General features: G+C 65.8%; 79 protein-coding genes and 2 pseudogenes (2 of these 81 only partly in view). 35 read left to right on the plus strand and 46 right to left on the minus strand.

The window, feature by feature from the left end; all coding sequences use genetic code 11:
* The 14 genes from CJ177_RS07695 to CJ177_RS07760 form a co-directional block, all read right to left on the minus strand.
* A protein-coding gene (locus tag CJ177_RS07695) for an FAD-dependent oxidoreductase (RefSeq protein WP_095867513.1) crosses the window boundary here: on the minus strand, positions 1-481 show its 5' portion. Its footprint begins 950 nt before the window's first position; the window shows 481 of its 1,431 coding nt (coding positions 1-481); it begins with the start codon at positions 479-481; its stop codon lies off the left edge, out of view.
* The gene (gshB, locus tag CJ177_RS07700) at positions 478-1,527 is read right to left on the minus strand and encodes a glutathione synthase (protein WP_095867686.1); all 1,050 of its coding nucleotides are present in this window, start codon (positions 1,525-1,527) and stop codon (positions 478-480) included. Before gshB (CJ177_RS07700) ends, CJ177_RS07695 begins: the two co-directional genes overlap by 4 nt.
* Entirely contained in the window at positions 1,524-2,906 is a 1,383-nt protein-coding gene (locus tag CJ177_RS07705) for an aldehyde dehydrogenase family protein (protein WP_061045202.1), read from the minus strand. Before CJ177_RS07705 ends, gshB (CJ177_RS07700) begins: the two co-directional genes overlap by 4 nt.
* Positions 2,907-2,941: 35 nt before the next feature.
* Complete coding sequence (gene isoF, locus CJ177_RS07710) at positions 2,942-3,979, minus strand: isoprene monooxygenase reductase (RefSeq protein WP_025432435.1); 1,038 nt, start codon at positions 3,977-3,979, stop codon at positions 2,942-2,944.
* An 11-nt stretch (positions 3,980-3,990) separates the two neighbouring features.
* Positions 3,991-5,013: an isoprene monooxygenase oxygenase subunit beta gene (gene isoE / locus CJ177_RS07715; protein WP_005241084.1), complete on the minus strand. Its 1,023-nt coding sequence runs from the start codon at positions 5,011-5,013 to the stop codon at positions 3,991-3,993.
* On the minus strand, positions 5,010-5,342 hold the full coding sequence (gene isoD, locus CJ177_RS07720) for an isoprene monooxygenase effector protein (RefSeq protein WP_025432436.1): 333 nt from the start codon (positions 5,340-5,342) through the stop codon (positions 5,010-5,012). Before isoD ends, isoE begins: the two co-directional genes overlap by 4 nt.
* Positions 5,343-5,360: 18 nt before the next feature.
* Positions 5,361-5,705 carry an isoprene monooxygenase ferredoxin gene (isoC, locus tag CJ177_RS07725; RefSeq protein ID WP_005241088.1) on the minus strand — a complete coding sequence of 115 codons (345 nt, stop codon included), beginning with the start codon at positions 5,703-5,705 and terminating at the stop codon, positions 5,361-5,363.
* Positions 5,698-5,982 carry an isoprene monooxygenase oxygenase subunit gamma gene (gene isoB, locus CJ177_RS07730; RefSeq protein ID WP_005241090.1) on the minus strand — a complete coding sequence of 95 codons (285 nt, stop codon included), beginning with the start codon at positions 5,980-5,982 and terminating at the stop codon, positions 5,698-5,700. The genes isoC and isoB overlap by 8 nt, the downstream gene beginning before the upstream one ends.
* 38 nt (positions 5,983-6,020) lie before the next feature.
* Complete coding sequence (gene isoA / locus CJ177_RS07735; RefSeq protein ID WP_061045201.1) at positions 6,021-7,544, minus strand: isoprene monooxygenase oxygenase subunit alpha; 1,524 nt, start codon at positions 7,542-7,544, stop codon at positions 6,021-6,023.
* Positions 7,545-7,605: 61 nt separating this feature from the next.
* Positions 7,606-8,961, minus strand: coding sequence for a non-phosphorylative glyceraldehyde 3-phosphate dehydrogenase TadD (gene tadD / locus CJ177_RS07740; RefSeq protein WP_143548664.1), 1,356 nt, complete (start codon positions 8,959-8,961; stop codon positions 7,606-7,608).
* A 77-nt stretch (positions 8,962-9,038) separates the two neighbouring features.
* A complete protein-coding gene (locus CJ177_RS07745) occupies positions 9,039-9,740 on the minus strand; it encodes a glutathione S-transferase family protein (RefSeq protein ID WP_061045199.1) in 702 nt (233 codons plus the stop codon).
* Between the two features lie 35 nt (positions 9,741-9,775).
* On the minus strand, positions 9,776-10,492 hold the full coding sequence (locus CJ177_RS07750; RefSeq protein ID WP_095867515.1) for a glutathione S-transferase family protein: 717 nt from the start codon (positions 10,490-10,492) through the stop codon (positions 9,776-9,778).
* 66 nt (positions 10,493-10,558) lie between these two features.
* A complete protein-coding gene (locus CJ177_RS07755) occupies positions 10,559-11,239 on the minus strand; it encodes an SDR family oxidoreductase (RefSeq protein WP_095867516.1) in 681 nt (226 codons plus the stop codon).
* Positions 11,240-11,255: 16 nt separating this feature from the next.
* Complete coding sequence (locus CJ177_RS07760) at positions 11,256-12,473, minus strand: CaiB/BaiF CoA-transferase family protein (protein WP_257014417.1); 1,218 nt, start codon at positions 12,471-12,473, stop codon at positions 11,256-11,258.
* 172 nt (positions 12,474-12,645) lie between these two features.
* Between CJ177_RS07760 and CJ177_RS07765 the strand changes: the two genes are divergently transcribed.
* Positions 12,646-13,866, plus strand: a complete 1,221-nt coding sequence (locus tag CJ177_RS07765; RefSeq protein ID WP_257014418.1) for a glutamate-cysteine ligase family protein — start codon at positions 12,646-12,648, stop codon at positions 13,864-13,866.
* Positions 13,867-14,778: 912 nt separating this feature from the next.
* Here the strand turns inward: CJ177_RS07765 and CJ177_RS07775 are convergent.
* The 4 genes and pseudogenes from CJ177_RS07775 to CJ177_RS07790 form a co-directional block, all read right to left on the minus strand.
* Positions 14,779-15,330, minus strand: a complete 552-nt coding sequence (locus CJ177_RS07775; RefSeq protein ID WP_005241111.1) for a MarR family winged helix-turn-helix transcriptional regulator — start codon at positions 15,328-15,330, stop codon at positions 14,779-14,781.
* 212 nt (positions 15,331-15,542) lie between these two features.
* Complete coding sequence (locus tag CJ177_RS07780; RefSeq protein ID WP_005241120.1) at positions 15,543-16,514, minus strand: alpha/beta fold hydrolase; 972 nt, start codon at positions 16,512-16,514, stop codon at positions 15,543-15,545.
* A 336-nt stretch (positions 16,515-16,850) separates the two neighbouring features.
* A pseudogene (locus CJ177_RS07785) lies at positions 16,851-17,159 on the minus strand (SDR family oxidoreductase); the annotation flags it as partial.
* A gap of 7 nt (positions 17,160-17,166) precedes the next feature.
* Positions 17,167-18,360: an acetyl-CoA C-acetyltransferase gene (locus tag CJ177_RS07790; protein ID WP_025432441.1), complete on the minus strand. Its 1,194-nt coding sequence runs from the start codon at positions 18,358-18,360 to the stop codon at positions 17,167-17,169.
* Between the two features lie 682 nt (positions 18,361-19,042).
* Here CJ177_RS07790 and CJ177_RS07795 point away from each other — a divergent pair.
* From CJ177_RS07795 to CJ177_RS07830, 8 genes are all read left to right on the plus strand, one after another.
* A complete protein-coding gene (locus CJ177_RS07795) occupies positions 19,043-19,582 on the plus strand; it encodes a MarR family winged helix-turn-helix transcriptional regulator (protein WP_025432442.1) in 540 nt (179 codons plus the stop codon).
* 949 nt (positions 19,583-20,531) lie between these two features.
* The gene (locus tag CJ177_RS07800) at positions 20,532-21,737 is read left to right on the plus strand and encodes a CaiB/BaiF CoA-transferase family protein (protein ID WP_095867519.1); all 1,206 of its coding nucleotides are present in this window, start codon (positions 20,532-20,534) and stop codon (positions 21,735-21,737) included.
* A gap of 14 nt (positions 21,738-21,751) precedes the next feature.
* The gene (locus tag CJ177_RS07805; RefSeq protein WP_061701352.1) at positions 21,752-22,432 is read left to right on the plus strand and encodes an SDR family oxidoreductase; all 681 of its coding nucleotides are present in this window, start codon (positions 21,752-21,754) and stop codon (positions 22,430-22,432) included.
* Positions 22,433-22,490: 58 nt separating this feature from the next.
* Complete coding sequence (locus CJ177_RS07810) at positions 22,491-23,207, plus strand: glutathione S-transferase C-terminal domain-containing protein (RefSeq protein ID WP_005241131.1); 717 nt, start codon at positions 22,491-22,493, stop codon at positions 23,205-23,207.
* A 34-nt stretch (positions 23,208-23,241) separates the two neighbouring features.
* Positions 23,242-23,943: a glutathione S-transferase family protein gene (locus CJ177_RS07815; protein WP_005241134.1), complete on the plus strand. Its 702-nt coding sequence runs from the start codon at positions 23,242-23,244 to the stop codon at positions 23,941-23,943.
* Positions 23,940-25,373 carry a non-phosphorylative glyceraldehyde 3-phosphate dehydrogenase TadD gene (tadD, locus tag CJ177_RS07820; protein ID WP_061043421.1) on the plus strand — a complete coding sequence of 478 codons (1,434 nt, stop codon included), beginning with the start codon at positions 23,940-23,942 and terminating at the stop codon, positions 25,371-25,373. The genes CJ177_RS07815 and tadD (CJ177_RS07820) overlap by 4 nt, the downstream gene beginning before the upstream one ends.
* 141 nt (positions 25,374-25,514) lie before the next feature.
* Positions 25,515-26,549, plus strand: coding sequence for a glutathione synthase (gene gshB, locus CJ177_RS07825; RefSeq protein WP_257014419.1), 1,035 nt, complete (start codon positions 25,515-25,517; stop codon positions 26,547-26,549).
* Positions 26,549-27,970 (plus strand): FAD-dependent oxidoreductase, encoded by a 1,422-nt coding sequence (locus tag CJ177_RS07830; RefSeq protein ID WP_095867520.1) that lies wholly within the window; start codon positions 26,549-26,551, stop codon positions 27,968-27,970. The genes gshB (CJ177_RS07825) and CJ177_RS07830 overlap by 1 nt, the downstream gene beginning before the upstream one ends.
* 134 nt (positions 27,971-28,104) lie before the next feature.
* On the opposite strand, the gene CJ177_RS07835 is transcribed toward CJ177_RS07830, so the two are convergent.
* The gene (locus tag CJ177_RS07835; RefSeq protein ID WP_143548647.1) at positions 28,105-28,398 is read right to left on the minus strand and encodes a hypothetical protein; all 294 of its coding nucleotides are present in this window, start codon (positions 28,396-28,398) and stop codon (positions 28,105-28,107) included.
* Between the two features lie 624 nt (positions 28,399-29,022).
* Positions 29,023-29,676: a ScbR family autoregulator-binding transcription factor gene (locus tag CJ177_RS07840; RefSeq protein ID WP_063819612.1), complete on the minus strand. Its 654-nt coding sequence runs from the start codon at positions 29,674-29,676 to the stop codon at positions 29,023-29,025.
* Positions 29,677-30,102: 426 nt separating this feature from the next.
* Here CJ177_RS07840 and CJ177_RS07845 point away from each other — a divergent pair, with 426 nt between their 5' ends.
* Entirely contained in the window at positions 30,103-31,260 is a 1,158-nt protein-coding gene (locus CJ177_RS07845; RefSeq protein WP_373560037.1) for an alpha/beta hydrolase, read from the plus strand.
* A 124-nt stretch (positions 31,261-31,384) separates the two neighbouring features.
* Here the strand turns inward: CJ177_RS07845 and CJ177_RS07850 are convergent, their stop codons facing one another.
* Complete coding sequence (locus CJ177_RS07850) at positions 31,385-31,795, minus strand: PAS domain-containing protein (RefSeq protein WP_005241152.1); 411 nt, start codon at positions 31,793-31,795, stop codon at positions 31,385-31,387.
* A 331-nt stretch (positions 31,796-32,126) separates the two neighbouring features.
* On the opposite strand from CJ177_RS07850, the gene CJ177_RS07855 reads away from it, so the two are divergent.
* Positions 32,127-32,450 (plus strand): hypothetical protein, encoded by a 324-nt coding sequence (locus CJ177_RS07855; protein ID WP_005241153.1) that lies wholly within the window; start codon positions 32,127-32,129, stop codon positions 32,448-32,450.
* Between the two features lie 383 nt (positions 32,451-32,833).
* Here the strand turns inward: CJ177_RS07855 and CJ177_RS07865 are convergent, their stop codons facing one another.
* From CJ177_RS07865 to CJ177_RS07900, 7 genes are all read right to left on the minus strand, one after another.
* Positions 32,834-34,252: a wax ester/triacylglycerol synthase family O-acyltransferase gene (locus tag CJ177_RS07865; RefSeq protein ID WP_005241154.1), complete on the minus strand. Its 1,419-nt coding sequence runs from the start codon at positions 34,250-34,252 to the stop codon at positions 32,834-32,836.
* A gap of 571 nt (positions 34,253-34,823) precedes the next feature.
* A complete protein-coding gene (locus tag CJ177_RS07870) occupies positions 34,824-35,453 on the minus strand; it encodes an antibiotic biosynthesis monooxygenase (protein ID WP_025432445.1) in 630 nt (209 codons plus the stop codon).
* A 198-nt stretch (positions 35,454-35,651) separates the two neighbouring features.
* Positions 35,652-37,025 carry a wax ester/triacylglycerol synthase family O-acyltransferase gene (locus CJ177_RS07875; RefSeq protein ID WP_061043425.1) on the minus strand — a complete coding sequence of 458 codons (1,374 nt, stop codon included), beginning with the start codon at positions 37,023-37,025 and terminating at the stop codon, positions 35,652-35,654.
* A gap of 155 nt (positions 37,026-37,180) precedes the next feature.
* On the minus strand, positions 37,181-37,459 hold the full coding sequence (locus CJ177_RS07880) for a hypothetical protein (protein WP_061701344.1): 279 nt from the start codon (positions 37,457-37,459) through the stop codon (positions 37,181-37,183).
* Between the two features lie 283 nt (positions 37,460-37,742).
* Positions 37,743-38,009: a YdeI/OmpD-associated family protein gene (locus CJ177_RS07885; RefSeq protein WP_095867522.1), complete on the minus strand. Its 267-nt coding sequence runs from the start codon at positions 38,007-38,009 to the stop codon at positions 37,743-37,745.
* A 557-nt stretch (positions 38,010-38,566) separates the two neighbouring features.
* Positions 38,567-38,953, minus strand: a complete 387-nt coding sequence (locus CJ177_RS07895; protein WP_005241164.1) for a VOC family protein — start codon at positions 38,951-38,953, stop codon at positions 38,567-38,569.
* Positions 38,954-38,966: 13 nt separating this feature from the next.
* Positions 38,967-39,722 carry an ArsR family transcriptional regulator gene (locus CJ177_RS07900; RefSeq protein ID WP_095867523.1) on the minus strand — a complete coding sequence of 252 codons (756 nt, stop codon included), beginning with the start codon at positions 39,720-39,722 and terminating at the stop codon, positions 38,967-38,969.
* A 409-nt stretch (positions 39,723-40,131) separates the two neighbouring features.
* Between CJ177_RS07900 and CJ177_RS07905 the strand changes: the two genes are divergently transcribed.
* The 3 genes from CJ177_RS07905 to CJ177_RS07915 all read left to right on the plus strand — a co-directional run bounded on the left by CJ177_RS07905 (position 40,132) and on the right by CJ177_RS07915 (position 44,571).
* Positions 40,132-40,839: a thioesterase II family protein gene (locus CJ177_RS07905; protein ID WP_095867524.1), complete on the plus strand. Its 708-nt coding sequence runs from the start codon at positions 40,132-40,134 to the stop codon at positions 40,837-40,839.
* Positions 40,836-41,666, plus strand: coding sequence for an SDR family oxidoreductase (locus CJ177_RS07910; RefSeq protein WP_005241170.1), 831 nt, complete (start codon positions 40,836-40,838; stop codon positions 41,664-41,666). The genes CJ177_RS07905 and CJ177_RS07910 overlap by 4 nt, the downstream gene beginning before the upstream one ends.
* Positions 41,667-41,739: 73 nt before the next feature.
* Positions 41,740-44,571 (plus strand): non-ribosomal peptide synthetase, encoded by a 2,832-nt coding sequence (locus tag CJ177_RS07915; RefSeq protein ID WP_257014422.1) that lies wholly within the window; start codon positions 41,740-41,742, stop codon positions 44,569-44,571.
* On the opposite strand, the gene CJ177_RS07920 is transcribed toward CJ177_RS07915, so the two are convergent.
* Positions 44,547-71,474 carry a non-ribosomal peptide synthase/polyketide synthase gene (locus tag CJ177_RS07920; RefSeq protein WP_306453380.1) on the minus strand — a complete coding sequence of 8,976 codons (26,928 nt, stop codon included), beginning with the start codon at positions 71,472-71,474 and terminating at the stop codon, positions 44,547-44,549. The genes CJ177_RS07915 and CJ177_RS07920 overlap by 25 nt on opposite strands.
* 110 nt (positions 71,475-71,584) lie before the next feature.
* Here CJ177_RS07920 and CJ177_RS07925 point away from each other — a divergent pair, with 110 nt between their 5' ends.
* From CJ177_RS07925 to CJ177_RS07940, 4 genes are all read left to right on the plus strand, one after another.
* On the plus strand, positions 71,585-71,980 hold the full coding sequence (locus tag CJ177_RS07925) for an ethanolamine utilization protein (RefSeq protein ID WP_005241188.1): 396 nt from the start codon (positions 71,585-71,587) through the stop codon (positions 71,978-71,980).
* 77 nt (positions 71,981-72,057) lie between these two features.
* Positions 72,058-73,038, plus strand: a complete 981-nt coding sequence (locus CJ177_RS07930; protein ID WP_061699468.1) for a PDR/VanB family oxidoreductase — start codon at positions 72,058-72,060, stop codon at positions 73,036-73,038.
* Positions 73,039-73,070: 32 nt separating this feature from the next.
* On the plus strand, positions 73,071-73,568 hold the full coding sequence (locus tag CJ177_RS07935; RefSeq protein ID WP_061044917.1) for a dimethylamine monooxygenase subunit DmmA family protein: 498 nt from the start codon (positions 73,071-73,073) through the stop codon (positions 73,566-73,568).
* 59 nt (positions 73,569-73,627) lie between these two features.
* Complete coding sequence (locus CJ177_RS07940) at positions 73,628-74,629, plus strand: DUF3445 domain-containing protein (protein WP_025432450.1); 1,002 nt, start codon at positions 73,628-73,630, stop codon at positions 74,627-74,629.
* 106 nt (positions 74,630-74,735) lie between these two features.
* Here the strand turns inward: CJ177_RS07940 and CJ177_RS07945 are convergent, their stop codons facing one another.
* Both CJ177_RS07945 and CJ177_RS07950 read right to left on the minus strand, forming a co-directional pair.
* Positions 74,736-78,218, minus strand: a complete 3,483-nt coding sequence (locus CJ177_RS07945; protein ID WP_005241202.1) for a serine/threonine-protein kinase — start codon at positions 78,216-78,218, stop codon at positions 74,736-74,738.
* A 235-nt stretch (positions 78,219-78,453) separates the two neighbouring features.
* Positions 78,454-79,362 carry an alpha/beta hydrolase fold domain-containing protein gene (locus CJ177_RS07950; protein ID WP_306453381.1) on the minus strand — a complete coding sequence of 303 codons (909 nt, stop codon included), beginning with the start codon at positions 79,360-79,362 and terminating at the stop codon, positions 78,454-78,456.
* A 34-nt stretch (positions 79,363-79,396) separates the two neighbouring features.
* Between CJ177_RS07950 and CJ177_RS48125 the strand changes: the two are divergent.
* A pseudogene (locus CJ177_RS48125) lies at positions 79,397-79,593 on the plus strand (site-specific integrase); the annotation flags it as partial.
* Between the two features lie 165 nt (positions 79,594-79,758).
* Entirely contained in the window at positions 79,759-80,265 is a 507-nt protein-coding gene (locus CJ177_RS07960) for a cupin domain-containing protein (protein ID WP_005241207.1), read from the plus strand.
* A gap of 46 nt (positions 80,266-80,311) precedes the next feature.
* On the opposite strand, the gene CJ177_RS07965 is transcribed toward CJ177_RS07960, so the two are convergent.
* Entirely contained in the window at positions 80,312-81,640 is a 1,329-nt protein-coding gene (locus CJ177_RS07965) for a hypothetical protein (RefSeq protein ID WP_061044920.1), read from the minus strand.
* Between the two features lie 525 nt (positions 81,641-82,165).
* Complete coding sequence (locus CJ177_RS07970; RefSeq protein WP_061044921.1) at positions 82,166-83,191, minus strand: NAD-dependent epimerase/dehydratase family protein; 1,026 nt, start codon at positions 83,189-83,191, stop codon at positions 82,166-82,168.
* A 98-nt stretch (positions 83,192-83,289) separates the two neighbouring features.
* On the opposite strand from CJ177_RS07970, the gene CJ177_RS07975 reads away from it, so the two are divergent.
* On the plus strand, positions 83,290-83,862 hold the full coding sequence (locus CJ177_RS07975) for a TetR/AcrR family transcriptional regulator (protein ID WP_082764837.1): 573 nt from the start codon (positions 83,290-83,292) through the stop codon (positions 83,860-83,862).
* Between the two features lie 187 nt (positions 83,863-84,049).
* Here CJ177_RS07975 and CJ177_RS07980 read toward each other — a convergent pair whose 3' ends face one another.
* The 4 genes from CJ177_RS07980 to CJ177_RS07995 form a co-directional block, all read right to left on the minus strand.
* Positions 84,050-84,490, minus strand: a complete 441-nt coding sequence (locus tag CJ177_RS07980; protein ID WP_005241262.1) for a nuclear transport factor 2 family protein — start codon at positions 84,488-84,490, stop codon at positions 84,050-84,052.
* Positions 84,491-84,613: 123 nt separating this feature from the next.
* The gene (locus CJ177_RS07985) at positions 84,614-85,390 is read right to left on the minus strand and encodes an enoyl-CoA hydratase (RefSeq protein WP_061044923.1); all 777 of its coding nucleotides are present in this window, start codon (positions 85,388-85,390) and stop codon (positions 84,614-84,616) included.
* The gene (locus tag CJ177_RS07990; protein ID WP_095867527.1) at positions 85,387-86,466 is read right to left on the minus strand and encodes an enoyl-CoA hydratase/isomerase family protein; all 1,080 of its coding nucleotides are present in this window, start codon (positions 86,464-86,466) and stop codon (positions 85,387-85,389) included. Before CJ177_RS07990 ends, CJ177_RS07985 begins: the two co-directional genes overlap by 4 nt.
* Positions 86,463-87,626: an isobutyryl-CoA dehydrogenase gene (locus CJ177_RS07995; protein ID WP_095867528.1), complete on the minus strand. Its 1,164-nt coding sequence runs from the start codon at positions 87,624-87,626 to the stop codon at positions 86,463-86,465. Before CJ177_RS07995 ends, CJ177_RS07990 begins: the two co-directional genes overlap by 4 nt.
* Positions 87,627-87,831: 205 nt before the next feature.
* On the opposite strand from CJ177_RS07995, the gene CJ177_RS08000 reads away from it, so the two are divergent.
* A complete protein-coding gene (locus CJ177_RS08000) occupies positions 87,832-88,350 on the plus strand; it encodes a MarR family winged helix-turn-helix transcriptional regulator (protein ID WP_179443168.1) in 519 nt (172 codons plus the stop codon).
* Positions 88,347-89,258 carry a LysR family transcriptional regulator gene (locus tag CJ177_RS08005; RefSeq protein WP_095867530.1) on the plus strand — a complete coding sequence of 304 codons (912 nt, stop codon included), beginning with the start codon at positions 88,347-88,349 and terminating at the stop codon, positions 89,256-89,258. The genes CJ177_RS08000 and CJ177_RS08005 overlap by 4 nt, the downstream gene beginning before the upstream one ends.
* 85 nt (positions 89,259-89,343) lie before the next feature.
* On the opposite strand, the gene CJ177_RS08010 is transcribed toward CJ177_RS08005, so the two are convergent.
* From CJ177_RS08010 to mmsB, 4 genes are all read right to left on the minus strand, one after another.
* Positions 89,344-90,558, minus strand: a complete 1,215-nt coding sequence (locus CJ177_RS08010) for a CaiB/BaiF CoA-transferase family protein (RefSeq protein WP_095867531.1) — start codon at positions 90,556-90,558, stop codon at positions 89,344-89,346.
* Positions 90,559-90,572: 14 nt separating this feature from the next.
* A complete protein-coding gene (locus tag CJ177_RS08015; RefSeq protein ID WP_095867532.1) occupies positions 90,573-92,075 on the minus strand; it encodes an aldehyde dehydrogenase family protein in 1,503 nt (500 codons plus the stop codon).
* Positions 92,076-92,126: 51 nt separating this feature from the next.
* On the minus strand, positions 92,127-92,696 hold the full coding sequence (locus CJ177_RS08020) for an adenylate kinase (RefSeq protein ID WP_095867533.1): 570 nt from the start codon (positions 92,694-92,696) through the stop codon (positions 92,127-92,129).
* Between the two features lie 68 nt (positions 92,697-92,764).
* A complete protein-coding gene (mmsB, locus tag CJ177_RS08025; protein ID WP_331712250.1) occupies positions 92,765-93,727 on the minus strand; it encodes a 3-hydroxyisobutyrate dehydrogenase in 963 nt (320 codons plus the stop codon).
* A 672-nt stretch (positions 93,728-94,399) separates the two neighbouring features.
* Between mmsB and CJ177_RS08030 the strand changes: the two genes are divergently transcribed.
* Positions 94,400-95,551, plus strand: coding sequence for an MFS transporter (locus CJ177_RS08030; protein WP_226955745.1), 1,152 nt, complete (start codon positions 94,400-94,402; stop codon positions 95,549-95,551).
* Here CJ177_RS08030 and CJ177_RS46665 read toward each other — a convergent pair.
* The gene (locus CJ177_RS46665; RefSeq protein ID WP_226955746.1) at positions 95,534-96,385 is read right to left on the minus strand and encodes an AraC family transcriptional regulator; all 852 of its coding nucleotides are present in this window, start codon (positions 96,383-96,385) and stop codon (positions 95,534-95,536) included. The two genes, CJ177_RS08030 and CJ177_RS46665, sit on opposite strands and share 18 nt — an antisense overlap.
* A 1,169-nt stretch (positions 96,386-97,554) precedes the next feature.
* Here CJ177_RS46665 and CJ177_RS08040 point away from each other — a divergent pair.
* On the plus strand, positions 97,555-98,604 hold the full coding sequence (locus CJ177_RS08040) for a LacI family DNA-binding transcriptional regulator (RefSeq protein ID WP_025432464.1): 1,050 nt from the start codon (positions 97,555-97,557) through the stop codon (positions 98,602-98,604).
* Between the two features lie 140 nt (positions 98,605-98,744).
* On the opposite strand, the gene CJ177_RS08045 is transcribed toward CJ177_RS08040, so the two are convergent.
* Positions 98,745-100,118, minus strand: a complete 1,374-nt coding sequence (locus CJ177_RS08045) for an MFS transporter (protein ID WP_095867534.1) — start codon at positions 100,116-100,118, stop codon at positions 98,745-98,747.
* Positions 100,119-100,459: 341 nt separating this feature from the next.
* Here CJ177_RS08045 and hisD point away from each other — a divergent pair, with 341 nt between their 5' ends.
* The 3 genes from hisD (at position 100,460) to CJ177_RS08060 (ending at position 103,613) form a co-directional block, all read left to right on the plus strand.
* The gene (gene hisD / locus CJ177_RS08050) at positions 100,460-101,806 is read left to right on the plus strand and encodes a histidinol dehydrogenase (RefSeq protein ID WP_095867535.1); all 1,347 of its coding nucleotides are present in this window, start codon (positions 100,460-100,462) and stop codon (positions 101,804-101,806) included.
* 9 nt (positions 101,807-101,815) lie between these two features.
* On the plus strand, positions 101,816-102,562 hold the full coding sequence (locus tag CJ177_RS08055) for an SDR family NAD(P)-dependent oxidoreductase (protein ID WP_095867536.1): 747 nt from the start codon (positions 101,816-101,818) through the stop codon (positions 102,560-102,562).
* Positions 102,563-102,647: 85 nt separating this feature from the next.
* A complete protein-coding gene (locus CJ177_RS08060) occupies positions 102,648-103,613 on the plus strand; it encodes a 3-hydroxyacyl-CoA dehydrogenase family protein (RefSeq protein ID WP_179443169.1) in 966 nt (321 codons plus the stop codon).
* A 455-nt stretch (positions 103,614-104,068) separates the two neighbouring features.
* On the opposite strand, the gene CJ177_RS08070 is transcribed toward CJ177_RS08060, so the two are convergent.
* On the minus strand, positions 104,069-104,962 hold the full coding sequence (locus CJ177_RS08070; protein WP_005241309.1) for a dihydrodipicolinate synthase family protein: 894 nt from the start codon (positions 104,960-104,962) through the stop codon (positions 104,069-104,071).
* Between the two features lie 548 nt (positions 104,963-105,510).
* On the opposite strand from CJ177_RS08070, the gene CJ177_RS08075 reads away from it, so the two are divergent.
* On the plus strand, positions 105,511-107,004 hold the full coding sequence (locus CJ177_RS08075; protein ID WP_061044500.1) for an MDR family MFS transporter: 1,494 nt from the start codon (positions 105,511-105,513) through the stop codon (positions 107,002-107,004).
* Positions 107,005-108,399: 1,395 nt separating this feature from the next.
* Here the strand turns inward: CJ177_RS08075 and CJ177_RS08085 are convergent.
* Entirely contained in the window at positions 108,400-109,386 is a 987-nt protein-coding gene (locus CJ177_RS08085; RefSeq protein WP_373560038.1) for a GlxA family transcriptional regulator, read from the minus strand.
* 125 nt (positions 109,387-109,511) lie between these two features.
* Between CJ177_RS08085 and CJ177_RS08090 the strand changes: the two genes are divergently transcribed.
* Together CJ177_RS08090 and CJ177_RS08095 are read left to right on the plus strand one after the other, a co-directional pair.
* Complete coding sequence (locus CJ177_RS08090) at positions 109,512-110,150, plus strand: HD domain-containing protein (RefSeq protein WP_025432467.1); 639 nt, start codon at positions 109,512-109,514, stop codon at positions 110,148-110,150.
* A gap of 101 nt (positions 110,151-110,251) precedes the next feature.
* Positions 110,252-110,689 carry a carboxymuconolactone decarboxylase family protein gene (locus CJ177_RS08095; protein ID WP_005241316.1) on the plus strand — a complete coding sequence of 146 codons (438 nt, stop codon included), beginning with the start codon at positions 110,252-110,254 and terminating at the stop codon, positions 110,687-110,689.
* A gap of 409 nt (positions 110,690-111,098) precedes the next feature.
* On the opposite strand, the gene CJ177_RS08100 is transcribed toward CJ177_RS08095, so the two are convergent.
* Positions 111,099-111,320, minus strand: a complete 222-nt coding sequence (locus tag CJ177_RS08100) for a hypothetical protein (protein WP_143548649.1) — start codon at positions 111,318-111,320, stop codon at positions 111,099-111,101.
* 374 nt (positions 111,321-111,694) lie between these two features.
* Between CJ177_RS08100 and CJ177_RS08105 the strand changes: the two genes are divergently transcribed.
* The 4 genes in view from CJ177_RS08105 to CJ177_RS08120 are tightly spaced (each overlapping or abutting the next) and all read left to right on the plus strand, a layout consistent with a single transcriptional unit that may run on beyond the window.
* Entirely contained in the window at positions 111,695-113,239 is a 1,545-nt protein-coding gene (locus tag CJ177_RS08105) for an NAD(P)/FAD-dependent oxidoreductase (RefSeq protein WP_061701419.1), read from the plus strand.
* Entirely contained in the window at positions 113,236-114,168 is a 933-nt protein-coding gene (locus CJ177_RS08110; RefSeq protein WP_005241326.1) for a metal-dependent hydrolase, read from the plus strand. Before CJ177_RS08105 ends, CJ177_RS08110 begins: the two co-directional genes overlap by 4 nt.
* Positions 114,165-115,268, plus strand: coding sequence for a PDR/VanB family oxidoreductase (locus CJ177_RS08115; RefSeq protein WP_095867541.1), 1,104 nt, complete (start codon positions 114,165-114,167; stop codon positions 115,266-115,268). Before CJ177_RS08110 ends, CJ177_RS08115 begins: the two co-directional genes overlap by 4 nt.
* On the plus strand, positions 115,265-115,343 hold the start of the coding sequence (locus tag CJ177_RS08120) for an SRPBCC family protein (RefSeq protein WP_061701416.1). It continues 449 nt past the right edge of the window; only the first 79 of its 528 coding nucleotides appear in the window; the start codon lies at positions 115,265-115,267; the stop codon falls past the right edge of the window. The genes CJ177_RS08115 and CJ177_RS08120 overlap by 4 nt, the downstream gene beginning before the upstream one ends.

Genomic DNA, 115,343 nt, shown 5'->3' on the forward strand with positions numbered 1-115,343 from the left:
GATCGAGCCAATGCCGGGCATGATCGAGATCCTTGACCGGGTGCACACCTCCCACCAGGTCACCGCCGTCGGTCACCGCCCACTCCGGGATGATCGGATGGGCACCGGTGGCGAGGACAAGCTTGTCGAATCGAACAACTTCCTCCTCACCTCCGGCGTTGTGGGCGTAGGTGACCGTGCGAGTATCGAGGTCGATCTGTGTTGCGGTGACGTTCATCCGGAGGTCCACCCCCATCGCCCGATGCTTCTCGGGCGTGCGAGCGCTCAATTCGTCGGTCGTGCCGACCGTCCCGGACACCAGGTACGGGATGCCGCAGGCAGAATACGAGGTGTCGGAGGTCTTTTCGAGCGCGATCACATCGACGTCGCGTCCCGCGGCTTTCGCGCTGCGCAGCGCCTGATGGGCCGCGCTCATACCCGCGGCGTCGGCGCCGATGACGACGATCTGCTCGCGCTGTTTCGGTGGGACCGCCGTGCTCATCGCATCTCCGTCATGGTTGTGCACCGGGCAACCGCCCATTCGATCGTGTCGGCTGCCAGGTGGGTTCCGCTGAGCGCATCGATCTCGCGGATTCCTGTGGGGCTGGTGACATTCACTTCGGTGAGCCTGTCTCCGATGATGTCGATTCCGACGAACACGAGCCCGCGCCTGACGAGCTCGGGTCCGAGGGTGGTGCAGATTTCACGATCGCGGGCGGTCACGGTGTCGGCCACGACGCGTGCACCGGTGGCCATGTTGCACCGGAATTCATCGCCGGCGCCGCCGGTCTCGACGAGGCGGCGGACGGATCCGATCGGCTGACCGTCGAGGACGATCACGCGACGGTCTCCCGCTGTCTCCGCCTCCGGAATGTACTGCTGGACGACCACGTGCTGGTCACCGCGGACGGTGGCGGTGTCGAGTATCGAGTGCAGGTTCGGGTCATGCGGTCGCAGGAGCATGATGCCACGGCCGGCCATGCCGTCGGTGGGTTTGAGAACTGCGGTGCCCCAGGAATGCACGGCTTCGACTATTTCGTCTCTGTCCGCGGAGACGAGGGTGGGGGGGCCCAGTTCGGGCATCCGCAGGGCGAACAACTTCTCGTTCGCGTCGCGGAGCCCGGCAGGGGAATTGATCAGCAGCGTCGTGGTGGGATCGACCAAGTCGAGGATGAAGGTGGCACGAAGGTAGTTGCTGTCGACCGGAGGGTCGGTCCGCATGAAGATCGCCGATACCTCGTCGAGAGGGCGGCGGCGGGATGCGCCACTGGTGTACCAGTCGGTGTCGGCGATCCACTTGTCTTCGCTCAAGACCGCAGGCCGTAACGTCACCTCCCGGCAACGGGCGAATGCGCGCCCTCGATCGATGCCGAGCTCGCCGATCGTCGTGGTCAACACGCGGTGGCCGGCCAACTGCGCTTCCTCCATCAAGGCGATGGTGGTGTCGTGCGCGGGTGCCAGTCCGGCAAGGGGATCGGTGATGAACACGAAGTCCAACCGAAGTCCGGACCGGGCCTGCGGGTCGTCGAGCACCGGTGGCCCGCTCATGACGCCACCTCGCCGGTAGTGCGATGCGCCGATTCCCCGGTCCATGCGGCCGGTACCAGGCCGCTGTACATGGCGCTTTGCGGTCCCTGTTCGCGGGCGGCGACACCGAACCGGGTGCGATCGTCGGCGGAGTCGTCCCCCCAGATCGATGCGTAGCCGTCACGATGGCGCCGAGCGTCGAATACCCTGTCGAGGTCGGCGAGGGTGTCCCAATGGACGATGGTGAGCACGGGTCCCAGTGGTTCACGGGAGTGGGCCAGCGCCTTTGCCGCAGCCTTCGACGTCGCGTCGCCGAGATCGACGACCGTGGTGGGCAGCCGCCACCCCATTCGATGCCTGATGTCATCGGGAATCGTTCCCCCCAGCAGTACCCGCCCGCCGCCGGCGTCCAACTCGTCGATCCGGTCGAAGGCCCGCCGCCGGATGGGTTCGCTGGGCAGGGGAGCGGCACGATTGTTGAAGCGGGTCAGCTGGCCGAGAACCGCGGCGATGGCATTCTTGGCGACGTCCCGGTGCACCGCGACGGTGTGCAGACCGAATGGTCCGCCCGCGTTGTGCACCCGAACGGCTTCCGCGATGGCGGAGGCCATCGCCGCGAATTTGTCATTCGCGAGGCCGGGGTAGACGATCGCGGCGTTGCCGCCACCGGTCAGGGTCCGCAGGGGCACCTGTGTCCGGCGTTCAGCTCGGCTGGCCCGGCTCACGGTGGACTCGTTCGCCCGCACGTGCAGCGTCCCGAGTGCGGTACTACTGATGAGGGCGGCGCCGACGTCGACGCCGGTGCCCTGCACGATATTGAGAACGCCGGCCGGAAATCCGAGCCGGTCCGCGATGAACGCGACCGCCACCGGTGACAAGGGGCCGCGCAGCGACGGCTTGATCACAACGGTGTTTCCGGCGGCCAGTGCCGGGAAAACATTCAGGAGCATCTCCGAGAACGGTGCCCCCCACGACAGGACGTGCCCGGAGATGCCTGCGGGTGTGGGCCGTGGGTGCAGGACCTCCCGGGTGAGGATCGCGCGAGCGATCCTCAATGTCGATTCGATACCGGCGAGCGAATCGGCGTATCCGAGACCTGTCTCGGTCGACTGCAGGCGTGCCAGCTCGGGTGCCGCCTCGGCGAGCCGGTGCAGCAACAGAGCCAACAGCTGGTCCCGGGTGTGTAGCTCGGACCACGGCCCCGACAGCGCGTCACCGGCGGCCGAAATCGCCCGATCGACGTCGAATCGCGACGAGAGGGGCACAACCGCGGTGATCGTGCTGTCGGAGGGGTTCCGGATCTCGTACTCGTAAGGCGCAGCCGGAAACACCCACCTTCCGTCGATGAGGTTACGTGCGTAGTGCTCATCGGTCGGTAGTTCGATGGTTTCCAGCAACATGATGGATCCTTCCGAGTTCGAGAGGGGGACTGCGTTCAGGCGATGAAACGGTCGAAGAACAGCCGGTCCGCGGAGGCCCCACGCTCGCGCACCAGCGCTCGCAACGCCGCGTCGACCATTCCGGCAGGGCCGGCGAGATAGATGTCGTGCTCACTGAGATCGGTCCAGTCTTCGGCGACGTGGTCGATCACCCGCCCTACCCGGGAATCGTCAAACACGTCCCAACCCGATGGCTCATTGCCGGCGAGGTCGGGATCTTCGACCGAGACGGCGACACGGGCACCCAATTCGTTCAAGCGGGCGAGCCGATCGAGAAGAACGATGTCCCCGGCCATACGCGCACCGATGTACAGGTCTACCCGCCGCGCCCGGTTCTCGACGAGAAGTTCCTCGGTGATCGCGAGGATCGGTGCCAGCCCGGTGCCGCCCGCAATACACACCGCCGGACGCTCGGACCCCGGTTGTGCGTATGCACGCCCATAGGGTCCTTCGACCAGGATTTCCTCGCCCACCTGGACCTTTTCGAAGAGCCAACTCGATGCCGCGCCGCCGGGCTTGGCGCGGATGATGAATTCCACGGTGGTGGAGCCGGCACCGTCGGCGGGGTGCGCCATCGAGTAGGCCCGCCGAACCCCGTCCGGTGATTCCAGCAGCATGAACTGCCCCGGCAGGAAGTCGATGGGTGAGCTGAAGTCGAGGGTGAACAGAGCGGTATCGGGGGTCAGCGCTTCGCGGCCCAGGAGTCGGGAAGTCACACGCTCGGGCACTGCCTCTCGACTCACCGTCGGCCCGTCGAGTATCGGTGCCTTGACTGTGCAGTTGGCCGTGGGAATCGATTGGCACATCAGGATCCGATTGCCGCGTCGGCGATCACGTTCGGAGAGCCCAGCGGCGTCGGGCCAGAGGTTCTTGACCTCCCCGTCCACGAGTTGCGCGCGGCAACTGCCGCATCCACCGCTGGCGCATTCGTAGGGCAGGGCCAGTCCGGCCCGGAGGCCGGCCCGAAGAAGTGTCTCTTCGGGCCCGCACGTCACCGGTCCCTCGTACCCACTGAAGTTCACTGTGACAGTCATGGTCTCAGATCTCAATCGGATTCGGCCCGCAGACCGACGGAGTCGAGGAACGAGTGCCAGTCCTGGCGGACAGCGGAAGCAATCTCGTCCGCGGACGCCCCACTCGGTGACGCGACGATCCGGGCACCGGCCCCGATCATCTCGTTCCCGCGTGCGGACCATTCACTCAAATGACCCTGAAGCACATCCAGATTGCCGGGATCGGCGGTGACGAGGAATTCGACCAAGGCCGCCGACCAGCGCTGACTCCGCAAGCTGTCACGCCAGAGGTTCTCCAGAATCAGCGAGTCCAATCGCGCCCCGACCCGGGCGGTTTGACGCCGGAGCTGGACGAGGAAGAGCTGATCCGCAATGGCCTTGGTCACCAGATTGGTCGCGACGAATGCTCGGTCCCAATCGAATTCCACCAGGGCCCATTCGAATGCGGCCCGAATCGGCTGCCAGTCGGGGCGCTCGGTCCAGAATTCCTTCTCCGCGGTGCCGAAGCCGCGTTCGGGATGCGTCAGCTGCAGTTGGGTGGTGCGGTACGCGGTGAGCTGCACCCGGCGGAGCTGGTCCGCGGTCTGGAAAGCGGCACAGTTGGCGACATAGCTGCTGATCGCGAGCTGCTGAACGTAGGCGGACAGCATCTGCTGGCTGTGCGCGACGTACCGCGTCGGGGTCAGGGCCCGCACCAGCAGGGTCAGTGCCTCATCGGAAAGCGTCTCGTCGGAGCCTTCGCCGTCGAACTGGGCGATCAAACCCTCGACGTACGTCTCCTGATCGTCTTGGTCGGCAACATAACTGCCGTAGGTGACGGTATCGGGATCCCTGAAGGCATCCCAGTCGGCGACCGTCAATTTCATCGAGTCACGGTGCTCGCGCAGCCACACGTTTCCGTGAACGTCCGGTCCCATTTCGAGTGGCACGGGCCCGGTGGTGTGGTTCATGTTGTGCGTGAGCACTTCGTACTCGGTGGGCCGTCGCCCGAGGTTGCCGAACGCACTCCAGGTCTTGAGCCCGCGTGAACGGGACCGCGGTGTCTTGTTGGTCATGACTTCTCCTGTCCGGAGTTCTGGTAGAACCAGACGTATTCATCGGTGCGAGTCTTGAGGCGCCCCTTGAACGAGGGCATGTCGATCTCGAGCGCGGCCAGCTGATAACTCTGTCCGAAGTGCTTTTCCAGGCTCGACTGCGTCAGGCGGCACGCTCCGCGTGTGTGGATGCGGACGTAGTCCTCGCGGTCGAGCACCAGCACGTCCTGTCCCGGGTTGTCCTCCTCGATCGCATCGATCACCGCCTCCGCAAGGTTTCCGGCCCGGATGACCGGACCCACAAGGTCGGGGGACGACTCGTCCGAGGCATCCATGTCGACAATGGTCATGAGTGTGAACTCCTACGGTCAGTGATGCGCCGCGGCCGGCGACTTGAGGCGAACTTGAATGACACCGTCCACGATTCGGACGTCGTGCTTGTGCAGACAGGTGTCTCGGGGATTGACCCCGGAACCGGTCAGCGCGTCGAACTGCCACTCGTGTGCGCGGCAGGTGACGACACCGTTCTCGAATTCCCCCTCGACCAGCGAGATGCTCTGGTGTGGGCAGATTCCGTCGTATGCGCGGACCTCACCGTTCACCTTCACCAAGAGCACTTCGTCGTCTCCGACGTCGAACGATTCCATCTCGTCGTCCCACAGTTCGTCCTCGGCGACCAGGTCGACGAAGTCGTTGCCGGGCTCGTCAGCCATTGGAACCCACCTGCTCTCGGAAGCGAACGTCGACCCATTGCAGCGGTGGGATCGTGCGGGTGCCGAGTAACTCGCCGAGGGTGGCGTCGGACGTCATCACGGTGCCGTCCACGAGCACGTCGTATCCCGGGCTCACCTCGGGTTTCGGGACCCGCCGGCCCACCGAATGCGCCGCGACCTTGCGGGCGATCTGATCCCAGGTGTCGTCGGTGTCCACGGCCACGAGGACTGGGACGAAATCGCCGACGAAACGGCCGGTAATGGGAAACGGTGCCATATCAGTTCTTCTCCTTGCCGATCGAGTGAAGTCCGAGCTCAGATCGAGATCGGTTCGCGTTCAACGGATTCCTCCGCCGGTGCGGGCTTCGAGGGAAGATAGTCCTTCGCCCAGGCGTAGTCGTACACATCGTCTCCCATCACGTCCGGGGTCAAACCCATGTAGAGCAGCCCACCGGCGAGGTCGGCCGGGAGAATCTGGCCGTCGATGAAGCGGTCGATGAAGTTCTGGTGGCCGGCGTAGCGCTCGGGGTCCTGCTCGAAGCACCACTTGGAGATCTCGGAATCGAAGTGGTAGAGCCGACCCTTGTAGGTCATGCTGTGGTCGGCGAGATCGTGCCGGGAGAACGCCGATCCCAACGGGAGCTGGGTGAGGTTGCACAGCGCCGGCAACGTGTCCGGCAGAGTGTCCTCGATCCGATCATCGTTGACGTTCTTGATGATCTCGTCCCACATCACACCCCAGTTCTCTTCCCAGGTGGGGTACTTCTCCCGCAGCCAGTCCCGTTCATCCTTCGAAACGCCGGCATTCGGCTTCCAGAACAGCGTCGGGCGCCAGAACCAGGTCCCCAGGTGCATGGCGTGATGACCGTTCTCGAGCGAGTACAGGAACTGGTCCCAATACCAGGGCTTCTTCAGCCCGTAGTCCTCGAGGATCCGTTCGTGGTGGTTGACGATCCACTCGAGCATGAACTCCTTGAAGCTCATCTTCCGCTGATCGAGGGGCGTGTAGTAATCCATCGCCGGCCCGGTCAACGTCTGGAACAGCCGGGTGGACCGCCAGAAGGCGACATCGAGTGCCTTCTGCGCGCGGGCCGGGTCGTGCTCCATCAGGATGGACAGGGTGGGGAAACCCTGCTGAGCGTGGCGTGCCTCATCGGTTTGGATGGAGGACAACAGGTTCGACCAGTTGATGTCGCCGGCAGCCATGGCGTCGGCGGCCAATGCGACGAACTGGACGTTGGTGAATCCGTGTTCGACGGTCAGGCTCGTCGCCAGCGCGGCCTCGACGCAGTCGGCGTTGAGCATCGCGTCGTCGAAGAAGTTCTTCACCGCCAGGACACCCCACTCCTTGGTGTGGAACGCCTTCTGCGACCAGTCGAAACGCGGATCCTGCTTGAGCAGATCGTGGGAGAAGCGCAGATCGAGCTGGGCGTGGCGGGTTTCGTCGAGCATCCCGAAGACCCCGAGATTGCGCCAGCGCGGGGTCGGAGCGAACCGGCAGAATCGGCTCTGCATGGTCACTGCCATGTGCTCGACCATGCACGTGGTGCCCATGTGCAGATGCGATGCGGCGACGTGCGCGGGATCGAGCTTTTCGTAGGTGCCGGAACGCACCAGGGCGCTGCTGACGGCCTTGACGCCCGACTCCTTCTCACGCTGGATACGGACGTAGTCGCGGTACGACACCCGGAACGGTTCGTCCCACTTGTCCCAGGCGTCCTTTGGTACGTCTCCCGCACCGCTCCAACTCGTCGGGAACGCCACCGCCGGATCGACGTAGCTCAGTTCCCAGTCGAGGTCTCGCGAGATGTCGTACCAATCGTCCCGGTTCAGTAACATATTGTGCGCCTTCCATTGTGACGGTATGGGCGGTGGTCTTCTGGATGGTTCGGTTCAGCGGTCATCGTTTGACCCGCAGCACTCTGTAGTTGGTGTACTCGAGGACACCGTGGATGGACTGTTCGACTCCGAGCCCGGACTGCTTTACGCCTCCGAACGGAACATCGGAGGAGAGCATCGGGTGCTGGTTGACCCAGACCGTGCCCGCCTCGACCCGTTCGGCGACCTCGGTCGCTCGCTGTTCGTCGGAGGACCACACCGAGGCGCCGAGCGCGAGTTCGGAGTCGTTGGCCCGCGCGATCACATCATCGATGTCGGTGTAGGTCAGGATCGGCAGGACCGGGCCGAACTGTTCCTCCCGAACCAGGGGCACGGAGCCGTCGACACCGCGGACAAGGGTGACCGGGTGGAAGTAGCCGGGGCCCTCGGGCACCTCACCGCGGAAGTACACGTCGGCGCCGCGGTGGGCCGCATCATCGACATAGCCACGCACCTTGGTGAACTGGGCGGCGTTCTGGACCGGGCCCATGTCGACGCCCTCGTCGAGCCCGTTGCCCACCTTCACCCCCTTGGCGACCTCGGCCAGAGCTTCTTCGATCGCGGGGGCGAGGTGCTGGGGCACGTAGAGGCGCTTGAGGCCCGCGCAGACCTGACCACAGTTCGACAGGGCGCCCCAGTACAGATCCGCCGCGATCGACGCCACGTCGACGTCGTCGAGGACGATGCCGGGATCGTTGCCACCGAGTTCGAGGGTCAGACGCTTGAGGGTCGCGCCGGCGCCCGCCATGATCGACTTCCCCGCGCGTTCGGACCCGGTGAACGTGATCTTGTCGATCCCGGTGTGAGCCGTCATCGCCCGACCGAGATCGTCGCCGCCACTGAGCACCTGCAACACACCCGGAGGGAGGATCTGCTGCGCGAGCTCACCCAGGCGCAAGGTGGCCACCGGGGTCAGGGGTGAGGGTTTGACGATGATCGGGTTGCCGGTGATCAGGGCGGGGCCGATCTTCCACAGCGCCAGCAGGAGGGGATAGTTCCAGGCGGTGATCCCCCCGACGACACCGACCGGTGCGCGGTGCACCTCGATCAGCTCGTCGTCGTTGTCCCGGATGACCTCGACAGGAATGTCCCAGCTCGCATACCGCTCGAGACCACGCAGACCCGATTCGATCTCGCCGGCGGCCTTCGCCAACGGCTTTCCCTGTTCGAGGGTCACCAGACGGGCCAGTTCGTCGATGTTGGCACGCACGTGGTCGACCAGGCGAAGGACGATGCCTTGCCGGAAGGGGAGGTCGTGCGTAGCCCAGTTCTTGGCGGCGCGCCGAGCGGCAGAGACCGCGGCGTCCAGGTGCTCGACTCCGGCGTCCGGAACCTCGATGAAGGCCGACTCGGTGGCGGGGTTGATCACAGGGATCACCGCTGCGGTGGTCGTGATCTCTCCGTCGATGGTCAGCCCAGGTGGGGTGATGTTGGACAGAGAATCTGCGGCGATACTCATGGTTGACTTCCTTCCGGGCGGAAGAGGGTCTTGAACTGTTCCGCGCTGTAGACGTGGTTTCGGGCCTTCTCCTCGCGCGGGTCGGAGATCCGGACCTTGGCGGCGGGTCGGGCAGAAATACGGTTGGCCCACGCTTTGACGTTGGGGTAGTCGGCGACATCGACCCCGTGCCCGGCGGCCACCCGAGTCCACGGGAATGCCGCGATGTCCGCGATCGAGTACTCGCCGGCGAGGTACTCGCGATCAGCGAGCCGGTCATCCATGACGCGGTAGAGGCGGGCCACCTCGCCCGCGTAGCGGTTTCGGGCGTACGGGTTGTCGATTCCCTGCTTCGGGGCATGCGAGACGAAGTGGGCGGCTTGTCCGGCCATCGGTCCCTGGTTGGCCACCTGCCAGAACAGCCAGCACAACACTTCTTGGCGGGCGATCGGATCCTCGGGGAGCAGGCGACCAGTCTTCTCCGCCAGGTAGAGCAGGATGGCACCGGATTCGAAGATCGCCAAGCGCCGGCCACCGGGGCCATCGTGATCCACGATGGCCGGCACTTTGCTGTTGGGATTGATCTCGACGTACTCCGATTCGAACTGATCGCCCTCACTGATGTCGGTCCAGACGATCTGGTAGTCAAGTCCCAATTCCTCCAGCGCGATGAGCACCTTCCGCACGTTGGGGCTTGTGTAGTAGTAGAGATCAATCATCGAACGATGCTCCAAGACAGTCGATTACCGGCGAGTTAGATGTCGTACTGCTTGCGGATGCGGTCCATGTAGTCCACGAGGTTCGCTTTGGACTGGACATATCCGGATCCGAGCCACTGCTGCGGCTGGTCGGCGATGTGCCGCAGCGTCGAGTACACCGAGGCGTCGATCGAATGCAACTTGTCGCCGAGGAAAAAGTCCTTGTCGGCCATGAAGTCGGACAGGGCATCGATATCCGCCCGGAAGAACTCGACGACGACCTCCGCGCTACGCCGGCCCATACCCTGGCCGTCGAACTCGGTGAGGATCCGGCCCCGGAACCCGTCCAGGCCTTCGCGCATCTCCGGGGTCACCTCGGCGCCCTGAACGATGTACGGGATGTAGGTCTCCCACCCGCTGTCCTCACGCCAGCGCGGCTGGATGATGCCGCTCCAGTACAAGTGCTCCTCGATCAACCGGTTGAACGCGAGCGCCAGGGCACGCTCCTGCTTGCTCAGATCCGCATCGAGCTTGTCGCCGTACTTGTCCTTCAGGTAGGCGATGATCGTGTTGGAGTCACCGACCTTGGTTCCGTCGCTGTCGACGATGTACGGCAGCTTGCCGTGGGGCGAGTCCTCGTCCAGGGTCGCCAGGTCCTGCGTCTTGTGCTCGAACTCGACACCCGTGAACTTCAGGTAGTTGACTACCTTCGTGACGTACGGGCTGATGTCCGGGATCCCCCAGGCGGGAACATATCCGTAGACGGTGATCATCGTGTGTGACGTCCTTCTGTCTCGATGGGATGGAGATTCACTGGCGAACAGGGTGCGAGCCGTTGCTCACCACTGCAGGAAGGTTCCGTCCGAGTGCTGGAACCGGCCCGAGTTCTCGGGGGTGAGGTTGTCGATGTTCTTGATCAGTCCGGCGGCGGCCTGTTCCGGGGTGATGTAGGTGTGCTCGCCGGGGAAGTCCTTGGTCAGGTCGGTGGCGACCATGCCCGGATGGAGCATGAGCACGCTGACCCCGTTCTTGGACAGGTCGTGGTGCAGATTCAAGCCGGCCATGTTGGCGGCGGCCTTGGAAATCCGGTAGCTGTACATGCCACCGGAGGTGTTGTCTCCGAGGGATCCGACCCGGCTGGTGACGATGCCGACCTTCGCGCCGGGCTGCAGGAGCGACCGCAGTGCCTCCACGGTCCGCAGCGGTCCGAGGGTGTTGATCTCGATCTGTTTGCGGACCAGGTCGTAGTCGATCGTTCCCAATTCGTCGAGCCACATGACCCCGGCAACATGGACCAGGGCGTCCAGTTTGGTACCCGCTGCAGCGAGCCGTGAAGCGAGCGCCTCGACCGATTCCTGCGATGTGACATCGACGTTCGGCTCGACGGTGATGCCGTCGGCGGTGAGGTCGGCGCCGTCGAACAGGCAGGCGGCGATGACGTTATCGCCGCGCTCGTGCAACTGGCGGACGATCGAGTGTGCGATGCCCTTGTCGGCACCGACGACCAATACTGTGGACACTGTCCAGCACTTCCCTTCAGGCTAGGGCGCCGGCGGTGGCGTCCTGCTCGGTTCCGATGATGTTCTGTGCAGCGAGCGAAGCGATTTCGTCGTTGCTGTAGCCGATTTCCGCGAGGATCTCGGCGTTGTGCTGCCCGAGTAGCGGTGCGCCCTTGGGGGCATCGGGGACGGTGCCCAGGAACCGGGCCGCCACTCGTGCCTGCCGCAGACGCCCGGCTGCGGGGTGTTCGGATTCGACGATGATCTCGGAGGCCTTGATCTGCGGGTGTTCGATGACCTCGGCCCGTGTGAGGATCGGTGCGGCCGGTACGTCGAACTCGTCGAGCAGCGCCAACCACTCGGCAGAGCTCTTGTCCAGCAGCACAGATTGGATGAGTTCCAAACGCTCGTTGATGTGCTTCGACCGACCCACCGGGGTGGAGAAGCGCTCGTCCTCGATCCACTCGGGGTGACCGAGTGCCTTGCACATGCTCTGCCATTCGCCGTTGCTGTTGGTGGCGACGGTGATGTAACCGTCCGCGGTCTGGTAGATCAAGTCGATGAAGCTGCCGCCCTTCTCCAGCGGGACGGGCTGGTCCGGGAATGTGTAGGCGCCCATGTCCGATGCCCACAGGAACGAGAGCACCGCCTCGAGCATCGACAGGCGAATGTGTTGTCCCTCCTCGGTGCGTTCCCGGGCGAACAGTGCCGCCGAAAGGGCCTGCGCTGCAACGACTGCAGTCAGCTTGTCGGGGAGGATGGTGCGGATCAGGCGGGGCCGTTCCTCGTCGGATCCGGCCTGCACGGTGGTCAGGCCGGTCAGGGCCTGGATCAGCGAATCGTAGACCCGCTGGCCGGAGGCCGGTCCACGCTCGCCGAAGCCACTCATCGAGAGATAGATGAGTTTCGAGTTGAGTGGGGCGAGGTCGTCGTATCCGATGCCGAGTCGCTCGACGACCCCGGGCCGGAAGTTCTGCACCACGACATCGGCGGTGGAGACCAACTTCTTCAGTACCGCAACGCCTTCCGGGGTCTTGAGGTCCAGGGTCAGGGACCGCTTCGACCTGTTGACGTTGACGAACATCGCCGACATGTCGCCGGAACGATTGGGCAGGGAACGGACGTGATCGCCCTTGCCGGGCACCTCCACCTTGATGACGTCCGCGCCCTGGTCGCCGAGGATGTCCGTGGCCCAGGGGCCCGACATCATCGAGCACAGGTCGACGATCTTGATTCCGGTCATGGGGCCGCTCATGAAGGGCACCTTTCACCTGGTAGAAGACAGTTTTGCGAAGTGTCGAGCGACACAAACTGGGGCTTGTTGTGATGTGCTTCACTCCATAATATGGAGATATCTCTTGCTCGTCAATTGTTTCGATGTGAAATGTTTCTCAGCTATAGTATCGACGACGAAAGGACCTGGTGACATGACCAGTTCTCGCCCAACATTGACGATCCAGAAGGCATACGCGGTCGCACGCGAAGCATTCGAACCCGGTGGCGCCGACCTCGTCGGCGTCGAGATTGAATGGCCAGTGCACAAGCGAGGCAGCCTCTCACGCCCCGAATCCGCCGACTTCCTGCCGATCATGAACCGTCCGCTGCCGAACGGCAGCCGCATCACGATCGAGCCAGGCGGGCAGGTCGAACTGTCTGGTCCGCCGCTCGAATCGGGGCCGGCCACGCTACGCGCAATCAACGAAGACGCCGTGATTCTCCACCATCGGCTACGAGCACACGGGTTGATTCCGACCGACCTCGCAGTGGACGACCGCCGTCCCCCGCACCGGATCCTGGACCTGCCCCGGTACCGGGCGATGGAGAGCTTCTACGCGCACCGCGGCCGGGAAGGGACATGGATGATGACGAACACCGCATCGGTGCAGATCAACATCAGCCACCATCCCGACGGCCGGAACGTGCGCTGGGAACTGGCGAATAGGATGGGCCCGGTTCTCGTCGCGGCCTTCGCGAATTCTCCCGGGATCGGTCCCGATGGGCAGCGCTGGCAATCGGTACGGCAGGCGATCTGGAATGGGATCGACCCCGGGCGAACGGCACCGGTCCCGGTGAGTGATCAACCCGGAACGGATTGGGCGCAATATGCTCTCGCGGCAGATGTATTCTTCATTCGCGGAGGCGAGCTGGGCACGAGCGTTCCGCCCGGGTTGACCTTCGCCGACTGGATGACAACGGGGCACCCGGCAGGCTGGCCGACCGAGGACGATCTGCGCTACCACCTGACGACACTGTTTCCACCGATTCGGCCTCGCGGCTGGCTGGAGTTCCGGATGATCGATGCGTTGGAGCCGGATTGCCGCTCCGCCGCGGTCCTCGTCGCCTCGACCGCAATTGAAGATCGAGTTGCCGCGGAACTGGTCGACCTGCTCCCGGATACGCAGGACCTCTGGGTGACGGCCGCGCGTGACGGACTCAACGACCCGGTACTCCGGGACGCCGCACAGCTCCTGCTCGGCGTGGTCGAGCTGCATCTACGCCGGCACCCGACCCATTCGTCCGCCGCGGAAACGGTTGCGACCTATATCGATCGCTACACCAAGCACGGACTGGCCCCCGCACACGTGCACGGGGACATCGAAACCGACGCGTTCCCACGGCTCGACGCTGCGGTCGTGGCCGCACCGTGACCGATGCCTGACTCGCCAGAACAGTCCAGCTCGGACACCATTGAAACCCCGCAAGGGCCCACCCCCCGCCCGGACTCCCACACTCGTCGAGCGGATCGCAGAGAACTACCTGATCGCGTGCTGCGAACTCGACCCGGTGGAGGCGACCCGCATCGGGGTACACGGCTTTTGATGACCAGGTGACCGACTATTCACCGGACGGTACGCCGACTGGATGCGCCCCGCACGGGGGTACGGCGACGTTTTGCGACAGATGCCACCGCGGGACACACAAAAGACAGTGTCGGCAAGGACATCTACCGACTGAGGTCGCGAAGGTTCATCGGGCCGGCATCGACCTGCAAGAGACCTACGAGTGGGGGAGGGCGACCGTGGCGTCCATCGCGGCCGAACAACAACGCACGGCGGACCCTGCGTGGCACCGACGCAGCGCAACGGTGGATGCAGGACCTCTCCGATCGGACCTGACAGAGCTGAAGGATTAGCATTTCACGATCCCGCGTGAGATCGAGCGACTCGAATGCCGGATCGCCGCGACTCGTACCGGTGGTATCTACTACACCGGCCCGGACGAAGAACTGACTCGCCTGGTGGTGGGTACCTGCCGGAGTCGACCGCTTTCACACCCGGCACTGAGCGTCCCGCGTGTTCCGTGAAAGGCGTCGTAGGCCATCACCTGCAGGTCGGTACCGCATGGAGCGAGGCCATGAGCTCAATCGATCGCGCCGTCTGGCGAACTTCACCTCCGGCATAGTGAGGGGTGGCCCTGTATCCATGGCGACTGCGCGACGACTATCTCCGGTGCAACCCTCAATCGGATCTGCGGGACTTTCACGACCGAGCTCTGGCCGTCGGCATCATGGGGGACGTGCTGCGCCGAACCGTGCTCGGCTCAGGCCCCGCGGATTCGGCTCAGTCGGTCTCCAGCCCCACCGCAGGATCCTCGAACTGAGCCAGGAGGATCTTGAGGAGCCGCCGAAGTTCCGCTTGATCGTCGCCCGCCAGGATCTCCAAGAGCCGAGACTCGTGATCCATGATGTCGGAGACGACCTCATCGACGAGCTTGACACCCTTCCTCGTCAATTGCACATCTACCCGACGACGGTCCTTTGGGTGGAAGCTCCGCTTGACCAGTCCGCTGCGCTCGAGCTTGTCCAGCCGGTTCGAGATCCCCCCGGGAGTAATCAGCGCCGCCTCGGAAAGGCGCCCAGCCGTCATCCGATACGGCTTGCCGGCACGCCGCAGCATTGCGAGGACATCGAGCGTGACCCTGTCGGTGCCGAGCTCGGCCAGACGCTCGACGCGTTCACGCTCCAAATGCCGTGCAATGCGCCAGATCCTGGTCACGATTCCCACGGAGCTGACGTCGATGTCCGGGCGCTCACGCGCCCATGCCTGCTCAACCCGATCGACACCGTCGTCGCCGATCGAGTCCGAACCCGCCGTCGAAACCTCAGCAGTCATGTGATTCTCGCAGCCGCATGGTTGCAGTCTACGACGAGAAAGAAGTTCACGGCTAAAAAATACACCAGAGCAAGATTTCCGTACTCGAAGCTACCCCCGAACCGCCCACGCCCCCCGTTGGCCAGCTCGCCGGTCGTGGCGCCGGGCCTGGCACGTCGATTCGTGCGAAATGCACCCAGGTCTACCGGCAGCTCCCCGAGTCCGTCCAGACCTCAGGCCCCGACGGAAGCGGGCTCGAGATCGGCGGGCGCATACGGCTCCCGCGCGACCCGAACGCGCGTGAGCAGTCTGACGATGGCCTCGGACACGACGGCTGGTCGCTCTCGGATCACCATGTGTCCGGCGTCTGGGACAGGCACCAGTTCCGACAGCGGTAGCTGGTCCGCAATGTTCTGCGAATGCGCATATGGCGTCATCAGGTCCCCTGACCCACACAGCACCATCGCCGGGATCCGTGCGAGCGCATTCACTCCTGCTGTTTCGTCGAGATGCGTGAAAGCAGGAAGAAACCCCAGGATGGTCGCGGATGCGGTGTCGTTGATCAACGTGTTGGCGCAGGTAACCAGGCGCGGGTGGATCGGGGCCCAACCGTAGGCTGCGTGCCGAACTACGTGTTCGCACGCTTTCCCGGCGACGACACGTCCGGCGCCCAGAATCCAAGGAGCGTGCCGGGCAACGGTCGTGGCCGCGAGTACCAGCGGATTGCTCAGGCTACGAGCGATACCGGACCCGGTGAGCTCGCATGCGGCGGTCGCGATGAGGCCTGCGGCGACCACGGGGAACCCGATCTTTTCCGGGTGCTGACGGGCCCAGCTGAGGATGCTCATCCCGCCCATGGAGTGCCCTACCAATGCAATCGGTGCATTGCCCCCGACCGCACGAATGACGGAGTCGAGATCCTGGCCGAGTTGCTCGATCGTCATCGTGTCGGGCGCTGCGGGCCCGGACTCGCCATGGCCGCGCTGGTCGTAGAAGACCAGTCGGATCTCTGACCCGAAGGTGCTCTGAAGGAAGGCGCGTTGCAGCTCCCACGATTGCATGTCGAGACAGTGACCGTGCGCAAAGATCACGGTCAAGGGTGCCGCTTCGGGGCCGTACTCGCGGGTCACGAGCGGAACTCCGTCGTCGGCCGCGATAGTTGATCGTCGTTCCCACCGCATTGCGGGTTCGAATGTCGTACTCACCGGATTGTCCGATCCTCCGGGCGGCCAGCTCCATGATCTGCCGCTTCTTAACCTTATAGAATCAGTATCGTCCTCAATATTTCACGAGTCAATAGTTATTAGAGTGTAGAATTTGTCGTCGCAATAGTTAGTTAAGTGGAGGAGCGCGCGTACGAGGGGAGGCTGTTTCGCGCCGGGAGTGTGACTCTCTGGTCGACGCAGGCCGACGGGCCCCTGGTCCAGAGCCCAGGGGCCCGTTGGCCACGGCCGTGCGAATGGGCACTCCGGAGCCCTGTGCGATCGCGTCATCGTCGCAGGGCAGGAAGCGAGGCCGAGCCCTTCTCTCGAGCCGGCCGCCTACCGCGGCGCCATCCGCAGAGCGCCGTCCATACGAATGGTCTCACCGTTGAGGTAGTCGTGTTCGACGATCATCTGAGCGAGCTGGGCGTATTCGGCGGGCTGACCGTGGCGCGAGGGGAACGGGACGCCGGCTTCGAGGCCCTTGCGGTATTCGTCGGTGACCCCGGCGAGCATCGGGGTGTCGATGATGCCGGGGGCGATGGTGTTGACGCGGATGCCGAACTGCGCGAGGTCGCGGGCGGCCGGGACGGTCATGCCGTCCACGCCGCCCTTGGACGCGGAGTACGCGATCTGGCCGATCTGGCCCATGTCTCTACTTCTTCGGAACGCGGATAATCAGGGCGTCGCCCTGCCCGCCTCCGCCACACAGGGCAGCAGCCCCGACACCACCGCCGCGGCGCTGTAACTCCAAAGCCAGATGCAGGGTGATCCGCGCCCCGGACATGCCCAGCGGATGGCCCAGCGCAATTGCTCCGCCATTGACGTTGACGCGCGCCGGATCCAACGCGAGCTCGCGCATCGAGGCGATTCCCACCGCCGCGAAGGCCTCGTTGATCTCCACCAGGTCCAAATCTTCCGGAGAGATGCCCTCCCTGGCGCACGCCCTGGTGATCGCCCGTGCGGGCTGTGACTGCAAGGTCGAATCGGGACCTGCAACGACGCCGTGTGCCCCGATTTCGGCGATCCATGCCAGCCGAAGCTCCTGCGCCTTGGCCTTACTCATCACCACGACCGCGGCCGCACCATCGGAAATCTGTGACGCGGACCCGGCCGTGATTGTCCCGTCCACACCGAACGCCGGCCGCAGCTTCGCCAGCGACTCCACGGTGGTATCCGCGCGAATCCCCTCGTCCTGAGCGAACTCCACATTCCCTCCGCGCCGCTGCGGAACCATTACCGTCACCACTTCGTCGTCGAACCGCCCGTCTTTCCACGCCCGCGCCGCATTCTGATGCGACGCCGCCGCGAACGCGTCCTGCTCGGACCGCGAGATTCGGTGATCGACCTTCCCGTTCTTCATCTCGGCCAGATTTCCCATCGGCTGATCTGTGAAGATGTCGTACAGACCGTCGAATGCCAAGGAATCGCGGATCGTCACGTCGCCGTACTTGAAGCCCACGCGCGATCGTTCCAGCAGATGCGGAACCTGCGACATGGACTCTTGGCCACCCGCGACGATCACCTCGAACTCCCCAGCACGGATCAACTGATCGGCCAACGCAATCGCGTCGATGCCCGACAGGCAGACCTTGTTGACGGTCAGCGCCGGCACGTCCATCGGGATGCCGGCCGCGACCGCCGCCTGCCTGGCGGGAATCTGCCCGGCGCCTGCTGTGAGCACTTGACCCATGATCACGTACTCGAACAGCGCGGCGAGGACTCCGGATTTGTCCAGGGCTCCCCGAATTGCGACGCCACCGAGGTCGGCGCCCGACAGATCCCGCAAAGCCCCCATAAACCGACCCATAGGGGTCCGGCCACCGGCAACGATCACCGAAGTAGTCATCAGCTGTCCTAACTTGTCCACCGCGCCACTCCACAGGGGTGCGGGTGAAACGCTAGACGGAATTCAGGCGTGTGTGGTGAAGGCGCCCCTCGACAGACGGCGCGCAACGACGGGAAGATCGTGAACTAGACACGCCACGGAAGCAAGTCCTTCACACCATGAACCACCGAGTTCGATCCTGTGGCACGCCCACGTAAAGCACAGTGCCACAGAGTAGTTCTTTACCGGAATCGGCGCGGATCGGACAGCAGTGGCTTGTCAGGGGTAGAGAACGTCGGCGCTGAGAATTCGCAACGACGGCAACTGCCACCGAGAATCGACCATACAATAGTCGAGCGCGGCGAACGCAGACCGCGCATTTCCGCGGCAGGATGCCCGACATTCGGTCACTCGAGGCGTCATGTCGAGCGGCCCCACATTGAGGTGAAGGTACGCCGCGTGTGCCGCGATTCGATACCGACACTGCAGCCTGCCTGTCGCTGGAGGCCGCCCGCGATGCTCGAGGCGCACCGGTGGCTCGAATCGGGCGTGATCAACGCCCAATACTGCCGAAATGTGTTGACATCTGGTCGGACCGCGTTTGCAATCTTGCCAGTCCCGGGGGCACGTGTAAACTTTCAAGCAAAACTACTTAGCAGTGAATAATCCCGAGCTGATCAATTCAAGTGACATGGGGTGTGGGATGGGCGTCGAAGCACCATCGATTCGGGACGTGGACGGAGATGATGGCGTCGATCGCATCGAGCAGGCATGGGTACGTGAACGGCCGGATATCGACGTCAGTTCAGTGGGTATCGTTTCGAGGATCTGGCGAATTGCGCGATACCTGGAGCGCGAACGCAGTCAACGCCTGGTGGAGCTAGGAACCGATCCTGCGACGCTCGACCTCTTGGCGATGCTGCGGCGCTCCGGCAAGCCGTATCGGATGACGGCCGGGCAACTCACCGAGGCCGCGCTGATAACCCCGGCTGGTATCTCGAACCGCCTGGACAAGCTCGAGCGCAGTGGTCTGCTCAAACGGAGCTTTCACCCCCAAGACCGTCGTCGAGTCGACGTGCAATTGACCAAAAAGGGAGTCCAGCTCATCGACGAGGTCGCCTCCGACATCTTGGGTCGCGAGGCGCAACTCCTTGCGTTTGTGAGCGAAGACGATGGCACCGAGCTTCGCAGGCTCCTCAAACTCCTCCTCGCCCACTTCGAGGACCCTGGCGTGGCCAGCTGAGACCGAGAAGTCCGACGCCGACCGTTCGGCAGTTTGTGAATTGCCGATCCATAGAGGTGAAGGCCCTCGAACATGCGTGGCCGTGAGTTGTCGAAATTGATGTGCGCAACGCGTGGCCTGCGTGGTCTCGGTTTTCGTGACGGGTGGACGAGTCGAGTGCGACGGCCATTGCGCGTCGGTGACGTACTCCCTGCAGCTGTCTGAACTTCTGTCCTTGGGTAACGCGCTTATTCTTGCGCTGGGCGTAGCCACGGATGGTCACGAAGCGTAACTAGATTGTCATTGCGGTTCGTTGATGATCATCTTGGCCCTCGAAATTGGGTCTTGCAGTGGTGCTCTCGTAGACCGGCGGCGCCGCCCGGACCGCCAGTCCCGGTGCCGCCGGCACGCCCGTCGGCATCTATGGCCACGATCGTGGTCGCCGCTGCACGCCGGCACCCGGCTCTGAACTGCTGAACTGCTGGTCGTGCCGCTGGCGCCCTGCCGACTTCACCTCAGGGGCTGCACCCTCGCTCCGCACAAACGGCCCCGGCCCCGACATTTCATGACGCGGGTGTGGAACTTCCTTGTGGCCTCCTTGCCGCGGCCACGAGTGTGCGCTGTCCCGAGACCTCTTCCGCGGATCCCGCCGCCTCGATCGGTGCATGCACCCGGCGCCGTGATTGCGACGCGTTCTCCAGCTCGCCGTCGGCATTCGGCCTGACGACCAACTCGGATGAGTGATCACCTCCGGCACCTCCACGCAGGCGAACCTGCGAAAGAACGGCAGGTAGATGCACATGCATCTATTCACTGATGAATAGAATTTGCAACAAACAATTGACTCATGAAAGAAATCTACTTACTATTCGGTGAGGCAGGCCACACCGCGTAGCGAGATCTGGCTGTTGGCCTCGCGAACCCTCGGATTACTTCTCCTGACTGAAAGGTGCGCCTCATGAGCGGCCCCATGACCGGAATCAAGATCGTCGACCTGTGTTCGATGATGTCGGGCCCCTGGGCCACGGACATCCTCGGCGACCAGGGCGCGGACGTCATCAAGGTGGAGGTGCCCGGCAAGGGCGATCACGTCCGTTCCCTGCCTAATCGTTCCGGCGACATGTCGGCGATGTTCGTCAACGTCAACAGGTCGAAGCGGTCCCTGACCCTCGACCTGAAGACCCCGGAAGGCGTTGCGGTACTGAAGAAGTTGGTTTCCACCGCCGATGTCGTGGTGCAGAACTTCCGGCCCGGCGTCGTCGAGCGCCTCGGCATCGGATACGACGACCTCGCCCCACTCAACTCGAAACTCATCTATCTCTCGATGAGCGGATTCGGCGAGCGTGGACCGGCCTCCGGCCAACGGGTCTACGATTCGTTGATTCAGGCCCTGACCGGCCTGACCACCGTGCAGGCCGGGTCCGACGAGGAACGGCCCCGCCTGATCCGCACCATCCTCCCCGACAAGCTCAGCGCAATTGTCGCCTCGCAAGCTCTTTCGGCTGCGTTGTTCGCCCGCGAACGCACCGGGGAGGGGCAGCACATTCGCCTGTCGATGCTCGAGGCGGTGCTGTCGTTCCTGTGGGCATCGGACATGGGCGCCTACACATTCCCGGACCAGCCGGTGCCGCTGTCGCAGGGAGGGAGTTTCATCGACTTGATCTACCAGACCGCCGACGGCTATATCACCGTCGCCACCAACAGCAATGGCGAATGGCAGAGCATGTGCAGAGCCCTCGATCACGCGGAATGGATCGAGGACGAGCGCTTCACAACGGCAGTTGGGCGATCGAAGTACATCAACGAGCGCCTCGAGTTGATTCAGGAAGTACTTCTGACCAGGGCTTCAGCTGATTGGTTGACCGTGCTCGACGAGTTCGACGTGCCAGCGGCGCCCATTCTCACGCGGGCAGAGGTCATCGAACACCCGCAGGTCAAAGCCGCCGAAATTATTGTCGAATCGACTCACCCCGTAGCCGGACGCGTGCGGCAAGCCCGGGTTCCCGCGAGGTTCCTCGGCACCGTTCCGGAAGCGCCACGCGGAGCGCCGCTACTCGGCCAGCACAATGCCGAAATTCTTGCCGAGTATGGGTTCACTGGTGAAGAAATCGCCGAGCTTGCGGCTACCAAGATCATCGGATCCGAGCAGAGCGCCGTTGTCGGCGTCACTGCCTGAAAGGAAAAGACACTATGTCCACAGTATTGGTTGTCGGTGCCGACAAGGGCATCGCACACTCGATCGTCCGCCAGTTGCACGAGCGCGGCGACAACGTCATCGCCGCCTGCCTGTTCGACGGCGCCGACCTCACCGCCGACGGCATCACCGTCGAGCCGAACGTCGATGTCACATCGCAGGAATCGGTCGAAGCGCTCGCGTCACGGCTCGCCGCAGCGGGTACCAAACTGGACGTTCTGATCCATGTTGCCGGGGTCATGTGGCTCGACGAACTGGGGTCGATCGACTACGACCTGGTCCGCAAACAGATCGAGATCAACACCCTCGGACCGCTGCGCACGATCGAAGCGGTGCGTCCCCTACTGAACGACGGCGCGAAGGTCGGCATCGTCACCAGCCGGGTCGGATCCCTCGGAGACAACACCTCCGGTGGCATGTACAGCTACCGGATCTCCAAGGCCGCCGCCAACATGGCCGGCCTGAACCTGCACCACGACCTGTCCAAGAACGGCATCAGCGTATTGATGCTCCACCCGGGCATGGTCGCCACCGACCTGACCAAGGACTTCCCCGGCGAGCACACCTACATCACCCCGGAACAGGCCGCCGCCGGACTGATCAAGAACATCGACAATCTCACCCCCGAGAACGCGGGTCGGTTTCAGCATTCGAATGGCACTTTCTTGCAGTGGTAGACCGCCTCTGCGGACCGCCGGGCACCCTGTCGACCAAGACTAGGAATACAAAGTCACAATGATCACCATCTACGGATACACACCAGCCTTCGGTGTTCCGGACATCAGCCCCTACGTCACCAAGATTGTCAACTACATGACGTTCACGGGTGTCGAGTTCGAGCACAAGACGCAGGACCTGGCAACGCTCGACCAGGACTCACCCCACGGCAAACTGCCGTACATCGTCGACGAGGACGGAACCAAGGTCGGCGACTCCAACACGATCCTGGCCTACCTGAAGGACAAGTTCGGCGACAAGCTCGACGCTGACCTGTCTGCCAAAGACCGGGCGTTGTCCCTGTCGTTCAGCCGATTGGTCGAAGAGCACCTCTACTGGAGCGGAATCATCCAGCCGCGCTACCGCGAAGATTCGGGCTGGGAGACGTACATCCCCTGCATCGTCGGCGGCGGCGAAGTGACCCCGGAGCTGCGGGCATTCCTGGACGCATTCCGTGTCCGAGTCGTCGAGGGCTTCAATGGCCAGGGAATGGGACGACGGAAGGCTGAAGTAGTCGTCGACTTCTTCCGTGCAGATGTCGATGCTCTCTCGGATTTCCTCGGAGACAGCGAGTACTTCCTCGGAAGCGAACTGCGTTCCATCGACGCAACCGTGTACTCGATCATCCGGCACATCGCCGACCAACCACAGGACTGGCTGGGCGCCGGGTACGTCCAGACCAAACCGAACCTGATGGCGTACCTGGAACGCATCCGCAAGCAGTACGACATCTGACCCGCCGGTAACCGACCTTCTTGGAGCATCGTCGATGATTGACCTCTACTACTACACAAGCCCGAACGTGCGAAAAGTGCTCATTGCACTCGAAGAGCTTTCGCTCGAATACCAGATCATCTGGACCGACATCAAAGAAGGGGATCAATTCGCCCCCGAGTATCTCGAAATCAATCCGAACGGCAAGGTCCCGGCGATCGTCGATCACGATGGCCCCGGAGGCGAGCCAATCGCGATCTTCGAGACGGGGGCCATTCTGCAGTATCTTGCCGAAAAGACCGGACGACTGCTGCCCACAGATCCCCGCGGCCGCCAGGAGGCGCTCTGCTGGCTGTTCTGGCAGGTGGCGAACCATGGCCCGATGGCAGGACAGGCCGCCCACTTCGTCTCCCACGCACCCAAACAGGGGATCGACAACCCCTACGCCCGCAGCCGATACGTCGGTGAGGTAGCACGCCTGTACAAGGTACTCGACGACCGGCTCCGTGATCGCGACTATCTGGCCGGCGAGTACTCGATAGCGGACATTTCGACCTACACCTGGACCAGAGTTGCCAGCGGGCACGGAATTACGGTCTCGGACTATCCGAATCTGAAGGCGTGGTCGGACCGAATCGCAGCACGCCCGGCCGCGAAGGTCAAGATCTCCGACCCACGCGAAGAAGCGGCGCGAAAGAACATCTACAACGCAGAGCAGTTCCAACGTCTGTTCCGACCCGAAGGATCCCCCGCATGAGCAACTCCCCAGCCCTGGCGGCCGACAAGGCGCCCGGTCTCACCATCGATGGACAGATCGTGACAACCTCGGCCGTCAACCGGGTGATCAACCCCGCGACCGGTAAAGTTTTCACTGAAGTCCCTGACGCTGGCGTCGAGCATCTTGACGCTGCTGTGGATGCCGGTCGACGTGCGGCCCCCAGCTGGCGTGAATTGGGCATCGCGGTGCGACAGGAAATCGTTCGAAACGTTGTCGAACTGATTCGCACGAATATCGACGAACTCGCCATGCTGGTGACGCTGGAACAGGGAAAGCCGTTAGCCAAGGCCGCCGGCGAGATCGATTCCGGCCTTCGAGGTCTCAGTCGGTACGCGAGTACCGACATCCCGGTCGAGATCTATCGGGACAACGACGACGAGTACATCGAGATTCATCGCGAGCCTGTTGGTGTAGTCGGTGCGATCACCGCGTGGAACTACCCCCTGCTACTGGCGCTTTGGAAGATCGGCCCGGCGCTTGTCACCGGAAACACCATCATCCTCAAACCTTCGCCACTGACCCCGGTGGCCACCCTCCGGCTCGGTGAACTACTCCAACAGGCCCTTCCCGCCGGTGTTCTCCAAATTCTGAGTGGTGGAGACGACCTGGGTCGTGCGATGACATCCCATCCGGGGATCAACAAGATCACCTTCACTGGTTCGGAGCGGGCAGGCAAGTCGATCATGTCCGGCGCGGGTCCGACGTTGAAGAGGCTGACCCTCGAACTCGGAGGGAACGACGCGGGAATCGTTCTCGACGACGTGGACGTCGCAGCCATGGCCGACGACCTCTATTGGGCGGCGCTGTCCAACTGCGGTGCCGTCTGCGCCGGCCTCAAACGCCTCTACGTCCCTGCCCACCTCGCGTCAGCGATCGAAGAAGCACTCGCCGAAGTGGCCAAGACGATCGTCGTCGGCAACGGGCTCGACGAGGGCGTCGACATGGGCCCGGTCCAGAATGCTGCCCAGTTCGCCAAGGTGCGTGGCTATGTCGATGATGCGGCCCACCGCGGCGCCGACGTGTATTTTCGCGGTGAGGTGCCCGAGGGCCCCGGCTACTTCCACCCGGTCACCCTTGTCCGCGGTGTCGACGACACGACTCCGCTGGTCAAGGAAGAACAGTTCGGACCGGTCCTGCCGATCCTGACCTACACCGACATCGACGACGCCGTCGAGCGCGCCAACAATTCGGATCTCGGTCTCGGCGCCTCGGTGTGGTCCACGGACGAACAACGCGCAGTGCAAGTAGCGAATCGCCTGGAAGCCGGAACTGCGTGGGTCAATCAGCATCCAGTGCTGACATCAGATGTCCCCTTCGGCGGAATCAAACAGTCAGGATTGGGTGTCGAACAGTCAATCCACGGGATCCTCGAATACACCAATTTCAGGGTGCTCCGGGTAAAACGCTGAGACGCATGAATGGAGAGGTCGGCTCGTCGCAACATTCCAGTAACGAGCGCGTCTTACCTAGCGCGGGCCGACGGCTCCCCACACCCGTGCATCGAACGATCGTACGCACGCCCGCCGACGCGCCCAAAACAGGACGGACCCATGAGGCAACAAGTCATCCCTTCAAGAGCGAATACCGATACGGTCGGTTCACGGTTCACGTTCGTGTTCATTACCGATCCGCTCAGTGAGCTGGCCCCCGCCCACGACACCACAGTGGCACTGATGGAAGCAGCGCAGGCGCTGGGACATCGCGTCCTGGTGACTACCATCGCCGAATTGGGCGTGACAGCTGGGCGGGCAACAGCGCAGACCCGCGACGTCACGCTGCAGCCTGCAGTGCTTATCGACGGTAAGTGGATCGTCGGAACGAATTGGTTCGTCGCGACCGAATCCGAGCAGATCTTTCTCGACACTGCGGCAGCGATATTCATGAGAACCGACCCTCCGGTGAATGCCGACTACCTGCGGGCGACATATATCCTCGACCTGGTCGATCCTGCGCGTACGCTCATGCTGAACTCACCCAGCGGTCTGCGGGACGCAAACGAAAAGCTTTTTGCTCTTCGCTTTCCCCAGCTCGGCCCGCCGACGCTCATCTCCGCAGATCAGACCGAGATCATCGACGCGGTACAGTCCTGGGGGAGGGCTGTTCTCAAACCAACAGACGGTATGGCCGGACGCGGGATCATGCTGCTCAGTCCTGGCGACCCCAATCTGCACTCGATCCTCGATACCGCTACCGAGCGTGGAACCACACACGTCGTTGTCCAGCAATACATCCCCGCGGTCACGGCTGGGGACCGACGCGTCATCGTTCTCGGTGGAACCCCAGTCGGTGCTGTCCGGCGCATCGCAGAGGGAGACGAATTCCGCTGCAACATGGCAGCGGGCGCGAGCGTGGAAATCGACACAGTCATAGAGAACGATCGCAGGATCTGCAAAACCCTCGGTCCGGAGCTCGTCAAACGCGGGCTCCATTTTGTCGGAATCGACATCATCGGAGATAGGCTCACTGAAGTGAACGTAACCAGCCCCACAGGAATTCGCGAAATCGACGCACTCTGCGGGAGCCATCTCGCAACAAGCACCATAGCGTGGGTAGCAGCGCTGTGTGCGAACGCAGTGGTCCGCTGATGACAATCACAGAACACGCCGAACGTGTCGTCGTCGTCGGCGCGGACGCCGCTGGCATGAGCGCCGCGCACCAAGCCCTACGTTCGGCACGCGCCGACGGTCGCACGATCGAGGTAGTGGTGCTGGAAAGGACTCGCGACACCTCCTACTCGGCATGCGGAATGCCCTATCTGATCTCGGGAACGGTAGCGCACCAAGACGAACTTATCGCACGCACGCCCGAACGCCACCGAGAAATGGGCGTAGATCTTCGCCTCGATGCTTTGGTGACCGACATCAACATCGAAACACGCACCGCGACATATAAAAATAGTGTCGGCGTATCCGAAACAGTGGAGTTCGACAAACTCGTGCTCGCAACTGGAGCGCACCCCGTTATTCCGCCATGGGCGATTGACGACAACGGCGATCTGACACCGGGCATCCTCCCCGTGAAGAACCTCGAGGATGCACGTCAGTGGGTCACTCTTGTACTGCCAGAGGAATCGTCGGATTCCGACTCCATCACGACCACGCGACATGCGGTAGTCGTTGGTGGCGGCTACATCGGCGTCGAGATGGCGGAAGCTATGGTCGATCGAGGTTTCGAGACAACGCTGATCACCCGCAGTTCGGTGATGAGTAACCTCGACCAGGACATGAGCGCACGCGTGCACAGTGCCCTCGTCGAAGGCGGCGTTCGTGTTGTCCCGGAGTGCACAGTCGAGAGCATCCGCAGTGTTGACGGAAGAGTTCACTCCCTGACGGCGAGTAACGGAGAAACGTACCTCGCAGAAGTCGTTGTTCTCGGACTCGGTGTCCGGCCCGCCACTGAGCTGGGAGTCGCCGCCGGCATCTCAGTCGGAGACTTTGGCGGATACCTGCCGGATGAGAATCAATCAGTTGCTGAAAACGTCTGGGCTGCCGGCGATTGCTGTGAGGTCATTGACAGGATCACCGGTACTCGTACGTTCGCTCCTCTAGGTACACACGCGAACAAGCAAGGCAGAATCTGCGGATACAATGTCGTCGGCGGCAAGCAACAGTTTGCCGGCGTGTTGTCGACAGCCATAACTAGATTCACCAATCCAAATGTGCACGTGGAAGTGGGACGGTCCGGGCTTTCGACCGACGCTGCAATTGACGCCGGGTTCAGCCCCGAATCGCTCGTCACGGTGGGGGGAACCGCCAGCGGTTACATGCCGGAGCGGTCACCGATCGCAACTAAGATCATCGCAGACCGGAGGAGTAGACGACTCCTTGGTGTACAGATCGTCGGAGGCCAGAATTCTGCCAAGCGCATTGACACTGCGGCCGCAGCGCTATGGGGGCAGATGACTGTCGACGACCTCGCCGCCATGGATCTGTCGTACGCGCCCCCGTTCGCAACGGTGTGGGAAGCCGTTCAACTCGCTGCAAGAAGGTTGGCAGACGTACTTTAGAGTAACCCCAATCCTGTGCGCTCGCAGACCCGGTCGGGCTGCAGCATGTCCCGGTCGTGGGCGCGCTCCGCTGTGTGGGCGGGGCGCGCATCGCCATGCGTCGAAAGCGTTCTCGTGGCGAAGCGCGTCCCTTTTCAGCGAGCCTCGGCAATATGCTTGCGGAGCGCACCAAGCATATGAGTGACGAACTCGTGCTCCGTAGTTGACGTGGCTTCGTCAAACTCGACCCGACCCGTTGCGCTCGCCGCGGAGGGCTTCGACAGCGTCACAATGAAATGCAGTCCTTCCTGGTTGGATTCCGCAGATGCCAACCTGCCTTGTGAAATCCCACCTTCTCGTTTGACCCAGCCACCGATCGCGCTACACAGATCGGGCAATTCGCCGAGGCTGACCAGTACCGTGGAAAAGCTGTCCAGCGACGAGATCACGGCACCCGAGACCTCCACCTGGACACGAATCGTCTCCAGGGTTTGCTCCGTGTCCCGTGAAGTCTCGACAGGTTGATGGAATCCAAGTTCATAGAGGTCCTCGGCAACCTTCCTGGCACACCGATGCGTAGTTGATCTCGGACCGCCCTGTCGTCCTCCCAGTCTGGTCTGACTAGCCGCCAAGCTCTGTCGATCGTAACGGCGATGCAGCTTTGTATAGCGGAAAGCCTGCCGCCCGGGTGTGGTGACGGCGGGCTGGATGGGTCAGCGACGGGTGTGGGTGACGGGGGAGTAGGTGGGTAGATGCCGGTCGGTGTTCGTCGATCGATTTGTAGCTGTTCGTGATGGTGGCGTGCCGGTCGAGGAGGGACCGAACGGTGATCGCGGGTGTCCGGATCTCCGGGGGAAGCGCCAGTGGTGTGGGCCGCCCATTCTGGGCCTGCTTCCCCTTCTGTCCCTGACTGATCTTGAACTCGAACCGTTGGTGCCTGATGTGCGCGGCGAGGGGTTTTCTGCCCGCGGATGCCGCACCGCGGCACAATCGGCGCTGCCACGTCTTCGGCAACCACGCGGACGGGTCGCGGGGTGGTCAGGTCGGCTGCGCTGTCGATCGTTTTCGATGTCTCACTCGGTGTCGAGTGATGCGTGAAGCCATCTGCGATGGACATATTCGCGAAAGTATTCGACGTGTGGGGCGTCGACGATCCCGGGTAGGACGAATGTCCACAGTCGCTCGGTGCGGATCGGGAGATCTCGAGTTGTGTTCCCGTGTGTGGACCACATTCGAACGCCGTCGAACGCGGCGACAAGGAAGTTGGCGAAATCTTCGGAATCGGTGCCCGGGATGAGGTCTCCGTCATCGATCGCTCGATCGGCGATCGTCGCCACCAGTTCCACCCACTCCCGATGGGGATCGGCTACCGTCCCGCGCGCATCACCTATCTCGCCAGTGAGTCTCACTCCGGCCCGTATCAGTGGGCTCGTCAGGAGTTGGTCGACCACAAGGAGTGACATGCTGATCAGCGATTCGAGTGGCGGAAGAGCGGTGTCCAACAGGTTCCGGCACGCCGCCATCGACATCGCGTGTTGTTCGTCGATCGTCGCCCGCGCGAGCGTCTCTTTGGAGGCGAAGTGGAAGTAGACTGCGCCTTTGGAGATTCCCGGGTGGCTGATGATGTCGGCGAGGTTGGTGTTCGCGTATCCGTTCGCCGCGAACATCTCCGCGGCCGCCTGGATGGTCGCGCGACGTGTCGCCTCGGCGCGGGACTGTTGTGTCATTCTCTCAGACTCCATCGGCCCGCCCCTCGATGCGACCTGCGTGCCCCTGTACTGATGGCGGTGTCATCCTGGGATTCATCCGATACCTCTCGATCCCGGATCTGCATGTAGCCCAATGGAAGATCGTGGGCCCAGCTGCACTCTGCCTGGTCGCTGACATCTGATGACTCCACGGTCCCGTGTGGTTTCACGATTGCTTTACAAACAATCTTACGGTATGTAACATCGCGAAGATACAGACAAGCAGTTTGTTTCACTGTCAGGTCCACGGGATCGAGGCATTGCATCCCCGGCGCACAGTGGTCGCGACGGGCCTGGCACCAGGTCGGCGCGTCACGGCACGGATTATCTGATGCCCGGGGGAGCGTTGCGGCTTGCACGCGCCTGACACAGTAGACGGTGGGCCCGCCCATGTATGGTGATGCGTTGTTTCATTCCGTCCTATCGCATTTCGCGGTGCAGGCGTGCTGGGACAAGGTCCCGGCGACGTTCGACGAAGTAGTCGAAGGCGTGGCAGCCCGGACTCCCGCGCCCTCGGGCCCGAAGCCCGACTTCTTCCCCGGGGCCAGCCTCCGCTCACAGGTTTTGGCGCACACACTGCGGATGACGGTCAAACCGTTGCTCGGGGTGTGGGCCCAGTGGCCGAGTCCCCTGTGGCCGGCCGGACTGATCGACCCCGCCGCCCGAATCGTCCCGCCCCTCCGTGGGGTCGGCCGCCATCCCGTGCGCCTAGAGAACTGCGACGCCGAATTGATCGACGCCGGCACCACGGGAACATCGACAGTGGTGTTGTACCTGCATGGTGGCGGCTTCCTGACCTGCGGGCTGAATACCCACCGCCGACTGGTTTCACGGATCTCCGCGTCCGCCGGGGCATCGGTTCTCAGTGTCGGCTACCGGATGATGCCCAGACATCCGATCCGTGATGCGATTGCCGACGGAGTCGACGGCTACCGCTGGCTGCTCGGGCACGGGTTCGACGCGGAGAAGATCGTGATTGCCGGTGATTCCGCCGGCGGCTACCTGACGTTCATGACGGCGTTGACGCTTGCCGACCTGGACCTGCCGTGTCCTGCGGGCCTGGTCGCGCTGTCACCGCTGACGGACATGGATCCCGCGGGGAAGCTTGCCCACCCGGGCGCCGACCGGTGTCCGGTCTTTCCGCGTTCGGTCCTCATCACGTTCGCCGGCTTGCCCGATCAGGGCGCTCGCCGCCGCACTACCGGGAAACCGCGCCTCTCGCCGGTTGACTGCATCCTGGCCGGCCTGCCGCCGGTGTTGATCCAGGTCGGGTCCACCGAGATGCTCTACCCGGATGCGGTGCTGATGGCCGAGCGCCTCGCGGCCGCCGGGGTGCCGATCACCCTCGAGGTGTGGGACCGCCAGGTCCATGTATTCCAGGCGGCTGCCGATCTCATTCCCGAGGCGGAACACGCGATCCGGCAGATCGGCAACTTCATCCGCACGGCAACCACCACACGCACCCTTCACAGCGATCGCGCCGACGAAATGGTGGCATTGCGAAGTATCCGCGCCAAGCGCCTGCCACGTAATGCGCACCACGCCGGTACGAATGCCAGTTAGACGTCTCGGGTAGGGACGACGGGGCCGGCCGACGACGTGGCGCCGGCGTCTGCAGTCCTCGCGAACGCCGAACACCGCATGTGGTTGCTCCGCACAGGCCACGCGAACTGCACAGACCGGCACATCACTCGAAGTGTGGGGCGCTGCCGCCGCCCCACAGTTGTTCGGTCACATCCTGGAAGCAGACGAGCATGACCGGGTCGTCGTGTCGCTCGAGCGTTGACCGACTGAGTGCGGCGCGCACGGTGGACCCGTCTCGATGCGTGAGCGCGACGATCTTGCCGGCCGACTCGTGCAGTTCCGTCACGGCCGATCGAGGCGGGGACACAGTTTGGACCAGGTCTCCGATCGAACACTCGCGGAGCGCGCCTTGCGGATACCCCAGCATGTGTTCGAAAGCCCGATTCATGTAGATGACGAGACCGTCCTGAGCCACAGCCAGGACCGGCACCGGCAGCCTGTCCAGAAGCACGAGGACGGGGAGCTGCTCGAGGTAACCCAGCGTGGTGTCCGGATTCGGGCGTCGTCTGTCCATACTCGATCTATCGAGCGCAGAACCTCCCTGTTACGCCGACCCTCCGCAGCCCGCGATGAGGGCGGTGGACGGGAGACTCAGCGGAGCCGTTCGCGGATCTGACGAGTGCGGGGCAGGCCGATGTTTCGGGACGGATGGCGACGGGCACGCCGTGAGTATGACGACCGAACACGGAACTACGCATGTCTCCGCATCCGGGTCTGCTGGGGATTGTCCGCTTCCTCCGCTGAGGTCCGGTGGCCGGTTGCACATCGTCGAAGGTCGGCCCTGGCGTCGGGCGCTCGACTGTGTTGCGGTAGGCGGCACGGAGGGGAGAAGGCGATGGCACGGGGTGACGAAACCTCACGATATGGATTTGCTGCTTGTCGTGCTCTCGACAGATCCCCGCATGGTGTTGTGTCTGGAGGTTGTGGACGGAGCTGCTGCCGACCGCGGCGGCCACATCGTGGTACGCCATTCCTCGACGGTTCTGTTCCGTCACGGCATCTTGTTCGATGCAGTGAAAAAGCGTTCAGGGCTACATGTTCGAATGTACGAGAGCTACCGCGGGGCGGACGCGCATGCGATCTTGGACGCCCTCGACAAGGAGTACCACCTCGATACACCGTGGTTCACCCCCGCGCGGTGGCTCGAAGGCCACGGGGTCGACTTCTAGCTGTGTGACCAGTCGGGGACAGGCGGCGGTACGAGCCGCCGCCCATCCGTGGACCGACCGGGCAGTATGGGCGCGTGCCCCGCACTTTGCCCTGAAATAGCCTCGCAGCGTGAACGAGCCACGAGACCGAGGGTGTCACCGTTGGCGTGGAAGGGCGCGCCCTGTCCGCGGCGCCGTGGGGTGGGCCGGCGGAGGAGGACCTCGAGGGCGGCGGTGCCGCCGAGCAGCAGCATGAGCAGTGCTTTGTGGGTGTTCACGGGATTCCTTCCTACCGGGCGGACATCGGTGCTGTGTCGGTGTCCGGGGAAAACTGGTGTCGAGTAGGGCTTTCAATCATTGCGGCCGCCCCTGCGACGTCCGTCACGGCGTACCCAGGGGTGGCGTCACAGGCCGACCACCTGTTCGAGGGCGTCGAGTTCGGTGTCGAGGTGGTCTAGCATCGGGTGCAGGTTCGGGACGGTGCGCCGGCAGCCGGTCAACCCGAATACGAGTTGGTCGTCGCTGCTGGTGCAGGTGATGTTCAGGGCTTGTCCGGTGACAGGGATCGACAGCGGGCAGAGCGAGTCGAGGCGGGCGCCGTTCCAGTACAGCGGGGTGTCGGGTCCTGCGACGTTGGAGATCACCAGGTTGAACGGCGGCCGCTGCGGCCCCCGCCGGCCGAGGAGCATCTCGACACCGAGGGGGGCGGCACCGAGAGCGCTCATCGCCAGCACTTGAGCGGGGCTCATCGCCCTCAGGGCGTGTTTGCCTTCGCGCATGCAGGTGCGCACGGTGTCGAGCCGGTGGGCGGGGTCGGGCAGGTGGGTGGCGAGGTTGCACATCAGGACCCCGATCCGGTTTCCGCTCGAGGCTTCCGAATCGGTGCCGGAGGGGTTGGGGCGCAGGGAGACCGGGACCATCGCGATCAGCGGGTCTGTGGGCAGCGCGCCGAGGTCATGCAGGTAGCTGCGCAAGGCTCCGGCGGACATCGTCAGGATGATGTCGTTGACGGTGGCGTCGGCGTGCTTGGCGAGCAGCCGTATCCGTTCGAGCGGCCAGGTGCGGGCGGCGAAGTGCCGGGCGCCCCCGATCGAGACGTTGAACATCGTGTGCGGTGCCCGCGTCGACAGCGGCCCGCCTTCGGCGCGGAGAGCGCGGTCCACGGTGCCGGCAAGTGCCGGTGCCAGACCTGCGACCTCGCCGGCCGCGCCGCGGGCGCCGCGCAGGACCTGACCGGGTAGGCCCCGCAGGTTGGTCGGCAGAGATGGTAGTGGTGCAGTCCTGGCCGCGTCGGGCGTCGTGACGGGTGCGGCGGGTTGCCATGGGGCGGGCATACCCCTGCGGGAGGGGTCCTCGCTCATGCTGCGGCGCAACAGGTTCATCGAGGACGCGCCGTCGGCGAGTGCGTGGTGGATCTTGGTGTATACCGCGTAGCGGCCGTCGGCGAGGCCCTCGATCAGGTGCATCTCCCACAGCGGGCGGCTGCGATCGAGTGGGGAGCCGTGCAGTCGGGACACCAACGTCATCAGTTCGGGCATGCCGCCCGGTCGGGGGAGCGCATTGCGGTGCACGTGATAGTCGACATCGACGTCGGTCGAGGTGTCCCAACCCCACTGTCCCAGGGTGGTCAGCGACCGGCGGGCCCGCTTGCGGAATAGCGGCGCCACCTCGTCCGAGGCAGCCGCCGCCTCGAACATTGCCCCCATCGCGGCCGCGTCCGCGCCGTCCGGTGGAGTAAAGATCGCCAGGCCGCCGACGTGCATCGGATGCGCCCGCGACTCACCGAGGAGGAACAACGAATCGGTCGGCGACATCGGCAGCATATGAGGTCTCCTTCCCGTCTGTCCCCGGGGCGAGTATCCGCACTGCCACTGCGGGTACGTCCGATGGTTCAGCTCAGGTAATCGGTTCGTAAGATAACGGTTAGGTGTGGTTCATGTCACAAACCGGCATCCCTGTTCAGTTGTACAGGACGCGCGGACCACCGCGCGAGGCCGAAGGTCCCGGATAGGACAAGTCGGACAAGTGCGCAGTGCGCGACGACGACGCCGGGCGCTCAACCTTTCGCTCGGCGTCGTGACGGTCGCCATCGCGGCATCGACACGGATCCGACCCGTCAGGGCAGGTATCGTCGGCCGCTGAATCATCGTGATCTCGACAGCGTCACCCGCTGCTCGACAACGCTATCGCGGGTTCAGATCGGTTGTGGCACTGGCGAGCTGCAGGTGGGAACGCCAGGTCGCGCGCTCGGCGCAACCCTCGATATCACGTTGTGGTCGGGGATCGATCCACACAGACCGCTTCTCGTCGTCGGTGTCCGTCTCGAACGACGGCCAGCCGCTGCGGCCGCCGTCCAAACCGGGTGGGGTTGTCCTTCTCGACAGTTCGACAGTGTCACGCCATCTCGGGGACGTGCAGATGCGCGATGGCCAGCTCGAACTCGCAAGTATCGAGCACCTCGGCGTTCGCCTCGCGCACTCCTTCGTCCCGGATTCCGTCGATCCGTTCCCTGTTGCGTTCCATCGCCTCGGCGCTGTCGAATGTCAGCGACGACACCCCGCGACCCGCGGCGTGGTCGAGCATCAGGCTGGCGCTGCAGAAGCCGTCGAGTTCCTCCATCTTGGGTAGTGCAGCCATCTTCCACACGTCGACGGCGCGGTCCATGTGGGCCGGCTCCGTCTTGATCCACGTGACCCGGCAACAGGCCCCGCGATCCGAATGGTGGTCGCGATGCATGACAGCGATGTCCCATCGCGACACCTCCGTGGTGCCGTGGAAGATCTCGGCTGCGTCGTCACGCAGCTTCAGCACCGGTCCCTCGCTGGCGCGTAGCGATTCCTCGTCCCGCCACGAACTGGTCGCGATGCACCGGCCCGAGTCGCGATCGACCAGCAGGGACATTCCGAGGCAGCCCTCGGTGTCCGCCAGCGCCGGCATCACGGTGTCACGTACGTGCTTGATCCCGGCATCGATGTACGACGGATGCGCTTGAATTGTGGTTGAGCGTGCGAACACGATCGGCACCCTTCTCCTCAGGGCGGCGCCGACGCGGCGTCGCCGGTCATTTCCCCGTGTCTCACATTGCTCCCCCTATCCGTCGGAGGCAATGGGGGTGGCCGGTGGCCTCGGCAAGGATCAGCCGCAGCTGCGCCGTTCCGACCGCTGACATGAGGCCGCGATTGAGCCTGAGACGAATTCGTGCCCCCGTGAACGGTCGCGGTGTCACGGGGAGGCGGTGCGGGCCGCGGTGTCGAGGTCGGTCAGGGCGCTGTCGAGGTGGCCGATGATCCGATGCAGGTGAGGGACCGCGGTGCGGTCGCCGACGACCGCGACGTGCAGCTGCCCGGACCGGCTGGTGAGGGTGATGCTCAACGCCTGGCCGCGCGCGAGGGTCGGGATCGGGTAGACGGCGTCGAGATGGGCGCCGTTCCAGTACCGCGGGCGAGCCGGTCCCGGGGTGTAGGAGATCATCACGTTGAACGGCGGCGGGATGTCGTCGAGGACCCGGCGAACCGGGTCGAGCATGATCGGACTCAACGTCAGGACGCTGACCAGTTGGAATTGGGTACGGCTCAGGGCGGCGACGATTCCACTGGTATGGGCGACGGAGTCGGCGATCCGCGCCAAGCGGGTGAGTGGGTCGTTTTCGTCGGTGGCCAGGGACACCACCATTGCGCCGATCCCTCGGTTGCCGCCCGGCCCGATGGTGGGCGACTCGCCGAGGTCGAGCGGGACGGGGAGCATCGCGGTCAACGGCGCGTCGGGGAGGGCGTACTGCTCGAGCAGATATGCGCGGAGGGCTCCCGCGCACATCGTCAACACGACCACATCCAATGGGGCGCCGGTGCAGGCGGCGAGCCGGCGCAGTCTTTTCAGGTGCCAGGATCGGGCGGCGACCTTGCGGGCGCGGCCGGTCGGGGCGTTGAAGATCGTCGGCGGGGACTGCAGCGGCAACGTCAGGTGTTCTTCGGTCAGGCCGTGGTAGCCGGCGCGGATCAGGGTGGGGACGGCGGCCGTCAGCTCCCGCGTGGTGACCAGGCCGGACCGCAGCACCCCGCGGGGGTCGAGGGAGGGCTGGAGAGTGGGGGCCGCGACCGACGGGCTCCACGGCGCCGGGCAGTCCTGGAGGTCCGGGTCGACCGTGAGTGCGCGGTGCAGCAGCCGCATCCCGGAGGCTCCGTCGGTCAGCGACAGGTGAAACTTCGTGTACACCGCGGTGCGCCCGTCTGTCAGGCCCTCGATGACGTGCATCTCCCACATCGGGTGCTGGGGATCGAGCGGCATCGAATGCATCTGCGAGACGAGCGACAGCAGCTCGGCCATCGTGCCGTCACCGGGAACGGCAGTGTGCCGCACGTGATATCCGAGATCGATGTGCTTCTCGAACCGCCACCACGGATACCCGTGCAGCGGGCGGGAGGGGAGTTTGCGGAACAACTCCGCCACCTCGGTGTGCGCGCGCAAGCGCTCGACCATCTCGGCGGCGTGGGCACCGGGTGCGGTGCCGGGTGGGGGATCGAACAGGGTCAGGGTGGCCACGTGCATCGGGTGCGACGGGGATTCGAAGAGCACGAACATCGCCTCGGTTGGGCGCATTGGCACCAGTCCACCGACCCCAGCTCGCACACCGCACCTCCCGGCTCCTGTGTGGTCTCAGCAGAGCACACCGCGCCCGCGATGACCGTGCTTTCCGCCGAGACGACGACACGTGGCGGCCGGGATTCCACACATTCGAGTAGGACCGCGGGCTCTCAGGTGGCCGAGGGCCGGCCGAGTACCTGGTCCCACCAGTCGGCGAGCGGGCTGGGATCGGGCCAGATGATCGGATCGTCGGGTATCGACGAGGATTTGCTCGGGTCCGTGCCCGCTGGTTTTCGATCCGGATCGGCGGCCAGGGGTCGCTGCACGGCCCCGCACTGGCCAGTACCCACGGTCGGTGACCGGTCCGGGCGATTCGCTTGTCGGCGCGGCAGCGGAGCGGCGGGCGGGGATGGGATGCGGACCACGGGGTGGATTTCGTTCTCGAGCACGAACGTTTACTCCTTCGCTGAACGCATCGGCCACCGGACGTGTGGTGTCGGCCGGTCCCATCGCGGGGGTGATCCGCCCGCGTCACTGTCGATGCCCTCTCAGTTGTATCCGAACCGGCTCGCCCTGTCAGCCAAACCCCCAACACCGCCGACGGCGGGGAAATCCCCGTTTCGGGCTGGAGATTGCCACTCGGCGTCACACAGAACCGCCTCGCCACACGCCACCGGCGCTCCACCGCGACGGATCAACGAGATCGTCCGCGGAAAGCGGTCGATCACGGTTCTACCTACCGGTCTTCTCCCTGTGGCTGCACCCAGGCCAGCAGCATGGGCGGCGCTTGCCTTCAGCCAGTTCGGTATGCGTCCTTGTGATTCGACGCTGTCTCGTTTCATCGAGCTTGGCATCCTCGATCCAGCAGATCCACTCATTGCGTGCCAGTGGTGTGATGTCATTCCACGCGGCCAGCGCCGGGCCGTCGTCGGCCAACGCCTTTCGTAGATCTGCAGGCACTCTGTGCACCGTGCCGCTCGGGACCGTGGGCTTGCCCATGTTTCGAGACTACCGACGGTCGTCCAGGTCTGGCGCCCGTAGCCAACCGCGGCTTGGTGTTGATCCAGGAGCGGGACTCCTGCATCCGGCGACACGGTCGCCGCATGCGAGATCGGCTGACGGTGTGCCACCTGCAATGGACGACGGCCGGGGTGAGTCCGAAGTCTGGTTCAGTTTGATGCGATGAAGGTGCTCACGATCGTATCGGTCGTCTCGGTGCTGTGTGCAGTGCGCTGTGGCTGTTCGTCGTGCCGCAACTGGTAGGAACGGGGATGGTCGAGCCTGGACCACTTCTCGGTCTGATGGTTCTGCCCCCGACGCCGGTCGGGTTGATCGCCGCGCTGGTCGGGACGGTCGCAGGTCTATGGTTCGACGGGGTGGGAGTTGCTGATACTGCCGGCGTCGTTGATGTTGGGGCAGGTTGTGGTCGCATCGGGCCTGACCTCGGCCATGGTGAGTCGCCGTAGAGGCATCGACGCCGAGTCGGGGGAAGGAAGGCAGGTCGTGTGACACGCCGTCCCGACGGTGTCGTCGGCTCAGCTGATCGGTGTGGAGGCCTACCGATGTGCGGTGGGCTGGAACAGTTCGATCAGATTTCCTGCGGGGTCGGCGAGCAGGATCTGGCGACCACCCGGGCCGCTGACCACATCACTGTGGAAGGCGACACCGGCATCGCGCAGTCGGGTGATCTCGGCGTCGAGGTCGCTGACGATGAGGTGGATACGGTTGCCGCCCGGCCCGGTGATGTCGGTGGGGGTGGCGCGCGCACCTGAACTGGCCGGGCCGGACAGCAGTAGTCGCAAGGATCCGCGGATCACATCGGCGAAGGCGGGGGCGGGATTGGTGTGCAGGGTGAAGCCGAGGTGGCTGGTGTAGAAGTCGATGGCTGCGGGCACGTCGTCGACGAGGTAGCGGACGCTGGCGTATTCGATGGGTGGGGTCATCGGGCACTCCTTTTCACGGGTTGGTGGTGAGGGTCGGAAGCAGGTACCGGATGCGGGCGTCGATCTCGGCGGCGGTGGCCTCGAAGGTCGGGTAGGTGTCCTCGCCGGTGCCGCATCGTGTCGGGTCGGGGATGCTCCAGTGGATCCAGCGCGTGTCGTTGCCGAACTCCGGGCAGACTTCGCGGGCCTTGTCGCACAGGGTGACTACCGCTTGGAACCGGCGGTCGGCGAGTGTGTCGAGGTGGCGGGGTTGTTGGTCGGAGATGTCGATCCCGAACTCGTCGCGCAGCACGCGCACCGTATTGGGATGCATGCCCGGTTTGGGGTGGGTGCCGGCGCTGATTGCGTCGATTCGGCCGCTGGTGTGCTCGCGCAGCAGAGCTTCCGCGATCGCGGAGCGGGCACTGTTGCCGCTGCACACGAACAGCACGGCGAGGGGTGTCTTCGGGTCGAACGGCGGGGGTGTGGAGGCCCGGCCGAGTGTCGGGTGTAGCGCGGTGCCGGTACCGGCCAGCATCTCGGTGCAGCGGTCCAGATCCAGGTGGTAGTAGCTGTCGCGGCCGTCAAAGGTGCTGCGTGTGGCCCTCACCAGCCCGCCGTCGCGCAGCAGGCGCAGGTGGTAGGAGATCAGGTTCTGCGACTCACCTACCAGCGTCACCATCTCCCGGACCCGGTAGTCGCTGCCGGACAGCACCGTCAACAGCTGCCACCGCAACGGATGAGCGGCCAGCTGCACGAATGACGGGACGGGTTGACGCAACAGCACCACCCCACGAGGGTAACACCAGATGCATCAAACCAGTTTGATTCAATTGGAGACCGGGTGTGGGGTGGGAGCATGGTGTCGACGACAGCGGTGACGGATACACCGGATGGGCCGCGGCGCGGCGTGACGTGGCCGGGGCACGTCACCTCATTTCCGACCAGTTCTCCAGGTGCTTCGCTCCGCAGATGGTGACGGGCAGCATTCTGCGCGGGAACGCTGGGGGAGTGCGGCATTGGGGTCGAACTTCATCTGAACTCATGCGCCAGAGATAGATCTACTGACATTCTGACTGTCCCCAACGGTTGCTCCGCAGCACCGGACGGTGCACACGAATCCCCACACCGGGAAAGGGGCGCGGCCTAGGGTCGAAGGTAACCGGTCTTCCTCGGCGTCGTGGAAGGAGGCGGCAAAGGTGCCTGCGACACTGGTGTGCCTGCCGTACGCGGGTGCGGGCGCATCCTTCTTCCGCGATTGGCAGGGTTATGCGCCGAGGGGACTGGATATCCTCCCGGTGCAGCTCCCCGGCCGTGAGGAACGCTTCGGCGAGGACCTGCTCACCTCGGTCGACGCCGCCGTCGACGACATGGCGCCGCGCGTGCTGCCGGTCGTCCGGGAGTCTGCCGGGGTGGCCGTGTTCGGGCACAGCTTAGGTGCGGTCCTGGCCTACGAGCTGGCGCACCGCCTGGCCGCCGACGGGGGCGTCGCGCTGACCCGCCTGTTCGTGAGCGGATCGCCCGGACCGGCGACCGTGCGGGAAATCCGTGCGTCGTCGTTGGCGGATGCGGAGTTCCTCGCCCAGGTGGGTGATCTGGCCGGGTATTCCCATCCCGCGCTGGCGAACCCGGAACTACGGGAGTTGCTGTTGCCCGTCGTCCGCGCCGACGTCGAGATGCACGAAAACTATCGACCGCCACCGCACCCGCCGCTGGACGTCCCGATCACGGCTCTGCGCGGGCGCAGCGATCACCTCGTCGGTGTCGCTCAGGTGGCGGAGTGGGCGGCGGCGACGACTGCCGGGACTGCGGTGCTCGAGGTCGACGGCGGGCACATGTATCTTGCCGAGCACCCGCACGCGCTGGTACGACTGCTTGCTGCGCAACTCGGCGAGGGCACTCGGTGAGCGCCGACCTCGCCGGGAAGACGGCCTTCGTGACCGGCGCGGCGCGGGGGATCGGCCGTGCCTGCGCCGTCGAGTTCGCAGCGGCCGGCGCTGATCTCATGCTCGTCGACATCACCCGGAACCTGCCCGGGGTGCCGTACCCACTCGGTTCGCAGAGTCAGCTCGACTACACCGCGGAGTTGTGCCGCGAGCACGGTGCGACGGTGTTGACCCAGGCGGTGGACGTCCGTGAGCTCACGGAGATCAGGGCCGCGGTACAGGTGGCGCACGAACGATTCGGTCGCCTCGACGTGCTGCTCAACAATGCGGGAATCGCCGCACCGTCCGGGAAGGTGGCGCACGACATCGCCGAATCGGAGTGGCGTCTGATGCTCGACGTCGACCTCTCCGGGGCGTGGCGGACCATCGCGACGGTCGGCCGGATCATGGTGACCCAGCGAAGCGGAAGCATCGTCAATGTCGCCTCGACGGCCGGGCTCGTCGGGTATCGCCACTTCGCCGGGTACGTCGCGGCCAAACACGGCCTCGTCGGCCTCACCAAGGCCGTCGCCCTCGACTACGCGCCGAGCGGGGTGCGGGTGAATGCGCTGTGCCCGGGATCGGTGCGGGACAGCAGTGAGTACGAAGGGCGGATGCTCGCAGAGATCGCGCGCTCCCTGGGAGTCGGCGTCGACGAGCACGAGTCGGTCTTCGTGCAGGCCCAGCCGACCAACAAGCTCGTCGAACCCGGTGAGGTCGCGGCAGCGGCGCGGTGGCTCGCGTCCGACGACGCGCGTGGAGTCACGGGTACGGTGGTGACGGTGGACGGCGGTTTCACGGCACGCTGAGGGCGACTCGCGCGTTGTTCGCCGTGGAGGCACAAGCTCCGGTCGTCGCGCGTTTCTCGACTAGGATTGCTCTATGCACCAATCCCCTTGGGGGAGGTCCGGGCCGGTGCGCACGTCGTTCGGCCATGCAATGACGGTGCGCTTGCCCAGCGGGGTGTGGTCGGAGACGCTTGCGGCGCGGTGGGACACCGCGTCCCGTCGCTGGTGGGAGCCCGCGACCCGGCCGACTCGTTTGTGGGTGGAGGACGTGCCCGCCGTTTCGGCTTCGGAGGAGGCACGGCGCCGGCTCGTCGCCGAGTGCCGGCGGCCCGTCGCGGTCGACGGTCCGGTGGTGCGTGCAGTCCTGGTGCGGTACACCGACCAGATGGCCGATCTGGTCGTGGTCGCCGACCGGCGTGATCTCGACACGGCCTCGCTCACGCTCCTGTGCGACGTGGTCATTGGTGCGATCGACGCCCACACGGTGATCGCGAATCCCGTTCGCCGTCATCGGCACGGTCGGACACTGCGTGGATGGGGCACGGCAGTACTGCATTCCACTCACCCGCTGATCCGGGCCCGCGAGGACGTGACGGCGGCGGTGGCCGCTGCCGCCGCGGTCGTCACCGGCAGATGCGACGGCCTCCGCTCGGTGACGATCCCGGTGTGGCGGGGCGACCGGACGCGGCCACCCCGAGTGCTCGGCGGGTTCGAGAACCGGGTCGACCTGACGTTCGACACCTCCGGGGACCGTTCACCCGCCGAGCTGATCGACGAGGTGGAAAGCGAACGGCGACAGGAAGTGCCCTGGGACGCCGCGGAGATCGGACAGATGAGCAATGCGACGACCGGTGTGCTGGAGACGGTTCTGCGTGACCCCGGACATACGTACCTCCCCTGCCAGTCGGCGCCGTTTCCGCTGACACTCGTGCCGATGGTCGAGGCCGGCGGGCACACCACCCTGGAGGTCTACGCCGACCCGGCATCTGTGGACGCCGATACCGCCAGGCGGTTCGGGCAGTGGGTCGCCCAGGTGGTGAACGGACTTCGCGACCCGTCCCCGCGACGACGTGGTGTGTTCGGCGAGGCGGTGGCGCCGCTGGGCGCCGATGTGCGAGCGCCTGTCTCCGGTGGCCGGATCGAGCATCTCGTCGCCCGGCACGCGCACGAGCGTCCCGATGCGGTCGCGGTGACCCACGGCCGGCGCACGCTGACCTACGGCGCACTCGACGAACAGTCGATCTGGGCGGCACGAGGACTTCGCGATCGCGGAGTCGGGCAGGGAGACCGGGTCGGAATCTGTTTGGATCGGTCGGTCGATCTCGTCGTGATGATGCTTGCGGTGTTGCGTAGCGGTGCGGCGTTCGTTCCGATGGATGTGCGGCATCCTCCGGACCGTCTCGCGTACACCGCGCGTGATGCCGGTGTCCGCCTGGTCGTCACCGAGCTCGAGATTGGAGGCGGGTGGGGCGCCGTACCGGTGGTGACGCCGGCGGAGCTGTCGGTGTCGGCATCGGTGCCGGGTGAGGTGGATTGGGCTGTAGGCGGCGACGGCGCCCCCGCCTACGTGGTCTACACGTCCGGGTCGACGGGCCGGCCGAAAGGCGTGGTGATTCCGCATCGCGCCGTGCCGGCGCTGATGGCGTCCACCGCAACCGAATTCGCGCCGACACCCGGCGACACCTGGTCCATGTTCCATTCGCCCGCCTTCGACTTCTCGGTGTGGGAGATCTGGGGAGCGTTGTCGTCCGGTGGCCGCCTCGTGATCGTGCCGTACTGGATCTCGCGGTCCCCGGTGGAGTTCCACACGTTGCTCGCCGACGAACACGTCACGGTCCTCAGTCAGACGCCGTCGGCGTTCGTGCACCTGGCCGCGGCCGACCGGGATCTCGAGCCGCTGTCCGCGCTCCGCCTGGTCGTGTTCGGCGGCGAGACTCTCGATCCTCGTGTCGTACTGCCGTGGCTCGATCGGTATCCGGAATCGCATTGCCGGCTGGTGAACATGTTCGGGACGACGGAAACCACCGTGCACGTCACCGCACACACCGTGACACGGCGCGACGCCCTGACCGGCGCACGAACGGTGGGGGATCCCCTACCCGGCTGGGAGGTGGTGGTCGCGGACGAGAACGGTCATTCTCTGCCGCCCGGAATGGCCGGCGAGATCTACGTCGGCGGGGCCGGTGTCGCGCTCGGGTACCTCGACCGTCCCCGGTTGACGGCCGGCCGTTTCGTCGCGGCACCCGGCGGGTCCCGGTGGTATCGCACGGGCGATCGCGGAAGGATCCGTGACGACGGCCGTCTCGAGCATCTCGGTCGACTGGACTCCCAGGTCCAGATCCGTGGGTTCCGTGTAGAACTCGGCGAGGTGCGGTCCGTGCTCCTCGACGATCCCGTCGTCGCGGCAGCGGCCGTGGTGCCGTCGGGCAGGCCGGAGGATCCGGCCGGAATCGCGATCGACGCCTACGTCGTTGCGGCCCGGTCGGCGACGCAGACCGAGACGGTCGCGGCGATACGGGAACACGTCGCCCGATTCCTACCGGATTATATGGTGCCCCGCACGATCACGGTGCTCGACACGTTGCCGCTCACCGTCAACGGAAAACTCGACGTGACAAGGCTTCCCGCACCGGTCCTGCGGTCCGTGTCGCACACTGCGGTCGAACCGCAGGACGGCCCGCTCGCCGAGGCCGGAACGGCGCAGATGCTCACCGACATCTGGGAGTCGGTGCTGGGGGTCCCGGTGTCGCTGGACGACAACCTCTTCGAGCTCGGAGGGAACTCGCTGTGCGCGATCAAGGCCGACGGGATGATGCGGCGGCTCGGCCTTCCGGCCCTCCCGATGCGGGAGCTGTACCGGCATCCGAGCATTCGCGGAATCTGCGACACTCTCGCGCGGCGCTATCCGCCCCGACCGGATACGTAGGTTTCGACGAGCACGCCGATCGCACGTGCCGGACCCGGTTGCATCATGTCGTTGTGCGCGCAGTCGACGCGTTCGTCCTGCATGGTGCCGGTGATCGAGTCGCCCCATCCGGCGCGGGGACTGTCCGCTGCGGTGAGCAGGAGCGCGTCACCGCGAAAGACCCTCGGGACGAATCTCGTCGACAGCCGAGTGGACCGGGCATATCCCTCGGCGATTCTCCGCAGCCGGTCAGCGGAGACGGCGACGGCGGGACCGAAGGTGTCGCGGAGTCGTTGGGCGGCGTCCTCGTAAGTGAGGGACCCGGCGTCCTCGCCGACGTCGACTCCCAGGCCACGCAGAAGGTCGCCGACGTCCAAGGCTTCGGGATCGGCCGTCGCGCCGCCGCCAGGGCAACTGTCCAGGAGCACGAGGGACCCGACCTCCCCACCCCGGTCCTGCAGCTCAGTGGCCATGGCATGCGCGATCAGCCCGCCGAGCGACCAGCCGAGCAGATGATACGGTCCCGCCGGCTGGACGGCACGGACCTCGTCGAGGTATCGGTGCGCCAGTTCCTCGATCGAGTCGTACTCGGGACCGCCGCCGAGGGAGGGCAACTGCAGTCCCCACACGGGCCGGTCCGGTGAGAGATGGCGGACCATACCGGTGTACGCCCAGGCCAGGCCCATCCCGGCATGGACGCAGAATAGTGGTGCGAGCCGACCACCACGGCGCAGCGGCACTACAACCCGGAGAGCTTCGTCGGCGGACGCGGGCAGGGGTTCGGTCGCGAGGCGGGCCGCCAGACCTGCGGGAGTGGGGTCGAGGAAGAGGGCGGGAAGCGGCACCGGCCGGCCCAGTCGCCGCTGCAGGTCCGCGGCGACGCGGACCGCGGACAGTGACGTGCCGCCGAGTGTGAAGAAGTCGTCGTCCACTCCGATCGGGCGGTCCTCGCCGGTGTCGACGACTTCCGCGAAAGCGCTAACGACGGCTCGCTCCACGGCCGTGGACGGAGCACGGAATCGTTCGGGCCGGGCACCGAACTCGGGTTCGGGGAGGGCCGAGCGGTCGAGCTTGCCCGCCGGGGTGAGCGGCACCTCGTCGAGTACGACGATCGCCGCGGGGACCAGATACGGCGGGAGCTGCGCGGACAACGCCGTGCGCACCGCACTCGCGTCGACGTCCGAGCCGGTCGCACCGCGGACGTAGGTGACGAGTATCAGTTCCCCGTCTGGTCCGGTTCGCCCGACGGTGGCCGCGAAACCGATGTCCGCGCGCGCCGCGAGGATCGAGTCGACCTCGCCCGGTTCGACCCGGAATCCGCGCACCTTGATCTGGAAGTCGGTGCGGCCGAGGTGTTCGAGCGTGAGGTCGGGCCGGGTGCGTACCAGGTCGCCGGTGCGGTACATCCGCGACCCGGGGGCGGCGAACGGGCAGGCGACGAAATGGGTCGCCGTCGTGGCCGGGCGATCGTGGTAGCCGCGGGCCAGGCCGGGCCCTGCCAGGTACAGCTCACCCGGGGTGCCTGGGGGAACGGGATGCAGCCGGGCATCGAGGACGGCGGCGGCGAACCCGCGGACGGGGCGCCCGATGGTGACAGGTTCCGCCGGTGCCAGTGGTTCACTGACATGCGACCAGATCGTCGTCTCGGTGGGACCGTACGCATCGAGCATGCGCCGGGCGGGCGCCCATCGCCGGACCAGGTCCGCCGGGCACGGCTCACCGGCGACGGTGAGGACCCGCAGCGAGTCGAGCCCCGTCGGCTCGAGCGATGCCAGCGCGGTCGGGGTGATGAACGCGTGGGTGATCCGCTCGCCGGCGAGGATATCCGCCAGCGCGGCACCGCCATAGGTCAGCGGGGGCACGAGCACGACCCGCGCCCCCGCGCAGAACGCCATCGTCAACTCGAACAACGCCGCGTCGAAACTGGGGGACGCGAGATGCGAGACCCGCGCATCGGGGGTGACCTGCAGGTGGTGACGTTCCTGCTCGAACAGGTTCGAAAGGCCCCGATGCGACACCACGACCCCCTTCGGAGTGCCGGTTGATCCGGACGTGTAGATCAGATAGGCGGGGTTGTCCGGGCGCAGCGGACCCGCGCGGTCGACGTCGGTCACCGGGCTGGCAGGAAGGTGCCGCAACTGCGTCTCGAGGTCGGGATCGTCGAGCACCAGCCACTCGACCGTGTCCGGCAACTGTGTGCGATACCGGGCGACGGTGACGCCGAGTACCGCTCCGCAGTCGGCGAGCATGTGGGTGATCCGGGTGGGCGGATATGTCGGGTCGACGGGTACCGACGCGGAACCCGAGCAGGCGACCGCCCACAAAGCACGGACCCACGCGAGGGATCGTGGCAGTGCCAGAGCGACGAACCTTTCCGGTGCGGCACCCCGAGCGATGAGCAGCCGGGCGAATTGCGTGGAGTCGGCGTCGAGTTGGCGATAGGTGAGCGCGCGACCGGCATCGGACACGGCCACCCGGTCGGAGTGCCGCTCCGCCGCCTCGGCCAGCAGGTCGGGCCACACCCGCGCCGGGAGGCCGGGCGGTCCGGAGATCGATGCGTCCTCGTCCTCGTCGCCGAGCCTGAGGTCTCCGACCGGGTCGTCCGGGTCGGAGACGACCGACTCGAGGAGACGGGTCAGTCGACCGGCGAAGCCCTGCACGGTCGCGGCGTCGAAGATGTCGGTGGCGTAGGTGAATCCGGCGGCGATCCCGTCCGGGTCACCGGACTCGTCGAACGTCTCGGCGACTACCAGTTCGAGATCGACCTTGACGACGGGCGGCGTGTACGCGGCGACCGTGACAGTCAGGTCCGGCAGCGTGATCTCGGGTCGCTGGACGCTCTCGAACTCGAGGGACACCTGGAACAGCGGCGAGCGGGAGGTCGACCGCGCCGGGTCCACGGCCTCGACGACGCGCTCGAAGGGCAGGTCGGCGTGGAGAAAGGCGCCGAGGTCGACGTCCCTGGTGCGGTCGAGCACCTCGGTGAACGACCGGGAGCCGTCGACAGGTGTGCGCAGGACGAGTGTGTTGACGAACATGCCGACGAGCTCGTCCAGCCGGGGATCGGGGCGGCCGGCGACGGGGGTGCCGATCACGATGTCGGAACTGCCGCTGAGGCGGGCGAGGAGGACCGCGAATACCGCGTGGATCGCCATGAAGAGCGTCGAGTTGTTCTGCCGCGCGAGCGTCAGTAGTGACCGGTGCAGGTCCCGTCCGATGCGGAACGCGACCCGGTCTCCGTGGTGCGTGCGGTGGGTGGGTCGGGGTCGGTCGGTGGGGAGGGGGAGGGTGTCGGGGAGGTTGGTGAGTGTGGTGGTCCAGTAGGTGGTTTGGGTTTGGGTGGTGGGGGTGGGGTGGTCGGGTGTGCCGAGGAGTTGGTGTTGCCAGTGGGTGTAGTCGGTGTAGGTGAGGGGTAGGGGTGTGGGGTGGGGTTGTCGGTGGTGGGTGTGGGTGGTGTAGGCGGTGGTGAGGTCGTGGGTGAGTGGGGTGAGGGAGTGGCCGTCGGCGGCGATGTGGTGGAGGACGAGGGTGAGGGTGTGGTGGGTGTTGTCGAGTTGGTAGAGGTGGGTGTGGAGGGGGGTGTCGGTGGTGAGGTCGAAGGGTTGGGTGGTGTCTGCGTTGATGTGGTGGGGGAGTTGGGTTTCGGTGGTGGGGGTGGGTGTGAGTGGTGGTGTGGTGGGGTGGGGGTGGATGTGTTGGGTGGGGTGTCCGTGGTGGAGGGGGTAGGTGGTGTGGAGGGGTTGGTGGCGGTGGATGAGGTCGGTGAGGGCGTGGTGGAGGGCGGTGGTGTCGAGGTGGCCGGTGAGGTGGAGGGTGAGGGGGATGTTGTAGGTGGGGGTGGTGGTGTCGTATTGGTTGAGGAACCAGATGCGTTGCTGGGCAGGCGACAACGGCACGAACTCGGGTTGGGGCCCCGGAGTGGGCACCGGCAACGGGGCATCGTTCGAGTCGTGGTCGAGGTGGGTGGACAGGACCCTCGGTGTCCGGTCCTCGAACACGGTCCGGACGTCGATGTGGGTGTGCAGCGCCGAATTGACCCGCGCCACCACCCTTGTCGCCGTCAGCGAGTTCCCGCCCGCCTCGAAGAAGTTGTCGTCGACACCGACGTGCTCGAGCCCCAGAGCGGCCGCGAATGCGTTCGCGACGGTCTCCTCGACGGGCGACGTCGGTCGGTGCGCGGGATCGGCCGGGGAGTCGAACCGGGGATCGGGCAGCGCGGCGCGATCGAGTTTGCCGACTGGGGTCAGTGGGATCCGGTCGATCGGCACGATCGCGCTGGGCACCATGTGCGCCGGAAGTCGTTCGGTGAGATAAGCCGAGAGTCGTGCCGGGGCGAGCTCCGCGGACCCGACGACGTAGGAGACGAGGAGCGGGTCCCCGGCGGGTCCGGTGCGGGTGAGTGTCGCGGCGTATTCCACGTCCGGGTGGGCGCCGAGGACGGCGTCGACCTCGGCGGGTTCGATGCGGAACCCGCGCACCTTCACCTGGAAGTCGGCGCGGCCGAGGTACTCGACCACCCGACCGCCGGACGTGTCGGCGACCCAGCGGACGATGTCGCCGGTCCGGTACATCCGCTCGCCCGCCGGCCCGTATGGGGCGGCGACGAAGCGTCCTGCGGTCAGGCCCGGCCTCCGGTGGTATCCGCGGGCCAGACCCGTCCCGGCAATGTACAACTCTCCCGGAACGCCGTCCGGTACCGGCTGCAGCCGCGGATCCAGCACCACTTCGTCCGCACCGGCGACCGGTCCGCCGATCGTCACTTCGGACCCGGGTGCGAGCGGCGCACTGATGTTGGACATCACGGTGGTTTCTGTGGGGCCGTAGCCGTTCCGCAGAGCACGGCCACCGGACCACCGGGTCACCAGACCGGGCGGACACGCTTCGCCGGCCGCGAGTATCTCGCCGAACCCGTCGTATCCGTCGAGGTCGTCGGGATCGGCCGAGGCCAGTGCGGCAGTCGGGACGAAGGCATGCGTCACCCGTTCGGCGGCGACGAAGCGGGACAGCTCCGTGCCGCCGACGATTGTCGGCGGGCTGATCACCAGAGTCGCGCCACAGCCGAACGCCAGAAGATAGTCGAACACCGATCCGTCGAATGAGGGTGACGAGAAGTGGAGCACGCGCGAGTGCCGCCCCGGACCGGGGCCGGCCGCCTGCGCCGCAGCGAGGGTGGCCAGCCCGCGGTGCGGAACCACCACGCCTTTCGGGACACCGGTCGATCCGGACGTGTAGATCATGTACGCGGGATGGTCGGGTCGCAACGGCCGGCGGCGATCGGCGTCACCGAGGGCACCGCTCGACTGTTGTTCGACCGTCGTGATCGTCCCGGGTTCGTCCAGGACGAGCCACGGCACCGTGTTCGGGAGCCGCTCACGTTGCGGTGTCAGCGTGACGCCGAGTGCGACACCCGAATCGGCGATCATGTCGGCGATGCGTGCGGCGGGATAGCCCGGGTCGATCGGGACGAAGGCGGCCCCGGTCTTGGTGATCGCCCAGACCGCGAGCACGGAATCGGCGGAACGGGGGATTGCCAGGGCAACGTAGCGTTCCGGGCCCGCGCCATGCGTGATCAGCAGGCGCGCAAGCCGGTTCGACGCCTCGTCGAGGTCGCGGTAACTCACCGCGCGACCGGAATCCTCGAGTGCGACGGCGTCCGGATCCAGGGCTGCGGCGTCGGTGACGATCGTGGCGAGCGTCCGGGTGACGGGTGCGGGACCGCCGCGCACGGGCGCGAGCGCACGGAACTCGTCGTCGCCGAGAAGCCGCACCGACGCGACGGTCGTGTCCGGTGCCGTCGCGATGACGTCCAGTGCCCGGCACATGTGTGCCGCGATCGTCTCGGTCTCGTTGCGGCTGAGGAACTCCGGCAGAAACTCGAACTTGAGGTGGAGTGTGGTGTCGGTGGTGGCGGCGAGTGCGAGGGGGTAGTGGGTGGCGTCGGTGGCGGAGGTGGTGGTGATGGTGAGGTCGGTGGGTGGGGTGGTGGTGTGGTGGGGGTAGTTCTCGTGGACGGTGATGGTGTCGAAGGTGGTGGCGTGGGGGTTGGGGATGTGGGTGAGGGGGAGGTGGTGGTGGTCGAGGAGTTGTGTGTGGGTGGTGTGGGTGCGTGTGAGGAGGGTGGTGAGGGTGTCGGTGGGGTGGAGGGTGATGCGGACGGGGATGGTGTTGATGAAGAGTCCGATCATGGTTTCGATGCCGGGGATGTGGGGTGGGCGTCCGGAGACGGTGGTGCCGAAGGTGATGTCGGTGGTGCCGGTGTGGGTGGCGAGGACGAGGGCCCAGGCGGTGTCGATGATGGTGTGGAGGGTGAGGTCGTGGGTGCGGGCCACGGTCCGCAACGCATCGGTGTGCTCCCTTGACAGCGAGACCCGATACTCCTCGGGGAACGTGGATGGGACGCGGCCGCGCGCGGACGGCACCAGGATCGTCGGTCCCTCGAGTCCGTCGAGGACGTCGGCCCACGCGGCCCGGCTCTCCTCGAGTGACTGCTGGGTGAGCCACTCCAGGTAGCGGCGATACGGGCGGGGTCGAGTGACTGCGCCGGGGTCGGCGTGGTGCTCGTACAACTGGAGGAGTTCATGCAGGAGGAGGGGCGTCGACCAGCCGTCGAGCAGGATGTGGTGATGGGTGAGGGCGACCTGGTGGTGGGTGGGGCCGTGGGTGACGAGCGTGAGCCGGAGCAGGGGTGGCGCGGTCAGGTCGAACGGGGTGGTGCGGTCGGCGGTGACGATGTCGTGAGCGACCGTCCCGTCGCGCTCGTCGCTGAGATCGTGGTGATTCCAGGGAAGTATTGCAGGAGTAACGATTTGAATCGGCGTGCCGTCGGGAGTGTGTCCGAAAGCGGCGCGGAGGTTCGGGTGGCGGCCGAGCAGGGCTGCCGCGGCGTCGCGGAGGCGGTCGGGATCGAGGGGTCCGTCGATGTCGAGGACTAGTTGGACGACGTAGGTGTCGAGAGCCTGGCTCGTCAGTTCGTGGTGGAACAGCAGACCGGCCTGCAGGGGGGTGAGGGGCCAGACGTCGGTGAGGGTGGGGTAGTCGTGGTGGAGTGCGTCGAGGGCGGGTTGGTCGAGGTGGACGAGGTCGAGGTCGCTGGGGGTGAGCCGGCCGGCGCCGGGTCGGCTGGTGTGGTCGGCGAGGGCGGTGAGCGCTTCGGTCCACAGCTCGGTGAGCTCGGTGACGTCGGCCACCGGGAGCACATCGGGCGGATACACCCAGGTGGCGCGCAGAATCGGGGCGCCCCCTGACTCGTAGACGTAGGCGTTGACGTCGAGAATCGTTGCAACGGGCACGTTTCCGAGGATGGTGGCGTCGAACTCGATGCCGGTCATCGGTTCCCAGCCGGCACCGTGCGAGGGCCCGTGCGGCGGGTAGTCGAATCGGCCTAGGTAGTTGAGGGTGGTTTGGGGTTGGGGGAGGTTGCGGAGTTGTGTTGCGGTGTGGGGGTTGAGGTAGCGGAGGGGGCCGTATCCGGTGCCGTGGTCGGGGGTGTGGCGGAGTTGTTCTTTGATGGTGGTGAGGGCGTGTCCGGCGGCGGGTCCGCCGGTGAGTGCGTCGGTGAGGTCGATGTCGGTGAGGTCGAGGAGGGCTGGGTGGATGGTGGTGAACCAGCCGATGGTTCGGGTGAGGTCGGCGCCGGGGATGAGGGGGTCGGTGCGGCCGTGGTTTTCGATGTTGACGAGCAGTGTGTGGGTGGGGGTGTGGTGTCGGTGGCGCCAGGTGGTGATGGCGAGGGCGAGGGCGGTGAGGAGGGCGTCGTCGATGCCGCAGTGGTAGGTGGTGGGGAGGGTGGTGAGGAGGGTGTGGGTGGTGTGGGGTGGGAGTTCGATGGTGGTGTGGGTGGTGGTGTGTTCGGTGTCGTGGGTGGGGTCGAGGGGTCGGGTGCCGAGTGGGGGGTCGGGGGTGGTGAGGATGTTGCGCCAGTGGGGGAGTTCGTGGGTGCGGTGGGTGGTGGTGTCGGTGAGGGCGTGGGCGTAGCGGCGTGCGGTGGTGGTGACGGGTGGGAGTGTGGGGGTGGTGCCGGTGGTGTGGGCGTGGTGGGCGGTGGCGAGGTCGGGGATGAGGATGCGCCAGGAGACGCCGTCGGTGGCGAGGTGGTGGATGGTGATGAGGAGGTGTCCGGGTTGGGTGCCGGGGTCGAGCCAGACGAGTTGGAGCATGATTCCGTTTTCGGGGTCGAGTCGGTGCGTTGCGGCGTCGAGTTGCGCGCGTGCCATCGCGGCGAGGTCGTTGTCCGGGTGCGTCTCGACCGCGACGTGGGTGATGAGGGGTGCGGCCGCGATTGTTCCGGCCGGTGGGATTTCGAGGACGGCGTCCTGGTCTGTTGTTCCGCGCCGGAGTCGGGCTCGGAGCATGTCGTGGTGGTCGAGGACGGTCTGCACGGTGGCGGTGAGGGTGTCGGTGTCCAGGTTGGGTGGTGCGGTGAGCAGGACTGCTTGGCAGTACGTGTCGAGGTTGCCGCCGCGGTCGAGCAACCACCGCGCGATCGGCAGGAGCGGTGCGGTCCCGATGCCACCGCCGGGAAGCTCGGCCAGCACGTCCGGGTTCCGGGTTGCCGCCACCTCGGCGAGGGCGGCCACGGTCTGGTGCTCGAAAACGTCGCGGGGAGTGACGAAGACACCGTCCTCGTGGGCGCGGGCCACCAACTGGATGGCCATGATGCTGTCGCCACCGAGTGCGAAGAAGGACTCGTCGGCACTCACGGACGGCACGCCGAGGACCTCCGCGAAAACCTCGGCGAGGGCCATCTCCGTCGCTGTCGCCGGAGCGCGTCCCGTGGAGACGCGTTCGGCGAAGTCGGGTGCGGGCAACTGCCGGCGATCGAGCTTGCCGTTCGGGGTCAGCGGCAGGCGGTCCAGGACCACCAGCGTTGCCGGCACCATCTGCGGTGCGAGAGTCGTTCGGGCGAAGCCGAGGACCCGATCGATGTCGACAGTCCCCTTCTGTTGACCGTTCCCGGCGGGTACGACGTACCCGATCAGGCGCTCGGCGCCTCGGTCGTCGGAACGGACCGACACCGCGGCCTGTGCGACATCCGGGTGGCGGACGAGCGTGGCCTCGACCTCTCCTGGCTCGATCCGGTAGCCGTGCAGCTGAACTTGGGCGTCACCACGTCCGAGGAACTCGAGTTGACCCTGCGCGTTCCAGCGTGCGAGGTCGCCGGTGCGATACATGCGTCCTCCGCGCCCGGCCGGGTCCGCCACGTACCGGGTCACCATCAGCCCGGATCGGTGCAGGTACCCACGGGTGACCTGGTTCCCGGCAACGTACATCTCGCCGGTCACTCCGGTGGGTACGGGGTGGAGCCGCCGGTCGAGGACGTACACGCGCAGTCCCGGAATCGCCCGGCCGATGACCGACCGTGCAGCGGGTCGGGTATCGGTGAGGGGATGCCTGGTCACGTGCACGGTGGTCTCGGTGATGCCGTACATGTTCACGAGCTGGGGTCGGGTGGGTTCGTGCCGGTCGAGCCAGTCGACGAGGTGACCGTGCTCGAGGGCTTCGCCGCCGAAGACGACGTACCGCAACGCCAGGTCGGTCGGCTGGTTCCGTTCTGCCGTGGCCAACTGGGCGAACGCGGTGGGCGTCTGGCACAGGACCGTCACCCGCTCTCGGCGGAGCAGGCCCAGGAACTCGTCGGGTGAGCGGGCGGTGACGGTGTCGACGATGACGAGCCGGCCACCGTGCAGGAGGGCGCCCCACAACTCCCATACCGCGAAGTCGAAGGCGGCCGAGTGGAAGAGCGTCCACACGTCGGTCTCGGCGAATTCGAACGCAGTCCGGGTGTTGTCGAACAGTGTCGTGACATTGCGGTGTGTCACCACGACACCTTTGGGGCGTCCGGTCGACCCCGAGGTGTACACGACGTACGCGACCGCGTCGGGGGTGAGCCCGGCCCGTCGCTCCGGATCGGTGAGCGGTTCCGGCGACAGATCCATCAGCCGTGCGCGCGTGTGCACGTCGTCGACGAGCACCGTGGGAAGGTCCCGCCGCAAGCGGGCCGCGTGGTCGGTCGAGGAGACGAGACACACCGGGGCGGCGTCGGACATCGTGGCGTCGAGCAGGTCCGCCGGGTGACCGACGTCGAGGGCGAGGTAGCCGGCTCCCGCTTGCTGTGCGGCCAGCAGGGCGACGACCAGATCGACCGAGCGTGGCAGCGCTACGGCGACGACCGTGTCGGGGGCGGTGCCGAGTGTGACGAGATGCCGGGCGAGTCGGTAGACGCGGGCACCGAGTGCCGCGTAGGTGAGCGTGTCGTCGGCATCGGTCAGCGCCGATTCGTCGGCGAAGCGGTGGACGGACCGAGTGAACCGGTCGGCGAGTGTGGCCTCGCCGGGTTCCGCTACGGGCGAAGGGGTATTCCACCCGGTCGCGAGCGCGGTCCGTTCGGTGGCGTCGAGAAGGTCGACGTCCCCGACGGGCCGGCCGGGGTCCGCGGTCACCGAGTCGAGGAGCCGGAGGAAGCGCGCCGCGACACCCTCGACGGTGGTGCGTTCGAAGATGTCGGTGGCATAGGTGAACGCGGCCGACAGTCCGGGGTTTGCGGGGTCCGCATGTTCGCGGAGGGTGAGCTGAAGGTCGAACTTCGCGACGGGCGGAGCGTCCTCGGCGACCGTCACCGTCACGTCCGGCAGTTCGAGGTGGAGTGGTACCTCGGTCCCGTAGTCGATCAGGACCTGGAACAGCGGCGTGTGCGTCGTGGACCGCTCCGGCGTCAGCATGTCGACGAGCATCTCGAAGGGCAGGTCGGCGTGCATGAATGCACCGAGGTCCGCGTCGCGGGTTCTGGTCAGCACTTCGCGGAACGAATCTGCCGAGTCGACCGGGGTCCGCAGGACGAGCGTGCCGACGAACATGCCGACGAGCTGGTCCAGCCGGGGATCGGGGCGGCCGGCGACGGGGGTGCCGATCACGACGTCGTCCGTGTCGCACAGGCGGGCGAGGAGGACCGCGAAGGCCGCGTGCAGAGTCATGAACGTGGTCGCCCCGGTGCTCCGCGCGAGCGCATGCAGGCGGCGGTGTACGTCGGTGGGGATCTCGAAGCGGACCGACTCTCCGTGGTGGGTGCGGTGGGTGGGTCGGGGTCGGTCGGTGGGGAGGGGGAGGGTGTCGGGGAGGTTGGTGAGTGTGGTGGTCCAGTAGGTGGTTTGGGTTTGGGTGGTGGGGGTGGGGTGGTCGGGAGTGCCGAGGAGTTGGTGTTGCCAGTGGGTGTAGTCGGTGTAGGTGAGGGGTAGGGGTGTGGGGTGGGGTTGTCGGTGGTGGGTGTGGGTGGTGTAGGCGGTGGTGAGGTCGTGGGTGAGTGGGGTGAGGGAGTGGCCGTCGGCGGCGATGTGGTGGAGGACGAGGGTGAGGGTGTGGTGGGTGTTGTCGAGTTGGTAGAGGTGGGTGTGGAGGGGGGTGTCGGTGGTGAGGTCGAAGGGTTGGGTGGTGTCTGCGTTGATGTGGTGGGGGAGTTGGGTTTCGGTGGTGGGGGTGGGTGTGAGTGGTGGTGTGGTGGGGTGGGGGTGGATGTGTTGGGTGGGGTGTCCGTGGTGGAGGGGGTAGGTGGTGTGGAGGGGTTGGTGGCGGTGGATGAGGTCGGTGAGGGCGTGGTGGAGGGCGGTGGTGTCGAGGTGGCCGGTGAGGTGGAGGGTGAGGGGGATGTTGTAGGTGGGGGTGGTGGTGTCGTATTGGTTGAGGAACCAGATGCGTTGCTGGGCAGGCGACAACGGTGCGAACTCCGGCTCCCTCGCGGCGGCGGTCAACGGGGGGTGCGGTTCCGATCCGGTGTCGTCCAGGAGCAGTCGCGCCAGAGCACGCGGCGTGGGGGCATCGAACAGACTGCGCACGGCGAGGTCCGTGTGCAGGGTCGCGTTCACGCGGGCGACCGCCCGGGTCGCCGTCAGCGAGTCTCCACCTGCTGCGAAGAAGTCGTCGTCCACTCCCAGACTCGACAGGTCGAGTGCCGCGGCGAGGGTTTCCGCGACGGTCTGTTCGAGTGGGGTGGCCGCCGACGGCTGCGCGGGGAGCGGGGTGGTGCGGAGGGCGCGGAGCGCGTCGCGGTCGAGTTTGCCCGACGGCGTCCGCGGGATGGCGTCGATCTCGACGACCGCGGACGGAACGAGCTGTGCGGGAAGCCGACTCGCCAGGTAGTCGCGGAGTTCGCGGGGTCCGGCCGCACCGGTGGTCGTCACGTAGGAGACCAGTGTCGCGTCCTGATCGGTCGTGTCCGGGCCGGTAGAGGGGAGCGTCGCGCTGAATGTGACCGCCGGATGACCGGACAGCGCGGCGTCGATCTCGCCGGGTTCGATCCGGTACCCACGCACCTTCACCTGCGAATCGCTGCGACCCAGGTACTCGAGGACGGCACACCTCTCGCTCCCGGTGTTCCAGCGCACGACATCACCGCTGCGATACATGCGACCGCCCGGTGGGCCGAACGGATCGGCCACGAAACGGGTGGCAGTGAGTGCGGGCTTGCCGTGGTAGCCGCGGGCGATCGCGCCGCCCGCGATGTACAACTCACCCCGGGCCCGGATCGGGACCGGTTGCATCCGGGCGTCGAGCACGACCTCGGTGACACCGCGGATCGGGCCGCCGATCACATGCGCACCGTCGGCGGCCGGATCGTCGGAGATATTCGCCGCCACGGTACTTTCCGTCGGTCCGTACGCGTTGACGAGTCGACAGTGCGGAGACCACCGGCGGAACACCTCGGGGGTGCATTTCTCCCCGCCGGTCACGACGCACTCGAGGTCGTCCAGGCCCCCGGGGTCCAGCGTGGCCAGCGTCGTGGGGGTCAGGAAAGCATGGGTCACCCGGCTGTCGGCGAGATGCCGACGCAGTTCATCCCCGCCGTAGATCGTGGTGGGCACGATCACCGCCGTGGCTCCCGCAGACCACGTGAGCAGATACTCGAGTACCGACGCGTCGAAGCTGGGAGACGCGAAATGCGCCACCCGGGACGCTGCGGTCACTCCGGTACGTTCGCGCAACGTGGTTGCGAGAGAGTTCAATCCACGATGACCGACCACCACGCCTTTCGGAACGCCGGTGGACCCGGACGTATAGATCAGGTACGACGCATTGTCGGGGCGGATCGTGGGCGCCTGACGAGCCCCCGTGTCACCGGTGTGCGGTGTCCGGCCGGCATCCGTGCCCTCGATGTCGATCCACGTGACGGTGTCTGGCAGCGCGTCGCGACGACTGCTCGTGGTGAGTCCGACGAGGACACCGGAATCAGTGAGCATGTGCTGGATGCGGATCTGCGGATACGTCGGGTCGACGGGCACGAATGCGGCGCCGGTTCCCGCGACGGCCCAGACGGCGACGACCGATTCGAGGGACCGCGGTATCGCGATGGCGACCACACTTTCCGGACCGACGCCCGTCTCGACGAGGCGATCGGCAAGGAGCAACGCGCGGGCCCGGAGTTCTGTGTACGTCATCCGGCGGGCCCCGTCGTCTACGGCGACGGCGTCGGGCGAGCGCTCAGCGGCGTCCGCGAGGATCGCGCCCAGGGGCCGCGGCTTGTCGGCCGCCTCACCCAGGGCGGCCACCACGGCTCGCTGCTCCGCAGCATCCAGCAGGTTCAGGCGGGCGATCGGCAGGGACGCGTCGGATCCCATGGCGACGAGTACACGCGCCAGTTGTCCGAGGATCGCGTCGACGCTGTCGGCATCGAATGCCGACAGCTGGAAGATGCCCCGCAGGTGGAGTGTGGTGTCGGTGGTGGCGGCGAGTGCGAGGGGGTAGTGGGTGGCGTCGGTGGCGGAGGTGGTGGTGATGGTGAGGTCGGTGGGTGGGGTGGTGGTGTGGTGGGGGTAGTTCTCGTGGACGGTGATGGTGTCGAAGGTGGTGGCGTGGGGGTTGGGGATGTGGGTGAGGGGGAGGTGGTGGTGGTCGAGGAGTTGTGTGTGGGTGGTGTGGGTGCGTGTGAGGAGGGTGGTGAGGGTGTCGGTGGGGTGGAGGGTGATGCGGACGGGGATGGTGTTGATGAAGAGTCCGATCATGGTTTCGATGCCGGGGATGTGGGGTGGGCGTCCGGAGACGGTGGTGCCGAAGGTGATGTCGGTGGTGCCGGTGTGGGTGGCGAGGACGAGGGCCCAGGCGGTGTCGATGATGGTGTGGAGGGTGAGGTCGTGGGTGCGGGCCACGGTCCGCAACGCATCCGTCTGGGCGGTCGTCAGTGTCACCACGCGCTCCGCGCAGGGACCCGCGTCCCGGTGAGGATCGAGACCCGGTGCGAGCCGCGTCGCGTTCTCGACACCCTCGAGCGCACGACCCCACGCGGCGACGGACGCCGAGACATCGCGCGTGCCCAGCCATTCGAGGAAATCACGGTACGGCCGCACCGGCGCAAGCGCATCGGGATCGGCGTGGTGCTCGTAGAGCTGAAGGAGTTCGTGCAGCAGCAGCGGGGTGGACCAGCCGTCGAGTACCAGATGATGATTGGTGAGCACCAGATGGTGGTCGTCGGGACCGGTCGTGACGAGGGTGAATCGCAGGAGAGGCGGCTCGGCCGGGTCGAACGGCGCGGTCCGGTCCGCGGTGAGGATGTCGTCGAGTTCTGCGGCGGGACGCTGTGCGGTGGTGACGTCGTGGTGCGCCCAGGCGAGAGCAGTGGTCGTGACGACCTGTACCGGTGTGCCGTCCGCCGTGTGGGTGAAGGCCGCGCCCAGGTTCGGGTGACGACCGAGCAGGGCTGCCACGGCGTCGCGCAGGCGGTCGGCGTCGAGGGGTCCGTCGATGTCCAGGACGAGTTGGACGACGTAGGCGTCGGCGGCGGGGCCGCCGAGCTCGGCGTGGAACAGCAGACCGGCCTGCAGGGGGGTGAGGGGCCAGACGTCGGTGAGGGTGGGGTAGTCGTGGTGGAGTGCGTCGAGGGCGGGTTGGTCGAGGTGGACGAGGTCGAAATCACTGGGGGTGAGCCGGCCGGCGCCGGGTCCGCTGATGTGGTCGGCGAGGGCGGTGAGCGCTTCGGTCCACAGGTCGGCGATGTCGTCGACATCGGTCGCGGCAAGCACACCGGCGGCGTAGGACCACGTCGCCGTCAGCCGTGCAGTGCCCTCCGTGACGACCGTCGCGGCATCGATTGTCAGGACCGCGGAAGCGGCAAGGTCCGAATCGGGGTGCCGGCCGAGATCCACATCCGTCACCGGCGTCCAGCCCGCCTCCGCACCTGACGGCGGGTAGTCGAATCGGCCTAGGTAGTTGAGGGTGGTTTGGGGTTGGGGGAGGTTGCGGAGTTGTGTTGCGGTGTGGGGGTTGAGGTAGCGGAGGGGGCCGTATCCGGTGCCGTGGTCGGGGGTGTGGCGGAGTTGTTCTTTGATGGCGGTGAGGGCGTGTCCGGCGGCGGGTCCGCCGGTGAGTGCGTCGGTGAGGTCGATGTCGGTGAGGTCGAGGAGGGCTGGGTGGATGGTGGTGAACCAGCCGATGGTTCGGGTGAGGTCGGCGCCGGGGATGAGGGGGTCGGTGCGGCCGTGGTTTTCGATGTTGACGAGCAGTGTGTGGGTGGGGGTGTGGTGTCGGTGGCGCCAGGTGGTGATGGCGAGGGCGAGGGCGGTGAGGAGGGCGTCGTCGATGCCGCAGTGGTAGGTGGTGGGGAGGGTGGTGAGGAGGGTGTGGGTGGTGTGGGGTGGGAGTTCGATGGTGGTGTGGGTGGTGGTGTGTTCGGTGTCGTGGGTGGGGTCGAGGGGTCGGGTGCCGAGTGGGGGGTCGGGGGTGGTGAGGATGTTGCGCCAGTGGGGGAGTTCGTGGGTGCGGTGGGTGGTGGTGTCGGTGAGGGCGTGGGCGTAGCGGCGTGCGGTGGTGGTGACGGGTGGGAGTGTGGGGGTGGTGCCGGTGGTGTGGGCGTGGTGGGCGGTGGCGAGGTCGGGGATGAGGATGCGCCAGGAGACGCCGTCGGTGGCGAGGTGGTGGATGGTGATGAGGAGGTGTCCGGGTTGGGTGCCGGGGTCGAGCCAGACGAGTTGGAGCATGATCCCGTTCTCGGGATCCAAACGTGCGGCGGCAGCACGGGACTCGACCTCGGCCCGGCCCCTCAGGTCGGCCGGATCATCGAGTGCGACCCGGCGGATCAGCGACTCGACCCGTGGAGCCTGGTCGGCGGCCACGACCTCCAACGCAGTGTCTTCGTCCGTTGTCCCGCGCCGAAGTCGGGCTCGGAGCATGTCGTGGTGGTCGACGACGGTCTGCACGGTGGCGGTGAGGGTGTCGGTGTCCAGGTCGGGTGGTGCGGTGAGCAGGACTGCTTGGCAGTACGTGTCGAGGTCGCCACCGCGGTCGAGCAACCACCGCGCGGCCGGTGGCAGCGGGAAGGAGCCGATTCCGCCGCCGGGTAGTTCGGGGAGGACCGCCCTCGGCTCCGGTCGTGTCGAGATCGCTCGCGCGAGCCGGGCGATCGTCCTGTGCTCGAACACATCCCGCGGTGTGAGTGCGAGTCCTGCGGTCTTCGCGCGGGCCACCAACTGGATGGCCATGATGCTGTCGCCACCGAGCGCGAAGAAGGAGTCGTCGACGCCTACGGATTCGAGGCCGAGCACGTCGCCGACCAGCGACACCATCGTTTTCTCGAGAGATGTTCCGGCAGGAAGGAATTTCACGGCGCGGGTCGTGAAGTCGAGGGCCGGGAGCGCGTTCCGGTCGATCTTTCCGTGGGACGTGAGCGGCAGCGTGGACAGTGGGATCACTGTGGACGGAACCATGTGCGAGGGGAGAAGGGACCTTGTGTGGTCGATCAGTTCCTGCTCGTCCACTTCGGTGCCGGGGACCGGTACGACATATCCGACGAGGTGGTCTGCGCCGTTTCTATCGGCCCGCAGCACTACGACGGCCTGCGCGACGGCGGGGTGACGTAGGAGGACGGACTCGACCTCGCCGGGCTCGACGCGGTAGCCGTGTAGCTGTACCTGGAAGTCGGTGCGGCCGTGGTACTCCAGCCGACCGTCGGTGTTCCAGCGGGCCAGGTCTCCGGTTCGGTACAGGCGGGAGCCTGGGGCGCCGAAGGGATTCGCGACGAACCGGCCGGCGGTGAGCGCGGGCCTGCCGAGATATCCCCGGGCCAACTGGGCGCCGCCGAGGTACATTTCGCCGGTCACCCCGGGGACGACGGGGTGCAGACGACCGTCGACGACGTACACCTGTGTGTTCCACACCGGCGTCCCGATGGGTGCTGTGGTGTCGGCGTGGTCGGTCGCGATGTCGTGGTACGTCGCTGTCACGGCCGCCTCTGCGGGACCGTACATGTTGCCGAGACGGACGCCCCGCGCGAGCACGCTACTCGCCGTCCTTGCAGTGATCGCCTCACCCCCGGTCAGGACCCGTCGCATCGACCCGGGGAAAGCGTGCTGGTGATCGTTGACGAACACGTCGAGTAGGGAGGGCACGAACTCCACCAGCGTGATCTGCATGTCGTCGAGGAGGCCGGACAGGTAGTCGAGGTCGAGCTGCCGTTCCGGGGGCAGGAGAACCAGGACGCTTCCCGAGCACAGCGCCGCGAAGCACTCCCAGATGGCGACGTCGAACGCGATCGGCGCCTTCTGTACCGTGCGGTCACCCTCGCGCAGCGGCAGCAGTGCCTGCGACCAGGCGAGTTGGTTCGCGATCGCCGCGTGGGACACCGCCACCCCTTTGGGTGTGCCGGTCGACCCGGACGTGTAGACCACGTAGGCCAGGTTGTCGGGGTGCAGCGGTGCGCCGCGGTCCACGTCGGTCACCGGTGCGCTGTCTCGCGCCGAGAGGTCGACGTCGTCGAACCGCGCCACCGGAACCCCGGTCGGAACGGGTAGATCGGCACCGGCGGTGGTGACGACGAGGGCGGCCGACGAGGATTGAATCAGTGATTCGATGCGGTCGGCGGGGTGGCCGGGATCGAGGGCCAGCACCGCCGCACCGGACTTGACCACCGCATACATCGCGGCGATCATTTCGAAGGATCGCGGGATCACCAGGGCCACGACGGATTCGGCGCCGATCCCGCTGCCGAGGAAGGAGCGCGCCAGCCGGGTCGACCAGGTGTCGAGTTCGGCGTAAGTGAGGGTTCGATCCTCACAGCGGACGGCAGGCGCGTCGGGTGTCGCCGCCACCCGTGCCTCGAACAGGTCCACGACCGTCGCGGCCGGAAGGTCGTGGGCGGTGGCGTTCCAGCGGTCGAGGACGAGCCCACGCTCGGCGTCGTCGAGGATGTCGATGTCGCCGACCACGGCGTCGGGGTCGGTCAGGCCCGCGGTGATCACCCGAAGGAGCCGGCCGGCGAATGCAGTGATCGTGTCGGCGTCGAACAGGTCGGTGGCATAGACGATCTGCCCACTGATGCCCGTCCCCGAATCGTCCTCGGCCGGTTGTTCGTGCAACACCACATTCAGGTCGAACGGCGACACCCGGGGGTCGAGGTCCGCGACATGTACCTCGAGGCCGGGCAGTGCGAGGCGTGGTGGCTCGATGTTCTGGAACGACAGCATCACCTGGAACAACGGATGGCTCCCCGCCGAACGCGGTGGGTGGAGTTCGTCCACGAGGGTTTCGAACGGAATGTCGGCGTGCGCGAAGGCCGCCAGGTCTGCGCCCCGCACCGCCGCCAGGACGTCACCGAACGGGGACGCGGGATCGATTGTCGTGCGCAGAACGAGTGTGCCGACGAACATGCCGACGAGGGGGTCGAGTTCCTGTTCGCCGCGGCCGGCGGTCGGCGACCCGACGACGACGTCCGTGGTAGCGGCGAGCCGGGACAGCAACACGGCCAGGGCCGCGTGGATGACGACGAATGTCGTCGTGTCGTGGGCTCGGGCGAAGTCGACGAGCCGGCGATGCGTCGTCGCGGGCATCACGAACGGAACCGTTGCGGCCCGGTACGAGGCGGTGGCGGGTCGCGGCCGATCCAGCGGCAACTCCAACCGTTCGGGAAGATCCGCGAGCGCCGTGCGCCAGAAGTCGAGTTGCCGTGCCACTGGGGACGCCGGGTTGGTGACGGACCCGAGGATTTCCCGCTGCCACACCGTGAAATCCGAGAACTGCACGGGCAACGGTTCCCACATCGGAGCACGGCCGGCACGGCGCGCGGCGTAGGCGGTGGAGAGGTCGCGGGCCAGGGGAGCCAGTGAGGACCCGTCCGCGACGATGTGGTGCACGACGAAAGCCAGGACGTGGTGGTAGTCGTCGAGTTGCCACAGTCGGACGCGAACCGGCGGACGGACGGTCACGTCGAACCCCTCGGCGACGGTGTCGTCGACGAGGCCGGAGACATGCACTGCGTCGGCCACCGGGGTGGTCGCCAGATCGACAGAAACACTCTCGGCGGGGACGACGACCTGCACCGGCCCGGTGTCGGTCAAGGGATAGACGGTCCGCAACGGTTCGTGCCGGACGAGGACGTCGAGCAGAGCAGCGCGCAGCGCGGTGACGTCGAGGAGTCCGGTCAGCCGGACCACCATCGGAACGTTGTAGACGGCCGACGTCACGTCGAACTGATTGACGAACCACATCCGCTGCTGCGCGAACGACACCGGTGCAGGTTCGGTATGCACCCGGGGTCCCAGTGCGGGTCGATCCGGGTGCACTTCGCTCGCGCCGAGGACGGCAGCGAGTCCGCGTACCGTGGGCGCCTCGAAGAGGGAGCGGATTCCGATCCGGGTTCCGAACGCCGAATCGATTCGGGCGACCACCCTCGCCGCGTCGAGCGACGTGCCACCCAGTTCGAAGAAGTTGTCGTCGACACCGACCCCACCGATATCGAGAACCTGCGCGATCACCCTCGACACCGTCTCCTCGGCCGGAGTGGCCGGGGCACGGTAGACGGGCGAGTGCCGCAGTTCCTCGGGAACGGGTAGGGCATCGAGGTCGATGTCCCCGCTCTCCGTGACGGGCAGCCGATCGAGGACGACGACCGCGCCCGGAACCCAGGGCGGAGGCAGGATCATGGCGGCGTGGGCGCGGACTTCGGAGATGGTCGGCGCGGCTCCGTCGGCCGGCACGACATACGACACGAGCGCGGGCCTTCCGGAGCGCGGGGTGTGGTCGACGGTGACCGCGTTCGCAACGTGCGGATGCGCGGTGAGGACGGCGTCGATGTCACCGAGCGGGATACGGTATCCGCGCAGTGCGGCCTGGAAGTCGCGGCGCCAGAGGATGTTCAGGTTTCCGGTCGGCGTGAGGCGAGCGGTGTCGCCGGTGCGGAGCATGCGTTCGCCGGGCGGGCCGAAGGGACTCGCCACGAAGTGGGTGCTCGTCGCGGCGGCCCGGCCGTGGTAGCCACGAGCCAGTGCGGGTCCACCGATGTACAACTCGCCGACGACGCCCGGCGGGACAGGCTGAAGGCGGTCGTCGACAACCGCGAATCTTCGTCCCCGACCGGGCCGGTACTCCATCCGGTCGGCACCGGATTCCGGTGCACGATCCCTGGCAACGGCGAACCATACGGTCTCGACGGACGCGTACACGGCGACGGCTTCGGGAGCCACCACGACCGCGGCGTCGACGGGGTCGCCGGTGAGCAATACCGAGCGACGTTCGTCCGCCCCCGGCGCGGACTTTCTTGCGCGGGAGAGATGCTCGTACGCGGTCGGACTCTGGAAGAGCATGGTCACGCCGCGGCGGTGCAGCAGGTCGGCGAGGGCGGCCGGTGACGAGGCGGTGGTGTCGTCGACCACCTCGAGCCGGCCTCCGTGGAGGAATGCGCTCCACGGGGTCAAGACGGTGACGCCGGCCGCGAAGACCGGGACCATTGCCCAGATATCGTCGGTCGTGACGGCGTGCGCGGGACGTGCCAGTGCGGAGAGTACTGCACGGTGAGTCACCGACACCGGTTTCGGCGGCGCCGTCGATCCGCGCGTGAGCAGGACGTACGCGGCCGCGTCGGGGCCGGCGCCACCGTCGACGGCGGTCAGCGGGAGACCCGACCTGCCTGCGAGGGCGGCGACGGTGCCCGGCGCGTCGAGGACGAGGGTGCGCAGGTGACCGTGGGGAAGCCGTTCCGCCAGAGCGGACGTCGTCACGAGGATCGTGGCGTGGACGTCCGTGATCAGCCGGGAGAGTCGCGTGGGCGACGCCCATGCGGGATCGAGCGGGAGGCACACTCCTCCTGCCGCGAGCACGCCCAGTGTGACGGCGACGTAGTCCACGGAGCGGGGAATCGCCACGGCGACGAGGCGTTCCGGTGCCACTCCGTGCTCGACGAGGAGCCGGGCGATTCGGTTCACCCGTTCGGCGAGCTCCCCGTACGACAGCGTGTCACCCGCGAACGACAGCGCGACGGCGTCCGGTTGCCGTGCCGCCGTCCGCGCAAACTCCTCGGGCAGCGTCGTCACGGGGTCCGGTTCGTCGGGGGCGGTCCACGAACGGAGGGCGACGTCGCGTTCCCCGTCGGAGAGGAGATCGATGTTCCCGACCACGGCGTCCGGCTCGGTGGTCACGATGCCCAGGACGCGGACGAGTCGGTCGGCAATTCCACGCACCGTCGTTTCGTCGAAGAGATCGGTGGCGTACACGATTCCGCCGTCGATTCCCTGCGGCGCCCCGTGGTCATCGACGCGTTCGCTGAGCCACACCTGCAGGTCGAACTTACAGATCTTCGGGTCGTAGGCGACGGCCGCGACGTGCAGACCGGGCAGGTCGAGCTCACGCGCCTCGTGTCCGGCCGGCAGGATGTGCTGGAACTCGAGGAGGACCTGGAACAACGGTGAACGACTGTCCGTGCGTTCGGGTTCGAGGGCGTCCACCAGTTTCTCGAACGGATAGTCGGCGTGTGCGAATGCGCCCAGGTCGACATCCCGTACGGTGCGTACGGTGTCCGCGAAGCCCGCCGCGGGATCGATGCGGGTGCGCAGCACGAGCGTGTTGACGAACATGCCCACCACGTCGTCGAGTGCGGGCTCGCCGCGGCCCGCGACCGGGGTGCCGATGCTCACATCGTCGGTGCCGGCGAGCCTGGCGAGCACGACGGCCAGCGCCGCGTGACACGTCATGAAGAGTGTCGACGTGCAGGTTCGGGACAGTGCCCGCATGCCGGCGTGCAGCTCCGGAGGCAGATGGAATTCCACTCGGCCGCCGTGCAGGGACAGCCGCTGCGGGCGGGGACGGTCGGTCGGCAGCGCGAGGAGGGGCGGCAATCCACGGAGCGACTCACTCCAATAGTCGAGTTGCCGCGACGCGAGGCTGTCGGGATCGGTGGGCTGCCCCAGCAAGGCGTGTTGCCACAAGGCGTAGTCGACGTACTGCACGGCCGGCGGTTCCCAGGCCGGGGCGCGTCCGCCGACCCGGGCTCGATAGGCGGCGGAGAGGTCACGGGCGAGCGGACCGGCCGACGCACCGTCGGCCGCGATGTGATGGATCACCAGCGCCAGTACGTGGTCGGTGTCGCTCATCGTGAACAGAGACGCGCGCAGCGGCGGGTCGACGGTGACGTCGAACGGCGCGGCCGCGACCCGGGCGACGTGCTCGTGGAGGTCGGACGGACCGTCGACCTCCACGGTCTCGACCCGGGGCAGCGCCCGCTCGGCGGGCAGGATCACCTGATGTGGTCCGTCGTCCGAGGCCGGGTACACCGTGCGAAGCGACTCGTGCCGTTCGACGACGTCGCCGATCGCTGCGGCGAGGGCGACGACGTCGAGATGCCCGGTGAGCCGGACGATCAGCGGAATGTCGTAGGCGGGGGAGTGTGGGTCGTACTGGTTGACGAACCACATGCGTTCCTGGGCCGGGGAGAGCGCAATCCTGGCGGGACGCGGGAACCGGCGGAGTGGAGGCCGCCCGGAGCCGTCACCGCGTCGGCTGTCGACAACACCGGCGAGTGCGGCGACCGTCGGGTGCTCGAAGAGATCACGGACGTTCAGCGACGTTCCCAGGGCGGAGTTCAGCCGTGCCACCACCCGGGTCGCCGCCAGGGAACCTCCGCCGAGATCGACGTAGTCGTCGTCCACACCGACGCCCGTGACACCGAGCACGGTCTCGAACACCGACGCGACCGTGTCTTCCGTCGGCGTGCGCGGCGGGTGGCCGGTGCCGCTCCGCGGTTCGAACGTCGGCGCGGGGAGCGCGGCACGGTCCAGCTTGCCGCTCGGGGTACGCGGAATGACGTCGAGGGCGACGACCGCGGCCGGGAGCATGTGCGCGGGCAGCGTGCGCGCGAGCCGACGGCGCACTTCCCCGGCATCGACGTGCCACCCCTCGGCCGGGAGAACGTAGGCGATCACCGCGGCATCTCCCGTGTGCGGGTCGGTCTCGGCCGTCGCGACGGCGTACGTCACGTGGGGATCGGCACGCAGGACTGCCTCGATCTCCCCGAGCTCGATGCGGAAACCGCGGATCTTTACCTGGAAGTCGCTGCGCCCGACGTAGGCGAGGTGGACGGCGGCGGGTGTGTCGTCTTCGTGCCGGCCGTGCCATCGCACCAGATCACCGGTCCGGTACATCCGCGTCCCCGGTGAGCCGAAGGGCGCGGCCACGAAACGGACGGCATCGAGTCCGGCACGGTCTCGGTATCCGCGCGCGAGGCCTGGGCCGGCGAGGTACAGTTCGCCGACGGTGCCCGGCGGGACCGGGTGTAGCCGGTCGTCGAGCACGACGACTTCGAACCCGCACACCGGCGCACCGAGGGTGACCGGCTCATCCGGCACGAGCGGTGTGCTGAGGGTCGACATGATCGTCGCCTCGGTGGGCCCGTAGGCATTGAGGAGGCGGCGCCCCGTCGCCCATGTCGACGCGACTTCTGGCGGGCAGGCCTCGCCGGCGACGGTGAGATGCGACAGGGTCGGCACGCCAAGGGGATCGAGCGTGGCGAGGGTGGTCGGAGTGAGTACGGCGTGGGTCACGCGATGCTCGGTGAGTACTCGCTCCAGTTCCGCGCCCCCGACCACTTCGGGAGGGACGATCACCACGCGCGCACCGGATCCGAAAGCCGCGAGCAGTTCGAACAGTGAGGCGTCGAAGCTCGGCGACGCGAACTGGGCCACCCGCCCGGTCGGCGGCACGTCGAGCCCTTCACGCTGTGCGGCAATCAGATTCGCGATCCCGCGGTGGGTCACGACCACCCCTTTGGGGACGCCGGTCGATCCCGAGGTGTAGATGAGATAGGCCGGATGGTCCGAGCGCAGCGGTCGGGGGCGGTCGGCGTCGCCGACCGGTGTCGCGATCCGGTCGGACAGGGTGCCCTCGACGTCACGGTCGTCGAAGTCGATCCACTCGACTCCGCCGGGGAGGGCGTCCCGGTGGCGGCCGACCGTGACCCCGAGAGTCGCCCCGGAATCGGTGAGCAGGTGCGCGATGCGGGCCTCGGGGTATCCGGGATCGACGGGTAGGAAGGCGGCCCCCGACTTCGCGACCGCCCAGACAGCGCGGACGAAATCAGCGGATCTCGGGAGAGCGAGGGCGACCACGGTTTCCGGGCCGGCGCCCCGGGAGAGGAGCAGTCGGGCGAGCCGGGTGGAGTCGTCGTCCAGCCGACGGTACGTGATGCCGGTACGGTCGGCACCGCCGGCAGCGTCGACGACGGCGATCGCGTCCGGGTCACGGTGTGCCGCGTCCGTCAGGAGGTCCGGCAGCGTGCGCGGCGGTACTCCCGGATCACCGCGCGCGGGCACGAGCCGGCGCCGTTCGGCGGAACTCAACAGGTCGAGATCAGCGACCGGGATGTCGGGGTGGGCCGTGACCTGGGCGAACACCCGGGTCAGACGGTCCGCGAATCCATGGATCGTCGACGGCTCGAAGAACTCCCGCGCGAAGGCCAGCCGGAGGTCGAGCCCGGCACGACCGGGGTGTTCGACGACGTGGACCCAGAGGTCGGCGCACTCGTCGGACCGGCCATCCGGCTCGCGCGGGTGGTCGATGGTCTGCACGTCGAACCCGACCTGGAACAGGTGCCGGCCGCGGGAGGGTGCTGGAAATCCGAGTGCGGCGGCGACCTCGTCGAAGGTTGTGTCGGCGTGTGAGAACGCGCCGAGTTCGGTCGTACGCGCGCGCTCGACGAGGTCGGTGAACGATTCGGTGCCGTCGACCCGGATACGCAGAAGCAGAGGCCATCCGCCTGAGCCCGCGGGTGTCCCGAGGACGACGTCGCGGACCCCGCCGAGACGAGCGAGCAGTGCCCCGAGGGCCGCATGCGTGACGGTGTACGCGGCGACCGGGCAGTCCCGTCCGAGGGTCTCGATCCGGTGGTGCAGGTCCGCGGTCACGTGCGCCTCGACGTGCTCGCGCCGGCCGTCGACGGTACCTACGCGGCGGGTGTAGTCGCGGGCAAGAGGCGTGTCGTGGGGAAGGTCGGTGAGCATCGTCCGCCAGTAGTCCAGATCTGCTGTGCGCCTGCGACTCCGCGTGCCTTCGTGTGCGGTCTCCGCGTGCACCCCTGCCACGGGATCGCCGGGATCTGCCGCGAGGAACTCCTCGAGGAGGCCCACGAACGACCGATGGTGACGAGCCAGTTCGTCCCGGGAGTAGCGGTGGGGGTTCCCGCGGAACTCGACGACCATCCGCCCGGCAGCGGCGGTGCGGTACACATTGACCAGCAGATCCTCCACCGGCCCAGACGTGACCACGTGAAAGTCTCCGGTGAGCGGTCCGAACCGGATCCGGGGGCGGAAGAGCATGACGTTGACCATCGGCCCGGACAGCGAGTCCGCCGCGTCGGCATCGCGCCGGATGTCCTCCAGGGTGAATCGCTGATGACGGAGAGCGCCCAGAATTTCGTGGTGTACCCGGCGGGTGAGCGTGGCGACCGTATCGTCGGGTGTGGTGGAGACCTGCAATGGAGCGAGTCCGACGAGCATCCCGCCCGATCGCTGCAGCAGCACCGTCGTGCGGCCCGACACCGGGAGTTCGACGAGCACGTCGTCCCGTCCGGTCATGCGGGCCAGATACACGCCGAAGGTGGCGATCACGACGGTCGCCGGCGGTACACCGATCCGTTCGCCGGAACTGTCCAGTCGCTCCGTCGCGGACGCAGACAAGGTGCCCGTCTCGAGGATGCTTTCCGCGACCGCGGGTGCCACCGTCGGCGACAGGCTCGAGTTCGAACGGCGGCCGGAGAGGTGCTCCCGCCAGTAGGCGCGATCGGACGAGTAGCGGTTCGACGACCGGTACGCCTCGTCGAGTCGGTGAAGGGTGCGCAGATCTGCGGCACCGGCAGGTTCCGGCGTCCGGGCCTCCACGTGGGCGGTGTACAGCGCGGCGATCCGGTTCACGAGCGTCATCGCCCCGTAACCGTCCAGCGCGACATGGTGAATTCTGCTGTACCACAAATAGTGATCGTCACCGACTCGTAACACCGTCGATGTCGCCAGCCGATCCCGTGCCGGGTCGAGTGGCGCGGTGTAATCCCGTGTCATCCACGTGTGGGCCGCCGCGACGGGGTCGGCCTCGGCCCCGAGGTCGACAAATCCGGTCGACAGGTCGATGGTCGGGTCGACGGTCTGGAACGGATCCCCGTCGATCTCGAACACCCGTAGGAACGCCGACTGGAACTCGCGGCCCGCGGTCACCGACGCGTCGTCGAGGACGGCGAGGTCCAGGGCGCCGCGCACCTCGACGTACTGCGCAATGCACGTCGGGACGTCGGGAGCGAGGCGCTGGGTCAGCCAGATTCCGCGCTGCGCGCACGTCAGCGGGAAGGCGTCGGGACGACTGCGACCGGTTGTGTCGCTCCTGTTCGTCGTATCCACTTGTTCACACCTCCCGACGGCAATCACAGAAGATGGCCCCTGGGGTCGGACGTTTTCGGGTAGCTGATCTATATCGCGGCCGCGACCAGGTCCGTTACTACCAGTATGTGCTGTCACCTGCGGCGATGCCCCGTCCGCCGCGCTGTGTGCCGTCGTTCGGGGCTCGCCCGGCGCCCGCGATCGACCCGTGCGTAGGCGGTCACGGTCACGAAACGGTGACGACGGTCGCGAGTCGCAATCGACGAATTGGCATAGGCCCGTGCGAACTTGCGCGCGCTTCCTACAAATAAACCTTCTTGTCACGCGCGTTTACGGGCACGTAACCCACGCCATGGTTTCCTGGCATTATCTTCAGTTTCATCACATGGTGATCGACGTACCGATCGCGCAATCCCATCCCCAGGAGGACCCCAATGACCGTTGCCGATTCGAGCGCGATCGGACAGACCGTCGCACCGTTCCGCGTCACCGCAGATTTCTGGAAGTCTCTGCCGCAGATGCCGGTTGCGGAATACCCGGGCACCGAAGGCTTCATCGACGACGTGTACGCAAACCCGGACGGGTCCGAGATGTCGGCCGGCTACTTCGAACTCCGGCGCACCGACGATCCCCTTGACTACCTCTACGAGTACGACGAAATGAAGGTTGTGCTCGAGGGCGAGTTCGTTCTCGAGAATCTCGACACCGGACAGAAGGAAGTCGCCACGGCGAAGGACGCGATCTTCTTCCCGAAGGGATCGCGGATCCGATTCAGTACCACTGAGGGTGCGTTGGCGTTCTACGTCGGTCACCGCTCCTTCGCACCGTGATCGCTGACCGTCTATCACCACTACTCCCGCCGTCACCATGCCTATCTTGGCTGTCGAGCAGATTCGGAGGACCGCACGTGACCGAAGTAGTCGAGGCCGCGACAACCAGCGCCGGAGTAGGGAGCGACCTTTCCGTCGTCGTTGCCGACACCACGATCCTGTGTGAGGACATCTGTCAGGTCGTCCTGGCGCCAGTCGGTGGCGGAGCGTTGCCGTCCTTCACCCCGGGCAGTCACATCGCGGTCACCTGGAAGCCGGGGACACGCAATTCCTACTCTCTGACCGGCCCGGCGATCGAACCGGACCACTACTCGATCTCTGTTCGACTGGACCGGGCCGGCGCCGGCGGGTCGCGGTGGGTGCACAACCTCGCCGTCGGCGACCAGGTGACCGCGTCCCGTCCGCGCAGTGCGTTCGCTCCGGTTCCGAACGCACGCCACCACGTCCTCGTCGCCGGCGGCATCGGGGTCACCCCCATCCTGTCGCACGTGCGTGCGGCGGTGCAGTGGCGTCGCTCGTTCGAGGTGATCTATTCCTTCCGCTCCGGCTTCGGCGCACACGTCGACGACCTGGTGGAACTGTGCGGGGACCGGTTGACGATGGTGGAAACCCCGGAACAATTCTGGGACCACGTGACACCAACTTTGACCCGCCGGCCGATCGGCACCCACCTCTACACCTGCGGACCGATGCCAATGATCGACGCCGTCACCGAAGCTGCGCTCGCCCAGGGCTGGCCGCTCCAGCGTGTGCACTCGGAGCCGTTCTCCTCCGGCATCTCCGCCGGGGGTGAACCCTTCACTGCGACGCTGGGCCGCTCCGGTGCCGCCGTGACGGTCGGACCCGACACCAGCTTGCTCGACGCGCTGCTGGACAGCGGCTTCGACGTGCCGAATCTGTGCCGGCAGGGCGTGTGCGGGGAATGCAAGCTCCCGGTGCGCGGCGGTCAGATCGAGCACCGCGACCTCTATCTCACCGATGAGGAGAAGTCCATCGGTGACGTGATGATGCCGTGTGTTTCCCGGGCCGTTGGCGCGGATCTGGAGCTGGACCTATGACCTCCGCAGCATCAGACACCAGAGGGAATGTCATGACAAGCATCGACGACTCCGACGACGCCACCGCGCAGGTCGGCATTACCGCGGCCAGCATGGACCTATCCGGCCGGCAGTACCTCCTGATCGCGATCGGCGATGCCCCCAGCACCACCGCCAAGGTCGACAAGTGGGCGCGGGATCTCGCCTCCGCCCACCGGGCGGTGGCGTTGTACAGCCTGCCCGACGGTGCGGGTGTCGAGGACCTGATCGACGCCAGCACAGTCGGGGTCCGCATCATGATTTCCGGGGCGGAGTCCGAGGTGATGAGGGCCGTTGCGGTAGCGCGCGCCGCAGGAATTCTGCCGTGCGAATTGTTCATCCACATCTCACACGTGGACGTGATCAACGTCTTCTGCCCGCACTGCGATACCGCCACCCGGGCCCTCGCGCGCCCAGACCACACCATCGAGTGCTCGGGCTGCGCCCGCGACCTCCTCGTGCGCCCGCACACCTCCTCGCATCGTGCGATGTATCTGGCATCGGTTGCCTGACGACCGACTGGAGATCACCTCTGCACTTCCATTCCGTCCCGACTCTGGAGCGAAGTACCGTGACCGAACTGCTCACAAGCGACCTGACCTGTTTGCCCTGGCCTTTCCCGGCAGGGGACGAAACCTTCCGCTACGCGGTCAATGTCGAGCCCGCACCCCGATATACCCCCACCCTCGCCGGGGGTTGGGGCCGACACGTCGTCGACCTCGGGCTCGAATACGTGCCGATGATGCAGCTCAAACGGGAGATCCTGGCGAAAGACCCAGGGCGAGTGCAGATTTTGCCGCACATGATCCCTGCGTGTTGGGACGTCATGCTCTACCTCATGCGGCAGATGGCCGACTCCTACCCGGAGACCATGCAGCTGGCCGGCCAGGGCAACCGCTACCACTGGCGCAACACATTGCTCGACATCGACCAACACTTCGAAATGGGTGATCTGGCCACGCTGCCCGAGGACCCGCTGACCTTCATCGGCTGCCAGGTGCCTGACGACATCCTCCTGCTCACCGAGCGCCACGACCAACTCTGGTTCGACGCGGCCATCGTCACCTTCGCAGCCGACTGGTCGATCAAGTTCGACGTCGGGATGAACTTCAACGAAATTCACCGCCCCGTACCCGGGCTGACCAGCGGCGGCATCACCAGCCGTGCGCAGCAGTTCATGCGTCATCTCACCACCGACCGCATCTTCCGCCGAGCCAACTGGACCTTCTCCGCCGTCGGCTCACCGCACCGCGACACCAGCCTCGAAACCCGGCCCGAATGGGAAGACGACATTCCGAATCTCATCGCCGACGGAGACTACGGACGCGTGCAACTGCGCATCGAACTCGAACACCTCATCCGCCTGCCCCTCACCGGAGCACTCGTCTTCAACATCCACACCTACATGGCGCCACTGTCGGACATCGCCACCATCCCCGCGTGGGCCGAGCAACTCGCCGACATCGTCACCGAACTTCCCGCCGACATCGCCGCTTATAAGGGAATCGACAGTTACCGCCACCACGCCGCCCGCTGGCTGCGGACACAGTCGTCGGCTCCCGCCTCCACCTGAGACGACCGAGGTCTCAGGAACACCGCGTCCGTCGATTCGACACCGTCTGCCAGTGATCCCCGATATCGCAGCCGAGTTCGACGCCGTAAGTCGCGGCTCGGCGCCCTCAGCTGAGGGTTGGGCCCTTGGTCGCTGACAGGGCGTCGAGAAAGGCGCTCGGGACCGGCGTCCACTCCGGCCGCCACAGCCCGTGCAGTTGATCGTCGCGGAGGCCGCGCAGGGTCGACACGACATACGGTCCTCCATCGAGGAGGTACCGGATCATGTCGCGATCCGCGCACTGCGCCGCGATCGACGCCAGCACCTGTTTCGCTTCGTCGTTTCGGCCAGCGGCCGCGAGGCAGCTGACGAGCAGTCGATTGGCATGCAGTAGTGCACGGTGCCGTCCGGGGCCTTCGATCCTGTGTACCCATTCCCCGGCCCAGGTGCAGGCGGCCGCGGTCGTCTCCGCCGACCGTTGACCGAGGAGAAGGGTGATGGCGGTGGCGTCCTCGAGTTGCGCAGTGATCTCGTCCAATCCGTCGACCGGGTGACGCCGCTGGGACGACTCGACGGCGCGACCCGGTTCGAGGGGGAGGCCCAGCATGACCCGTTCATAGTCGATCCTCGCCCGAAATCGGGGCAGCGACCGGGATTCGGCGGCCTCGGCGCCCTCGTCCAGTCGTCTTTTCGCCCCGTCGCGGTCTCCGCTCAGCGCCATGATGTGGGCTCCGACGACGCAGGGGGCGAGCATGAAATCCACGCAGACGTCGAATCCGAGTTCGCGGCTCTCGTTCAAAAGCCGTTCGGCCGCGCCGATGTCACCGCGTTCGTAGAGAAGTTCGCCGAGCAGCGCGCCGGCGAGACGTGCAGCGTGTGAGTGACGTCCCCCGGACTTCACCGCGAGCCGCATCGCCTTCCGGAATTGGTATTCGGCCGCAACGACATCGAGCTGTTCGTTGGCGGCGATGCCGTAGTAGCAGTACCCCCACGCCCCGCTGTACGGTCCGCTCGTTCGCTCGTGGTACGTCGATGCCCAGTCCTGCATGCGGCGTGCCGCGTCGAAGTCGAACCGGTAGACCTCGGCGAAGGTTGCGATGTCGGCCGCGGCGGAGACGACCCACGGGGGCAGGGTCTCCGGTCGCGAGAGGCATTCCGCCATCAGCTCGTCGACGCCGGTGATCCGGTCCGAGAATATCGTGATGTCACCCTGAACGACGTCGGCCTCGACCCGCAGATCGGCAACCTCGGCCCCGATGGTCGCGTCCCGTTCGATGAGGGAATAGGCGCGGTCCAGTGCCGCCTGTGCGGGCCTGACACGCTGGAGTTCACAGTGGGCCCACGCCAGCGTGAGCTGGAGACGGGCGCTGGAGGCGACGAGCCTCGGTGGAAGTTTCGCCACCAGACCGAGCAGAGTGGACATCTTCGCGTGTTCGAGCAGAACCATTCCGTCATGCTCGACCATGTCGACTGCCCGCTTCTCATCTCCCGCAGCCAGAGCGTGATTGACGGCCTCACTGAGCAATTGGCGATCGGCGAACCATCGCGATGCCACGGCATGGAGCTCGCCGACCCGCTCGGGACGATCACGCGCGAGTCTTCTGCGCAGGTATTCGGCGAAGAGGTGGTGGTACCGGAACCAGTCGCCGTCGTCGTCGATGCGGCGCAGGAACAGATCTCGGCTCTCGACGTCTTCGAGCATCGCCTGCCCACGCTCGACGCCTGCGAGTGCCGACGCGAGGCTGCCGCAGATGCGTCCGGTGATCGAGGTGGCTATGAGGAATTCGAGCAGCCTCGGTTCGAGGGTCTCGAGCACGTTTTCGGCGAGGAATTCACCGATGGCGTGATGGCGCCCCGACAGATGACTGATCAGCTGCGTGGGGTCATCGCATTCGCGTAGCGACAAGGACGCGAGTTGCAGGGCGGCAACCCATCCGTCTGTCGACTTCGTCAGTGCATCGACATCGCCTCGGTTGAGCGCGAGCCCTCCGAGATCGACGAGAAATGACGTCGACTCCGCGACATCGAAGCGCAACGCAGCCGAATCGATTTCGACGAGCTCGTCGCACACTCTCATCCGGCTCAGGGGCAGGCCGGTGCGGGTGCGGCTGGTGACGATGATCGGCAAGTGGTGGCAGCCGTGGTCGAGAAGGAACTCCATCGCCGCGATAGTCTCGGCACTTGTGACCCGGTGCCAGTCGTCGATGACCACGGCCACACGCTGCCCGCCGTCGTGGACCTCGTTGATCAGGCTGATCATGACGTACTGTGCGGCCGCATCGCCGCGTTGCTCGAGCGCTTCACCGAGACCATCCCCCAGGGCAGGCCTGATCTTCCGGATCGCCTCGACCAGGTGAGCGAGAAACCACACGACGTTGTCGTCGTCGAGATCGACGCCGAGCCATGCCACCGCCACGCCTTCCTCGGTGAGGACGTCCCGCCACTGGGCGGCGAGCGTGCTCTTGCCGAATCCCGCCGGAGCATGAATCACCGTCAGCCGTCGCGACCGTCCCGCCCGTAGGAGGTCGATGAGCCGAGCTCGGGCAACCAGCTGACGGGCGGGATTCGGTGGACGGAACTTGGTTGCCGGAGTGGGCGGCGGGATCGTCGTCGGTGTGCGTCGACGAGCGCGACTGCTCAGCGGGCGGGAGCTCCCCGACACGACGCCAAGCGTCCCACCGAGTGGATTCTGTCCGCCCTCGTACAGTTCGACCGGAAGCGCCAGGTGATCGACGGACAGGCCAAGTCGACGCTGGCACTCCCGCAGTTCGTACCCGAACTCGGCGGCGGTCGTCGGGCGCATCCGCGGGTCTCCCGACATGGCGCGTTCGACGATGTCGCACACGTCCTGCGGAATACCTTCCCGCCCGAAGTCAGAGATGGGTTCGGTGGTGATCCGCTGGAATTGGGCGACAACCCCCTCACCGCTGCGCCGCTCGAACGCGGCGTGGCCGGTGATCGCGCAGAACAGAGTCGCGGCGAGGCCGTATACGTCCGAGCTCGGAGTTGGCGGCCCACCCGCGAGGACCTCGGGGGCGGTGGAGGCCGGCGACCCGAGGACGGACCTGGTGGCGGTCTCGAAGCCGCCGGCGATGCGGGCGATGCCGAAATCGGTGAGCTGGGGTTCCCTGTACTCGGTGAACAAGATGTTCGCGGGCTTGACGTCGCGATGGACGATGCCGAGACGGTGCGCGGTTTCGAGGGCGCCCGCCAGTTTGATGCCGAGTCGCAACGCCTCGGGCCACTCGATCGGTCCCATTCGGCGAATGCGGGCGTCGAGCGAGTCGCACGCGTGATACTGCATCACGATGTAATGGCGACCCGACGAAGTGGCGCCGACCCGGTGGATGTTGACGATGTGAGGGTGCCCGGACAGCTGACCCATCGCGCGTTGCTCACGCAGAAACCGTTCGAGGTTGTCGCTGTCGAGGTCCTCGGTGAGCACTTTCACCGCGACGGTGCGGTCCAGGGATGGTTGACGGCAGCGGTAGACGATGCCGAACCCGCCACGCCCGATTTCCCGGGCGTCCTCGAATCCGGCCGCGGCCAGCTCCGTGGTGATCGCGGGACGGGGAGCGCGCTGAGTGGTCGGTGGATCGAACTCGGCCATCGGCGGCCGCCTCACTCCCAGACATCGGCATCACCAGACGTCGGTCCCTCGCAGGCACCGCTCGACGTGGGTATTTCTTCAGGATAGTCCCCGAGCCCAACGGTCAGTCGTCGGATTCGGCCTCGCCGTGACGCGTACCCAGACCGGGTCGGCGCACTCCACCGCACCACCGACAGCGACTCGGGCGGTCTGCGGCTGAGCGCGTACCCATCGGAGAGCGTTGTAGCCGCCGTGGCTACGCCCGAAGTATGCGGGCGATGTCTTCGCGGGCGGTGTGTGCTTGGCGGATCAGGGGGAAGAGGGCGTAGTCGTGCTGCATCCCGATTTCCTCGGTGTAATCGACGGTAGCGCCGGCATCGCGTGCTCGCTGAGTGAGGGCGCGGGAGTCGGTGACGAGGATGTCGTGGGTACCGGTGTAGACGCTCATGGGCGCGAGGCCGGTGAGGTCGCCGAAGAGGGGGCTGACGCGCCAGTCGGTAACCTCGAGGTCGCCGGCGTAGAGTCGGCCGGCTTCTTTCAGTCCTCCGCGCGCGAGGAGGATGTCGCGCTTCTCGATGGTGGCTTGGGCGGGGTCGCTCATGGTGACGTCCAGCCAGGGGGAGAGAAGGATCAGCCGCGATGGCTGTGGTGCGCCCCTACGTTTGAGTTCCTGTGCCGCGGCGAGCGCGATTCCGCCTCCGGCGGAATCGCCGACCACCGCAACGTTGCCGGCGCCTTGGGTCGAGATTGCCGATTCGACGATGTCGGCGGCATCGGCGACGGTGCGGGCGGCGGTCCGGTGCGGGGCGAGGGGGTAGATCGGCAGCAGGAGCCGGACCGATGCCGCAACGGTGATGGTGCGCGCGAACAGCCAGTGGAAGGACACTATTTCGCGGACATAGGCACCGCCGTGGAAGTCGATCACAGTCTTTCCGTATCGCCCGCTGTCCGGTTCGATGGTGAAGACGGGAAACCCGCGAGTGCGGTCGGCAGAGAGCCGCACCCCAGGCAGGAGTGGAGATGGTGGTGGGTTGAACGATGCCGGCCGCAACGATGTCGCGTGGACGTCGCGGCGTGTGTCCTCGGCGGTGCGGAGTTTGGTGCGGCCCATCAGTATCCGTACTCCCGCGTGGACGATTGCGGGGCGGATGTCGGGAATGTTCACGCCACTCATTGTGACTGCGTTTGACGGATTCGGAGTCACGAAACACGAGGGTGATCCGAGTCGGCGGCCGTTGACCTACGACGAGATCCAGGCCCTGTTCGACGCGGCCGATGCACGGATCGAGCAGATCCGTGCGCACCACCGCAACGGTGCGACCGCGGCAATGGGGACGCCGCTCTTCTCAAATCGGTGTACGCGTTCGGGATTCGCCGCCGCGAAGCCTGGGGACTGGTCGACATGGTCACTTCGGATTCTTCATCGCCGCGCATCGATCGAGGAGCCAAGATCATCGATCGGCTATGCCCCGCGAACGTTGACAATGCCTGCGCCGACGGCGGAAAGTTGAGCAGAGAACTCGTGACCCGATCTGTCAACGTCGGTGAGTAGGTGAGAAGTGTGAGCGCAACCGACCCCCCACCGCTGGTCGTCGTGCCGCCGGGGACCGGGCAGACCGGTGACCTGGGCCCGATCGGGGTCGAGTTCAAGCTCTGGGGCCGTGACACCGGTGGGGTGTTGTCGGTCGTCGAGCACCCGTTCCCGGTCGGTGCGCTGGTGCCGCCGCATCTGCATACGCGGGAGGACGAATTCTCGATAGTTACTCAGGGTGTGATCGGATTCCGCTCCGGCGACCGGGAGGCCGTTCTCGAATCCGGCGGATACATCACAAAGCCCCGGGGTGAGATGCACGCCATGTGGAACGCCGGCACCGTCCCGGCGCGCATGATCGAGATCATCAGTCCGGCCGGCTTCGAACATTGCTTCCTGGAAATGTCCGAACTGATCGCCGCCGGTAGACCGGATGCCACCCAGATCGCCGCACTTGCCGAGCGCTACGGTCTGCAATTCGGCGAACCCGACTGGTTGCCCGACGTGATCGCCAGATACGCTCTGACACCGCCGTGAGCTCCGTCACATCGGCTGCCACGGCTCGCGCGATCAGTCCGACGATTCAGCTCAGGTCGAGTTCGGGTGCGGTGGCCAGGTATTCGATCTGCTCCAACGTCACCGGCACGGTGTACTCCCCGATGGGGGTGGTGCTGATGATGACCTGTTGGGTGGAGGGGAGGGTGATCGAGAAGTAGGCGCTGCCACCGTTGGCGGGGTAGTCCGCGCGGGTGACGGTGGATCCGTCCGGCGACGTGGTGGTGATGCGATCCGGATTGATCTCGTTCAGGTACTCATCCTGCGGTGACGGCGCGGACCGGCCACTGACGACGGCGATATCCAGACGCCCAGCGGCCCCGGTGGGGGATACCACGGTGATTACCTCGCAGACGTTGTCCTTGCCGAAGTCGGTCAACCGGAGTGATCCGATCGGCCGATCCAGGGTGAGGTCACTGTTGCCCGGCATGGTCGCCCACCGGGCTTCGAGCGCCCGGTCGAGCCGGGCCACCTTCTCCCGGGTCAGTTCCGGCCCGTTCCCATCGGTGTCAGCCCCGCAGGATGGCATCAGCGGCACGGCCGGGATGACCGGCGCCGACGCCGCCAGGGCCGGGGTGGTGGCGATCTCAGTCAACTCATCGAGGGTCAACGGGATGTGTCCACTGTGCGGGGTGCCTGCCCTCGGGTCGGTGTTGTCGGCGTCGCTGGCCGTGGCCACGACCCGGGTGCCGTCGGGAAGGTACGCGACGACAGTGCGTTCGAGGATGCGGGCGCCGTTGATCTCGTACCAGGTGTCCAGTAAGTCGAGCACCGTACCGTCCGGGCGAGTGTTCCGTCGATCCACCGCCCCTGCCACGCACGGCAGGACGGGACGGTCCCAGGCTCGGACATCGACCGTCAACGAGCCGACGTGCCCGTCTCGGACCACCGAGCCGCGGGCGTTGGTCGACCCGCTGAACAGCTCCGCATCCCCCTCCTGCGGGAAGTCGGAGGGGTCGTAGTCGGCGATCGGCTCGAACTGCAGGGACTGGCTCGGACTGGCGAAGACCAACTCCACTGCGTTCGGCAGCGCATCGACGGCGGCCTGTGTCATCGCCGCCGCCTTGGCCCCCGAGAACCACGGATACCTCGGATTGTCGTACTCGCCCGACCCGACGGTGGCGAAGTTGACGCGTTCAGGGTCCGAGGGCGGTTCGACCACATCGCACCCTGGTATCTGCGCCGGGTACTGCGCGGGTTCGAGAACGTAGGAGTACTCGCCGTCGGCGATCGGCTCACCGGTCCCAGGGTCGTTCAGCAGTCCGGCCACCACGGTTCCGGCCGCGATGGTCGAGAGGATGACGACAACGTCGAACCATGTGCTGTCGCGCCATCTCCGGGCCCCGTCCTCGACCACAAGCGCCCCCTCATCGAGTCGAGATTCACGGTAACCCAAGCAGCCCGGCAATCCGACGATCTTTGCGTACTGAGAGGACCGGGCACGCCAGTATCCGTTGCTGACTATGCTGGGTGTATGGAGCGCTACGTGCGCAAGGAGCCAATCCCGTACGAGTCCCCTACAGCACCGGTCCGTTCGGGAAACCGGTTCTCGAGGATGCTCCGAGGGCTGGGAATCGCCCTGCGGGGATTGATGCATGATCGAAACCTAGCCCGTACTCGTCACTCTCGCCTCGACGCATGGATGGCACGCATACCGACATCTTTCCCTTCAACAGCAGCGGCGGCGGAGCAGGCGGCGGCGGGGCGTAAAGTCCCACCGGTAATTCGGATCTCGACCGGCGGTCGTCGCTGTCGACCCTCGGTCAGCGACCCTTCCTGCTGGTGGTTCCCGCACTGGGATGTAACGAACCTCGGTGGCGGCCTGCGGGGTGCCGCCGCGATTGGGACTGCCGCAATGCCGGAGGACGGACGGGCGGGAAGTTCAGACAACTTCCATGTCGAGAAGGCTTCTTGCGCAGTCCAGTACGGTCTGTTCGGGTGGGCGTGGTGTCCAGCCGAGTTCACGTGTGGCCTTGTCGATGCTGTGTCGATTTCGGCGACCCAATGCCGGTGTGATCTCTCGTAGGGAGGGGTCGAGGTAGCGGGCGGCGAGGCGGACTGCGAAGTCTGGGAGTTCTCGTGTGCGCACCGCGCGCCCTTTATTGCCGAGGCCGGTGTGCAGGGTGTGGGCGATTTCCTGCATCCATCGGAATTCCCCGGTTGCCAGGAACCGTTCACCGGACGCTTTCGGTGATGTCATGGCCCGGATATGGATGTCCGCGAGGTCACGGACGTCGACGATCTCGAACCCGATCCGCGGGACTCCGCGCATGCGACCGGCGATCATTCGCTGGATGATCCCGACGGAGCCGAGGTTGCCGGCTGTGAGGATCGGCCCGAACACCGCACCCGGGAGCACGGTCGTCAACTCCGTCACGCCGCCCTGGTTACGGGCGAAGTCCCAGGCTGATCTTTCGGTGAGGGTCTTCGATCGGCGATAGGGAATCAGCGACGGATCGTCCGGGTCGGTCCACAGACTTTCATCGGTGACGCCTTCGGTTGCGTACGAGGTGGGACTCGCCGCGTTCGCGGCGGAGGTCATGACTACTCGCTGCACCCGCGCCGTCGTCGAGGCGCGTAGGACCCGGAGTGCGCCGCCGCGCGCCGAGGCAATCAACGTCTCTACGCTTCCCGAAGCCGAGATACCCAGCGGGGAGGCGACATGGAGCACATAGTCGACCCCTTCGACGGCCTGATCCCACCCGTCGTTGGCGGTCAGGTCTGCGACGGCGAACGTCAAGCGGCCGGGATCGACGTCGATCTCACCGGATACCGCTGCCGTCACCTCGCTGACCTTGCCGGGGTTGCGCACGGTGGTGCGCACGTCATATCCGCGGCGTAGTAGTTCGACGATGCACCAGCCCGCGACGTAGCCGCTGCCGCCGGTAACCAATACCAACTCGGTCATGGCTGTCAACCTTCGTGTGTCAGAATGAAGCGGAGGACCCTCCGGTTATTTCACCGTATCGGAGGGGCCTCCGTTTAGCAATGAGAAGAGGGGAGAATGTGGACGCGTCATCCAAGAATCCGACCCGGTCCGATGCGCGGCACAATCGTGAGCGGATCCTCGATGTCGCGCGCACTGCTGTCTCCGAAAGCAACGAGGTCTCCCTCACAGCGATCGCGAAGCAGGCGGGGGTCGGGATCGGCACCCTCTACCGGCATTTCCCGAATCGGGAGTCGCTGGTGCTTGCGCTCTACCGGCAAGAGCTCGAGAAGTTGATCGACCTCGTTCCTGAGCTCCTCGCGTCCTCACCACCGTTGGAGGCGCTTCGCCGGTGGTTCGAAGAGATTGCTCGATACGGGCGTGTGAAGTTCGGTTTCGCGGAGGTGATCCACGCGGCCACGAGCGGCGGCGTGAACGACGAGTACTACCAGCCTTTCGTCGAGGCGATCGCGCAACTCCTCGAGGTAGGCGCCGCCGACGGGGTCCTCAAAGCTGGGTTGGATCCCGAAGATGTTCTGCTCCAGCTGAGCGTGTTGTGGCGGATTGATCCCACGGCCGAGGGGGAGGCTCGGGCTGCGCGGATTCTCGACCTCATTGTCGATGGGCTGCGCTCGGGTGCCGCATCACGCTGACTCGTCGAGTGGTCGAATCACGCTGCTGCAGTCGTGGGATAGCCCGCATTCGTTCAGTGCCGGGTAGGGCCGAGTGACGCTCTGCCGCGGCCGCTCGACCGCATCGCCGAGACACTCCTGTTCTTCGTAGTCGCTGAGCCGGACGGAGATGCGGTGGGGCTTTGCCTGAAGGTGCCCGGACGGGCGGTCAGTGTGATGGCCAGCCGAGGGCGTCGAATACGGCGATGGGGTCGAGGTAGTCCCGCCAGTGCGCGATTTCGCCGTCGCGGAGTGTGAGTACGGAGATGTATCTGTTGGCGTAGCGATGCCCGGTGCCGACCGCGTGGCCTTCGGAGGCGTACTCGAGCACCACGACTCCGGTGGTCGTGTCGTGGTGGACGGTCAGATCGAAGCAGCGGTCGAGAACGATGGTGGTGCCGTAGGGGCGGTATAGCTCGGCGACTGCGGAACGGCCCTCGATGTGCCTCGGGTACCCGGGAACGGTGATCACGTAGTCGACGGTGATGTCCTCTGCGAGGAGGTCGAAGAAGTGTCCGGGCTCGACGAGCCCGTCCAGACCCTGTTCGATGATCCGAAAGAATGGTTCCAGTGCGGCGAAGTCCGCGAGGTCGGCAATGGGCGCCTTCACGTTGCCGAGTTTACTTCCACGCCGGAGCGGAACTAGACCGAATTCGGTGAAGCCGGTTGGTGTGACACCGGTATTCCGACCATCGCCCCGCACCGGAGCCCGGTGCGGGGCGAACGTCGGGGTCTAGCGGTGTGTGAACTCCGGCGTGCGCTTCTCCACGAACGCGGCCATGCCTTCCTTCTGGTCCTCGGCGGCGAAGGTGGAGTGGAACACCCGCCGTTCGAAGCGGAGTCCCTCGGTGAGGGTGGTCTCGAATGCCCGGTTGACTGCTTCCTTCGCCATCATCGCGACGGGCAGTGACATCTCGGCGACGGTGGTGGCGGTCTTCAGCGCTTCGTCGAACAGGTTGGCGGCAGGGACGATCCGGGACACGAGTCCGGCCCGCTCGGCCTCCTCGGCGTCCATGCTGCGGCCGGTCAGGCACAGTTCCATGGCCTTCGCCTTGCCGATTGCGCGGGTGAGTCGTTGTGAGCCACCGATGCCGGGGATGACGCCGAGTTTGATCTCGGGCTGACCGAACTTGGCGGTATCGGCGGCGAGGAGGATGTCGCACATCATCGCCAACTCGCACCCGCCGCCGAGCGCGTATCCCGCCACTGCGGCGATGATGGGTTTGCGTGCGGCGGCGATGCGGTCGCCGATCGAAAAGAAGTCGCCCAGGTAGACGTCCATGTACGACTTGGTGTGCATTTCCTTGATATCGGCGCCGGCGGCGAATGCGCGGTCGGAGCCGGTGATGAGGATCGCGCCGACGCCGCTGTCGGAGTCGAGTTCGTCGACAGCGGTGACGATTTCGCGCAGAAGCTGGGTGTTCAACGCGTTGAGTGCTTTCGGGCGGTTGAGGGTGATGATCCCGACCCGGCCTTTGCGGTCGAGGAGGATGGTGTCGTAGTCGGTCACTGGTCTTCTCCGGTGGCGGTGGGTGGGGTGAGCCCGAGTTCGAGGTCGCCGAGTGGTGCGAAGAACGCGTCGACCCGCGCTGGGTCGACCTCGTCGATCGTGGCGGGCGACCAGTGCGGGTTGCGGTCCTTGTCCACGACCTGCGCCCGGATGCCCTCGACGAGGTCGGGTGAGCGCAGGCAGGCGACGGACACCCGGAACTCGTCGTCGAGGACTTCCTCGAGACTGCCGGCCTGCCGGGCGCGGCGCAGCGATTTCAGGGTGACCGCGCACGCGGTCGGCGACTTCGAGCGCACCTGCTCGGCCGCCTTCTCCGCCTCGGGCACCCCACTGCCGCGCAGCCGGGCGACGATGTCGGCGACAGTGTCGGCCGAGTACGCGGCGTCGATCCAGTCCTGCTGCGCCAGCAACTCCGATGCCGGTGCCGGTTCGGTGAACGCGCCGAGCGCCTCCTGAACGGACGTCGTCGACAACGCGTCGATGAACTGCTCGATCTTCCCCGAGGGGATGAAGTGGTCGGCGAACCCGCACGCGATCGCGTCGCCGGCGCTGAGCCGGGCGGTGGTCAGGGCGATGTGGGTGCCCAGCTCGCCCGGGGTGCGGGCCAGCAGGTAGGTGCCGCCGACGTCGGGGACGAACCCGATCCCGGTCTCGGGCATCCCGATCATCGACCGTTCGGTGACGATCCGCACGCTGCCGTGCGCCGACACCCCGACCCCGCCGCCCATCACGATGCCGTCCATGATCGCCACGTACGGCTTGCCGTAGTTCGCGATGGCCGCGTTGAGGATGTACTCCTCGCGCCAGAACTCCCGCGAACCGGTGCCCCCGTCCTTCGCGTCGTGGTAGATCGACACGATGTCGCCGCCCGCGCACAGGCCCCGCTCCCCGGCACCGGTGATCACCACCGCCCGGACCGCGTCGTCGCCGGACCACCCGGCCAAAGCCGCCGCGATCTGCCGGACCATCGCATGATTGAGGGCGTTGATCGCCCGGGGCCGATTGAGCACGATCCGGCCCAGACCGCCGCTCGTGGTGATCAGAACTTCCGGTTCCGCCGGTACCGCCTCGCTCATGCCGCTCCCTGCTTTCCGTGTCCGGCCCCCGCGACGACGCTGCGGGCGATGACCACCCGCATGATCTCGTTGCTGCCCTCGAGGATCTGGTGCACCCGCAGGTCCCGGACGATCTTCTCGATTCCGTACTCGGCAAGATAGCCGTACCCCCCGTGCAGTTGCAGCGCCCGGTTCGCGACCTCGAACCCGGTGTCGGTGGCGAACCGCTTCGCCATCGCACACAGCTCGACGACGTCGGGGGCGCCGTCCTCGAGCGCCGCCGCCGCCCGCCACAGCAGGGTGCGGGCCGCCTCCAGTTCGGTGCGCATGTCGGCGAGCTGGAACTGCAGTGCCTGCGAGTCGATCAGCGGCGACCCGAACGCCTTCCGGTCCCTCAGATAGGCGACGGCCTTGTCCAACGCGGTCTGCGCGCCGCCCACCGAACACGCCGCGATGTTGAGCCGGCCACCGTTCAGGCCGGCCATCGCGATCCGGAAACCACCGCCCTCGGACCCGAGCAGATTCGCCGCCGGCACCCGCACGTCCTCGAAGATCACCTGCCGGGTCGGCTGGGCGTTCCAGCCCATCTTCACCTCGTTCGGCCCGAACGACAGACCCGGCGACCCCTTCGGGACGATGAACGCCGAAATCCCCCGCGGCCCGCCCTCCCCGGTGCGGGCCATCACCACATACACATCCGAGGTGCCCGCCCCGGAGATGAACTGCTTGACCCCGGTCAGGACGTAGTCGTCGCCGTCGCGGACCGCCCTCGTGCTCAGCGCCGCCGCATCCGACCCGGCCCCCGGCTCGGTCAGGCAGTAACTGCCGAGCTGATCCATCGAACACAGCCCCGGCACCCACGCACGGCGCTGCTCGTCGGTGCCGAACCGGTCGATCATCCAGGTGACCATGTTGTGGATCGAAATGTACGCGGCGATCGACGGGCACCCCTTCGCGAGCTGCTCGAAGATCCGGGCCGCGTCGACACGAGTCAACTCGGACCCACCCACATCCTCACGGATATAGATCCCACCCATCCCCAAAGACGCCGCCTTCCGCAGGACATCCACAGGGAAATGCTTGGCCTGATCCCACTCCACGGCGTGCGGCGCGAGATGCTCGGCCGCGAAGTCACGGGCGGTGTCGCTGATCGCCCGCTCGTCATCGGTCAAGGTGAACATACAGATCGACCCTTTCAGATCGGAGAAGTTGGAAGTACTATAGTTGGATATCCATGTAAATCGCCAGTGGGTGTGACCCACTCCGAACCGGAACAGTTCGACACGGAAAGTGCCGACACCGTCCCGTCCGCCGAACGCAAGTTTCGCTAAATACACACTCAGGGCGTTCATTCGATGCCCATTCCGGACAACTAGGAGGCTTCCGGTGGCCACTGCGCAACCACCCCGCCTGGCGCCGGCTGCCGAATCTGTGGCGCCGTATACGTCGCTGATCGCCGCCGTACTGCAGACGCAGAAGCTGATCACCCATCAACTCAACTCCACGTTGCGTCCACTCGGACTGTCCTTCGCCCGGTACGAGGTCCTGGCCATGATGGTCGCCGCGAACGCTCCACTGCCCATGGTGCGGATCGTCCGTGCTCTCGACAGGCATCCCACCACGATCGGAACGCTGATCGAAGGGCTCGAGGGTTCCGGGTTGGCCTTGCGGACGATCAATCGGTCCGATCGCCGCTCGACCCTCGTCACGATCACCGAGAAGGGTCGCGAGGTGGCAACCTCGGCGACCCGCGCTCTCGATGCCGTCGCCCTCGTGGACCCGAAGGTCATGCGCCGTCTCCACCAGGACCTGCAACAGCTACTCTCTGCAACCCGACGTGCATCGACCGCCGAACCGGGCGGACACCGCACCACGGCGGCCGACCTGCCGGGAGGCCGGCCGTGATCGACGTACGCAACATCCGCTCGGATGATCTTCGGTACCTGCTCGCCGTCGCGCGAACCGGTCGCCGCCAATCCGCGGCACTGGACCTGGGCGTCGACCACACCACCGTCTCGAGGCGTGTGCGTGCGCTCGAGAAGGTCCTGGGTGTCCGTCTGCTGCAGCGCAGTGCCGACGGGTGGGAGCTGACCGATGTCGGCCGATCGATCGCGGAGAAGGCGCGACTGATCGAGGAAGCCGTCCAGGAAACCGCCGACGTAGTCCTCGGTATCAGTGAGAATCCACTCCGGGGAACCATCCGGATCACCGCTCCGGACGGATTCGGGTCGTTGTTCGTCGCTCCCGCGTTGGCCAAGCTGCGGATGAGTCACCCGCACCTTGTCGTCGAGTTGATCACGGATACAAGGCAACTGAATCTGTATCAATCAGGGTTCGACCTCGCTGTCGCGGTGGGCACGCCGATCAGCAGTCGGCTGGTCTCCGAACGTGTTTGCCAGTACGCGCTGGGGTTGTACGGCAGCGAAGGGTACTTCCACGAGCACGGCGAACCCGGCAGCCTGGACGAGCTGACAGCGCACCCGCTGGTCTTCTTCGTCGACTCCTTGCTGCAGGTCGGCGATCTCGACCTGAGCCGGCATCTTCCCGGTGTCGCTGCAAAGTTCATGTCCACCAACATCTTCGCTCATGTCGCTGCCACGCGTTCCGGCGGTGGCATCGGGCTGTTGCCGGCGTTCATGGCGGACGAGCATGCTGATCTGCGCAGGATCTTGCCGGATGCCGTCGATGTTCGGCTCGCCTTCTCCCTGGCCGCGCGCCGCGAAAGCCTCACCAATCCGGCGGTACAGGCCGTCCGGCAAGCGATTCAGGACGAGGCGCGCAGTCGGCGAAACGAACTGGTCCCCACTGTGTAGGTTCCCGGCGCACCCGGGGCGGCGTCGCAGGAGGCAGACTCCTGCAACGCCGCTGCCCTATGTGCCAGTAGGACTCTCACCGAGTTCACGCCTGCGCCGGCACCATCGCATCGAGCGGATCGGTGGCGTCGACCGAGTCGAGCCAGTCGAGAATCTGTTCGGTGTGCTGTCCGAGTACCGGCGGGGCAGCATGCGCGGCCCGCACCAGCGACTCACCGCCGGCCGTTTCCATCCGCAGGGACGGGCCCGGCAACTGCACCGGCCCCACCACCGGATGCTCGACTTCGAGGAGTAGTCCCTGGCTGCGGGTCTGCTCCCACTCGTAGACCTCGTCGATCGTGCGGATCGACCCCGCGGGAACACCCGCGGCCTCGAGTTCGGCGAGGATATCGGCCCGAGGACGGCGGGCGAAGTCGGCCTCGATTGCCGTGATCAGCTTGTCGCGGTTCGCGACCCGGTCCCGATTGACGGCGAACCGCGGATCCTGGGCAGACAGTCCGGCCACCGGGGCGAATTTCGCCCAGATCGCCTCGCTGCCGACCGCGATCTGAACGTATCCGTCGGCGCAGCGGAAGCTTCCGTACGGGGCGATCTGCGGGTGGTGGTTGCCGGACCGCTGCGCGACCTGTCCGCCGACCGTCCACTTGGTGCCCTGGAAGGTGTGGGCGCTGATCGCGGCGGCCAACAAGGACGTCCGGACGACCATGCCCTTGCCGGTCTTTTCCCTCGATGCCAGCGCGGCCGACACACCCGTGGCGCCGTGGACACCGGCGAGGACGTCGGCGACCGGGACTCCGATCCGCGTCGGCTCCCCGTCGCGGTCACCGGTCACCGACATCAGCCCGGCCTCGCCCTGCGCGATCTGGTCGTAGCCGGCGCGGGATCCTTCGGGCCCGTCATGCCCGAAGCCGGTGATCGACAACGTGATCAGGCGCGGGTTGAGCTCCTCGAGCACGTCGGCCGCAAAGCCGAGCCGGTCGAACGCGCCCGGCCGCAGGTTCTCGATCAGCACGTCCGCCCGCCGGATCAGGCGACGCAGCGCATCCTTACCGTGCTCCGATTTGAGGTCCAGCACGATCGATTCCTTGTTCCGGTTCGCCGACATGAAGTACGACGACTGCGGGTCGTCGGCCGGCCCGACGAACGGCGGCCCCCACGTGCGGGAGTCGTCGCCGGTGCCCGGGGCTTCGACCTTGATCACGCGGGCACCGAGGTCGCCGAGCATCATCGCGGCGATGGGCCCCGCCAGCGCCCGCGAGAGGTCGAGCACGAGGATGTCATCGAGTGGTCCGACAGTCATGGTGCGCTCCCTTCTCAGAGTGTGCGCAGGCGCACGTTGACCTGCTTGGTCTGGGTGAATCCGGCGATCATGCCCTCGAGCGACACTTCGCGGCCGAGGCCACTCTGCTTGTATCCGCCGTAGGACTGGCCGACCATCTGGCCTCCGCCCTGGTTGACCTGCACCCATCCGGTTTCGAGGGCGTGGGCGGTGGACAGAGCCAGATCGAGGTTGTGTGTCCACACGTATGCGGCCAGACCGTAGTGCGAGTCGTTGGCCATCTCGATGACGTCGGAGTGGTCGTTCCACGGGATCGCGACGAGCGCGGGCCCGAAGATCTCCTCCCGGGACAGGCGCCAGGAGTTGTCGGCGCCGGAGAACACGGTGGGGCCCATGTAGTAACCGTCGGAATTGCCGAGCTTGTCCGGTGAGCCGTCGAGGGCCACCGACACCTGGGCCGAGCTCAGTCCGTCGTCGAGGAACCCGCACACGGAGGCGAACTGCTTGTCGTTGATGATGGCGCCCATGTCCGTGGACTCGGCGAGCGGGTTCCCGACCTCCAGACCTGCCAGGGTGGTGACGAGCCGGTCGAGGACCTCGTCGTAGATGTCCTGGTGGAGGAACAGCCGGGAACCGGCGGTGCAGCTCTGGCCCTGCCGGTGCACCCGGGTCGACAGCAGTAGTTGATTGATGAAGTCGTCGTCGATGTCCACGTCGGGGAACACGATCGAGGGGTTCTTGCCGCCGAGTTCGAGGGAGACGTGTGCGAGGCGGCTACCGGCCTCGCGGGCCACTCGTCGCCCCACCTCGGTCGAGCCGGTGAAGGAGATCTTGTCGACGTCGGGGTGCTGGACCAGCGCCTCGCCTGCGACCCTGCCGGATCCGGTGAGGACGTTGAGCACACCGGCCGGCAGGAACTCGGCGCAGATCTCGGCGAGGAGCAACACGCTCAGCGGGGCGGCCTCGGCCGCCTTGACGACGACGGTGTTGCCCGCGACGAGTGCCGCGGGGATCTTGAATCCGGCGATCATCAGCGGGGAGTTCCAGGGCAGGATGCATCCGATGACGCCGAGTGGCTCCTGCCGCGAGTACTGGAGCTGATCGTCGCCGGCGGGCAGGACGGTGCCCTTGATCTCGCCGGCGACACCGGCGAAGTACCGGAACAGGTTCGCCAGGGTGGCGACCTCTGGGCGCGCCTGAGTGCGCAGCGCGTTGCCGGTGTCGAGGGCGGTGAGGCGGGCCAGTTCCTCGGCGCGCGCATCGATGACGTCGGCGATCCGGCTCAGGATCCGGCCCCGTGCCGTGAAGTGCTGAGAGCGCCACCGGGGGAACGCCTTCTGCGCGGCACGCACCGCGCGATCGACGTCCTCGGTGCTCGAGGACGGGACACGGCCGATCACATGCTCACGCAGGATCGGGGTGGTCACTTCACTCCACTGACCGGACAGGGCTTCCACCCAGGCGCCGTCGACGAACATGGGGTAGTCGCGGGCTTCGGGGATGTGGAGCTCAGCGAGTGAGGTTTGTGTGGAGGTCATGTCGGAATCTCCTTGATATAGGATGGCTCTGCTGGAGAGCGGGGAACAGCGCTAGGCGGATGGAGCGACGCTTCCGCGCTCGGACAGCGCGCCGATCGCGTGGGCGTAGACCTCGTCGACTTCACCTCCTGCATCGACCGACAGAAGAACTGGCGCGTAGTAATCGAGCAGCGGTCGGGTTTCGTCGTGATAGACCCGCAGGCGTCGACGAATGACGTCCTCGGTGTCGTCGGCGCGGCCACGGGCAAGCATCCGCGCGACGACTGCATCGTCCGCTATCGAAAAGTCCAGGACGGCGTTGATTTGGCGCAGCTGCCCGCCGAGGAGCTCATCGAGGGCGATCGCCTGCGCCACGGTGCGGGGGAAGCCGTCCAGAATGAACCCGGCGGCCGTGTCGTCGGCTGCGAGTCGCTCCGCGACCATACCGATGGTGACCTCGTCCGGGACCAGTTCGCCGGCATCGAGGAACGATTTCGCCGTCTGTCCCAGTTCCGTGCCCTGTGCGATGTGGCTGCGGAACAGATCGCCGGTCGAGATGTGGGGGAGCTGCAGTGCGGTCGAAAGAGACTGCGCCTGTGTGCCTTTACCCGCTCCCGGCGGCCCTGTCAGAATGATGCGCACAACGAATTCCTTTCACATCGAGCAGTGCCTCACTCCCGCGGCACGGGGCGAGGTCTACGTGGGAGGGGCTACGACTGTTGTGCCTGCGCGTCATATGCACCGGCACGGATCGCCGTCACGATCGCAGAGAAGTCACGACCCGGGCCGTCCTGGGCGACGAACTGTTCGTAGAGTTCGGTGGCGCGCCGTCCGAGCGTCGTATCGACACCGTTGTCCGTCGCGGCGGACTGCGCGAGTCGGAGGTCCTTGAGCATCAATGCACTCGCGAACCCGCCGGCATAGTCGCGGTTGGCGGGGCTGGTCGGAACCGGTCCGGGAACCGGGCAGTTCGTGGTCAACGCCCAGCACTGACCAGACGCGGTCGACGAGACGTCGAACAGTGCCTGGTCGGTCAGGCCCAGCTTTGCGCCCAGCGCGAAGGCTTCGCTGACGGCGATCATGGAGATCCCCAGAACCATGTTGTTGCAGATCTTCGCAGCCTGACCTGCTCCGGAGTCGCCGCATCGGACGATACGGGACCCCATGGCGTCGAGAAGTGAGCTTGCTCGGTCCACCGCGTCGGCCGGGCCGCCGACCATGAAGGTGAGGGTTCCGCCATCCGCGGCGACCGTGCCTCCGGACACCGGGGCGTCCACCGCCTGATGCCCGGCGCCGACAGCCAGTTCAGCGGCGGCTCGCGCGTCGCCGACATCGATCGTCGAGCAGTCGAGGAAGAGGGTTCCCTGCGATGTGGCCGGGACCAGGTCGGCGTAGACGTCGAGCACGTGCTTACCGCTGGGCAGCATGGTGATGATCACGTCGGCACGCTCCGCTGCGTCGACAGGTGATGCAGCAGAATCGATTCCGTGTGATTCCGCCTTCTCCGATGCCGCTGGGGAGGGGTCGAATCCGGTGACTGTGTGGCCGTTGCGCACCAGATTCGTGGCCATACCCAAGCCCATGTTTCCGAGGCCGAGGAAAGCGATCTTGCTCATCTGTACTCCTAGCGGTGTGGTAGCCGACGTTCCACGCGTGGTCCGAGTCGATGCCAGCAGGTTGTATCGACTCGTCCGAGCCCACGGGATAGACCCCGGAAATCTCTTCGCTTCGCGCAGCTTCCGGCGGGGACGAATACAAGTGTGCCCGGCTAGGGGAGGCCGGCGGAATCACCTAACCTGCAATGGGGATGTGCAATATTGCATCACCGCGCGCCGACAGCAAACCCGTACCTCGGTATCGAAGTGACGGGCGGAGCAGTGGGGGAGGATGACGGCGTCGAGCCTGCCATCGCGAGTCGTGCGTGGGGCTGGTCCGGATCGCAATCGATCTTCGGACCAGCCTTGGGTCCCGACCCGGACGGCGCGCTGGTCACCCGTCCTGCCGACGTCACTGCTGCGCCCCACGCAGACCAAGCGGCCTCCAGTAAGTGCTCACGCCCCCAATCGAGGACATTGGGGGACAGGTAGGCATCCGCCGGAAGCGTACGTGCATCTGAGAGCTGTTCCTGGAGGCCGGAGCCCAGTGAAACAGCGGTGAGGGGTGCGGGCGGGAGGGCGCCGGTGGCCGCGAAAATTGTGTGGACGTTCGGCTCTGTTGTGTGGACGATCGGTCCCGTATTTTCAGCGCATTCTCGGAACGATCAAAGAATGACAACAAACACCGCACCTAGAATCCTCCCCCCACGCCGCTCCGAGCGTGCTGGGTGGGCGGGGGTGCTTATCCTCATGGCCACCAGTTTTACGCTGGTGCTCGCCGAATTTCTTCCGCCCAGTCTGCTGACACAGATGGCGGCCTCTCTCGACATCACTGAGGGTCAGGCGGGACAGACGGTCACCGCGACCGCGTTCATGGGGTTTTTGGTGGCCCCCGTCGTTGGCATGATGTTTCCCCGGCTGGACCGGCGAACACTTCTGACTGGTGTTGCTCTGACCGCTGCGGTGTCCAACATTCTGGTCGCCATCGCACCCAATCTCGTGCTGTTGCTCGTCGCCCGGTTGATCCTTGGGGCCGCAATTAGCGGATTCTGGGCAATGTCGTTGGCGATCGTCTCCCAACTGGTGGCACCGGAACGCCTGGGCCGTGGCCTCATGCTCGTGAACGGTGGCACCACCGTGGCCACGGTGGGCGGAGTGCCCCTGGGTGTCTACCTTGGCTCCGTGTTTGATTGGCGCGTGGTGTTTGTCGGTGTAGCCGTAGTGTCGGTGCTGGTCGCTATCTTGTTGCGCACCGTGTTGCCTGCAATCGCCCCTGCCACCACCACGGGATTCCGTGAGTTGGCGGACACCCTAAAGGTGCCCGGCCTGTCGTTGGGCCTGATAGGGCATGTGCTCACCGTCCTTGGCCACTTTGCCGCGTTCACCTATATTCGGTTGGCATTCGAGCAAGTGCCCGGCATCGGCGCGGGCGGAATCGCAGGGTTGTTGGCGGCGTTCGGTATTGGAGGCCTCGCCGGAAACGTCGTCGTCGGGCTGCTCGTGGACAAGCACCTAAACCTGATGCGTTTGGTTGTGCCTGCACTCATCGGCTTTGGCATCGCTACGGTCGCGCTCTTCCCTGGACAATTCTGGGCCGTGGGGGTGGGCGCGACAGCATGGGGTATCGGATTTGGGGCGTGGTTGCTGGTGGTCAGTACCTGGATCGGGCGGCTCGCTCAGGATCGGATGGAATCCGTAGGCGGGCTGATCGTGACCGGCTTCCAGATTGCGATCACTCTTGGAGCGGGACTCGGTGGCGTGGTTGCCGATAACGCCGGAGTGCAGGTGACATTGATTGCCGCCGCAATTGCTGCCCTCGTTGGTGGAACCCTATTCCGAATGGCCAGGACGACAACAGCAGGAAGCTTGAAGGCATCACCGGACCTATACGGCAGGAAGTAAGAGGGACCGTTGTTGTCCGCGCCAGACTGCGGGCGCGGACCCGGTGTGCCGTCGAAAGGCGCGCCTGAAACCGGCCTCAGATTCGTACCCGAGGCGGTGGGCAGTTTCTGCGATGCTCAGCCCGTCACGGATCAAAAGCGTTTTACTGGTCTCCATCCGAACTTCGGTCAAATATGATGCCGGGGTTTGACCTACCAGCGTGGTGAAGCGCTCCGCGAAGGCTGATCGAGACATGGTTGCCACCTTCGCCAGGTTTTGCACGGTCCAGGCATCCCCAGGGCTCTCGTGGATCGCATCGAGGGCGCGAGCAACAAACGGGTCCGACACCTGGTGCAGCCACCGCTCGGGCGCGCAGCCAAGCTCAGCCCACAGCCGGATTGCGGCCGAGACGATGGTGGTGGAAATGAGGCTGCACACCACCGCATCACCTGCACGACTGAAATCGGAAGCGGTGGCTTGTCCGCTGAGCATACCCTCGATGAGCATCGCCATATTTGGTTCACGTTCAGAGAACTCTCTCACCAACAGAGTGTTGGGGAAAGTGCCGAGAGTCTGAGCTGAGCCGCCCGAAGGCAGAAACCATGCGTTGATAACGTTGGACTCGCGCCTGGCGCGGATCTCGGCTCGGTGGGCCCGGGGGTAAATGATTAGGTCACCGGCGGAAAGTTCAGTTCGTTCTCGGCCTACTCGAAGTGCTGCAGTTCCTGCAGAAATGTAGGAGAACCCGGCGGAGTCATGCACCCGCGCGACTCGTTCACCCGGCGCCAGCAACTCACGCTGTGCAGCCTGAACGGGCCAGTCCAGCGAGGCCAACGCACGATCCAAGGCCCCCATCTGCCGAGGCTCGTTCTCTATTACTTTGAACACCGTCGTGCAACTCCGTAACCGTCTGAATATATTCCTCGACTGCCCTGAAGCGGGCAGCCTCGGCCGTCCGTTGGAATAGTCATGTCTACCCGGCGGCAGCTAGGAGGATGTGGATTGACTATTGAATCTTCGTCGCGCCCAATGTATGTGCGTAACGTCGGACCGATGTTCGGCGTCGAGCGCCTTCGTCACGCGGCCCGACCAGGCGTCGCGTTCGGCAGCCCAGGGGACTGGACGCGCGGCCTTCCCCTATGCAGTTCGGAACAGGTGCATCCGTCGTGCCGCGTGCCGAGGTCCCCTTCCGGGGACAGCGCACGCACAGGCGGTTCGTGCGACTCCTCGGCGAGAATCGCGTCATCATGGCGTCGAATGTGCTTGCACCCCGAGTCTCGTCGTGGAAGGTGCTGTTGGACTGCCTCATTCGCCATGTCCTCACTTGTGGAAGCTGTCTTGTCCGATCTGTGCACCGTTTGACCTGTTTCGATGGCGGCCGTAGCGGCCGACGCCTTAGGTATTCCGCCATATAAGTAGTGCACGAATAGATAGTGTACGCGACATGTTGAGACGTGACGATGAGGTATGGCCGTTCGTATTCTGCTTGCCAAGGCCGCGTCCACTGTCGCAACCTCGATCCCCTGTGCTCTTTCCCGAGGAGGGTGAGCGTCGCGCGATCAGGAGACGCCGCGAATCGATCGCGAACATATCTGTCAGGAAGGCCCACTCGAGCGGGAATGAAAGAACCACGCCGTACGGGTCGGCGAGTTGCGCGGCGTGTGGGGAGGATTGTCCGCGGCGGAGCGCCGACACCTCGAGTCAGTGCTCATGCGCGAACAAAGAAACCGCAGAGCGCTGATCATCCGCCGCGATACCGGCTTCCTTGCAAGAACATTCGAATTGGCACTGTAACTGGCGACGTAAATGAGCAATCCGCGTATAGGCGTATCACTACCGAATACGTATCCGTTCATCCTTGCCGAGAGGGCTAGCGACCTCCGCAGATTGGCGTCCTCGGCCGGTTCGCGTCGTTGTGTTTCGGAGAACGAATTAGGATGGTTGACGTGGGATGATGGGGAGTGCGGCGGCGCGCGAGCTGCGGCGTCCGACACGGTGCGAACGCGGAGGCGGAGTGGATACGTATGGCTACGAGTAGGGACGTCGCGAGGATCGCCGGGGTGTCCCAGGCCACGGTCTCACGCGCGCTCAGCAACGGCAAGGTCAGCGCTGCGACCCGCAAGAAGATCATGGAGGCGGCGGCGTCGGTGGGCTACGTCCCGAACCTCGGTGCGCGCGCGATGAAGACCGGCCGCGTGGAGACCATCGGGGTGGTCGTTGCCGATCTGACCAATCCGTTCTATCCGGAGATTCTCGGCGCATTGACCGAGTATCTGGACAAGGCGGGACAGAAGGTGACGCTGTGGAACTCCGACGGTCCCGGCAATGATGCCGCGCTGGAAGCGATCAATGCCGGATCCATCGACGGCATCATCTTCACCACGGTCACCGAAGCCTCGGCGCCGCTGCGCGCGGCTCTGGCCAAACGTAGCCCCGTCGTGCTGATCAACCGTGTCGTCGAGACGCTGCAGTGCGATCAGGTCGCCAGTGACAACGCCACCGGAGGCAGCGCCATCGCCGACTACCTCCTAGCCAATGGGCATACCGAGATCGCATTGATCGGAGGGCCGCCCGCCGCCAGCACCGCTCGCGACCGAACCCGGGGCTTCACGCAGCGGTTGCTCGAATCCGGTGCGCCATTGAGAGCCGATCGGATCGTGGAGGGCACATCGTTCAGCCACGACTACGGTTACACCGCGACCAAGAGACTCCTCGAGTCTCCGGACCGGCCCACCGCGATCTTCTGCAGTAACGACCTGATCGCGTTCGGCGCACTGGATGCCGCTCGTGCCGTGAAAGTTGCTGTTCCCGAGGACTTGTGGATCGTCGGGTACGACGACATCGCGATGGGCGCATGGCCTGCATTCGATCTCACCACGATGCACCAACCCACCCGGACCATGGCAGAGGCCGGAGCCGAGGCGCTGCTCGAGCGAATCGAGAACCCCGACGCGCCGTACAAGACTTTGACGTTCCGGTCCCACCTGGTGCCGCGGGGGTCGACGGCGTGCACCCCGGTGAGTGCGCCGCCATCGGAGGCTGCAGCGGTCGACTCGGCGGGTCGCAGGTATTGAGCCGGTAGCTCACCGGCAGTCGGCACGGATCGGCGGTCCATTCGTTTCCGGTTGGCACTGTGAGGTCTCAGGGCATACAGCTGTGGGACGGCGTGGTCACGAACGTCGTGACCACGCCGTCCCACATCGGTCAGTTGTTGCTACCGACCTGTGGTGGGGTCGTGTTCTTCGCTCCAGCCCCGGCGCGACCGCACACGCGGCGCTGTTTCCGGGGACAAGAGCGCACCGGCGATCGTGATGAGTGAGGTCGACACCATGTATCCGGCGACGAGCCAGTAGCGGTCGAAGTCCGGCCCGATCAGGGCTGTGGCGAGCAACGGTGCGAATCCACCGGCCAGCACGGCGGCGACCTGCGGTCCTACCGACGCTCCGGAGTAGCGCAGCTTCGGTTCGAACAGCTCGGTGAAGTAGGCCGGTTCGACGGAATAGCACAGGTCGCGGCCGACGTTGCAGGTCAGGATCAGTACCAGCAGCACCATCAGGAAGTCGCCGGTCTGCACGCCCCAGAAGAACGGGAAGGCCATCAGCGCCATCGTCACCGCGCCGGCCAGCACCGTGTAACGGCGGCCCCACCGGTCCGAGACCCAGCCCCAGAACGGGATGGTGAACAGACCGAGTCCGGCCATGATCATCGTCGCGAGCAGGATGTCGTTCTTGGCGACCAGGATCTCGGGGCCGTAGGGGAGCAGGAACGTGGTGTAGATGTAGTAGTTCGCGTTCTCGGCGAAGCGCATCATGATCACTCGCACGATAGTCAGCGGGTGGGTCTTGATGACCTTGACGACGGGCATCTTCTCGATCTCGCCCTTGGCCTTGATCTCCTCGAACACCGGCGATTCGGCGACCTTGCTGCGGATATAGAAGGACAATGCGATCAGCGCGAGCGAGGACAGGAACGGGATCCGCCAGCCCCAGGCCTCGAACGCCTCGTCCGGCATCAGCCAGATGACCAGGAAGAAGGCGCCGTTGGCGAGCAGTGTGCCGGCCGGCACACCGATCTGCGGCCACGAGCCGAAGAATCCGCGACGGTTCGCGGGCGCGTACTCGGTCGCCATCAGCGCCGCACCGCCCCATTCGCCGCCGACGCCGAGTCCCTGCACGATGCGCAGCAACACCAGAATGATCGGAGCCGCGATACCGATCGTCGCGAAGTTCGGCAGGCAGCCGATCATGAATGTTCCGAAGCCCATGAGACCGAGAGTCATCATGAGCATCTTGTTGCGCCCGACCCGATCGCCGAAGTGCGCGAAGATGACTCCGCCGATCGGCCGCGCCGCGAAGCCGATCGCATAAGTACTGAACGACAACAAGATCCCCACGAACGGATCGACGTTCGGGAAGAACTGGCCATTGAGGATGATCGCCGCGGCCACCCCGTACACGTAGAAGTCGTACCACTCGATGCACGAGCCCAATACCGAGGACACCATCGCCCGACGGCGCATGGCGGGATCGACGGCAGGGGCTGTGGTCGCCGAAGTCGGTGGTGGGTTAGTGGACGCGTCGACAGACATGTGAGCTCCAATGCTAGGGGGAGTGGAGGGTGGCGCAGGTTACATCTGCTCAGGCCTGACGTGAGTGTATACGTAATCACTAGATAGTCGAGAGATGCTCTGAAGATTCTCGTCATTTCACGATGTGCCCTCGGTGCCTGCGGCTCAGTAATCAGATTGCTGTGCAGGTAGAAGAGGGATATGCGCCGCGGGATTGACCGGGGAACGCGCCAGGGCGTTGCGCACGACTGTGGATACGTATACAGTCACCCTGGTAAGTGACTGGCACCACATCGGAACGGTCACGTGACGTCAGCCCGGCGGACGATCGTCCGCCGATCACACGATGGAGGACTTCTCTCATGACGATCGCCGCAGTTCGCCGGCCCGGTATCCGCACCGTGGACCTCAAGGTTCCCCAGAGAGAGAGCGTCGAGCGGGGTAGCACCTCGTCGGTGCGGACGACAGTGGAGAACGTCATCGAGGACATCCGTCAGCGCGGGGACGTGGCGGTGCGCGAGTACTCGGAGAAGTTCGACAACTACTCCGCCGACAGCTACTTGCTCAGCTCCGAGCAACTCGACGAGATCGTCGCCCGGGTTCCGCGTCAGGTGATCGAGGACATCACCTTCGTGCAGGAGCAGGTCCGGGTGATGGCGCAGAAGCAGCTCGAATCACTGACCGATTTCGAGATCGAAACTCTCCCTGGAGTTTTCCTGGGACAGAAGAACGTTCCCATCCAGGCGGCGGGCGCCTACATTCCCGGCGGCAAGTACCCGCTGCTGGCCAGTGCGCACATGACGATCATCACCGCGAAGGTAGCCGGAGTCGAGCGGGTGGCCGCGTGCACCCCACTCATTCGTGGTGAGGTACCGGACGCGACGATCGCCGCGATGCGGCTGGCCGGCGCCGACGAGATCTACCTGCTCGGCGGTATCCAGGCAGTGGCCGCTCTGGCCGTCGGTACTGAAACCATTCGCCCGGTCAACATGCTCGCCGGACCCGGGAATGCGTTCGTCGCCGAGGCCAAGCGTCAGCTGTTCGGCGAGGTCGGCATCGACCTGTTCGCCGGCCCGACCGAGGTGCTTATCGTCGCCGACGAGGACGCCGACCCGTTCATCGTCGCCGTCGACCTGCTCTCGCAGGCCGAACACGGCCCCGACTCACCCGCCGTCCTGATCACCACCAGCGAGGAACTCGGCCGCGCCGTCATCGACCACATCGACACCATTCTGGTCGACATGCCCACCCGCGACTTCGCCGGCGCAGCCTGGCGGGACTGGGGGGAGGTTCGGGTCGTCGAGGACCTCGACCAGGCGTACGCGCTGGCCGACGAATACGCGTCCGAGCACGTGCAGATCCTTACCCGGAACCCGCGCGAGGCGCTCGAGAAGATGCACGATTACGGTGCTCTCTTCCTGGGAGAAGGAACCTGTGTGTCTTACGGGGACAAGGTCATCGGAACCAACCACGTGCTCCCCACCCGAGGCGCGGCGCGCTACACCGGTGGTCTGTGGGTCGGCAAGTACCTGCGCACCGTGACCTACCAGGAAGTGACCAACCCCGAGTCCAGCGCCTTCTTCGGGGAAGTGTGCGGTCGCGCGGCCCGCGTGGAGTACTTCGAGGGCCATGCCCGATCCGGAGACGTCCGCGCCGCGAAGTACCGCGGCGAGGCGCTCTCCTGGTCCGACCACCGCTTCACCAACTAAGGAACCGTTTTGACCACCTTCGATCTGAAGGGGAAGACCGCCCTCGTCACCGGGGCGGGTCGGGGTCTCGGCAAGGCCATCGCAGATGGGCTTGCCGAGGCCGGTGCCGTGGTCTACGGCACAACCCGAAGCCGTGAGACCGGAGAATCGGTATCCGCCCGCTACGGCACTCCCTCCGTGGCACTCGAGATGACCGACATCGCCTCGATCCGCCGCGGTGTCGCCGAACTCCTCGACGCAAGCGGCGGCATCGATTTGCTCGTCAACAATGCCGGCATCAATATCCCCAAGCCCGCTGTCGAGATCACCGCAGAGGACTGGGACTCGGTCGTGGACACGAACCTGCGCGGCAGTTTCTTCCTCACCACCGAACTCGCCAAATCATGGCTGACGTCCCCGTCTCCCGCGGCGGTGGTCAACATCGCCTCCCAGACAGGGCTGGTCGCCATCGAGGAGCGAGCCGCGTACGGCACCAGCAAGGCCGGTCTGATTCACTTGACGAAAGCACTTGCGCTGGAATGGGCGTCGAGCGGTATCCGGGTCAATGCGGTGGCACCGACGTTCGTTCGCACCGAACTGACCGAGTCGACCCTGAGCCGCCCGGACTGGGCCGCCGAGCTCCAATCGCGGATCCCCATGGGGCGCTTCGGGGAACCGGAAGACATCGTCGGTGCGGTCCTTTTCCTGCTCAGTGACGCTGCATCGCTGATCACCGGTCACACCATTGCGATCGACGGCGGATACACCATCCGATAACAGCTGGCCCACCGGCAAACCGACGCCGAACACTCCAGGCGAACCCCGCCGCTCCTCCCGGAGTCCGAACCCGAAAGTAGAAGTGATGGCCGATCTGGACAAGATTTCACGCACCAGTGTCGTGGGATCGGGGTACATGGGCGGAGGTATTGCGCAAGTCCTCGCCCTGGCCGGATTCCCCGTCGCCCTCGCCGACGTCGACGCGGCAACCGCCGAGAAGTCACGCGACCGTCTGATCACTCAGGCGGCGCAGTACGAATCTCTGGGCCTGTTCCCCGCGGAGGCTGCCGCCGTGATTGCGGAAAATCTCAGCGCAGCACCCTCGATCGAGCGGGCTGTTGCCGACGCCGACTACATCACCGAAGCCGTACCCGAGATCGTCGACGTCAAGCTCGAAACCCTGCGCCGGATATCGTCATCAGCGCGACCGGAGGCGATCATCGGCACCAACACCTCCGCGATACCCATCGACGAACTCGCCAAGGAAGTCTGCGAACCCGCCCGCTTCCTCGGCGTGCACTGGATGAACCCGGCACCGTTCATCCCCGGTGTCGAGCTCATCGCCAGCACCGCCACCGATTCCGAAATCGTCGACGCTGCCGAAGGGTTCATCCGATCCCTCGGGAAAATCACCGCCCGGGTCGCCGATGCCCCCGGTTTCGTCGCCAACCGTCTGCAGTTCGCGCTCTACAAGGAGGCATTGGCGATCGTCGAGGAGGGAACTGCGACACCGGAACAGGTCGACGCTGTCGTCAGCAACACTTTCGGCTTTCGCCTCGCCCTCTTCGGGCCCTTCGCGATCGGTGACATGGCCGGGCTCGACGTCTACCAAGGCGCCTACGAAACCCTCGAGCGGGCCTTCGGGGAGCGGTTCGCCGTCCCCGACCTCCTCACGACCCTGGTCGAGCAGGGCCGTATCGGCGTCAAGTCCGGTCGCGGACTACTCGACATCGCCGAATCCGACAAGGACGCCCTCCTCGCATACCGGGACAGAGCCTATGCACGCCTGTCCGCGCTGCTGGCCGGCCTCGGACCGGCCCCCGGACTGTAACGGGTTCAGTCGCGGATCGAACCGACGGTGGCGGTCGTCGATAGCCTACTGGCCACTAACTGGTACGACCGTCTGATATTTCTTCCGCATCGGGCGGCTGATGCAGGTCTCGACGGCCGGCGTCCGAGGAAGGTAAACCTCCGCGCTCGCTGAGGAAATGGGTGGGCCGACCGATGAGGGCATCTTCGAGTTCACGCTCGCTGCAACCGGCGTCGAGACCGAGGACGTCGAGGTTGTACGGTACTGAAGAATTTCGTGGGCCCAGATCGAACGCGGATAACGGGGAGGCGGTCGCGGAGGGCGAGGGCGTCGGCGATGTCGTCGCGGTCGTGGGTGCGGAGACGGACGTCGTCTGCCATTGGGTGACACGGGCGTTCGATGCCGTTGTGATCACGGCGGGTGCCCGCGTCGTCGGATCCGAGGTTCGGTTGCGCCGGCGTACGCCTCGCTGGAGGTCACAGGAGATCGTCAACCTGCTCGAGTGCGGCGGTGACCCGTGAACGCGTGGCCGCGTCGAGACCGCGTACCGGCTGGGGGAGATTGGGTGATTCGACGAGGCCGAGGTGTTCGGCGATGGCGGATACCACGCGGATGCTTCCATGGGCGCGGAACAATTCCCAGATGGGTTCGAGTCGATTCGACAGCGCGGTGGCTGTATTCCGGTCGTCGTTCCGAGATGCGCGGGTAAGAGCCAGGCACGGCTTGGGAAGCACCCCGGCAAGCACGCTGTACCAGACGTCGCAGCCGGCGTTGAGGCCGGTCGCGGCGGAGGCGTCTCCGCTGACGCCGATCGTGACCGTCGACGGGATCTGAGATCGGAGGGATTTCACTCGACCGGCTGCCTCGGCGGGGTCGACGGGGACGCCGGGAATCTTGATCGATCCGATCTTCGGAAGTGCGGCGATGCGGCCGTGCAGTTCATCGGTGAAGGTGAAGTGGGTGGTACCGGGATTGTCGTAGATGCACAGCGGCACGGACAGTTCACGTGTCACCGCTTCGTAGAGGCCGAACACTTCCTCTGCGGTCAGTTGTTGGTAGGACATCGGTGCCAGCAGCACCGCGGCGGCGCCGGCATCTTGTGCGTCTTCGGCGAGGGCGCGGACGTGTGCGGTGCGCAGCGACCCGATACCGATCATGACCGGTGTGGTGCCCGCTGCGGCCACGGCGAGCTGTGCGACGCGCTTGCGCTCTTCTCTGGTCAGGTAGGCGTAGCTCCCGGTGGACCCGAGGGCGCTGATGGAATCGACCCCCGCGTCGGCCAGGCGCGAGACAATTCCGGAGAACGCTGACTCGTCGATTTCTGTCTCGCTCATGGGCGTAAGGGGGAAGGCGGACAGTCCGGTGAACATCGGTCGAACCTCAATTCGCTCTGGCGTAGCAATGCGACCACTATCGTCCACATACAGGGCGGTCGGGTACTCAGGTAGTCACAGAGCTTCCATGTTTCACGCATGCGGTGGTCACTTTGGCCCGTGGTGATATCCGTTTCGTCCGTTATTGCGGGGGTCTCGACGGTGCTTGGGGGTTGATCGGGGTGGGCTGGGCCTGCCGCGACACCGACGCCACGCTAGGGGCCATTCCACCCGCGGCCGCCGACGAGGGGACGACGGAGAAGGTGTGGTCCCGCGTCGAGTCGGGGTTCGATGTTTTCCGAATCCTGGTGCGCTCGGAAAGGAGATGCCGGCGCCGTTCATTCGTACACAGCGAAGACCAGCGAGCGGGCCCCCCAGTCTCACCCGCCGCCGAGCTGGGCGGCCCGCGTCCCGCGTCGCCCCGAAGTCAGCACGGAAAAAACAATTGGCGGCAGAGCCGGGGGTCGGTAGATTCGGTGGCTGCCCTGCCCCTTTTCCGTCGTTCGCCGGGATGCCCTCAGTTCCCACCACCCGAAAGGTCCACCGTGACCGAACCCACTGGCCTCGTGAACGACGAGGCAAGAGCCGACGACCGAATCGAACGCCGAGACCTCCAGGTGATCGGTGTCCTGTTGGTGGCCAGCTTCGTGGTGATCCTCAACGAGACGGTAATGAGCATCGCCATCCCGGTCCTCCAGGTCGAATTGGGCGTACATCCCAGCGTGGGGCAGTGGCTGACGACCGCATTCATGCTCACGATGGCGGTGATCATCCCGCTCACCGGCTATCTCATCCAGCGCATCCCCACGCGCACTCTGTTCGTGCTCGCCATGTCGCTGTTCACGGCGGGAACGCTGATCGCGTTCGCCGCACCAGGCTTCGGTGTGCTGTTGTTCGCCCGCATCGTGCAGGCATCCGGGACAGCCCTCATGCTGCCGCTGCTGATGACGACGATCATGACACTGGTGCCGCCCGCCCGCCGCGGCGCGATGATGGGCAACATCTCCATTGTCATCGCGGTTGCGCCTGCTCTCGGCCCCACCCTGTCCGGTTTCATCCTCGACCACTTCGGGTGGCGTTGGATCTTCGGATTCGTTGCCCCCATCGCATTGGTCACATTGGTCCTCGGCGCCCGATTCGTTGTTTCGGTGTCCGAGACGACCAAGGCCGGCATCGACATCCTGTCGATCCCCCTGGCGGTACTCGGATTCGGTGGACTGGTGTACGGCCTGGTGAGCATCGGCGAATCGGCCCAGGAATCCGCGACTATCCCGGTGGGGGTGCCGTTCCTCATCGGTGCGGTCGCGATGTCCGGGTTCCTCGCCCGACAGCTCCGGCTGCAACGCGAGGACCGCGCCCTGCTGGACCTGCGCGTGTTCGGATACCGCCAGTTCAGCATCTCGGTCGTCGCGATGCTGGTCGGCATGGCAACGATGATGGGCACCTTCATCATCGTTCCCTACTTCGCGCAGTCGGTGATTCACCTCGATCCGTTCGAAACAGGTCTCATCACACTGCCCGGCGGCCTTCTGATGGGTCTGGCGGGACCGATCGTGGGCCGCATCTACGACCGGCGCGGTCCTCTCGTGCTGGTCATCCCCGGCTCGATCCTCGTCAGCATCGGAGTGTGGATGCTGACGACGTTGAACACGTCCACCTCATTGTGGTGGTTGCTGTTGTCGAACATGGCGCTGTGCCTCGGCCTGGCGGCGACCTTCACACCGCTGATGACATCGGGATTGGGATCGGTGGCCGCTCACCTGTATGCGCACGGCTCCGCAGTGGTGGGCACGTTCCAGCAGGTGGCCGGCGCCGCCGGTACGGCACTGTTCGTCACTGTAATGACGGTCGTCGCCTCACGATCCGATCACCCTCACGATTCACCGGACGCCATCGCCGAGGGGGTGCGAATGGTCTTCCTTGTCGCCGGGATCCTCTCATTCGTGCTGATCGCCGCATGCGCCTTCGTGCGCAAACCGGCGAACCCGGAAAATCACGCACACCCTGCATCGGTAGATACGCCCGCGCAGGGGACCTGAACGGTGGCGCGTGCTGAAAGTCGGCGCCCGAGCCAGAGTTCGCAGCATTTCAGTGGCAAGTTCCCTCGATGGATGTGTTGCGGATGTCGCTCGTGACGGATTCGTTCTCGTGGTGCTGCGGTCACCGTGGCATGAGAAGCCGGCCGTTGTCGTCGCCATGAGTGACGGACGCCGGATTCCGTGCGCCCATCCCAGCCTCGGTTAACGATCTCTCACCGATCCGCAACCGGTGACGGTTCCGCGAACGGCGAGTGACACTGTGAGATGACGACTGGTCTTACGGTCGAACTCCTGGATACGTTCCCTGGCCGCATGTTGATCACTGCCGACGGTCTGCGACTGGCCTCACAAGCTTCGGTTCGGTGACGTGAAAGGTGGCCGCGATGACAGACGCATCACCGGAGCGTCCCGTGCGCTGCGGGTTCCGAAGGTCCGGAGCAGTGGCAACCCGGGTACGTAACGGATCTCTGCGCCGCCGGTGAGGTCGACCCGTTGATTGTTGATTCAGGAGTACTGGGTTTGGGCCGGTGAGCGATTGGCCGGGATGCTCGGTCGCCCTGTGCGGGCGGATTCCGCAGATCGGATGCACGGGGGCGTTCATGGCAGAGCTACCGACGATCATCGGGCCCCGGGGCCGATTGTTGGTGGCTGGAAGCCAAGTGGCGATTGTGTGGCGCGGGCGTTGGTGGGGCGGCTGCTCGATGATGTACGCAGAGAGGGGTTTGTCACGGTTCGTCTCGAGTCGCTTCGTTTCATGACGGCGGCGCACGCGTTGTATCGATCCCAGGGATTTATGGAGACGCCGCCGTTCGCCGGGTCGGAAGCGGGGAGCGCTGGGCTCGTGTCAGGGGCGGTCTTCATGGAGCTCGTCCAGCGGTACGTGTTGACGAGGCTGGTGGCCGTGATCGGCGCGCACGGGTGACAGTGAACGCACTCCGGCCTGCATGGGTACTCCCATACTTGTCGCCATGTGCGGTGTCAGGGTAGCCACCGCGCGGGCTGTTGCCATGCGTCGGGCTGCGCGGCGGCATTCGTCGAGAAACCGCCCCCGAACTGGCCATTGAGGTCAGTCTGGGTGTGGTTTAACGTGGATGGTGCGAGCCGTATCCCGTCGGGTCGAGACTTGACATTCCGGGATACGACTCGCCTTGGGATCAGCGCAGCTCTCGGCCGTGGCAGACACAACGACCACACGGTGCCGTCGTGAGAAGCGCCAATCAGCAGTGACACTGAGCGGCGTGACGGGAGATCGTCACGCACCGCTCCATGGACGCCCGTGGGGTGCGCCCGACCTACGGGCAGAGGGCGGCGATGGTTCGACGCCCGGCCGAAGTTGGCCGGTGTCCAGGAAGTGACGCCCGATGATCGTCATTCCGTTCGGTACGGTGGCCATGGTTATCCTGCGTCCGTGCGGTGTGCGGTGCCGAAGCGGTGTTGGTACGCGGTCGGTGACATCGACAGCTCTCGTGCGAAGACTCTTCGTAGGCTTTCGTAGCTGGGGAATCCGGCGAGTGATGCTGCTTGTGTTGCGTTGTGTCCTTGGTCGAGGAGGGCCTTTGCCATGTCGAATCGGATCAGTTCGACGTATCGGGCTGGCGTGGTGGACAGTTCGGTGCGGAAGAGTCGGGTGAGGTGTCTGGGGCTCATGTTGAGGTGTTCGGCGAGTTCGGGGAGCGAGTGGTTGCCGGCCGGGTCCGCGGTTACCAGATCGACGATTCGGCGGAGGGCTGGTGTGCGCGGCGGCGGGCCTTGGAGTGGGGCGGAGAACTGTGATTGTCCGCCCGCGCGCTGCAGGTAGACCACGAGGCGTCGGGCGACGTCGCGTGTCAGGTCGGGGCCGTGGTCGTCTTCGACGAGTGCCAGCGCGAGGTCGATGCCGGCGCTGACGCCTGCGGACGTGTAGGTGGTGCCGTCGCGAACATAGATCGAGTCGGGTTCGACGTGGGTCGTCGGGTGTCGGACGGCAAGTTCGTGTGCGACCTTCCAGTGCGTGGTCGCGCGTTTGCCCTCCAGGAGGCCGGCCGCCGCGAGGATGAACGCCCCGGTGCAGATGGAGCCGACCCGAGCAGCTCGTGTGGCGAGGGTGTTTGTGGCGTCGACGAGGTCGCGGGCGATGGTGGTTCGGGGGTAGATGTCGCCGCCGGCGACGAGGAAGGTGTCGGGTGCCGGTTCCGATCCTGCGTCGCCGTCGACGGAGATCTTTATGCCGATGGACGATGCCACGTCCGAACCGGTCGGTGACAGGAGCACGATCTGGTAGTCGGCGCCGCATCGATTCGCTTCCGCGAACACTTCGGCGGGGCCGGCGACGTCGAGTAGTTTCACCCCGTCGTAGACCAGGATCGCGACCCGATGTGGGTGGGGGCTGGTGTGCACGCTCATCGCCTGTCCGGATTCGGGTGGGTCATGGCCGGACCGAGGCGGCGCCGGAGGCCGGGTGTGCGGCACCGTTGAGGGACGGAGACATCGTCTGTTCTACAACATCGAAACCTGAAAGTGCAGGGCTCATGACCGAGATCATCGCAGAAGTGGAGATTCCCGAGACGCAGGCGGCGGCCGAGGCCACTGTTCTGATCAGGGAGACGACGAACCCGCTGATTTTCCATCACTCGCGGCGCGTGTTCATTTTCAGCACGCTGCGGGCCCGCGAGCTCGGCCTGCGGCCGGACCCAGAGTTGCTGTATCTGTCGGCGCTGTTCCATGACACGGGTCTGCTCAGGCCGTTCTCGGCCGTGGAGCAGCGGTTCGAGCTCGATGGAGCCGATCACGCGCGCAAGTTCCTGCTCGATCGTGGTTTCTCCGATGCCGCCGCTGAGGTGGTTTGGACGGCGATCGCGCTGCACACCACGCCGGGGATTCCCGGCCGGATGGGGGACGAGGTCGCTGCCACGAACTTCGGAGTCCTCACCGATGTGGTCGGGTTGGGTCTGGACGGGCTGGACCCGGACCAGGTCGCGGAGGTCACCGCTGCCCATCCGCGGGGTGACTTCAAGAACGAATTTCTGCGTGCCTTCGTCGACGGGCTCAGACATCGGCCGGACACCACGTACGGCACGGTGAATGCCGACGTACTGGAGCACTTCGTTCCCGGCTTCCGCCGTGTGAGCATGGTTGATCGCATCATGGGGTCGGCGTGGTCTGCGTGACCGCGACGCACCGGAAGACAGCGTGCGATCTTCTCGTTCAGCACCATCGGTGTGGGTGCCCGGACCCGCAACCATTCGACAGCCTAATCAAAAGGAACATCATGACCAGCGTGAATCTCGGCAAACAGCACCCGTCCGTCTATCAGAGCCTGACGAAGCTGGACGCGGAAGTGAAGGCGGCCCTGGCAACGGCGGAAGCAGACCCGCTCCTGGTGGAGTTGGTGAAGATCCGCGTCTCCCAGCTGAACGGCTGTGCCTTTTGCCTTCGACTTCACACCCGCGACGCCCTCGCCAAGGGGGAGACGACGGATCGACTCGCGGTCGTCGCAGCGTGGTGGGAGTCGCAGTATTTCAGCGACCAGGAGCGCGCGGCGCTCGCTCTCGCCGAACAGGTCACCGCTCTCGCCGTTCCGGAACGGCGAGAGTGGGATGACGGCTCCCTCACCGACGAACAGGTGTCCGCGATCAGCTGGCTCGCGACCGTGATGAACGCCTGGAACCGGGTCGCGATCACCAGCCGCTACCCGGTTGCGCCGTAAAGTTCTCGGCCCTCGGCGCTTTCGCCGAGGGCCGAATGCGCAGCGCGACCCCAACGGACTTCGCTCGCGGATGGGTCTCTGACGACCAGCACGCCCTCTGAACGTCAATCCACCGAAAGCACTGCCACATCCTCATCCGATCGTATTGGAAACCATGTGTGGACAATGCGATTCGGCGTTTGTGTGTCGACACTTGTGTGCCGTTCTCTGCCCGCGGCGTCAGTGTGTTACTGCGTCAGCCGGTCTTCTGGAGGTCGGCGCGGGCGAGGCAGATGTGCGCGGTGTCGTCGAGCGGGGGAGGGGTGTCCATCGGCTTCGGTCAGGCATCCGCGAGCCTGCGGTGGTTGTGTTGGATCCGGCGTGCTGCTGACATTGACCTGGGCCTCGATCACCAACGAAACATGCTCTATTATTCGGCTTTGGAGATTCGGGAGTTCCCGGTGAGCCAGTGCTGGTAAAGGAACGCGAGAGCGCCGAAGATCGCTGTCGAGTTGAGTTGAGTGGTGACCTTGTCGCGTTTTTCGTCGCCGCTCAGCCTGTCGAGCGATGCCGCGATCGGCGCCGTGAATTCCTTGACGAGTTGCTCGCCCCGTTGCGCGAGCTCCGGAACACTCTGCGACTCGACGAACATGATCTTTCCGTCGCGACGATCCTGTGCGATGTAGTCGGTGAAAGCGCGGACGACGTGCCTAATCAGATCGTGTGGCTCCGTCGGGGAGGTGTGTAGCGCCGTGATCAACGTGGCGCGTGCGGTGAGGACGACGCGATCCGGAACGGCGACCAGGAGTTCGTCCCTGCCGGCGAAGCTCTCGTAGAAGTACCGCTCGTGAGGCCTGCTCGGCGGCCGGTGTCGATCTCGGTCATGTCGTCATCCTCTCACTGCGGCGTTCAGGTCGGACGCCTGTGCGGCCTTCCTGTAAATGTTGACATCGACCGCTGTTGACAGCGTGTGATGTCAGTTCTAGTGTCTTCGGCATGCGCGGCATCAACGAGGAGGACGCCCGAATGGTCAGGTCTGCAATACCGGTGGAACTTCCGGTCGACAACGTCGATCACGCACCCGAAAGGGTCGACGTACTCATCGTCGGCGCGGGATTCGGTGGGCTGGGAACTGCGATCAGACTGAAACAAGCCGGCATCGACGACTTCGTCGTGCTCGACCGTGCGGAGGACATCGGCGGAACGTGGCGGGTCAATACCTACCCGGGAGCGCAATGCGACATCCCCTCGATCCTCTATTCATTCTCTTTTGCTCCCAACCCGAACTGGACCAGGCTCTACCCGCTGCAGCAGGAGATCCACGACTATCTGCGCGCCTGCGCTGAGAACTTCGGCATCGTCCCGCACCTGCGGATGGGTCATGACGTGCAAGACGCGACCTGGGACGACGACTCGCAGGTGTGGCACGTGACCACCAGTCACGGAAACTGGGAGGCGCGGATTCTGGTCGGGGCGATGGGCCCGTTCAGTGAACCGGCGGTACCGAACCTTCCCGGACTGGCGAGCTTCCAGGGCGCCGTCTTTCACTCCGCCGCCTGGGACCACGAGCACGATCTCGCCGGGGAAAGGGTCGCGGTGATCGGAACCGGTGCCTCTGCGGTGCAGATCATCCCCCGAATCCAGCCGAGCGTCGGTTCGATGACGGTGTTCCAGCGGACCCCGACGTGGATACTTCCGCATCCCGACCAACCAATGACCGGATGGCCACAAAGATTGTTCGCGCGGGTACCTGTTGCCCAGCGGCTGGCGCGGGCCGGTCTCGATCTGGTCCAAGAGGCGATGGTTCCAGGTTTCGTGTACAAGCCGGCGCTGCTGAAAGGGCTGGCGGCGCTCGGCCGCGCACACCTGCGCCGCCAGGTCTGCAACCCGGAGCTGCGGACAAAGCTCACGCCCACCTATGCGTTCGGTTGTAAACGACCGACGTTTTCCAACTCCTTCTATCCGGCGCTCGCGCAGGCGAATGTGGACGTGGTCACCGACGGAATTCGTGAAGTGCGATCGAACGGGATCGTCACCGAGGACGGCGTTCTGCACGAGGTCGACACGATCGTGATGGGAACGGGCTTCCGGCTGACCGACAATCCGGCGTTCGATGTGGTGCGAGGGCGAGACGGTCGTACCCTGGCCGAGGCGTGGAACGGCAATGCCCGAGCCTATCTCGGCACCACAATCAGTGGATTCCCCAACTTCTTCATGTTGCTCGGCCCCAACTCCGTCGTCTACACCTCGCAGGTTGTGACCATCGAAGCGCAGATTGCGTACATCCTCAGTTGCCTGCAGGAAATGAACGCGCAGGGGGCGGCGAGTATCGACGTCCGCCCCGACGTCCAGCAGGCCTTCGTCGACGAGGTCGACGAGAGGCTACAGACCTCGGTATGGAACACCGGCGGGTGCACCAGCTACTACCTCAGCGGCGAGGGCCGCAACTTCACCTTCTACCCGGGGTTCAACCGCCGCTTCCGCGCGCGGACCCGCCGGGTGGACCTCGACCAATACATCCTCAGCGGGGTCGGAGCCTCGGCAAAGTCGACAGTGAGGACAGCAGGATGATGTCGTTTCCCCGAATAGGTCGAAACCCTGTGGTCGATCCTGTCGGTGCGCGGCGATACACGGACGAGGCACACGCGATCACCGCTCGTGACGTCGAGTTCTCCTGGGACGGAGTGCCGTTGCACTATGTTCCCGGCGAGCCGATGGCCACGCATGTCATCAACTTCATGCACCTGGTACTTCCCGAAGGCGAGCGCGCGATGTCCGCGACGTTGGCCGAGGCGCTGCCGCTGATCGAGGACGAGCGGCTCCACGAGGAAGTGGTGGGGTTCGTCGGCCAGGAGGCGACTCATGCCGCGTCGCACAGGGGTGCCCGTGAACACCTCGCGGAACTGGGCATGGACATCGAACCGATGTCGAAGAAGATGGACTGGCTCGTAGACCGGATTCTGGGAGATCGAGGGCTGTCCGGCCGTGCGAAACGGGCGTGGCTGTGTGAACGGCTGGGCTTGTTCGCCGCCATGGAGCACTACACCGCCGTGGTGGGGGAGTGGCTGCTGACGGACCCCGCACTGGAGAAGGCGGGCATGCACCCGGTGATGCTCGACATGGTCCGGTGGCACGGGGCCGAGGAGGTCGAGCACCGCAACGTCGCCTTCGACGCCTACATGTACGTCGACGGCAGCTATGCCCGCCGCGTACGAACGGCACTGATCGCCAGCCTCACGCTCATCCTGCTGTTCCTGACATCGATGAACTACCTCTTCCGCACCGATCCGTCGGCGGACAAGGGGCACTTCTGGCCACTGCAATTGATCCGTGCAACCAGGCGGGGGCTCGTGCCCAACATCAAATTCCTGATCACGGAAATCCCGCCGTACCTCCGTCCCAGCTTCCATCCCTCGCAGATCGGTGACATGGATGTGGCGATGCGCTACCTCGCACAGTCGCCTGCCGCCAATCCTTCCTACCGAGAAGGCCACTCATGACGATGACGACGTCGGACAGTTCCGCAGGCTCGGACTCCGATACGCCCGACTTCGAACCCTCCAGGGTTCTCCGGCTGGCCGCGCGGGCGACGGTCGCGTACCGGCACGTGTTCGCCGCCAGTCGCGCTGCTCCGTGGCTGTCGAGGCCGAAGCCCGTGCGCAACTGGGGGTTCGATATGAATCTGATCGTTGCGGAGGTGCGGACCGAGGCGGCTGATGTCGTCAGCCTGACCGTGGTGTCGCAGGACGGACGCGACCTTCCGTCCTGGATCCCAGGCGCTCACCTCGACCTGATCCTCCCGTCGGGAAGGCAACGGCAGTACTCACTGTGCGGCGACCCCGACGATCTGTCGTCCTACCGCATCGCGGTGCGTCGGATCGACACCGGTTTGGGTGGTTCGCGGGAGGTTCACGACTCCGTGCAGACCGGGACCCCGATCACCGTGCGGGGGCCTCGCAATGCCTTCCCACTGGTCGCCGCGGAATCGTATCTGTTCGTCGCAGGCGGAATCGGAATCACTCCGATCCTGCCGATGGTGAAGAAATGCCACGACCGTGAGCTGCCATGGAGGCTGGTCTATCTCGGACGCTCCCGAGCGACCATGCCGTTCCTCGGGGAACTCGCCCGGCACTCCCGTGGCCAGGTAGAGATCCGGCCGGACGACGAATTCGGTCCTCCTGATATCGCCGGAATCGTCGCCACGGCTTCACCTGGTGCCGCTGTCTACATGTGCGGCCCGACACCGTTGATGACAACCGCGCGTCGGCTGATGCGCGAGATCGACCCGACCGGATCGCTTCACACCGAACGCTTCTCACCACTTCCGGTGGTCGATGGCCGTGAGTTCGAGATACACCTCGCCCGCCGAGGGACGACTGTGTCGGTCGGGCCGGACGAGACCGCGCTCGCGGCGATCCGCCGGGAGGTCCCCGGTGTCGCCTACTCGTGCCGGCAGGGCTTTTGCGGCACCTGTCGTGTTCGCGTCCTGGCCGGCGAAGTCGAACACCGCGACAGAATCCTGACGCACAACGAACGGGAGAATTCGATGCTGGTCTGTCTGTCCCGCTCGACCGGTGGATCGCTGGTGATCGACCTGTGACGCGCTGGTACCCACTCGCCGCCACCGACGACGAGTTCCTGCAGACCGCCCGATTCCGGCTCGTGCACGTCGTGA

Source organism: Rhodococcus sp. ACPA1, assembly GCF_002300195.1.
In the GTDB taxonomy this organism is placed as follows: domain Bacteria; phylum Actinomycetota; class Actinomycetes; order Mycobacteriales; family Mycobacteriaceae; genus Rhodococcus_F; species Rhodococcus_F opacus.

Coding starts and splice junctions, on each gene's coding strand:
- gshB (WP_095867686.1), bottom strand. CDS start 1,527: ATGAGCGGGCCACCGGTGCTCGACGACCCGCAGGCCCGGTCCGGACTT.
- CJ177_RS07705 (WP_061045202.1), bottom strand. CDS start 2,906: ATGTTGCTGGAAACCATCGAACTACCGACCGATGAGCACTACGCACGT.
- isoF (WP_025432435.1), bottom strand. CDS start 3,979: ATGACTGTCACAGTGAACTTCAGTGGGTACGAGGGACCGGTGACGTGC.
- isoE (WP_005241084.1), bottom strand. CDS start 5,013: ATGACCAACAAGACACCGCGGTCCCGTTCACGCGGGCTCAAGACCTGG.
- isoD (WP_025432436.1), bottom strand. CDS start 5,342: ATGACCATTGTCGACATGGATGCCTCGGACGAGTCGTCCCCCGACCTT.
- isoC (WP_005241088.1), bottom strand. CDS start 5,705: ATGGCTGACGAGCCCGGCAACGACTTCGTCGACCTGGTCGCCGAGGAC.
- isoB (WP_005241090.1), bottom strand. CDS start 5,982: ATGGCACCGTTTCCCATTACCGGCCGTTTCGTCGGCGATTTCGTCCCA.
- isoA (WP_061045201.1), bottom strand. CDS start 7,544: ATGTTACTGAACCGGGACGATTGGTACGACATCTCGCGAGACCTCGAC.
- CJ177_RS07745 (WP_061045199.1), bottom strand. CDS start 9,740: ATGATTGATCTCTACTACTACACAAGCCCCAACGTGCGGAAGGTGCTC.
- CJ177_RS07750 (WP_095867515.1), bottom strand. CDS start 10,492: ATGATCACCGTCTACGGATATGTTCCCGCCTGGGGGATCCCGGACATC.
- CJ177_RS07760 (WP_257014417.1), bottom strand. CDS start 12,473: ATGAGCGGCCCCATGACCGGAATCAAGATCGTCGACCTGTGCTCGATG.
- CJ177_RS07765 (WP_257014418.1), top strand. CDS start 12,646: ATGACCAGTTCTCGCCCAACATTGACGATCCAGAAGGCATACGCGGTC.
- CJ177_RS07775 (WP_005241111.1), bottom strand. CDS start 15,330: ATGACTGCTGAGGTTTCGACGGCGGGTTCGGACTCGATCGGCGACGAC.
- CJ177_RS07790 (WP_025432441.1), bottom strand. CDS start 18,360: ATGACTACTTCGGTGATCGTTGCCGGTGGCCGGACCCCTATGGGTCGG.
- CJ177_RS07795 (WP_025432442.1), top strand. CDS start 19,043: ATGGGCGTCGAAGCACCATCGATTCGGGACGTGGACGGAGATGATGGC.
- CJ177_RS07800 (WP_095867519.1), top strand. CDS start 20,532: ATGACCGGAATCAAGATCGTCGACCTGTGTTCGATGATGTCGGGCCCC.
- CJ177_RS07805 (WP_061701352.1), top strand. CDS start 21,752: ATGTCCACAGTATTGGTTGTCGGTGCCGACAAGGGCATCGCACACTCG.
- CJ177_RS07810 (WP_005241131.1), top strand. CDS start 22,491: ATGATCACCATCTACGGATACACACCAGCCTTCGGTGTTCCGGACATC.
- CJ177_RS07815 (WP_005241134.1), top strand. CDS start 23,242: ATGATTGACCTCTACTACTACACAAGCCCGAACGTGCGAAAAGTGCTC.
- tadD (WP_061043421.1), top strand. CDS start 23,940: ATGAGCAACTCCCCAGCCCTGGCGGCCGACAAGGCGCCCGGTCTCACC.
- gshB (WP_257014419.1), top strand. CDS start 25,515: ATGAGGCAACAAGTCATCCCTTCAAGAGCGAATACCGATACGGTCGGT.
- CJ177_RS07830 (WP_095867520.1), top strand. CDS start 26,549: ATGACAATCACAGAACACGCCGAACGTGTCGTCGTCGTCGGCGCGGAC.
- CJ177_RS07840 (WP_063819612.1), bottom strand. CDS start 29,676: ATGACACAACAGTCCCGCGCCGAGGCGACACGTCGCGCGACCATCCAG.
- CJ177_RS07850 (WP_005241152.1), bottom strand. CDS start 31,795: ATGGACAGACGACGCCCGAATCCGGACACCACGCTGGGTTACCTCGAG.
- CJ177_RS07865 (WP_005241154.1), bottom strand. CDS start 34,252: ATGCTGCCGATGTCGCCGACCGATTCGTTGTTCCTCCTCGGTGAGTCG.
- CJ177_RS07875 (WP_061043425.1), bottom strand. CDS start 37,025: ATGCGCCCAACCGAGGCGATGTTCGTGCTCTTCGAATCCCCGTCGCAC.
- CJ177_RS07885 (WP_095867522.1), bottom strand. CDS start 38,009: ATGGGCAAGCCCACGGTCCCGAGCGGCACGGTGCACAGAGTGCCTGCA.
- CJ177_RS07895 (WP_005241164.1), bottom strand. CDS start 38,953: ATGACCCCACCCATCGAATACGCCAGCGTCCGCTACCTCGTCGACGAC.
- CJ177_RS07915 (WP_257014422.1), top strand. CDS start 41,740: ATGCACCAATCCCCTTGGGGGAGGTCCGGGCCGGTGCGCACGTCGTTC.
- CJ177_RS07925 (WP_005241188.1), top strand. CDS start 71,585: ATGACCGTTGCCGATTCGAGCGCGATCGGACAGACCGTCGCACCGTTC.
- CJ177_RS07935 (WP_061044917.1), top strand. CDS start 73,071: ATGACAAGCATCGACGACTCCGACGACGCCACCGCGCAGGTCGGCATT.
- CJ177_RS07945 (WP_005241202.1), bottom strand. CDS start 78,218: ATGGCCGAGTTCGATCCACCGACCACTCAGCGCGCTCCCCGTCCCGCG.
- CJ177_RS07970 (WP_061044921.1), bottom strand. CDS start 83,191: ATGACCGAGTTGGTATTGGTTACCGGCGGCAGCGGCTACGTCGCGGGC.
- CJ177_RS07990 (WP_095867527.1), bottom strand. CDS start 86,466: ATGAGCGAGGCGGTACCGGCGGAACCGGAAGTTCTGATCACCACGAGC.
- CJ177_RS07995 (WP_095867528.1), bottom strand. CDS start 87,626: ATGTTCACCTTGACCGATGACGAGCGGGCGATCAGCGACACCGCCCGT.
- CJ177_RS08010 (WP_095867531.1), bottom strand. CDS start 90,558: ATGACTGTCGGACCACTCGATGACATCCTCGTGCTCGACCTCTCGCGG.
- CJ177_RS08015 (WP_095867532.1), bottom strand. CDS start 92,075: ATGACCTCCACACAAACCTCACTCGCTGAGCTCCACATCCCCGAAGCC.
- CJ177_RS08030 (WP_226955745.1), top strand. CDS start 94,400: ATGGCCACCAGTTTTACGCTGGTGCTCGCCGAATTTCTTCCGCCCAGT.
- CJ177_RS46665 (WP_226955746.1), bottom strand. CDS start 96,385: ATGGGGGCCTTGGATCGTGCGTTGGCCTCGCTGGACTGGCCCGTTCAG.
- CJ177_RS08040 (WP_025432464.1), top strand. CDS start 97,555: ATGGCTACGAGTAGGGACGTCGCGAGGATCGCCGGGGTGTCCCAGGCC.
- CJ177_RS08045 (WP_095867534.1), bottom strand. CDS start 100,118: ATGTCTGTCGACGCGTCCACTAACCCACCACCGACTTCGGCGACCACA.
- hisD (WP_095867535.1), top strand. CDS start 100,460: ATGACGATCGCCGCAGTTCGCCGGCCCGGTATCCGCACCGTGGACCTC.
- CJ177_RS08060 (WP_179443169.1), top strand. CDS start 102,648: ATGGCCGATCTGGACAAGATTTCACGCACCAGTGTCGTGGGATCGGGG.
- CJ177_RS08070 (WP_005241309.1), bottom strand. CDS start 104,962: ATGTTCACCGGACTGTCCGCCTTCCCCCTTACGCCCATGAGCGAGACA.
- CJ177_RS08085 (WP_373560038.1), bottom strand. CDS start 109,386: ATGAGCGTGCACACCAGCCCCCACCCACATCGGGTCGCGATCCTGGTC.
- CJ177_RS08090 (WP_025432467.1), top strand. CDS start 109,512: ATGACCGAGATCATCGCAGAAGTGGAGATTCCCGAGACGCAGGCGGCG.
- CJ177_RS08095 (WP_005241316.1), top strand. CDS start 110,252: ATGACCAGCGTGAATCTCGGCAAACAGCACCCGTCCGTCTATCAGAGC.
- CJ177_RS08100 (WP_143548649.1), bottom strand. CDS start 111,320: ATGTTCGTCGAGTCGCAGAGTGTTCCGGAGCTCGCGCAACGGGGCGAG.
- CJ177_RS08105 (WP_061701419.1), top strand. CDS start 111,695: ATGGTCAGGTCTGCAATACCGGTGGAACTTCCGGTCGACAACGTCGAT.
- CJ177_RS08110 (WP_005241326.1), top strand. CDS start 113,236: ATGATGTCGTTTCCCCGAATAGGTCGAAACCCTGTGGTCGATCCTGTC.
- CJ177_RS08115 (WP_095867541.1), top strand. CDS start 114,165: ATGACGATGACGACGTCGGACAGTTCCGCAGGCTCGGACTCCGATACG.